Raw genomic sequence first — 115,343 nt, 5'->3', positions numbered from 1 at the left:
CCCCAATCATCTGTCCCACCTTAGGCGGCTGGCTCCATAAAGGTTACCTCACCGACTTTGGGTGTTACAAACTCTCGTGGTGTGACGGGCGGTGTGTACAAGGCCCGGGAACGTATTCACCGTGGCATGCTGATCCACGATTACTAGCGATTCCGGCTTCATGTAGGCGAGTTGCAGCCTACAATCCGAACTGAGAACAGCTTTAAGAGATTAGCTAAACCTCGCGGTCTTGCGACTCATTGTACTGTCCATTGTAGCACGTGTGTAGCCCAGGTCATAAGGGGCATGATGATTTGACGTCATCCCCACCTTCCTCCGGTTTGTCACCGGCAGTCTTGCTAGAGTGCCCAACTTAATGATGGCAACTAACAATAAGGGTTGCGCTCGTTGCGGGACTTAACCCAACATCTCACGACACGAGCTGACGACAACCATGCACCACCTGTCACTTTGTCCCCGAAGGGAAAGCTCTATCTCTAGAGTGGTCAAAGGATGTCAAGACCTGGTAAGGTTCTTCGCGTTGCTTCGAATTAAACCACATGCTCCACCGCTTGTGCGGGCCCCCGTCAATTCCTTTGAGTTTCAGCCTTGCGGCCGTACTCCCCAGGCGGAGTGCTTAATGCGTTAACTACAGCACTGAAGGGCGGAAACCCTCCAACACTTAGCACTCATCGTTTACGGCGTGGACTACCAGGGTATCTAATCCTGTTTGCTCCCCACGCTTTCGAGCCTCAGCGTCAGTTACAGACCAGAGAGTCGCCTTCGCCACTGGTGTTCCTCCATATATCTACGCATTTCACCGCTACACATGGAATTCCACTCTCCTCTTCTGCACTCAAGTCTTCCAGTTTCCAATGACCTTCCTCGGTTGAGCCGAGGGCTTTCACATCAGACTTAAAAGACCGCCTGCGCTCGCTTTACGCCCAATAAATCCGGACAACGCTTGCCACCTACGTATTACCGCGGCTGCTGGCACGTAGTTAGCCGTGGCTTTCTGGTTAGATACCGTCAAGGTGATAGCAGTTACTCTATCACTTGTTCTTCTCTAACAACAGAGTTTTACGATCCGAAAACCTTCTTCACTCACGCGGCGTTGCTCGGTCAGACTTTCGTCCATTGCCGAAGATTCCCTACTGCTGCCTCCCGTAGGAGTCTGGGCCGTGTCTCAGTCCCAGTGTGGCCGATCACCCTCTCAGGTCGGCTATGCATCATGGTCTTGGTGGGCCATTACCCCACCAACTAACTAATGCACCGCGGGCCCATCCATCAGTGACACTTAAAAGCGTCTTTCATCTTCTCTCCATGTGAAGAAAAGAATTATGCGGTATTAGCACCTGTTTCCAAGTGTTATCCCCCTCTGATGGGCAGGTTGCCCACGTGTTACTCACCCGTCCGCCACTCACTTCTCTTCCCGGTGGAGCAAGCTCCGGTGGGAAGAGAAGTTCGTTCGACTTGCATGTATTAGGCACGCCGCCAGCGTTCGTCCTGAGCCAGGATCAAACTCTCAATAAAAGTTGATTAACATCCTAAGATGTTTAGCTCATTTGTTTTAAAAATTGCTAGCGAATTTATTCACTAAATATGGTTTGTTTTTACTAATAAAAACACCCTACACATTTGGTTCGTCTTACTTTGTTCAGTTTTCAAAGATCTAATCTTGTTTGTTTCCGTAACAATTTTTACATTATATCAAATCAAAAGTTGTTTGTCAACGTTTTTTTGAAAAAGTTTTTTCGTTCTTGATTCCTCAATCGAACGACTTGATTATAATAACATGTTTGTTTCTCAGAATCAAGCGTTTTTTCATCTCGTCTTTCCCACTGAAGGAAGCGACTTAGAAATAATAACATGTTTAAAATAAAAAAACAAGTATTTTTTTCATGTTATTTTTAACATGTTTTTTTGCTTCGTTGATGAAACAACTTTGTTATATTATCATGTAAAAAGAAAAAAGACAAGTATTTCTGTAAAAAAAATAAAAAAATATCATTCGAAAGTGATAATGTCCTAAGTAGGTCGAAAGACAAAATGTCCCAAAATGATAAAATAACTTTATGAAAAGGATAAATCTAACAATGAATGAAACCAAAAAGTATCAAGTTATTAAAGCTGTCGCTGAAAATAAAAAACAAAAAAAGAGAGCTAGTGTTGAACTTAATTTATCTATACGACAAATTAACCGTTTAGTGAAATCATACAGGGAAAATGGTAAATCAGCATTTGTCCATAAAAATCGAGGGAGAAAAAATAAGCACTCTGTGCCTGAAAAAGTAAAACAACAAATAATCACTAGTTATCAATCGTTTAGTATTAAACCAAATATTAGGCATTTTACTGAAATACTGAAAAACGACCATCATATCTGTTATACAGATACTACAATTAGAAGCATCCTGTACAAAGCAAAAATACTTTCACCAAAGGCTCAAAAAAAGACAAAAAGAAGACTCAAACAATTAATAAAGCAAGAAGGTCAACAAACCAAACAATCAGAGAACCTATTGGTTCCAAGAGCTGAAGACTACCTAGAACTCCCTGAAAAGACCCATCCTAGTCGACCTAGAAAAAAATACAAAGGAGAATTAATTCAATTAGATGCTAGTTCATAATTTGTCCATAAAAATCGAGGGAGAAAAAATAAGCACTCTGTGCCTGAAAAAGTAAAACAACAAATAATCACTAGTTATCAATCGTTTAGTATTAAACCAAATATTAGGCATTTTACTGAAATACTGAAAAACGACCATCATATCTGTTATACAGATACTACAATTAGAAGCATCCTGTACAAAGCAAAAATACTTTCACCAAAGGCTCAAAAAAAGACAAAAAGAAGACTCAAACAATTAATAAAGCAAGAAGGTCAACAAACCAAACAATCAGAGAACCTATTGGTTCCAAGAGCTGAAGACTACCTAGAACTCCCTGAAAAGACCCATCCTAGTCGACCTAGAAAAAAATACAAAGGAGAATTAATTCAATTAGATGCTAGTTCATATAATTGGTTTGGAAATCAAATAACTCATCTTCATTTAGCTATTGACGACGCATCAGGTAATATTGTTGGCGCTTATTTTGACCAACAGGAAACGCTCAATGGTTATTACCATGTTCTTCATCAAATTCTGACAAAACAAGGGATTCCTGCCACTTTTCTAACAGATAAACGAACCGTCTTTGAGTACAACAGAAAATCAACAAAAGCTGTAGAAGAAGATACGTTCACGCAGTTTGGGTTTGCTTGTCATCAATTAGGTATTGACATAAAAACATCCTCTATTCCTCAAGCGAAAGGTCGTGTAGAACGTTTAAATGGGACAGTGCAATCAAGATTGCCTGTTGATCTTGAGATAGCAAATATACATTCTATAGAGGAGGCTAATCAATTTCTATCTGTATGGATTCGAAAGTTTAATCGACAATTTGGTCACAAAACTGCAGAAAGTGTTTATGAAACTTCTCCTACAACAGCTGAAATTAATTTATTACTAGCTACTGTCTCTCATCGTATAGTCGATAATGGCCATCATATTAAGTATCAAAATAAATTTTATCTTCCAATGGAAGGTAGTAGCGACAAATATTTTACAAGAAAAACAAAAGCATTAATTATAAAAGCTTTTAACGGGGAGATTTATGTTAATATAGCAGAAAAAATTTATCCTACTAGACGATTAAAAACCCACGAGACCTATTCAAAAGAGTTTGATGGGGTTTCTTCAGATATAAAAAAAGAAAGACGCAAGTACATTCCACCACAGTCACATCCGTGGAAACTTGAGTCTTTCAAAAGGTATCTTCAAAGTATTGACCGTACTATCGAAGAATATGAGGCTGAAAAAACAGCCTGAAACAAAAAGTACCTTATTTTACCAATAATGGTCACATTAGTGCAAGTTTTACGCAGTAAAGATTGCGCTAATGTGAGCCCTCATTTTGGGACATTTTTATGTTCGATTGACAGTATTTCTGTAAAAAAAATAAAAAAATGATGGGAATACATTTTTTACAATGTACCACCATCATTTTTTTTTTAAACAAGTTGGACAAATACCATACATTTCCAAGCGATGATTTCGTATCTGAAAACCAGTTAATTTTTCTGTTGCAGATTCTACATCATCTAATCCAGGATAATAAATATCAACAATGTCCCCGCAATTATCACATATGGCGTGATAATGTTTATGGGTTGTAAAATCAAAGCGACTTGAAGCATCCCCGTAAGACATTTCAACAACAAATCCAATCTCTGTGAACAATCTCAAATTATTATACACTGTTGCGACACTCATATTAGGAAATGTCGCTTCCAAATCTTGATAAATATCATCTGCTGTTGGATGATTTTTACTTTCTATCAAGTATTCTAAAATAGCGTAACGTTGTGGCGTGATTCTAACATTGGCATCTTTTAATTTTCTAATAGCATCTTCTACTATCTGATTTTCGGCCATATGACATCTTCCTCATCTATTTGTTCTATTCTTTATTCTACTATAATATACCATTATATTTCAATCAATTATTCAAATTAAACTAAATCATTTTTCTCTGTATCATCAAAAAACAATATATAGATAAAGACACAAACAACACCTGAAAACAGAAAGATATCTGCCATATTAAAAATCGGAAAATTAACAAACTCAGTTTGGAACATATCAACAACATAGCCTTGTATGAACCTGTCAATAAAATTACCTATTGTTCCTCCAATGATTAGACTTAATCCAACTGTCAACCATTTATTTTTAAATCGATTTTTATATAAGACATATGAAAAAGCAACCAAGGCTATGATGCTTATTAAAATAAAGAACCACATTTCCCCTTCAAATATACTCCATGCTCCGCCCTCATTATGAATGTGAGTAATGGATAAAACTGGATTAGCAAACACTGTTTCATGTAATCCCACTTGCTGGACTACGATAAACTTTACTAACTGATCAATAACGACACACCCTAAAATTATAGCTATGTATAGTAGCATTCTATCTTTCCTTTCAATTTAAAACCTATTCTTTCTTTGAATTAATCTACTTTTTCAAGTAAGATACTTTAATTTTTTCATTATCCTACATTTTGTTTTAAAAAGCTAGTCTTCTCCTCTTATTTTAAACTATTGATAAATAAGTATAAATAGCCTGTCAAATTTGACGAAAAATACTTATAAACGTATAATGAAGGGTGTGTTAAGCATAATAGGATAACCCATTGGAGGAATGTAAAATGAAAGAAGGACTTGTTAAATGGTTTGATACCAAAAAAGGTTACGGCTTTATTATCTATGACGGTGATGAAGAGATTTTCGTTCATTTTACTGCAATTATACACGATGGTTTTAAAACCTTGTTTGAAAACCAAAAAGTTCAATTTGATATAAAAGAAAGCACCAGAGGTTTACAAGCCTCAAATGTTATCGTAATAGAAGAAAAAGATGTTGATTAATTATCAACACCTTTTTTTTCTTCGTTTATTTTCCCTGTGAATTGATGCTCTAATTCTAAACAACTTTTTAATTTATTTTTTGATTTTTTTAACATCAAATATGAATACTTTCCATTTGGTGTAATTAACGTTAACCCAAATTTACCGACTAAGATGTTTTTTATATCACTTAAGTTAATCGTATAACGATTTCGTTTCAAAATAGCATTCACTTTGATTTGATCTCTTGTTAAAATTATTTTTCGGCGTGTTCCTAATATAGTAAAGAATAGAAATAATAGGAAAGTAGTCAAGCTGAACATATTGATAAAACCTTGCTCTTCCATCAACCCAATCATACTAAGAAAGAATAAGACAAAGGTCAGTGACCAGTAAATAACTGTCTCAGCTAGCTCTGGTTGATATCTAAATTCATAAATTCTATGTGTATCCATCAATAACCTCCGTAATATGCTACTATTCACGGTTCATTCTAACATATTACTCAGGAATAAAACAACAACTGGTGATTTAATGAAAAAAATTTATATCGATGCTTCTACCCATCCTAAAAAACAAATTAGTGTAGGTGCTCTTATATTACACTCTAACGGTGAGAAGATATCTAAAACCTATAGACTCCGTGGCACAAATAATCATGAAGCCGAATTTGAAATGTTAATTCATGCCTTAACTTTGCTAAGAGAAACAAATGAGGAAAATGATACAATTTTTATCTACTCTGATAGTCGTATTGTGGTTGATACTTTTCATAAGAAATATGTTAAAAAAAATGAATTTAAACCTTACTTGGAAAAAATATTATCTCTTAGTGAAGATATGCCTCATCTTTATTTGGAATGGATTCCTGAATCAGAAAATAAAATGGCTGATCATCATGCAAAACAAGCACTACATCACTATTTAAAAACGATGAAAATCTAAATGTATTTCATCACAGAAAGGATTGTTTTATTTGAGTGTACTTATTGCAGTACTTTATTTTATCAACTTACTCTTCGCTTTATTTCTAGTTTTTTATAAAGAAAGAGATACTGGTGTTACTTGGGCCTGGTTACTGGTCTTTATTTTTATTCCATTTTTAGGATTTTTACTTTGCCTATTCTTTGGTATGGGGTTAAGCGAAAAAGAAAAATTCTCTATTGAAAAGCAAACAATCACTGAGTTAAGTTCTTTAAAAGATATGTATGACCCAACTCATCAACTTTATGCTAATGACCCAATTGATAAAAAATATGATCAAATAGCTCACTTTATGTCTAATTTAAACCAAGCACCACTAACTCATCACAATGATGTTACTATTTTTACTGATGGTAAAGCTAAATTTGAGGCTTTAAAAAAAGACATAAAAAATGCAAAACGTAATATTCATATTGAATATTACGCCTTTGTAACAGATGATACTGGGATGGAACTTGTTGATTTACTCACTGAAAAAGCTAATGAAGGTGTCGAGATTTGTTTACTATATGATGAATTAGGTTCTAAAGGAATTAAAAAAGAGAAATTACAAGCTCTACTTAATGCTGGTGGAAAAACACAAACGTTTATCACGTCACAAAAAGCTATCTTAAAATTTAGAGCAAACTATCATGACCATAGGAAAATCGTCGTTATTGATGGTAAAATTGGTTATGTTGGAGGTTTTAATATCGCTGATCAATATGTAGAGACAACTGAAAAATTTGGTTACTGGCGTGATACTCATATTCGCATAGTAGGACCGGCTACTTCTCTACTTGAATTACGTTTATTAACTGACTGGAATGTCTCCTCACCTCAATCTAGTAAGTTAGCTGGTAATATTGATTACTTTTACCGCGATGCTCCTAATTTAGAAGCTAAAACCGATATCCAAATTATTGCTAGTGGTCCTCATAATGAAAAACAACAAATAAAGCTTGCTTTTGCAAAACTAATTACAAGTGCTAAAAAACGTATTTGGATACAAACCCCTTACTTTATCCCAGATGACACCATCTTAGATGCTCTAAAGATTGCTAAAAAATCTGGTGTAGAAGTTAAAATTATGATTCCAAATAAACCAGATCATCCTTTCATTTACCGTGCTACTGAGTATTTTGCTCAAGTAGTTATGAAGGAAGATGTCGATATTTATATTTATGATGCTGGTTTCCTTCATTCTAAAGTCCTTATTATGGATGATGATATTAGTATTGTTGGTTCTGCTAATCAAGATATTAGAAGTTATAAACTAAACTTTGAAGCTAGTGCTGTTTTATATAGTCATGAGATTAATAAAGAGTTAACTAAAGCGTATGAAAATGATTTGGCTGTTTCTAAAAAAATGACTCATGAAATGATTAAAGAGATGTCTATATGGGTTAAATTTAAACAAAAAACAGCTCGTTTATTCTCACCTATTATGTAATGTTTGGCTCCTTAACTTGACGTTAGGGGGCTTATTTATTAGTATTTATTCTAGTGTTATAATTCTATGGAAGGAGTGAGATTGTGATTAACTTTGATTTTTCCTACCAAAAATTCAAAAGATTTAGTAACAGATATATTAATAGGCATTTTTCCAGTGTTCAAATCATCTTTATTTATTATGTGTTAATGACTATTGTCGCTTTTTTCCTACTAAATTTGCCTTTTTTTCATAAACAAGATGTTTCCTATTCAACTTTTGATATGATCTTTATGGCAATCAGTACAATTAGTGTTACTGGTTTATCCACTTTTAATATTAATGAGGTTTTTAATGAACGAGGTATCATCTTACTAGAGGTTCTATTTCAAGTTGGAAGTTTTGGAATTATGATGATTTCAACTTTTTTCTTTATTATATCTAAACGACGTATTTCACTAAAAAGACGACAACTTATCATGACCGATATGAACTCTCCAAAACTAAGTGGTAGTATTCGACTAATAAAAAATACAGTTTTTACCTTATTTATTATTCAAATTATTTTCGGTTTTGTCTTTTCGGCCCATTTTTATTTTTCTGGAAGACATTTAGATCTACCTAGTTCTTTGTTTCATGGTTTTTACCAGTCTATCTCAGCTGTAACTAATTCAGGCTTTGATGTCACGGGTGAATCAGCAACACCATACCGCGATGATTTCTTCTTTTTACCTCTTCTAATGCTTTTAATTATGGTTGGTGGTATCGGATTTCCAGTTTTAATGGAAATTAGAGAACGTCTCTCTTATAGAAGAAAAGACCATGATTTACCCTTTAGATTTTCTTTATTTAGTAAGTTAGCCATTAGTATTTATTTATTTTTATTTGTAGGTGGCGCTATTTTAATTTACTTACTGGAAAGACATCATTTATTTATGGATATGAGTGAGCCTGAACGGTGGCTAAATGCTATGTTCTACTCAACAACTACTAGAAATGCTGGATTACAGTTAGACAATCTGGCTTTTTTCCAAACGCCTACGCTTTTGTTGTTTTCTTTGCTTATGTTTATTGGCTGTAGTCCAAGCTCAGTAGGTGGTGGTGTCAGGACAACAACTGTAGCTATTCTGGGTTTATATATGCTCTCGTTTATTAAGGGACAAGAAAACATTACAGTCTTTAACCGACGTATTGCCCAAGAAGATATAAAAAAAGCTATTGTCGTCTTTAATCTGTCACTACTAATGTGCTTCTTCTCAGTGTTAATTTTAACCATTACTGAAGATCATTCTATGATTTCACTCATCGTTGAAGTTGCATCAGCCTTTGGGACAACAGGCCTTTCTTTAGGTATTACTTCTAGCTTATCACCAATTGGAAAAATTGTGATTGCAGCTCTCATGTTTATTGGTCGTATTGGTATGCTTTATACCTTAATGATTTTCATTCCAAAAGAAAAACATGATAGAGGTTACGTTTATCCAACTGAAAAGATTATTATTGGATAATCTACTTATAAAAAAATTCCTAAAGTTAACTCACCTAGTTTAACTTTAGGATTTTCTTTTTGTCAGAATACGAGAATGAGACTTCTGACTGATCAATTTTATCCCTTTTTTAAGTTTTCCTGATTGTTTTTGTGGTATTATGAATAAGTTAATGGATACAAGGAGGAATGTACATGGGTTTACGTAGTGGAGTTGCTACTACAGCGGGAAAATTTTCCCAATGGTTTTTAAAAACTTTTACAAAAGGTGGCAGTAGCTTACCTGGTAAGATTGCTTTAAAAATTGATCCTAATGTTTTAGATAGTTTAGCAAAAGATTATGAAATTGTTGTAGTGACAGGAACAAATGGGAAAACCTTAACTACAGCTTTAACAGTAAATATATTAAAAGAAGAATTTGACCATGTTTTAACTAATACTACTGGTGCTAATATGGTTCAAGGGATTGTCTCAACTTTCTTACAAGATAAAAAAAAGAAAAATGGGAAAAATGTGGCTGTTTTAGAGATAGATGAGGCAAGTTTAAGTAAAGTAACTACCTTTTTAACACCTGAACTATTTTTATTTACTAATATCTTCAGAGATCAAATGGATCGTTACGGAGAAATATATACGACTTATAAACTAATTGTTGATGGAGCTAGTAAGGCTCCTAAGGCAACTATTTTAATGAATGGAGATTTACCAATCTTTAATTCTGTTAATACAATTAATAAACGTGAATACTACGGCTTTGACTACGAACAAGGACACAACCTCACAGCACATTACAACACAGATGGCGTTCTATGTCCTCATTGCCATCATATTTTACGATACAATATGATTACTTACAGTAATTTAGGTGATTATTATTGTCCAAATTGTGAGTTTAAACGTCCTAAACTAGATGTGAGCTTAACTAATATTAAGGCAATGACCAATATCTCGTCTGCTTTTACAATTGATCAAGAAGATTATAAAATTGAAGTTGGCGGAATGTATAACATTTATAATGCCTTAGCTGCAACAGCTGTTGCCAAACATTACAATATTTCTTCAGATAAAATTAGACGTGGATTAGCGTATGATGAAAAAGTTTTCGGTAGGCAAGAAGTGATTAATATAGATGGTAAAAAATGTACTCTTGTATTAGTTAAAAATCCAGTTGGTTTAAACCAAGTGATTGAGACTATGAAATTATCCACTGACCCTTTTTCTCTAGTTGCTCTACTAAATGCAAACTATGCAGATGGCATTGATGTGAGTTGGATTTGGGATAGTCAATTGGAAGAATTAGCTTCTCTTGATATTCCAACAACAATTTCTGGTGGCGAAAGACATGCTGATATGTCTTTAAGATTAAAGGTAGCAGGTATTAAACCAGAAACTCTTTCTGAGACAACTTCACTACAACACGTCATTGAAGAGATTAAACAAGTTCCTACTGAACATATTTATATTTTGGCTACTTATACTGCTGTTTTGGGACTTAGAAAAGAATTAATTCAACAAGGATTTATTAAGGAGGGTATGTAGTATGGAACAATATAATATCACTATCTGCCATCTGTATGGTAACTTGTTAAATACTTACGGAGACAATGGTAACCTATTACTAATCGAATATTATGCCAAACAATTAGGTATTAATGTTCAGACTGAAATTGTTAGTGTATTTGAGCCTTTTGCTTCTGATAAGTTTGACTTTGTTTTCTTTGGTGGTGGTCAAGACTATGAACAAACAATCTGTTCTAAAGATATTCAGCATAAAAAGGAAGACCTTATAACCTATATTAATCAAGACGGACCTATGTTAGCTATTTGTGGCGGTTTCCAGTTACTTGGTGAGTATTATATTGGTGCAAATGGTGAAAAAATTGAAGGTATCAAAGCATTACCTCATTACACTCTGAGTCAAGATAATAACCGTTTTATTGGGGATACTGAAATTTATAATGAAGAATTTGATGAAACATATTACGGGTTTGAAAATCACAATGGGATGACATTCCTTGGCGAAGGTGAAAAACCTTTAGGTATAGTAGTCAAAGGGTTTGGTAATAATGGTAAAGATAAGACAGAAGGTGTTATCTTTAAAAATGTCATCGGCTCATATTTCCATGGACCATTACTTGCCAAGAATAAACAACTAGCTCTGCGAATTATTAATATCATTATGAATAAAAAATACAATAAAACCTTCACTATGAGTGATTTAAAAAACGTGTAAATGAATATTTACATGTTTTTTTTATTTTAAAGTCCTTATTATTTGAATTTAATGAGAAAAAAGGTATATACTGAACTTGTGAAATAAAACTTAAGTCAATCTAACGGAGTGATTATATTGAAAATCGGAATACCAAAAGAAATAAAAAACAATGAGAAAAGAGTCGCCTTAACACCACCTTTTGTAAAAACATTAGTTGAACAAGGACATGAATTAATTGTTGAAAGCCATGCTGGAGAAGGTTCAGGGTTCATAGATAGAGACTATAAAAACATGGGTGCTCTCGTAACTGATAATACTAAAGATGTTTGGGATGTAGACATGGTACTAAAAGTAAAAGAACCACTGGAGTCAGAATTTAACTTTTTCAAACCAGGTTTAATTTTGTTTACTTACTTACATTTAGCACCAAATACTCAATTAACTGATGCTCTTCTTAAACATCAAGTTACTGCCATCGCTTATGAAAGTGTTCAACTACCAAATGGCTCACTACCACTATTAACACCAATGTCAGAAATCGCTGGACGTATGGCACCTCAAACTGGTGCTTTCTTCTTACAATCGACTAACGGAGGCTCTGGGGTCTTATTATCATCTGTCCCAGGTGTTGCTAAAGGTCAGGTTGTCATTATTGGAGGAGGTAATGCGGGAGCAAATGCTGCTAAAGTAGCAGTAGGTCTTGGAGCAAAAGTTCGTGTTTTAGATGTCAATCCTGCAAGACTAGCTCAACTAGAAGATATCTTTGGTAACTCTATTGAAACGATTATGTCTAATCCTTATAATATTGAACAATCTGTTAAAATGGCAGACCTTGTCATTGGTGCTGTACTCATTCCTGGTAGAAAAGCACCAACTTTAGTAACTGAGGAGATGATCAAACAAATGAAACCTAGATCAGTGATTATTGATATCGCAATTGATCAAGGGGGTATCTTTGAAACAACAGACAAAACGACTACTCATGATGAGCCGGTTTATATTAAGCATGGTGTGGTTCATTACGCAGTACCAAATATGCCAGGTGCTGTACCAAGAACAGCTACCCTTGCCTTAACAAATAATACTCTTCCTTATATCATGACTTTGGCAAATAATCCTATTAAAGAAGTCATTACTAAAAATATTAGTATTCAAAAAGCAGTTAATACCTTTAATGGGCAGTTGACTTCAAAAGATATTGCAGAAGATCAACATAAAGAATATGTACCAATACTAGATAGCTTGTAATAATAAATGATAAAAAATGACCTAATTTTAGGTCATTTTTTATTTATCTATTTTTCGTTCCAGGTTCTGATGCAATTATTCTTAAATCACCTTCAAATGTCCATGTATCAATACCTGTTGGCATAATAAAGTGTTGGCCTTTTTTAATGTCAACTTTTTGATGACCATTATTCCAAGACACATAGCCAAAGCCATCTAGAACACTAATTAACGTGTATGGTGCTTCTTTCACTAAGCTTAGTTCTCCATCAACATCCCATTCATAAACATTAAAGTAATCTGATTTAATATATGTCGTTGTACTTGATTTACTTTGCTTATTTTGTGTTTCTTCAATACTTAATACTGGATCAATATGAGGAATAGTTGTCACATCAAGAGATTCACAAATGTGTAAATCTCTTGGATTTCCTTCATCATCTAGTCTATCATAATCATAAACACGATATGTTGTATCACTACTTTGCTGGGTTTCTAAAATCATGATGCCTTTACCAATTGCATGAATCGTTCCACTTGGTACAAAGAAAAAGTCACCTCTTTTAACTTTTACCCTACGCAATAGATCATCCCACTGGCCTGAGTTGATCATCTCTTCTAATTCTTGTTTTGATTTAGCATGATGACCATAAATAATTTCAGCTCCCGGCTCAGCATCAATAATATACCAACATTCTGTCTTACCTAACTCACTTTCATGTTTTAGACCGTACTCATCATCTGGATGAACCTGAACAGATAAATCATCACTTGCATCTAAAATTTTAGTTAGTAGAGGAAATACAACTTCTTTTGGGTTTCCAAATAACTCAGGATGCTCTTTCCATAGTGTATCAAGCTTTTCTCCTTTAAAAGGACCGTTTTCAATAGTACATACTCCGTGAGGATGCGCACTAATTGCCCAACACTCTCCAACATGATCACTTGTTAATTCATAATCAAATTCTGTAGCTAATTTTTTACCTCCCCAAATTTTTTCTTGAAAAACTGGTTTTAAAAATAATGGTTCTGTCATTGTTATACCACCTTATGAATTTTATAAATTTAGTATATCATTTCTTTAGTCCTTCGTCTGTTCTTTTAAATAAATTTTTACTAACTCATCTCTTTCTTTTAAGTACTGAATATTGTCATCATAAGGATGAACACGATTAGATAAGAAGATAAATACTTCTTGATTGATAATATCTAGTATCATAAAAGTCCCTGTGTATCCTGTATGATATAAAAGTGGATGACCATCATCTAAATGATATAACAAATCCCACCCTAGAGATCTAGATAACTTAGCTTCTTGTGTCCAATCCTTTAATAAGGAGTTAATGGTCGTAGCTTTTAGAAACTCCTTACCTTGAACTGTCACTCCTTTATTTAACATCATCTGAGCAAATAGCCAAGTATCATCTATATTAGTAAACAAACCAGCACTTCCACAATGTTCTTTTAAGACAAAAGCTTTAGGGTCATGGACTATACCTTTAATAATTCCTCTTTCCTTTGTATACTCTGTCGGTGCTACATCTATTATTTCAGTTAAATCAAAACCACTACAGCTCATGCTTAAAGGCTGTAGCACTTGTTGTTTGAAAATAGTTTGAACATCTTGTTGATAATACTCTTCTAACAATAAGCCTAAAAGAATCGTGCCAGTATCGGTATAGGACTTTGACCTGCCTTGTTTATCTTCTTCAACTGGCAATTGAAGTATTTCTTGTATTAGAGCTTCTTGATTCAACTCTTGCCTATTTTTAATAAACGGATTAATTCCTGATGTATGAGTTAATAATTGCCGAATAGTTACACTTGTCTCATGCCAGCTTGGTAGATACGTTGCTAACTTGCTGTCGACATCAAGAATATTTTCCTCCATTAATTTTAAAATAACTGAGTTTGTTAGTATCACTTTTGTTAATGAGGCCACATCATACACTGTTTTATCTGTTAGAGGGATCACTACTGGTGTTAGCTCTCTAACACCAATTTGTCCCTTAAGAATCGTCTTATTCTTAAATAAAAGATAACTAATGCCAGGTGTGACTTGTTGATCAACCATTTGCTTCATAAAATGAATTGTTTCATGGTACATATCTATTCCCCCAGTTACACAAAAAGCTAGTCTTAATATGAGATTTATTCATATCAGACTAACTTTTATTTTTTATTTATTTTGCAACTAAAAACCAAAGTTCAATGCCGCTTGGGTCATTAACACCTATGATTTGCTTACCTTTATTAAAGTAGAATTCATACTCTAATTCGTCTAAATTTTCTTTTAATGCCATTAAATCATCCATACTTGGTAATGTAAAAGTGATATGGTCTACACCTAACTCATCTTCTTTTAGCATACAATGATCTGTAGATGGTATCCATTCATTAAAAGCAATTTGATGATGGTAATCACTAACGGATAAAAATTCAACAGAACTAAAATCATGATCTCTAACCATAAAGCCTAAATGATTCCTATAAAAATCATGACTATCTTCACGGTCTGATACAGAAAGATGTACATGGCCTAATTTTGTCCCTTTTGGAATACCAGTGTAATCACCAGTAACTTGACTTAAAAATGATTGAATATTTAATTCTTTTGTCACACCTTTTACAAAACCATTTGTTAATGGCCACTCTGATCGTGGTCTATCCCAGCTAAACTCTAGGCGATTACTCTCTGGATCATTAATATAAATTGATTCACAATATCCATGATCACTCTCACCTTCTATAGGATAATTTAACGTAATTAAGTGCTTCATAAAACGCGCTAAATCATTACGTGTTGGAAAAACAAAAGATGTATGATTTAAACCGGAATGGTTGTTAGCTTCTCCTTTACCATCTGGTGTTGAAATAATTCCAAGTAATTTTTGTTTATCTTCCTTATTGCCTAAAATTGCCATATCATTTTCTTCTCTAAGAATATCAAATCCAACGACTTGTTCATAAAAACTTAACATTCTATCAAAGTCTTTCACTTTGATTGCAACAGAAGACAGTGTTGTTTCTGAGCTTAACGAAAAGCTAGCCATAATATTAATTTCCCCCTATGTATATAAAAATCATAATACTACCCATTAAATATCACTATACATTGTAACATCATTTAATAGTAAAATACCAATATTAATCTAATAAATAGTATGGAAGTTAATCTTTTTTAATAATTAAATTAAATACTTAAACCAGTAGAAAATTGACTGTTATATAAATCAGCATAGAATCCAGCTTGTTCTAGCAAGATTTCATGATCTCCTGTTTCGATAATATTACCTTGATCCATAACAATAATATTATCAGCATCACGAATGGTTGATAGTCTATGAGCAACTACGAAGCTTGTACGACCTTCTAGTAATTGGTCCATAGCTTTTTGAATGAGTATTTCAGTACGTGTATCCACACTTGAAGTTGCTTCATCTAAAATCAATACTTCTGGATTAGCTAAGAAAGCTCTAGCTATCGTTACTAATTGCCTTTGTCCTTGAGAGATATTTGTTGCCTCTTCATTTAAGACAGTATCATATCCATCTGGTAAACGTTTAGCAAATTCATCAACATGAGCTGCTTTTGCTGCACGATAAATGTCTTCTTTCGTGGCATTTTCATTACCATAACGAATATTATCATAAATACTACCTGTAAATAACCAAGTTTCTTGCAATACCATAGAAAACTTAGAACGTAAATCATAGCGACTGATGTTTCGAATATCTTCATTTTTATAAACAATTCGTCCACCAGATACATCATAAAAACGTTCTAATAAATTAATAATCGTCGTCTTACCAGCTCCTGTTGGTCCTACAATAGCTACTTTTTGACCTTTAAAAACGTCTAGATTGAAGTTTGTCATCAGCAAATGATCCTCTTCATACCCAAATGCCATATTTTGAAAAGAAACTAAGGCATCTGTCTGTCTTAAATCAGCATCACTTACCTTAGTATTTATCATCTCAGCCTCATCTAACACAGCAAAGATTCGCTCTGCTGAAGCGATTGTTGACTGAATCGTATTAAGTAAATTAGCCATTTGACTTAAGGGCTGAGAAAATTGATTGGTGTACTGCATAAACGCTTGAATATCCCCTAAAGGAATCTGACCATTAGCAACTTGAATACCACCAATAATGGCTACGAAAACGTAACTAATATTTTTAATAAAATTCATCATTGGCATAATAATCGCTGAAATAAACTGAGCTTTCCAACCAGATTCATATAGTTTTTCATTTTGCTCTTCAAAGACTTTAATGTCTTCTTCTTCATGATTAAAACTTTTTACGACAAGATGGGCTCCGTATGTCTCTTCAATTTGATCATTTAGTCTGCCTAAAGTGGCTTGTTGTTTCCCAAAGAATCGTTGTGATTTTGGTGCAATAATCATGGTAACAACTAAACTTAGTGGAATTGTTACTGCGGCTACTAATGTTAATTGCCAACTAATAGTTAACATCATCCACAAAACACCAAAGAACATTAAAATACTTGTCACAAATTGAGTCAAGGTTTGCTGAAGTGTTGTTGCAATATTATCCATATCATTAATTGCACGAGACATAATATCTCCGTTACTATGTGTATCATAATAAGAAATTGGAACTTTACCCATTTTCTCTTTAAATTCTTTTCTTAATTGATACACAGTACGCTGTGAAATACGAGTCATAATAAACTGTTGGAAGAAACTAAACACAGCTGATGCCACATATAAAATCAATACTAAGATTAAAATTTGAGCAATTTTATCAAAATTAATAGGCATCTTAGCAAGTGGTGTTCCTTCAACTGCACTTTGTTTTGCTTTCATTAAACCATTAAATATCTCAGTTGTTGCTTGCCCTAAAATCTTCGGTGTTTGAATTTGAAAAATAGTTGAAGCCGTTGCTAAAATAAATACTAATAAAATTAAATACCACCGGTTCATCATATAACTTGCTAAACGTTTTAGCGTTTTCCAAAAATTCTTTGGCTTAGCTGTTTTACCTCTTAATTTACCTGGTCCTGGTCTCATGCAATCTCCTCCTGACTTAACTGAGATTCAATGATTTCTCGGTATGTCTTATTACTATCTTTTAATGTTTGGTGAGTACCTCGTCCTACCATTTTTCCATCATCTAAAACTAAAATGGTATCAGCATCAACTACTGTACTAATACGTTGTGCTACAATCACCACCACTGCATCTGTAATCGCCTCTTTCAAAGCTTTTCTAAGGGCAGCATCTGTTTTAAAATCAAGTGCTGAAAAAGAGTCATCAAAAACATAAATAGAAGCAGGCTTAACTAGAGCACGAGCAATACACAAGCGTTGTCGTTGCCCACCAGAAAAATTAGAACCACCTTGTTCTACTTTACTTTCTAAACCATCTGATAATTCACTAACAAAATCCTTAGCTTGGGCAATTTCTAAAGCACGCCAAATATCTTCATCTGTTGCATCTTTATATCCATACTTCATATTACTACGAATGTCCCCTGTAAATAAGACAGCCTTTTGAGGAACAAAACTAACTTTCTCCCTCAAATCATATTGTCTAACATCTTTCACATTAACCTCATCAACCTCAACAGCTCCCCCACTCACATCAAAAAATCTGGGAATCATACTAACTAAGGTTGATTTTCCAGAACCAGTTCCTCCAATAATAGCTACTGTCTCTCCTTTTTCACTATTAAAAGTCACATCACACAAGGCAGGGTTTTCAGCACCTACATATTGATAAGTTACATTATCAAAACGTAAATGACTATTATCTGAAAATGGTTTTGATTTTTCTGGATCTTCAATAGCATCTGTCATGTCTAATACTTCATTTATCCTCACAGCTGATGCTTGAGCTCTTGGAACAAAAATAAAAATCATAGCCATCATGACAAAGCTCATTAAAATTTGCATAGCATAAGTCATAAATGCCATCATGTTACCAACTTCAAGTGTTCCATTTGCTACGTTATGTCCACCAAACCAAATGATTAACACATTGGTAATACTGATAATTAGCGTAATAGTAGGTAATAGGAAAGACATAATTGTATTTACTTTAATACTTGTTTGTGCATAATCCTTATTTGCCACATCAAAACGTTTCTCTTCAAAAGTTGTTTTATTAAAGGCTCTAATCACTCTAACTCCTGTTAGGCCTTCACGAAAAACTAAATTTAATCTATCTGTTTTTTCTTGTAAACTCTTAAATAAAGGTGTAGCAAAATACATAATACTTCCTACTGCAATAATAATTAGTGGTACAATAAATAAAAATATTTTCGTTAATTGGCCGTCTCTATAATAAGCTAAAACACTAGCACCAACTAAAGTCAAAGGGGCATTAATCATAATTCTTAAAAACATTTGACTGACCATTTGAATTTGATTCACATCATTTGTTGTTCTAGTAATCAATGAAGCTGTCCCTATTTTATCAAACTCATTTTGTGAGGCGTATTCAACTTTTTTATAGATTTCAGAACGCAATTTTTTTCCTAATTTTTGTGATTGTCTTGTTGCAATAAGGGTATTAAAAACAGATGCAACAATCCCTATTAAAGACACTCCAATCATGATAAATCCAATTTTCCAAATATACTGAATATCTCCTTGGGTAACCCCTTTATCAATAATATTTGAAGTTAAGGTTGGTAAAAATAAATCACTGATAATTTGTATTATCATGAAAAATATAGCCAAAAGCACTGCTGGCATTGACATCTTTTTAATCATTCGTATCATAAGACACATCTTCCTCCTTTATTTGGCTACTCCGTATAAGAGCCAATCTAATTTCAAATTAAACTCAGACTTTATAACATCCACATCTATTTTAATTCCTTTTTTCTCAGAACGATAAACATCATTAACTGAGGCAAACAGCGTTAAAAATAACAAACGAATCAACACTAATGACTCACTTTTATTTATCATTTTTAACTTTGAATAATCTAGATGTTCAATTATGTACGCCTGTTGTCTTCTTCTTGCTCTTTGATGAGAATCTTTGTGTTGTTTAAGTGATTTTGTTTCTTCATTGTCATTAAATAACTCATTCCTTCGTTTATAATCCATATGAATAAAAATATTTTTCATTAATTTAGCATACTTGCCAGATAAGGTAAGATGAATGAAATAATCGAAAAATTCACGGAACGTTTTAAAAATATCTCCTTGATTATCATGAAACAATGACATAAATAACTCCTCAGGTTCTTTCCTTAAATTATCACAAATATAATAAAACACGTCGTCTTTATCTTCAAAATACTGATAGAAACTACCACGTGGAATCCCAGCTAATTTGACAATATTAGCAATAGATGATTGATCTATTGGCACCGAGGAAAACTCTGTAATAGCTGCATCAATTATTTTTTGTTGTTTTTCTTCTTCAAGTCTAAAAAATGTCGCCTTGGGCATCCTTTTTCCCCTCACTTTCTTCATTTTATGACACGATGTCATTATATATGACACCTTGTCATTTTTCAACTAAAAGCTTATAATCAAAAAGATATCAATATTTTTTTTTTTGATTTATACTACTCTTGAATGACTAAGTGAAGGAGTAACATCATGACAACAGACATATACGATATTACCATTATTGGCGGGGGTCCAACTGGTTTATTTGCTGGGTTTTATGCAGGTATGAGGCAAGCTAAAACGAAAATAATTGAATCCCTTCCCCATATTGGCGGACAACTAAGCTTACTTTATCCAGAAAAATATATTTACGACGTAGCTGGCTTCCCAAAAATAAAAGCTCAAGAATTAATTGATCAACTCGAAGAACAAATTAAGCCATTTCATCACACCATTTGTTTAGGCGAAGAAGTGTTGATGTTTGATAAAAAAAGTGATCTGATCCATATTAAAACAAGCAAAGGAACTCATTTAACTAAAACGTTGATTATTGCTTGTGGTAAAGGTTCTTTTCAACCTAAAAGATTGACCTTACCTCATATTGATCATCATGAAGGTAAGCAACTACATTATTTTATTCAAGATATGAATCAATTTAGAGATAAAGATATTATGATTTGTGGTGGTGGTGATTCGGCAGTTGATTGGGCACTAATGTTAGAAGACATCGCCAGACAAGTATATCTCGTGCATAGACGCCATGAATTCCGTGCTCATGAACATAGTATCAATTCATTAAAACAATCAAAAATTTCCGTCAAAACACCCTTTATTGTTGAAAGTTTACTTGAAAACAATGGTATATTGGACAGTGTAGAGATAAATAACCCTAGGGAAGATATTAGAGAAACCATTCATATTGATGATTTGCTTGTAAACTACGGCTTCTCTTCATCTCTTGGGCCCATAAAAGAGTGGCCGATTGAAAAAAAGAGACAAACAATTTTAACCAATTCCTCAACAGAAACCTCTAATAGTGGTGTGTATGCCATTGGAGATATTTCTAGTTATGAAGGTAAGGTGCACTTAATCGCTACAGGATTTGGGGAGGCACCGATTGCTGTTAACCATGCGATGAACTATATTAATCCAAAAGAAAGAATTCAACCTATGCATAGTACCAGCTTATTTGAACAAGACAGCTAACTTGCTAGGAAGATGATTAGCTAAAAGGAAGGAAAAAGACATATGACTGTTAAACAAGAAACATTAAGAGCTACTGCAAGAAGATTATTAATCGAGCGAGGCGTTTCAATTAAAGATATTGGGGAATTAGTATTTTTCTTACAAGAAAAATATGTTCCTGACTTAACTTTAGATATTTGTATGGAAAATGTTGAAGCTGTTCTGGATAAACGTGAAGTCCAAAATGCAATTCTAACAGGAATCCAATTAGATATCTCAGCTGAAAAAGGTGAATTGTTACAACCTTTACAAGAAATTGTCGACACAGACGAAAGCCTGTATGGAATTGATGAAATTATGGCCTTATCCATTGTTAATGTTTACGGCTCAATTGGTTTTACAAATTATGGCTACATTGATAAAGTTAAGCCAGGAATTTTAGAAAAGTTAAATGCCCATGATGATAATCAAGTTAATACATTTCTAGATGATATTGTCGGAGCTATTGCAGCATCTGCCGCCAGCAGGTTAGCTCATTCAAAACCTAATGAAGCCTTTGAATAAACATTATAAAAAAGAGTTCCCATTCAGCAATTTAAAATGTACCCTATGTCAAGGACATAATAAAAAAGAGTTCGTCTGTCATCAAGATGATTTCCTAAAGAGGAAGTCATCTTTTTTATGTGCATAACGATTCATAGTAGCTCTGCGGCGTCATTCTGTTTAGTGTCCACTGACCACGGTAATGATTGTAGTAATCCATGTAGTCGTCTACTTCTGTGACAACATCATCATAAGTCACACAGGCGTCAAGATTTAGTTCATTGAATTGGCAACACTTTTCTGTACAAAAATTATAAGGTCTTTATTTTATTTAGATAGTTATTCTATGTTCTGCTAAATAACCTGTTTCAACTCCCAATCTAAACGGTAATTAATCGGGGATTGATAGCCAAGCTTGCCATGTTTTCTAAACTTGTTCCACCAATTGACATAATCCATTAACTCATATTGTAGTTCAAACAATGAGTCAAAAGATTGTTGGTAAATAAACTCAATTTTAAAAGCTCGATAGGTTGCTTCTGCCACAGCGTTGTCATAGGGGCAGCCAGGACGTGATAAAGACCGTTTTATCTGAAACACATCCAATAATTCATCAATACTTTGGTTATCAAATTCTTTTCCTCGGTCTGTATGAAAAATTTCAACATCATCTAATGGCTGTTCAATCGTTCCGATTGCCTGTAGCACAAGGTCCACAGATTTGTTAGGACCACTAGAATGCCCAACTATTTCTCGATTGAACAAATCGAGAATAAAGCAGACATAATGCCACTTTTTGCCTACTTTAACATAGGTTAAATCTGTCACTAAAGCTTCCATAGGTTGCATTTTATCAAATTGACGTGATAAAACATTATCGATTTTCTGTTCATTTTTAGTCGTTGCTTGAGGTTTAAATTTCAGTGTTGTGTAGCTTGAAATGAAATTAAACTTATTCATGATTCGTCGTATCCTTCTTCTTGAAACAATTAATCCTTGATCGTTTAAATCATCTTTAATTCTTCTTGCTCCGTAGGAGTTACGGCTATCTGTAAATGACTCAATGACTGCTTTTTCAACAATAGCTTCTGATTTTTTTCTTTTGACTTCATAATAATAAGCCCCACGAGAAATTTCTAATTTTCGACACATCGCTGATACACTATACTTCTTTTTGTTTTCCCTAACAACTTCTACTTTCGTCCGAATATCAGCGCCGCTTGCTTTAAAATATCATTCTCCATCATCAGTTCTTTATTTAGTTTTCGTAATTCACGCAACTCTTTTTCTTCTGGTGTCAAATTATCTTTCTCTTTGAATGATCCTGACTGATTATATTGTTTTACCCATTTATCAAAGGTTGATGGTGTCAGGTCATATTCTCTTAAAATATCTTTTCTAGGTTTTCCTGATTTATGCAGTTCCACCATTTGTTTCTTAAATGATTCTTTGAAGGTCCGTCTTGGTTTTCTGTTAGTTGTCATGAAATAAGCTCCTACTTTGTTTTTTATTAAGTATAGACACCTTATCTTTATTGTTCAACTAAGTGTAACCTATTCACATCTTTCATATGACCATAAAAGGATTCTTGCGGTGCATTGTCCCAGCAGTTGCCCCTACGGGACATTGATTGAATTAAACCTAGTTCTTTCACTCGCGATTGAAATCCATTGGATGTATAGTGACATCCTTGATCAGAATGAATGAGAGCAGTTGACTCTTCTCTGTTCGTTAGATACGGAGTCAAATCTTCTAATGTTTCTAAAACAAAATCAAGTTTTAAGTTTGGTGAAACACGATAAGCTACAATTTCTTTTGTACAACTATCTTTAATTGTTGAAAGATAAGCATGCTTATTTTGATAATGTAGATAGGTGATATCTGTCAAAAATATCTTTCTAGGTTTTGGTGGATTGAATTGGCGATTAAGATGGTTTGGATGATGGTTACTAGTGCCGAGTGTTTTTGCCATTCGTCGATAAGGATTTGCTTTTCTGATAGGACAAACAAGATTAAATTTTTTCATTAAACGTCTAATCTTTTTTAGGTTCATGACTGTATTAAAGTATTTTTCTAATGTCATCTTGATTAAACGAGCACCTTTATTTCGGTTCTTGAATCGGTATGCTTCTAGAATCAAGGTATAGTCTGAGTAATCTTGGTGATTTTTAATAGAGGCCTCTAAGCATGTTTGGAGGTAATGATAGTAGCCCGAACGAGACACTCCTGCTAGCTGGCACAGGTGCTTCACCTGTGTTACTTTCTGATGTTTCTCTCTGAGTCTTCTTATGACTTCGAATTTTTCGTGGACCGTGAGTTTGCTTTCCAAATCGCCTCTCTCTCTGCTTGTTCTAGCTTTTTTAAAAAATCATTTTCAGCTTTTAGATAAGCCACTTCTGCTTTTAAGCGTTTTAATTCTTCTTTTTCAGTTAACTCTTTGTGTCTTGGGCGACCACTATTGCCAAGTCGTAAATCTTCTAGATTTTCTCCTTGTTTTGCTTTTTCGCGCCACCTGTGGCTGGCAGTATTAATTCTACGCTGTTTCAACACAGTAATATCAAATCCAGCATCACTAAAAATTTGATGAGGTAACTGCCCTTCAGAGTGTTTGAGCACAAATAATTCTTTAAATTCTTTTGTGTAAGTTATCGAAGAACTGCTCACTCGTTTGACATATGGATTTTGTTTTAACTCTTCAATTTCTTCAGTGGTAAATTTATTAATACCCATTTTAGTCACGTCCTTTTTATTTATCATATAAAATACCCCATAGAAGGCACGCTTTTTTTCGTGTCCAATCTATAGGGTACATTTTAATTTAATGAATGGGAACTCTTTTTATATTATCCATTATATTTTTTAGATAGCCTTTTAAATTCCACCTTACCAATAAACACAAATAATAGGATAAATATAATAAATAAACTAAAAAATAAAATAAAACAATGAAAAAAATACTCTTGTGGTAGGGCTAAAATAACAGGGTCCTTTAAAGGATTGAATATCCAATCATCATTTCCAAAAAATAATACTTTGTGAAACAAAATAAACACTTCATTAAAACCTACTGCTACAAAAAACAGAGCGATACCTAGTAATATAAGTAAATAGTTAAGCGGCGTAACTAAAGTCCATAATTGACTCGTTTTTTTCAAATACCATATATAAAAAAAACTATAAATGGCACTCATGATGAACACAACATAATTAACTTGAAATAATATTTTTACCTGAAACATATGAAATGCTCCAGAATTGGATGTTGGAAAATCACTCATCTTCAAATACTTAATCCAAGGATAATTAAAATAATCTAGTAATTGATCATAATTCTTTAGTATAGTAGCAGGACTTAAATCAACATAATCTAGTACATCAGAATGATTTAAATCATAAACATATAACCATCTGGCGTGAATCGTTAGTGTGATAGCTAGTGTCAATAAGCATAATACCAACATCATAAAACCTACCACTTGCTTTAACCTCTCCAAACTAAAATACCCACTCATCTAGACTATTAAGGACTATAGTTGGTGCCTCCTCTAGACTAGCTACTTTTTCTTTTGGTGTAAAGCCAGTTAAAACAAGTAACGTATCAATGCCATTATCAATACCTGCTTTAATATCTGTCTCATAATTATCTCCTACCATAATCACATCTTGCTTTTCTAGCCCAATTCGGCGTAGAGCATTTGTCATCATAATACTTGATGGTTTTCCAATAATAGCTGGCCTAGTTTGGGTCGCTACTTCAATTAAAGCAATCAAACTACCTGCTCCTGGTAAAAGACCTTGATCTGTTGGTATATTTTTATCAGGATTTGTCCCAATAAAATGAGCACCATTTTGAATGGCAATCGTTGCTATCTTAAGTTTATCATAGCTAATATGAGTATCTAGACCAACAATAACATAAGCTGGATTTACCTGGTTCTCTATATATCCTGATGAATAGATAGCATCCCTTAAGCCTTCCTCACCAATCACATAAGCTGTCTTACCTAAGTTCATTTCATCCATATAATCAACGGTTGCTAAGCTTGCTGTGTAGATAGTCTTCGTATCAACTTCAATCCCAAATAAATCTGACAAGCGCTTCTTAACATTTTTAGGTGTTTTAGTCGTGTTGTTAGTGACAAATAAAAAAGGAATAGCATCTTCTTGTAATGCTTCAATAAATTTTTTCCCAGCTGGTATTAGGGTATCACCTAAATAAATAGTGCCATCTAAATCAATTAAATAACCTTTATACGTCAAAACTATCACCTCTTAATCTTCTTTTGTTTTAATTGTAAAATGTCGTTTATCTAATTTTTCTGGTTTAGCTTTTTTAGTAGATTTAGCTGGAGCTGGATTAGTTTTCGTCTTTTTAGTCACAGCTCCTGATTTAGCTTGATTCTTTTGAGATTGTTTCCCTTTATAGTTTGATTTTTTATTACCTTTTTTAGTATCATATTTTTTTTCATGGGTGTGAGCTGTTTGTTTGTTTTTCCCTTGGTTTTTTCCACCTTGAGAAGAACGCCCTCGTCTTTTAAAATCACCAATTTGTTCAATAACAAAATAGGCACATCCAAAATTACAATATTCATATAGGTAATCTGCTAAAGTACCGACTTTAGAATCGATTGGCGCTCCTTTAAAATCATCTTTAAAAAAACCTTTCAAACGTAGCTGGTCATATCCCCAATCCCCTACTATATAATCATATTTAGCTAAAATATCGTTGTAGCGTTTGATAAGTGCCTCATAATCAAACCCTTCTCGGTAATCTTTGACTAAGCGATATGTCCCATCTGAAAGAGCAAAGGAATCTGGATGGTACTTACTTAACATCTCTAAGAGAACCTCATCAACTTCCTCTTCAACAACAAGCTCTTCTACTTTTTCTTCTTTTTGTTCTGGTTTCTTTTTCACTACATTAACACCTCTGATTCTTTTTCTTTAAATACTCCCCTAAGATATTACGTAAAAACTTAGGTCCTAACAAACTAATATCCCCTGCAATCTCTATCGTTGGAAAAAACGGGAGAAAAGCTAGGTGATCAACTGTAACAAATGTGTAGCTTTTATCTTTTTTAACTAATTCACCACACCAATAAGCACTTTTGGTTTTAGCGTCATACTCAAAACCATCATACCATATCTCACCAAAATACTTACCTCGAAATTTCATCCCAACTACTGGAAATCGCCTTAGAAAATCTTTGTTTTTCTCAATTTCTTTAGCTAAACGAATTAAATTTTGACCATCTAAAGTTACTTTAATAAGATTCATCGGATGTGGTAGGCTGTCATGCAAATCTTTAGCTGTGACAATACCTTGTCCAAAACTTTTTAAAAATAACCCAGAATTAACTATAGCCACATCACAATGACTAACTTCTTTCATAGCAGTTAAAGTTGTGGTTATTAATGATTCTTCTTTATCTAACCACTCATCAAGATAACAAATTTTTTGTTGGCTCAACAAGCTATATCCTTTATTATAGTACTCTTTTATCTCTTTTTGATCATCCACATCATCTAGTGTCATTGTGTTATATGTATCTACTGATATGTTCGCAATCTTATGGTCAAACAAGTCTATAGTAATATCACTCACATACTCACCAAATCGACCGGATGAAGCAAGTATCGTTTGATTTATTTTTAGACCATTAGCCAAAAGTTGATGGGTATGAGCTCCCATTATAACGTTTATTTCTGGATATTTTTCAGCAATTCGTTTGTCTTCTGGTAGCCCTAAGTGTGATAAGAGAATGAGTACATCAGCTGTATGACTAACTTGTGGAACAAGACGAGATAACACCTCATCTACCTCCAACACTTGCCAACCAAAAGGCTCATAAGTTAATGTCATAGGTGCTGTTAAACCAATTACACCAATTTTGGTTCCTTGCTTGGTATTTAAATATAAAGTTGGTGTCAGCCAACTTGGATATTTTTGTGTTTGTTTATCTAATAAATTACTTAAAACAACTGGAAAGTTGGCATCTTGATAAAGATGATTCAAGACTTCTTTACTATTTGTAATTCCTTCGTTATTACCAATTGTCACACCACTATACATTGCTTGATTCATTAATTCGATATTAGAAGACCCATTAGTTACATCTGTCAATGGATGTTCTCTGTCTAGAAAATCACCAATATCAAATAAAAAAACAGATTCTCCCTGTGCCTCATAGCTTTTTTTTCTTTCTAACCAGCGTCTGATTTTAGGCCAATTCTCAAAATGTGAGTGGATATCATTCGTTTGAAAGAGATGTATTTTTTCTTGCATCAGACCACTTCCTTTACACAATTATACTACCATAATTCCTTCATATTCGATATGATAGACTAGAGGTGATGATAAAATGTTTTATCAAATAAATGATTATGTCTTAACTATTCAAGCTTCAGATAAAGGTATTACACGAATTGATATTGATCTATCAAACAAGTCCGTACTAAATAATTCAATGACGGTAACAAATCTACATATCAAGCAGTGTTTAAATGAACTAGATGAGTATTTCTTAGGTCAAAGACAGGTTTTTACTGTAGCTCTGGATATTAACTCAGGAACTGAATTTCAGCAAGACGTCTGGCAAGAATTAACTAACGTCCCCTACGGATCAACTATGTTCTACCAAGAAATTGCAGAACAAATTAACCGTCCAAAAGCTTGTCAGGCTATAGGTCAAGCTAATAAAAAAAATCCCATTCCTATTTTAATACCTTGCCATCGTATCATTGGAAAAAATGGTAAACTAACAGGTTATCAGGGTAAGAGTTCTGCTGGATTAAATTTCAAACAATTTTTACTCACTTTAGAACAAAAAAATAGAGGTTGACATTTAAGTCTTCCCCTATTTACTAACTTTAAGCTGTTGTGTATAAGTTAATCATTTGCTCTTTAAAATCTTTTGGTAAACCTAAACCTTTTGTCAAATAATTATCAACTGAACCATATTCTGATTCAATTGTTTTAAACGCTGCCTCGATATAGCTCTTATCAACATCTAATGTCACAGCTAGAATTTTTAATTCTGCAGGAGTTGCTCCAGCTTTTTCATACTCTGCTAATTGAACTTTATTGGCTGCTTTTCGCTCCTCATTAGTTTTCAAGTAGTCTGCTAAAATTAACTCTTGAGAGACATTCAAACTATAAAGAATTAGAGCTGCCCCAATACCTGTTCTATCTTTTCCATCTTGACAATGGAAAATTGTCGTCTCATTTGGATGTTCTAAAAATCCCATTAAGAAATCATGATAGCCTTTACGCCCTGTTTCTGAAGTCACGTAGCGATTATATGTGTCAATCATGATTTTATTTGGATCGATTTTAGAAGCGACCTTAGCTAACTTAGCAAAATCTTGAGCTGAAAATGATTCATCTTGTCCTGCAATATCAATTTGTTTATAACTCACAGTATCAATTGCTTCATCTGGGTCACTTTCAATTTCTCCAGTTGATCTAAAATCAATATCATGTTTTAATTGATAGTCATTTAATAATGAATCAATATCCAATGGAGATAAATTATTAACTACAGCACTCCTTAAAAATTTTTTTTCTACTACTGTACGTGCGTCTTGTGTTTTAATACCACCAATATCTCTGAAATTAATTAAATTTTGCATTTGTTCTTCATCCTCCTTCAAGTTTTATTTCAAGCTAATATTGTATATAATTTCATCATTTGTTCTTTAAAATCTGCGGGTAATCCTAAACCTTTAGTGAAATAATTATCCAAATTACCATATTCAGACTTAATTTTATTGAAGGCTGCCTCAAGATAAGTTGGATCTGCTTTTGACATCTCCTCAAGTTGATCAATTTTCTCAGCACTTAATCCTGCTTTTTTATATTGTTCCATACTAACTTTATCACTATTTTTTAAACCTTCATTTGTTTTCAGATAATCTTCTAAAATTAACTCTTGAGAAACATTTAAACTTGAGAGAATAAGCGCTACTCCAATACCTGTCCTATTCTTTTCCGCCAGTACAGTGAAATAATGTTGTTTCATTGGGGTGAGTCAAAAAACCTGTTAAAAATTCACTGTAAGCTTTACGACCAAACTCTGAGGATACCATTTCTTCGTAACCTTCAATCATAATTTTTTTTCCATCAAGCTTCACATCAGGATTAGTCATATTAGCCTGAACAGCTGCTGCTTGATCATTTTTAGCTCCAATAACATCAAGATGTTCATATGTTACTCCCTCTATAACCTCATCAGGTACTTGTTTAACTTCTAATGCTGATCTAAAGTCAATATCCCACTTTAAATCAAACACATTCAATAATTCACTAATATCACTTTTTGATAAATTAGCAAATTCAGCACTTCTCAAAAATTGTTTTTCTATAACAGTACGACCATCAATCGTCTTGATACCACCAATATCTCTAAAATTCTCTAGGCTTTCCACAATAATCCCCCTTTTAATATCATATTTACTTTAAGCATACATTAAACAAATTTTTGTTATCAAACAAATAAGACTCTAAATTGCAACATTAAGTTAGCCACTCTGGTAAAAATATCTAAATATCAGTGTTATTTTATTGAACCCCTTACTTACCAACATGTTTTGATCTTTAGATTTTGAATTTCTTCTAAAAATAATGTTGCTGGTTGTCTATAGTCTAAAATTTTACGCGGCAAAAGATTAACTTTTTCAGTAGCCAGTTGTATGAACTGCTTTGAGTAGTGACAGATAGGCGTTCCTTTCGGAACAAATTGCCGTAATAAACCATTATGTCTTTCGTTTGTTCCTCGTTCCCAAGATGAATAAGGGTGAGCAAAGTAGATATCAGTCATTTGTTGCAGAGTATCATCAAGTGAGCTAAATTCACTGCCATTATCAGCAGTAATCGATTGAAATATGCTACTAAATCGGGCTCTTCCAAACTCATATTTTAACTGTTTAATAGCGTAACTAACAGACTCTTCAGTATGATCATCTAGAACAACAGTAATCATGTAGCGAGTTTTTCTTTCAACAAGTGTAAGTAGAGCATTATCATCTTTAGATTTTGAACCAATGACACTGTCTATTTCCCAATGACCAAACTCTTGTCTAGAATCAATTTTGCTAGGTCGTTCATCAATTGATTTTCCAAGAGCTTTTTTATGCTGACGACTTCTTTTCTTTTTAGGTGATAGTCTAACTTTCATCTTGAGATGATGATTTCTGACTGGTAAAAAACCTTTATCAATATAGTTATAAAGTGTCTTAGTAGAAACAATAGGTTTATCCCAAGTCCCTAAAGACTTGATAAAGCCAACAATTGCATCTGGTGACCAATTAAAGTCTATCATTTGTTTACAAGCATAATTAATAAAATCAACAGCACTAACTAGCTTAGATTTCGAACCACAGCGTTTCCTGTTTTCTATGTATTTAGCTTGCCCCGTATCAGCAAAATAGAGTTGTTTAGGTTTCTTATTTTCTTTGATTTGCGTGGTCGTTCCTCGTTTAAGCTCATTACTTATTGTTTGATGGTGTCGGCCTAATCGTCTACCAATTTCTCTATTAGAGTCTCCCATATTATGCCAAACTTCAATAAGCTGCCTTTCCTTTAAGGAAAGATGTTTATAACTAGATGTCTTTGTGTTATTCTTAATTTTCACCATGATAAAAATTCCTTTCGTTGTTGGGTAGTTACTTCAATGATACACGAATTTTTACCATGGTGTTTTTTTATTATTTTAGAGTGGCTAACTTGATTTTACAACTAAGCCAAACAAATAAGACATTGAACAACGAAAAAAAATATATAAAAAAACTAGCTTATTGTCAGCTAGTTTTCATTTTTGTTATTAATATGTATACAACTTTTGCATTTGTTCTTCAAAACCATGATTTAGTTTCAAAGCTTTAACAAAATAGTTTGATACTGATCCATAGTGTTTTTCAATGGTTGAAAAAGCATGCTCCAAGTATTTACGGTCGACATCTAACATAATGCTTGCTTGTTTAATTTGAGCTTCTGGTAAACCTTTTTCTTTTAATTCTTTTAAAAGTTTCTCATTAGCACCTTTTCTAAGCTCATTGGTTTTTAAATAGTCTTCCATAATATTTTTTCTAGAGACATTTAAACTCGATAAAATAAGGGCTGCAGCAACACCTGTACGGTCTTTACCTGCATAGCAGTGGAATAGAGTTGTCTCATTTGGATGATCAATAAATGCTTTTAAAAATTCTGAATAACCTTTTTGAGCTGACTCACTCATAACAAGCTCTTCATAAATTTTCATCATTGATTCTACAGCACCAGCTTCTGGGTTTAATAAAGCATCCATACTAGCACCTTTACCTGTTACATCTGCTAATATGTCAATATACTCATACTTAACACCTGGAATGTCATCATCTTTAGCTTGTTCTACTTCACTTTGACTTCTAAAGTCAACAATAACTTTTAACTTATATGTATCTACTAATGCTTTTTTATCTGCTTCTGATACGTCAACAACTTCATCACTTCTCAAAAATTGATGATGAACGACCTTTGTACCATCATTTGTTGTAATACCACCTAAATCTCTAAAATTTACTATTGTTTTTATTGTTTCCATAGGACCTCCGAGGTTGCTTTTATTATGTACCTTTAATTTAATTCTAGCCTATAGCAGTTTTTTTAGCAAAGAAAAGCCCTTTTATAAACATAAAAGGACTACACAATTGATAATATTCGTCTGATTTCTAATTTTTTTGCCTTGTGTAATGTTATCAGATAACATATTAAACTAAGTATAAGACTAATAATAGTTGGAACAACAATAGCAGGAACAACCTGTTGAGAGATACCTCTAATCATACTAATAAAGGTCAAGATAACTCTTACTGCTGTCTCAGGTAAATAGTGGCTACCAATACCAATAAGTAAAACAAGTATTAAAACAACTAATAAAACGACTGTAATTTGTTTTTGTGACAATGGATACATAAAAACTGTCACAAGATTTGCTAATTGAAATAACATAAAAAAGATTAAAGTTAAAAATAAAACATCAATAACTAATTTTAAAATGGGTTCTTGGACCAATTCACTAGAATAAATGGTATTAACCAAATCATCTCTAATAAATACATTTAGAAAGAATATTTGTTTATATAAAATATGAACTAATTCAAAAAATATACTGACAATCAAACTTATAATTAACTGAACGACAATCGTCTGATTTATGATACTTTTTCTCGTGTAAGAATGATAACTAAAATATGTCAAACGATGCTTCAAATTAATGAATGAATAAACTAAGAAATAAGTAGCAAAAAAATACGGGATACCACTGACAGCAATAGCTCCACCATTGTATGCTTGTAAAGATATATTTAAGATAATATATAATAAATAGACAATAAGTAACACAAGCGAGGCTTTCATATAGGATATTAACTGTGCTTGTAAAACGCCTTTTTTATTGATCACTGACTGATACTTCCTCTCTATATGCATTTCTTGTTAGTTGGATAAATAAGTCTTGTAGATCAAGTTGCTCAACTTTTAAATTATCATATCCAACAAAATCACTAGCACTAGCTTGAACATAAGCTCTAATGATACCATTATCATATTCTTGACCTAATAAAATATCTTTACCATGTAAAAATTCTCTGATATCACGTTCATTTCCTTCGATAGCAAAAGCTTGTTCTACAACATCTTTTACATCATTGGCAACAAGAACTTGACCTGATTCTAAAATAATCACATCATCAATGATATCTTGTACCTCATCAATAGTATGAGTTGATAAGATAATCGTTTTTGGATAGCGCTCCATACTGGCTTCCATATCTTTATAAAAATGATGACGGTAAGTTGGATCTAGTGAAAAACCTGGCTCATCTAATAATAAATAATCTACATCTAAACTCATAGATAAACAATTTCTAAACAAAACTTTTTCTCTTAAACTTAATTGATAAAAATGTAATTTTTCTGAAATATCATATTTAGCCATTAATTGATGACAAACTTTAGGGTGAAACGTTGAATAAAATGTCGTCATATCTTTAATAATTTTCTTTAATGGAACTTCTCTTGCAAATATTTTATCATGGGATTGAAAATATATTTTTTCAACCATAGCTGGAAACTTAGCTAAGTCCTTACCATCAACCTCAATGTACCCTTCAGAAGGGTAACATAAGTTAGCAATCATTCTTAGTAACGTTGTTTTACCAGAATCATTTGGTCCAAACAAACCATATATTTTATTTGGCTCAAATACTAACTCAACATCATTTAAAACTAACATATCATTAAATGTTTTAGATACTCCTCTAATCTCTAATGTCATACAGATTTCCTTTCTCGTCCTACCTGACTTTCCTTTTTAACCCTTTTCCTTCATGATAGGACATGAACGTTACAAGTAGATGTCAATTTCGTGACAAATTCGAGTAAGATGACAACAATTTAACAAAAAAGAGCCATAGATTTCTCTACCACTCTTCCCCACCGATTGCTTGATCAATGTATTCAATTTTAATGTCTTTTGCTAACCCTTTAAGCTCTAATATTTCTTCATCAGTTAGTTCTTTTTTGCCAAACATAGCCACCGAAAAAATAATGTCTCCGGTTTTCGCTTTGTACATCATCGCTTTATTATCTTTACTAGACTGAATAGCCTCTTCTTGAACACCTAAGTATTGAACTTGTTCTGCTTGGTCCCAGTTAACCCCTTCAAGCTCATAACCATTTATCTCACCATAAATAGGTTGTTCTTTATCAGCAGCATTAATTTGGATATAAGTATCCCGATTATCTTTTTTTTGAAATGCTCCCCATAACGTTTCTTGAGTAAAATTACCATTTGATAATTGATCATATGATTTATTGTTAAAACTAATTTTAGTATTGCCAACTAAAACATTATTAATCACATCACTACGTTCTTCTTCTTGATCTTTAACAACCATCCCAGTAGGCTCAGTTTCTTTTAAATCATTTGTTTCACTGTTTTGTGTATTATTTTTACCACAACCAGCTATGCCTAGTGTTATCATAAATATTAGGACATACCATTTTATTTTCATTGCCTCACCTATTATTTTTATATTTTATTCATCATACCAAATAACATAAAAAAGATAAAGTTACCACTTATTTGGACTCCAAAGTGTTCCATCTAATTGACCTTCTAGCTGCTCTTTTCGCTTATATTGTTCAATTAAGATTAGCTCTAATTCTTTTAAAAGGGCATCAATCTCATAAACTTGCTCTTTTTCTTGTAGTATTTTGATTTGTTCAAGTCCCCATTGTTGATTCATATACTCACTCCTCACTCATCTGTGCTATTGTGTCAGATAAATCATCTATGTCATCTCGATTTTCTTCTAATATTTGTAATATACCCATTAATTGATGATCAGGGTCTTTCAACATATCTTTTTTAGACAATGCTTTTAGACGATTAATAACCCATTGTTCTTCAGCTTTAAAACTACCTTGACGATTCAAAGTCAGATATTGTTGATAATTTATTAATAGCTGTTTTTTTTCTAAGTCTGATAGGTAGTCAAATAAAGAGATACTAAAAGGTGATAGGTACACCATTTGACACTTTAAGGCAATTCCTTGAAAAGGCTTAAGGAATTCTGAAAATGTAAAGTGTTCCCCTCCTCCAGCTGTGTATTGTTTTTCTGACACCCCTGTACTAACGACTATACCGAATTCTTTTCCTTTTAATTTTGAGTTATATATACCTGGGGTTAATACTTGTTCAAACCAAGAATATAAAGAAGACGGCGCACTATACCAGTACATGGGAAACTGAAAAATAATCCGATCTGCTTCTTTCATTAATTGTTGAGCTAATGGGACATTTAACTGCTCCATATGACTCTGTAAATCATACCAGTAAACTGTTTCCATATTTAATACAGCTTCTTTTAAAAAAGTTTGCGTGTTTGATTGATGCCAATCTGGATGAGCCATTACAACTAAGGTTTTCATCTATCCATCCTCCAAATTTTTTCTTTCTTGTCATAGTATATCAAAAAAAGCCACCCTTTGGTTTAGGTGGCTTTCGAATTAATCAACTTTATAGTCTGAAGCGTCATAAATAGCATGGATTGTTTGTTTTAAATGATAATCATATTCGAATTCTGTTTCTTCATATGACAATCCTTCAGTTAAAGCTCTTGAAAAGCTAGCAATCATATCATGATTTTCACTTAGTTTTCTATCAGCTTCAGTTTGTCTTAATCCACTTGAAGAAGCTAGTATACGAACAACATTAGGATACTCTATTAAATCATGATAAAAATCAGCCTCTTCAGGTAGTGTCAACTTGATAGTGATCAACATATCCTTTGGAAGTGCTCGTATAGCTTGGTGCAGTTCTTCTTTTAAATAAACTTCAGCCTGTTTTTTGTCTGGAATATGTAATTCTATATTGGGTTCAATAACTGGTAAGAAGCCATCTTTATACACTTTTTTAGCGATGTCAAATTGTTGCTTCACGATATCTTTTATACCTTTTTCATTAGCAGCACCAATAAGAGAACGAGTTTTCAAACCAATAATTGGATATTTTTTAGCCTGTTCAATCAATTCATCATACTCAGTCAAATCCTTCATCAACTGAACGCCATTTTGCTTTGGTGCCAGACCTTGATCGATTTTTAAAAATGGCAAGATTTCTTTTTCTTCCCATAAATAATTTGGAAAATCTTTTCCATAAATTTGCCTGTTCAAAGAATCTTTATATAAGATTACACCTAATACATACTTGGCATTAAACTCTGGGCTAATGACCATTCTTGTTCTCATATCATGAACAATCATATGCATCTCTTCTTCTGTTTGATAAGTTTCATCAGGTATACCGTATTTTCTCAACGTGCTAGGTGTTGTTAAGTCACCTTGGTCCATTGCGGCTATAAATCCAGGATGCTCTTTTATAATTTTTAAATTCTCTTCATTTAACATTTTAGAATTCCCCCTTCAATATGAATAAACTTGTTTTCACAAGATTATTTAAAACAAAAAAATATCATTTAAATAACGGCTCTTCGTCAAATGATGTGGATGAGTAAAATTAAGTGAATTTAGGCAGCAGAAACCGAATGGTTTTTGCTGCTTTTTTGTTTGTCTTTAAAACTAAGTAAAATTCTGTATTTATAGTTCTGAAAATTTCTATAGCCGTAAGCTATTCGTTTGATTAATTTAATTTTGTTTATGGAACCTTCTAAACAACCATTTGAATAAGCGTATTTAAAGGTGTTTTCAATTCTTGGTAAATGCTTCTTTAGTGTTCGAATCGAGGTTTTCATTGGAATAGAGATATCTTCGTTAGCTAATAATAATAGATCAGAAAAAGTGTCAAAATCATTGTTTTTACTACAGTATAATAGTTCTTGATAAAGTTTATAAGTTTCTGATAACTCTTTGTTTAAGCTAAGTAAATAATCCATGACATCTGTTTCAGGTAAAATACTCTTAAATAAACGCTGATAACGATAATCTGTATAATTCAATTCATTAGAATCTTTTAAAAAGAGTTTCCAATATTTTTTTAGTTTTCGATAATTTTTCATGTCAGTTACATTCGATGTGCGATAACGATTCATCGTCTTAATTCTAGTTATGTTTAAAGAGCGACTGATAAGTTGAACTAAGTGAAAGCGATCAATAATCACCTCAGCATTAGGAAATAACCTTTTGGCTAATTTAAAATAGGCTGCATTCATATCAACGACAATTGTTTTTACTTGGCGACGAACCTTTAGAGAGTACTTAAGAAAGTGTTTCTCTAGTGTTAGCTTTTTATTATCAATGAGAATATCGATAATTTGGTGTGTAGAGGAATCAGAGAAAATAAAACTGTACTTGCCACTATTGTTTTTAACCGAAGTAAATTCATCAAAACAAAGGTTTTGAGGTAAATATAAAAATTGATTAGATAAGTCTTTACCACCAGATACTAAAATTCTATTAATCGTTGTTGATGAAACAAAATGTCTTTTAGCTAAATCTTTAAACGAGATAGCATCACTTAACTCAATAAGAATTGATTGCTTCACTCTTTTAGCGATAAAACAATGTTTCTCAATTTCTGAAGATTCAGCTAGAAAAGAGGAGTCACAATGACGACAAAGAAATCTCTGTTTCTTTAATAAAAGATAGGTTGGGTAGTGAGCCACACTTAACCACTTTATTCGAGAAGAAATAAACCCATTTTTCACAATAGAAAATTGTTCATTTTTAATGCCACAACAAGGACAAGCCGAAGGAGTGTAAGTAAGAATACCTTTATAAATCTTGGATCTTATCCCTTTAATAAGCTGTTCCTCACAAAAAATAGAATCGAAATAAATATTTTTATCTTTTAAATCTAGCGATAGTCGAATACAATGGTTATGAGACATACGAATCTTCCTTTCTAAAATTTGGTTTGGTCACTTTAATTTTAACGGGAAAGTTCGTATGTTTCTATTATTTTGTAAAAAAATAGATGCGAATGAATTTCTTCATCCACATCAAAAATTATACAACCTAAATAACAAATCAAAAAAAGTATGAATCTCCTTTGATAGATTACCCTACTAAGACACTTTCTTTTGGATAGCTATAATTATTATGATCACTTGGATCTCTACTTAATATAGCATACATTACAGTATATAATCCAACCCTACCAATAAACATTAATGTCATAATTAAAAACTTTCCAAAAACAGTTAAATCAGGTGTTAAGCCCATAGTTAAGCCCACAGTAGCAAAAGCTGATACTACCTCAAAAAATACATACTCAATACCTGAATTTTCAGGTATAAATTCTGTCATTGATAAAATTAAGGCACTAAGTAAACAAATCACTGCTGCAAAAAAGAAAAATACAAATGATTTCATTACGATCATCTTAGGGATAGTTCTTCCTTGAAATTCTGCTTCATTACGTCCTTTTAATGTGCTTTTCAATTGAACTAGTAACACACCGATTGTTGTGGTTTTTACACCACCTGCTGTTGAACCACTTGTTCCACCAATGAACATTAATACTAGAGTTAAGATAATACCAGCATAACTCATTTTTCCATAATCGATGGAAGCAAAACCAGCTGTTCTAGGTGTCACACTTAAGAAGAAACTATTAACAATCTGATCTACTAAAGGCATATGTGAAAATCGGTCCGTTATCATAAACAAAATAGTTCCACCTACTAATAAGCTAAGTGTGACAGTCAAAGCAATTTTAGTATGCAAAGTCATACGTTTATCTTTTTTGTAATAAAGTAAATCATGCCACACAATAAATCCAAAATCACCGGCAATTATCAAACCAGAAATAACTAGCAAAACAAATGGATCTTGTTGAAAGCTTAGCAAACTATCTCCAAATAAATCGAAACCTGCATTACAAAAAGCCGAAATAGAGTGGAATAGTCCAAAGTATAAACCAGTCATAACACCGTATGTTGGTATAAATTTAATACTTAATAAAACAGCTCCAATTAGTTGAACACTAACAGAGAAGCTAATGACAAATTTAAACAAGCTAACGACTCCACCTGTATTATCAAAATTTATCATCTCTTTCATAAGTAATCTTGACTGAAGTGAGACTTTTTTTCGAAACATAATAGCAATCATTAAAGCGACAGTCATAAATCCTAATCCACCAATTTCAAATAAAACTAACATAATACTGTGCCCTGTTGTATTAAGCACTTCTGAAATATTAATTGGAGTAAGACCTGTGACACATACAGCAGACGTTGCAACAAATAATGCATCAATAAAACTTAAATCTTCTCCCGGATTTTGACTCATTGGTAGCCACAATAAAAAGGCTCCAATTAAAATAAGTAATAAAAATATTAGAGTAATAAATTGGACGTTATTTAACTTTTTTCTACTCATTTTTTTTATATTATTCTTCATACTAACCAACTAGATATTCCTCCTATATCTATATTCATTGGCTCATTGTACTCCCAAACTGAGCAATTCTCAATATAAAATAAATGTTTTCTGTAAACTTTCTTTTATTTAGTTTCATAAGCATTTTTTGCTAGAAGTAAACACCCGATAATTCCTGCATTGTCTTCTAGTTGACATGGTACAATATATTCAGATAGTTTTGGCGTTTCAACATAACCATTCATCAATGATTCAAATTCTTTGTAGATTAGAGGATATAATTGATCTTGTTTCATCACACCACCCCCGAAGATAATCATCTCTGGTGATACTGTTAATGTGTAATTAACTAAAGCTTGTGCTAAGTAATATGCTTCTATTTCCCAAGAGATATGATGTTTAGGTAAGTCTTTTGCGTCAGTATCAAACCTTTTACCAATGGCAGGCCCAGCTGCAATTCCTTCTAAACAATCTCCGTGGAAAGGGCAAAATCCTGCAAACATATCTTCAGGATGTCTCCTAACTAAAATATGTCCAGCCTCAGGATGAGAAAAACCATGAATAACTTCCCCATCAATAACAATACCTGCACCAATCCCAGTACCTACTGTAATATACATACAACTACCCTTACCCTTAGCTGCTCCCATTTTCATCTCACCATAAGCAGCAGCATTAACATCTGTTGTAAAGCTAAAAGGTACATCATAGCGATCTTTCATAACATCTAGAAACGGATAATGTTGCCAAGCAACTTTAGGAGTAGATGTAATATTACCATAAGTATCAGATGAAGGATTAACATCAATTGGTCCAAAAGAGCCAATCCCAAAAGCATCTACATCATATTTGTCAAAAAATTCAAAAACATTTAACATCGTCTCTTCAGGTGCTGTCGTTGGAATACTGATACGTTCTTTGATTTCCATATTTTCATCACTTATTGCACAAATAAATTTAGTACCGCCTGCTTCAATTCCACCTAATATCATTATTATTCCCCTCTACTTTTACAATTTCATTTTCAAGTTATTTTAACATATGATATAACAAAAAACTATATAAAATTAATTTGTTATATCATATACGTTAAAATACAACTCACGCATGTAATCAATTAAATATTGAGGGTTTAATGTTTCCCCAGTTGCTGCCATAATTAGTTCATTTGGTTTTTTAGAACTTCCGTACTGATGAATATGTTTAGTTAACCACTCTCTAATTGGTGAATAATCATCACTTGCCAATACTTCTTCTACATCAAATTCTTTATTCATAGCATGATAAAGTTGTGCAGCATACATATATCCAAGAGCATATGAAGGGAAGTAACCAAAGCTTCCACCAGCCCAGTGAACATCTTGTAAAATGCCATCTGTATCATTATCAGGTCTAATTCCTAAATATTCTTCGTATTTATCATTCCAAATCTTTGGTAAGTCCTCTACCTTAGCATCACCGTTAAAAATCATTTTTTCAATCTCATAACGAATAATGATATGAATTGGGTAAGTCAGTGAGTCTGATTCAATTCTAATTAAACTTGGTTTTGTTTCTTTTAATCCCTTATAAAATTCCTCTTTAGTGATATCAGTAAATGTGTCTCCAGTTAAACTAACTAATAAAGGATATTGTTTATACCAAAATGCTTGACTTCCACCAATCATAATCTCATTAAATAAAGACTGAGACTCATGAATACCCATAGATACTCCTCCAGCAAGAGGTGTGTAGTCATATTTAGCATCAACTTGTTGCTCATACATACCATGCCCAGCTTCATGGATCACACCTAGAGTAGCCATAGTAAAATCAGACTCATCCCAACGTGTTGTAATACGGGCATCATTACGATTTAAATTAAGCATAAATGGATGAATCGTATCATCTAGACGACCACGAGAAAAATCATAGCCTAATTGCTCAACAACGTCTTTAACAAATGCTTCTTGATTTTCTTTTGAAACAAAACGGTTTACAAAATCTGTGTTAGGTACTGTTCCTCTTTCACTGATTTCTTTTCTAATTGAAATAATCCCATCTCTCACCTGGGAAAAGACGTCATCTAAGATTTCAACTGTCATACCAGGCTCATACATGTTTAATAACACGTCATAATTTGTTACCTCATCTTTTTTCCATAAAGGAATAAACTCTTTTGTATAATCAATAATTTCTTTTAATGTAGGCTCAAAGATACTATAATCTTTTGCTTCACGTGCCTTAGCCCATACACTATGAGCATTTGATAACACTTTAGAATAAGCTTGGTATTTTTTAGGTGGAAGATTATTATTTAAATCATAATCTTCCCGTGCCTTACCATAAACTAAACGAGTAAAATCACTTAATTCATCTGTATTAGCTTCAAAATAATCCATGAATTCCTTCATTGTCTCATTCGTTGCTTTTTCAAAAGCCATACCTGCTAAATAACTAGACATTTCAGCACGGTAGCTAGCACCCATTTCTGGCATACCAGTTTGACTATCCCACTCAGCTAGTCCAACAGCTTCCCGAATTAAGGCAATCTCTTTTAAATAATCTAAAAAGGCTTGTTCTTTTGTTGTCATACTAAGCTTCCTCTCTTTTTACTCTTGGTGGTCTTTTACCCCAATATTGGAATAAATCTGTTCTGATAGCTCCGTTATAAAGTTTACGTTTTTTCGTTGCCTTAGAATTATAGTATGTTTCAAAGTGTAAATCACTTGTTAAAACATAGACACTCCACGTATCTAACTTTTTATAAACTTTTCCCATTTGGCGATAAATTTTTCTAGCTTCTTCTTCTTCGCCTAAACGCTCTCCGTACGGTGGGTTAGCTACAATAACACCGTATTCTTTTGTTGTTGTAAAATCTTTTAATTGCATCTGTTTAAATGAAATATCATCTGCAACACCAGCTGCTTTTGCATTTTCCTTAGCAATTTCAATCATCTTATGATCAATATCTGTTCCTAAAATATCTAATTCAACCTCATGATTAATCGCTGCTTTTGCTTCTTTTCTAAGTTCTAACATAATAGAATCATCTACCCATGGCCAGTCTTCAAATAAAAAGTCTCGTTGTAAACCTGGTGCAATATTTCTACCCATTAAAGCTGCTTCAATACAAAATGTTCCAGAACCACATACCGGATCATAGAATGGGCGGTTATTTCTCCAAGTTGTCAGTGAAATAATGGCAGCTGCCATATTTTCTTTTAAAGGAGCCCCTCCTTTTTCTAAACGATAACCACGCTTGAATAAACTTGATCCTGTTGTATCTAGAGTAATAGTTACTTTATCTTTTAATAGTGCTATTTCAATTGGAAACTTTGCACCTGTTTCTGGTAGGCGCCCGTATCTTGAATAGTAGTCACTTAAACGATTAACAATCGCTTTTTTTGTCAAAGCCTGGCAGTCTGATACACTAAAAAGAGTTGATTTGATTGATTTTCCTGAAACCGGAAATTCTGCATCCATTGGTAAAAAATCTTCCCACGGCAGTTCTTTAACTTGATCAAATAGTGATTCAAATGTTATGGCTTCAAACTCACCTATAACAATTTTTATTCTATCAGCTGTTCTTAGCCAAAGGTTAGCTTTTCCAATTGTTTCTAAATCTCCATGAAAAATCGCACGACCATTTTCAACTTCACAAGGAATACCTAAATCCTTTAATTCTCTTCCAACTAGAGCCTCAATGCCACTAGCAGCCGTTGCAATTAATTTATATTCTTTCATTTTTTTTACTCCATTTATCATTATTTTTTATTTTTTTATTACAAAAAAAGCCCTCCATCAAATCGGAAGGCTACCTGATGTTGTAATTTTCTATAAGCCATGTTCTGTATCACTCACTACCAGGTCAATACTGAGTGATGATAACCATCTGTCTACAGAAAAATCTGTTTTTCCTCTAAGTTCAATTCCCTGAGAAAAATGCCCCTACCATATGTTTGGGTTGCTCGCTCGAGGGGTTTACCCGTTCCACTAACTTTATTTCTAAAGTTACTTCGTCACTGTGGCACTTTCAAGGATACTCGTGCATAGTCTCAAGACCTTAGCAACTTTTTCCTGCCGTTACCTCTTAAAAGAGGCACCTTAATTTATTTTTTCATTAAGCACGAACACTACAAGCATCTCAGCTTGTGCGAGCATGGACTTTCCTCAACCTAAAAATTTAAGCTGCGGTTATCCGAAAATTACAATACATATTCTGTTGTTAGAAGCGACGAGTCATATCTAAATCATCATTTCCTTTTAATACCTTATCTACGGCATTAGCTAAAGAAGCTCTTGCTTGGCGATTAACTAATTCCTCATCTAGTGTGGTACCACCTTGAGCTCTAACTTGCTCGTTTACTGTAATATCAATCTTCTTCTCTTCTAACTTTCCACCAAAAACATGTTTTTCTAAGTTAGATAAACGTTTTAAAATATCAAAGTTAGTTACAGATGTATTTTTAGTCGCTGCTGGTGTTTCTTGTTTCATTCTTGATAAGCTTGCTTGATTTTGTGTTAACTGATCTACCTTATTAACCAAACGATGATTTTCTTCTTTTAAGGCTAATAATTCTTGATTATATGTTTCATAATCTTTAATAACATTGTCTAAAAATTCGTCTACCTCAATTGGGTCATAACCTCTTACTTTTGATTTAAATTCTTTTTGTAAAATATCTTTTGCTGAATAGTTTAGTTTAGTCAATTGTTGTCACACCTCATTATTTAATTAATTGATTCACGCTACTAATGCGTAAAACCAAATAGAATACATTACTCTTCACTTCTACTATAATCAGTTTCATAGTAGAAAACAACTATTTTATACAAAATTATGCTTTTTTTTCAAAATTTTGTTTTCTGCCTGACAATACACCTATAATATTCCCTCTTAATTTAGATTTATTTTATGACTATAAGCTTAGAACAGATAGAAAAAGAATTAAGAAACTTAAAATTTACTTGTTTTCTTTTCATTGATATCATAATTTTGTTATAATACGCAAAGGAGTGTGATCATTTGACTATTAATTATCCTAATGGCATGAAAAATAAAAGGCCTAGTAATCCCAAATCTTCAAAGCCAAAAACTTTCTCCAACCGTGGTATGAACTTTGAGAGCTACATTAACCAAAGTAATGATTACTACTTAGAAAAAGGAATTGCTGTCATTCATAAAAAACCTACACCTGTCCAAATTGTTCAAGTTAATTACCCTAAAAGAAGTGCTGCTGTCATTACAGAAGCCTATTTTAAGGAAGCTTCAACAACGGATTATAATGGTATTTATAAAGGTTATTATTTAGATTTTGAAGCCAAAGAGACAAAGAATAAAACGTCATTTCCAATAAATAATATGCATGATCACCAAATTAAACACATGAAACAATGTCTAAGACAAGGAGGAATTGTTTTTATTTTAATTTGGTTTTCAACTTTGAAACGCTGCTTTTATTTACCTAGTGATGTTATGATTGACTTTGTTGAAAACACACACATACATGGTAAAAAATCAATGCCACTTGACATGATTGAAAGCACTGGATATGAAATATCTATTAGTGCTTATCCTGTTATTGCTTACTTATCGATTATTGATCAATATATTTTAAAAGGAGATTCTCATGATGAAACAAGAGCCTGAAGGCAAACATAGTGCAACTAGAAAGAAGAAAAAGAAGGGTGAGGGAATTCTTATCTTTTTCATTGTTTTACTATCTCTTATTGCAATCCCCTTAATCGGGGGGACTGGTTTATTTTTTTATTATGTCAAAGATGCACCAGAGTTAGATTACAAAAAATTAGAAGACACTAAATCTGGAAAACTATATGATATGAATGATAAAGTTTTCTTAGAATTAGGAGATAAAAAAAGAGAAACCATCGAGCCTAACCAAATTCCTCCTATGTTAAAAGATGCTGTTACATCAATTGAAGACAAGCGTTTTGAAAAACATATGGGAATTGATCCTATTCGAATCACAGGTGCTGCTGTGGCAAACGTTAAGGGAGAGCACAAACAAGGTGGTAGTACCTTAACACAACAGCTAATCAAATTATCTTTCTACTCGACACAAAAAAAAGACCAGACCTTAAGACGTAAAGCACAAGAAGCTTGGTTATCACTAAAATTAGAACAACAAAAATCAAAAGATGAAATTTTAACCTATTACATTAACCGTGTTTATATGGCAAATGGTGTTTATGGTATGAAGACAGCTTCTGAAACTTATTTTGGTAAAAACATTGATGACTTGACTGTTGCCCAATATGCGTTACTAGCTGGGATACCTCAAGCTCCTAATGATTATGACCCTTATAATAACGAAGAACTTGCAACTAAAAGGCGAAACACTGTTTTACAAGAGATGTTAAAAGATAAACACATCACTCAAGCTCAATATGATGAGGCTAAAAAAACAAAAGTCAGTGACGGATTGCAACCTCTTAAAGACGATTCTATGATGCAAATTGTAACAGATAGTTATATTATGGAAGTTATCAAGCAAGTCGAAGAAGAGACTGGCAAAAATGTTTATACTGATGGATTGGATATTTATACAAATATAGATATCGATGCACAAACATATTTATATAATCTAGTTAATAATGAAGAGTCATCAATCAATTTCCCAGATCAGGATTTACAAGCTGCTGTGACTTTAGTTGATGTTAAAAACGGTGCTGTCATAACACAAATTGGTAATAGACAATCTGATGAGTATATACTTCGTGGGACAAACTATGCGGTTGAAGCTAAACGAAATATTGGCTCAACAGCCAAACCCCTTGTTGCTTATGCTCCTGCTATTGAAGAGCTAGAAATTGGATCTGGCGAAGTTTTTGTTGATGAACCTTACTCTTATGCAGACGGAACAAATGTTTACAACTATGATCGGTCATACCGAGGATCTTTAACTATGAGGGAATCATTAGTTGACTCAAGAAATGTACCTGCCTTAAAAGCTTTAAATGAGGTTGGAACTGATAAATCACAAGAAATGATTAAAAAACTTGGATTTAATAATACTATCTATGAAGGAACGGCCATTGGAATGGAAGCCTCAACAGAACAACTAGCTTCATCTTACGCAGCATTTGCAAATGGTGGTGTTTATTATAAACCAATGTACATTAATAAGGTTGTTTATGATGATGGCACTGAAGAAACCTTTGATGCTAAGGGTGAGCGTGCTATGAAAGAATCTACTGCCTATATCGTCACTGATATGTTAAAAGATGTTATCGATAGAGGAACAGGTGTCCCTGCACAAATTGACGATTTAGAACAAGCAGGAAAAACTGGAACAAGTAATTATGAAGATGATGCACTTGATAAAGTCAAGGGTGAAGGTAGTCCAGATATTACTTTTGTTGGTTATACACCTAAATATTCACTAGCTGTTTGGACTGGCTACAAAGATTATTTCCAAGCCATACCAGTATCTGATCAGCAACTTGCAATGGATATCTATCGGAATTTTATGACCTACCTATATCAAAATATTGAACCAACAGATTGGAAACAACCTAAAGAGGTCATCAGAATTGGTAATGAAGTTTACTTAAGAAGTAAAAAATCATCAAGTAATACTAATAATTACAATAATTACAATAATTATTCAGAGCAGCAAGATAACAACTACTATAATAATAACAACTATAACAATAATAATAATTGGAATGCACCTTCTGAAAGTAAGGAAGAACCAGCCAATACACCAAGTAGTTCAGAAGAAAAACCAAGTAATTCACCACCTCCGTCTAGTGAAAAACCAGTGGAACCTGAAAAACCCGTAGAACCGGAAAAACCTGTGGAGCCGGAAAAACCGGTAGAACCTGAAGTCCCTGTTGATCCAGGTGGTGGTGAACCTCCAAAAACTGAATAATCTCTTTTTAAAAACTTATAAAAATAGAGAATGACGTGACGTCATTCTCTATTTTTTCGCTTTTAATTTTTCTTTATCTCTTAATATTTTTTGACCACCAGCACAAAGTTCAAGCAATAAACAATCCTCACATTTAGGCTTACGAGCTGTACAGTGATATCTGCCAAACAATATCATAGTGTGATGTGTATCAATCCATCTATCAGCCGGTATTTTTTTCATCAAGGCTTCTTCTACTTCATCAACAGTTGCTGATTGCTTACAAATTCTAAGACGCTTACTGACACGTTCCACATGAGTATCAACTGCAATAGATGGAACATTAAATAAATCACCAGCTACAACGTTTGCTGTTTTTTGCCCAACTCCAGGTAGGCTAACCAATTCTTTTTTTGTTCTAGGTACTTCACCATTAAATTTTTCGATTAAAATATTAGATGTATTAATAATATTTTTAGCTTTTACTTTATAAAGGCCTATTGTCTTAATTCTACTCATAACATCTTCAATAGGTGCTTTAGCCATTTTTTCAACAGTTGGGTAAGCTTCAAATAAAAAAGGTGTCGCTTTATTCACTGAGACGTCAGTAGCTTGAGCACTAAGCATAACAGCAATCAAATATTGAAAGTCACTTCCATGATTTAACTCTCCTTCAGCATTTGGATAATACTCTTTCATTAAATCAATAGCTTCAACTGTTTTTTTCTTAGATAACATTTTCTCACCTAGCTTTCATTTGAATTTAACCAGTCAAACATCGGAATTTTAGGTAAAACTTCCTCTGTTGATGTTTGTTCTGATTTCTCATCTATTTGATTTAAACGTTTTTTCTGATCAAGTTGAATATCTCTAGACGTTTTTAAATTTTTCTTTTCCCACGATAAAAGTATCCGGTCAATATATTTCAAGCTATATGCTTGATTTAAAATGGCTTCTCTTAAAGCTAGAGTAATTAACTCAACTGAATAATCATCTTCATCTAGCCAAGCCTGAATGGTTTCTAGCTCAATAGGTGATAAGGGACGGCCAAATTCTTCTTCAAAACGATAAAATAAACTAGTTTTATCATCTTTTTTAGCAACCTCTAATTCAATTTCCTTCTCCTGCTCCATAACATGACTAATTTTGTCATAAACTGGTGTTAGATCATATTTATCTTCTGTTTTGTTCATATCATTATTTAATGTGACAATGTTTATAATTTGTTTCTCAAGTAGTGACTGGATTAACTGAAAACACCTCTCCTCAGAAATCGACATCACTTTAGCGATCTGAACTATTTCTGGGAAATAATTACCTTGTTGATCAAATCTAGCTAACTGAATATACATCATAACTTCTAGTTCATCTAAACCTATTTTCTTATAATAGGTTAATAATAAGTTAGAAATCGTTGTTGACTTAGCCTCTATATACTCTCTTAGTTCTAACATCATTCCCCCACCTTTTCTTTAGTATATCAAAAGTCTTTAGCAACACCAAACTTTGAGTACAAAAAGCAAAGAGACTGATCTATTAAAGGTCAGTCTCTTCTTTTGACTTGTTATCACTAATTATTTAGTTCCAAATAAACGATCACCAGCATCACCAAGTCCTGGTACAATATATCCTTGTTCATTTAATTTTTCATCTAAACCAGCTGTGTAAATGTCTACATCTGGATGAGCTTCTTGTAGAGCAGTAATCCCTTCAGGTGCTGCAACCAAACAGACAAACTTAATGTTAGTTGCTCCACGTTTTTTAAGTAAGTCAATTGCCATAATAGCTGATCCACCTGTTGCTAACATTGGATCAACAACAAATAATTGTCTTTCTGCAATATCAGCTGGTAACTTAACAAAATATTCAACCGGCTCAAATGTCTCTTCATCACGATATAAGCCAACATGACCTACTTTAGCTGCTGGAATAAGTTCTAACATCCCATCTACCATACCAATACCTGCACGAAGAATAGGTACAATAGCTACTTTTTTACCTGTTAATGTTTTTTGAGTTGTTTTTCCCATTGGAGTTTCAATTTCAATATCTTCAAGAGGCATATCTCTTGAAACCTCATAAGCCATTAACATAGCAATTTCATCAACAACCTCACGAAAAACTTTTGTTCCACAATCTTTCTCTCTAATGATTGTCAGTTTATGTTGAATTAGTGGATGATCAATTACTTGAAATTTTCCCATATCGCAATTCCCCTTTTAAATTTTTTATCTTATCTATTGTATCTAAAAAAAAGGTGATTGACTAGTCAATCACCTAAAATTTTAGCTATATAACGTGTGTTTCTTTAATATTGTTGCCACATCTTGGTTAATACGCTCTAAAACTTTTTCATCACTAGCATTAGATAGAGCTTCAACGATTAATTCAGCTACTTGTGCAGCATCATCTTCTTTAAAACCACGTGTCGTAATGGCAGGTGTTCCAATTCTAATACCACTTGTTTCAAACGGTGAGCGACTTTCAAAAGGAATCGTATTTTTATTTACTGTAATATTAACAGACTCTAAAATGGCTTCTGCTTCTTTACCTGTCATACCAAGACCTGTCACATCAATTAATAATAAATGATTATCAGTATCACCACTAATTAAACGAACCCCTTCTGATTGATTAATGACACGTGCCATCGCTTTAGCATTGAGTACAATTTGCTTACTATATTCTTTAAATTCTGGTAACAATGCTTCTCTAAATGCCACAGCTTTTGCTGCAATCACATGTTCTAGTGGTCCCCCTTGAATTCCTGGAAAAATAGCACTATTGATTTTTTTAGCTAATTCAGGTGAGTTAGTTAAAATAAGACCACCACGAGGACCTCTTAGTGTTTTATGAGTAGTTGACGTCACAACATCAGCATAAGGCATTGGGTTTGGATGTTCACCTGTTGCAACAAGTCCAGCGATATGAGCCATATCTACCATTACTTTTGCACCAACACTATCAGCAATTTCTTTAAAACGTTTAAAATCAATTTCACGAGAATAAGCACTAGCTCCCACTACAATTAATTTTGGTTCATGTTTACGAGCTAGAATTTCTACCACATCATAATCAATCACTTCAGTCACAGGATCCACACCATAAGATACAAAATCATATGTTTTTCCACTAAAGTTTACTGGAGAACCGTGAGTTAAATGACCTCCTGCTGTTAAATCCATACCTAAAATAGTGTCACCTGGTTCTAAAAGTGATAAATAAGCAGCTGTGTTGGCTTGAGATCCAGAGTGTGCTTGAACATTAGCAAAATCTGCTTGAAATAAATCTTTCGCACGATCAATAGCTAAATTCTCTACCACATCAACAAACTCACACCCACCATAATATCTTTTGCCAGGGTAACCTTCAGCATATTTATTTGTTAATACACTACCTTGTGCTGCCATGACAGCTTCTGATACAAAGTTTTCTGAAGCAATTAATTCAATGGTATCTTGTTGTCTTTTCTTTTCATTGGCAATAGCTTCCCATAATACAACATCATCTTTTTTAAAATCCATATCCCTCACACTCCCAATCTTCTTATTGATTTGTATTATACTGATTTTTCCTTTTTTACACAATAAACTTATTCTGATTAGCAGCTTTTTTTAATCTGTTCATATATCCTAGGTTTTCAGAGACATCTTCATACGCTTCTACTAAAATAATTCCTGACTCTTCTGGCAGAACCTTATCTAATGCTCTTAAACCACTAAACAAGTGTTGCATCGCTTCTTTAATACTTTTTTCTTGTGATAATTCTACTTGAATTATATCTGGATATGAGCTTAGTTGATTTAAAATCAACTGACTGGCTAATATACCAACTTGTTTATGTTTCTTTTGATAATAGTCTAGCGCTTGATACCAAACTTCTATCTCACCTTCTATCATGACAACTTCTGTATTTGGTGAATAGTGTTTATATTTCATCCCAGGAGATTTTGGTACTTCAGTCTCATTTGATACATGAGCATCTATCTCAACTGGACCAATCACTACTTGAATTTGTTCTCTTGTAATAGCACCTGGTCTTAAAATGGTAGGAATCAAATCATCGCTTAAATCAATCACTGTTGATTCAATACCTACTTGACACTCACCCCCATCTATCACGCCTTCAATTTTTCCATTTAAATCATCTAATACATGATTAGCTGACGTTGGACTTGGTTTACCAGATGTATTTGCACTAGGACCTACTAAAGCCAAGCCACTCTTTTTGATTAAGTTTCTTGTGACAAGGTTATCAGGTAGACGAAAAGCTGTCGTTGAAAGACCTGCTGTTACATATTTAGATAACGCGTTGTTTTCTTTTGTTTTTAAAATAATAGTTAATGGACCAGGCCAAAATTGATCCATTAATTGTTTGGCCTTAAGAGGAATATCTTCGACAAAAAGCTCCAGCATATTCTCATCACTAATATGGACAATTAGAGGATTATCACTAGGTCTGCCTTTAGCCTGATAGACATTTCTAACAGCCAAATCATTAGTCGCATCAGCACCTAATCCATAAACTGTTTCTGTTGGAAAAGCTATAATACCACCTTGTTGTAACACTTTTGCTGCTAGATTCAAATCACTTTTTTGATACACCCTTGTTTCAACCATCTCTATTCCCTCCTTTAAGAGACAATGATTATTCTATCTTGACCTGCAATATCTTTTACTAGTCTAACCTTTTTATTTGGAAAGTAATGTTGGTACATTTGCTGGATAGCATCCCCTTGCTTATATCCTATTTCTAAATATATTTTGCCAGTTTTACTAAGCTTAAAAACAGCTTCTTTGGCTATTTTTTCATAAATCGCTAATCCATCATTATCAGCAAACAAAGCTAGTTTAGGTTCAAAATTTCTAACTGACTCATCCATTACGTCCCACTCCTTATCACTGATGTAAGGAGGATTTGATATAATAATATCAATTTGTTCTTCATCTATTGGTTCTAGTGTACTGCCGTAAAAGAAATGGATTTCTTCTTCTAATTTTACCGCATTTTTCTTAGCTATTTCTAGAGCATCTAATGATAAATCAACTGCTCTTACTTGCCAATTTTGACGGTGTTTTTTTAATGATAAAGCAATCACCCCACTACCTGTTCCAATATCTACCACTATTTGTGGTTTGTTAGTATTTTCCCTCAAACATAAATCTACCAACTCTTCTGTTTCAGGTCTAGGAATTAAGGTTGCTTCACTCACTAAAAAACGCTCCCCGTAAAACTCACAAGAGCCAATTAAATATTGAGGTGGATAATTTGTGACTACTTTTTCTAAATCTTTTTTTAGCCTATGTTTCTCACTTACAGGCATTTCTGCTTTCAAATTTAACAGTAAATCTGTTTTACACCATTCATGGTATTCTAAAATTAAATACTCGGCTATATATGATTCTTTTCCATTATTTTCTAAAAAAGAAGAAGCCCATTTCAGGACTTCAAAATATGTGACTAATTTATCCATTTAACTTATCCAATTGAGCAGTTTGGTCGTAGATAACTAGAGCATCAATAATCTCATCAACTTTACCAGCTAAAATCTGATCTAATTTTTGAATGGTCAAACCAATACGATGATCTGTCACTCTGTTTTGTGGGAAGTTATATGTTCTAATACGCTCAGAACGATCCCCACTACCAACAGCAGATTTACGAGTAGCATCATATTCACTTTGACTTGCTTGTTGCAACTGGTCATATACTCTAGCACGCAAAATTTTCATCGCTTTTTCTCTGTTTTTCAACTGAGAACGCTCATCTTGCATAGCCACTACAACACCTGTTGGCTCATGAGTTAAACGAACAGCTGAGGCAGTCTTATTAACATGCTGACCACCAGCACCACTAGCATGATAAATATCAACTCGAATATCTTTATCTGCTAAATCAAGCTCTACCTCTTCGGCTTCTGGTAACACAACTACTGTGGCAGTTGATGTATGAACACGGCCTTGTGATTCAGTTGAAGGAATACGTTGGACACGGTGAGCACCACTTTCATATTTAAGTTTTGAGTACACACTATCACCTGTGATCATAATTGTTACTTCTTTATACCCGCCAATATCTGTGATGTTAGCATCCATGACTTCAAACTTCCAACCTTGAGCCTGTGCATATGACTGATACATTTCAAATAAATCACCTGCAAAAAGAGCTGCCTCATCCCCACCTGCAGCACCGCGTATTTCCATGATAATATTTTTATCATCATTAGGGTCTTTTGGTAATAATAAAATCTTCATGCGATCTTCTAATTCATCACGTTCTGTTTTTAACTCTGATAATTCTTCTTTAGCTAATTCTTGCATATCATCATCTAGTTTTTCATTAAGTAATTCCTCAGCATCAGTAATTCCTGATTTTACTTCTTTGTAACGACGGTAAACCTCCACTGTTTCACGAGTATTGGCTTCTTCTTTTGACAACTCCATGAAGCGTTTTGTATCATTGACAACCTCTGGATCACTTAACAGCTCAGCAAGCTCTTCATAACGATCTTCTACTGCTTGTAATTGTTCGAACATTTACTTCTCTCCTTTATATTTCCATAATCAACGGGCTAACATAATGCTTACGACAAACTGGGTAATAAGCTTCATTGCCACCTATTTGTATCTGCTCACCAGTGTAAACTGGTTTATTATTATCCATTCTTAAATTCATAATTGCTTTTTTATGACAGAACCAACAAATTGTTTTTAATTCCTCAATTTTATCTGCGTAAAGTAGTAGATATTTTGATCCCTCAAATAATTCATTTTTAAAATCATTCTTTAAACCAAAGGCCATAACAGGAATATCTAACTCATCGACAATCTTCGCAAATTGAATCACATGTTGTTTCTCTAAAAATTGTGACTCATCAATCAAGACACAATAAGGTTTGAATGACAGAGATTTAACTGTTTCATAAACATCTGTTTCTGAAAAGATAGGTGTCGCTTCTCGCCTTAAGCCAATCCGACTAGAAATAAAACCAACCTCATCTCGTGTATCAATACCACTAGTCATTAACACAACTGGTTTGTTTTGTTCTTCATAATTATGAGCAACTTTTAAAATCTCGATAGTTTTCCCACTGTTCATTGCACCATATTTAAAAAATAATTGAGCCATATACTACTCTCCTCTATGTTTATCCCATGATAGTATACTGTAAATACTTAGAAAAATCATCCACTTATGTCTTTTTTTTAATTCCTATTTACTATTTTTATAATTCTCTTTGCTTTTTCAATATAAATCCGTTATATTAATACTAATTGCTTATTATTTATAAGTTATGAATAATCTAAATGAGGTATGTTTATTATGTCAAATTTATTAGTTGTGAAGTCTCATCCTTTAAGTAAAGAAGAATCTCGTACATTAGCTGTGTTAGATACGTTTTTAACTACTTATGAAACCACTAACCCAGCCGATACAATAACAGTTTTAGATTTATATGAAGATAACGTTCCAGAAATAGATAAAGATATGTTATATGGATGGGCAGCTGCTCAAAAGGGTGAGGAAATGACACCTGAACAACAAGCTAAAATAACTCGCTTTACAGAGCTTACTGAACAGTTTTTAAACTCTGATAAAATTATTGTCGCAAACCCTCTGTGGAATTTAAACATCCCGACAAAACTAAAGGCATGGATTGATACTATCACTGTGTCAGGTAAGACTTTCAAATACACAGCAGCAGGTCCTGTTGGTTTAACAAAGAATAAAAAAGTTGTGCATATTCAATCAAGTGGTGGTGTCTATGATGGGCATGATACGTCTTCACAGTTTATCAATAATATTTTTAACTTTGTTGGTGTAAATGACATTGATTCTATTTATATTCAAGGTATCGACCATCACCCAGAACAATCTGAGCAAATTTTAGCGGACATTCATGAGATAGCTAGACAAAAAGCTCAAACCTTTTAATTCATAATAAATAATTATAAAAGATAAAAGATCAGACAACGGACTTAGTAAATCCATTGCCTGATCTTTTTACGTTGATGTTTCTTCTGGTTCATCATACAAACCAGAAACATCTTTATACCACTCGAAAACATGTAATACTACAACTTTAATAGCTGCATATCCTGGTACACCTAGTATCACACCAAGTACGCCAAATAACTTTCCAGCTGTTAATAATACAAAAATAATAGTTAGTGGATGAATATCTAATTGACTTCCTAATACAAGGGGAGATACGACCCGTCCCTCAATCGTTTGTTCAATAATAAACACGATAATGACTGCTATTAACATCTTAGGACCACTTACCATTGCAAGAATGACAGCTGGAATCATAGCTAAAGCAGAACCAATATATGGAATTAAATTCAAAACACCAGCTAAAATACCTAGCGTAACAGCATATTCTAATCTAATAATACTAAACCCGATAGTAAACATAATCCCAACAGCAATAGCTACAGTCACTTTTCCCCTGACATATGATGATAATTGTTTATTAATATCTGATAAGACATTTAAGGTCGGTTGGCGCATTTTAGTTGGAACTGCCTTCATAGTATAGGGTACCAGTTTTTTGCCATCTTTTAGTAGATAAAATAAAACAAAAGGTACAATTATCACCGTCATCACAGCATTAGCCACAACACCTACAAAACTACCCAAACCTTTAAAGGTCGTTTTAGATAACGATTTTGTAAGTGTACTAATAGAAGAAAATAAATCATTTAAGTATTTCTCTATTGGCTCACTAAATTTATGTAGCAAGGGAGTTGATAGAAATTCATTGATCTTACTCTCAATAGTTTTCCAGTAGCTAGGCCACTCTGTAACAAAGCTTTTTATTTGTGAGTCTATTTTAGGAACTACAATCACAATACCCCAAGTAAATAATCCAATAACAACTACAAATAAAATGGAAATACCAAGTACCCGTTTAATCCCTTTTTTCTCCATAAAATTAACTATTGGATTTAACAAATAATAAAGTAGTCCTGCAATTAATATAGGAACTCCTACTATACCTAAAAATTCTCCAATAGGCTTGAAAATATGAGAAACTTTAGTAAATACTAAAACAATTAATAAAATAAGCAACACAATTAATAAGCTTGTCACTATTTTATTATTCAAAAACCACCGATAAAAGAAATTCCTCTTGTTTTTCTCCTGAATATCCTTCACAAAATCCTCTCCTACTTGTAAGTAATCACAGTACCTTCTTTGATGTCTGGTAAAGTGTATGGTTCTAAGAAGAGTGCATTAACTAATTCATCTGTTTCTTTAGGATTTTTAAACACTAAAGTCACATGCCCCAATTCTTCTAAGTGCTTATTGGCTAAAGTACCCACTTTTACAATATTATATATCTGCTCATCAAATGAGATTTGACTGCCTTCTGATAAGTTAAATGATTTTGAATCAACTTGTTGAATCACTGAGAAATTTTTTAATGACTCTGTTGCCTCTTCATTAAAAAGAATAATAATATCATCTGTTCCTAATGCATTTTTTCCAATTTCTGTTACAACTGATTTAACCATAATATGTTCCCCGCATTCTTTAATTTATTACTCATACAGTATAACACAATCTATATTTTGTCTTGCTTTTTGTTCCAAATGTCATCATCAATCATTATTTTTTTTTCTACGAATCGAACTATGATATACTTAAAACTGATAATAATGGAAAGGGTGACTTATATGCAACCAATTATTTTAGGCTCATATACAAGAAAAGATAGTAAAGGTGTTTACCAAATTCAATTAGATGAAGAAAATGGTATGTTAATTGATTTAAAAAATATCATTCAAGAAGATAATCCGACTTATTTAGATACGGCTCAAAATAATGACTTTTTATACACTGTAGCTAAAGATGGTGAAAACGGAGGTATTGCAGCCTATCAATTAGATGGCGAGGGAAACTACTCGTTAATCAACCGTGTTATGCTTAAGGGAGCTCCTCCGTGTTACGTCGCTGTTGATGGTGTTCGTCAATTAGTTTATGGAGCTAATTACCATCAAGGTATTGTCACATCATATAAAATTGAAGAAGACGGATCTCTTACATTAGCTGATAAAGTTCAACACACTGGTGATGGCCCTCACGCCAACCAAGATGGTCCACATGCTCACTATGCTGATTTAACACCAGATGACCGTTTAGTTACTTGTGATCTAGGAAGTGATACAGTTTATACATATAATATTAGCCGTGACGGAAAATTAACTGAAGCAGCTAAATTCCATGCCAAACCAGGGACTGGACCAAGACATTTAGTATTCCACCCGAAAAAGTCAATTGCTTATTTATTTGGTGAGTTATCTAGTGATATTGTTGTTTTAAGTTATAACGGAGAAACAGGGGAATTTACTGAAATAGAAACTGTTTCGACTCTACCAGAAGGTTTTAATGAATTTAACGGTGGGGCAGCTATTCGTATTACTAAAGATGGCAAATATTTGTATGCATCCAACAGAGGACATAACTCGGTAGTTGTTTACCGCATTTCTGATGATGGTAAACATTTAGAGACTGTTGAGTGGGTTAGTGTAGAAGGTGATTTCCCTAGAGACTTTAACTTGTCAGAGGATGAAGAGTTTGTTGTCGTTGCTAATCAAAATAGTGATAACTTAACACTTTTTAAACGACAAGCAGATACTGGTAAATTAATTTTAAAACAAAAAGACATTTATGCTCCTGAAGTTGTTTGTGTGAAATTCATTTAAGTTAAGACAACTTTAATAGAAACAAAAAGAACAAGTAGCTAATCTTTATGAAGATTGGCTACTTGTTCTTTTTAATATCCTAAATCTAAATTCACCGCATTTATCATATCCTCTCCGTTTAGATAAGATTCTATATTTTGTTTAAAAACCTCAAATAAGCGGTTGTTATACTGATCAGTTGGTCCTGAAATATGAGGGGTAATAAGAACTTGTTCCAAATCCCAAAGTGGACTGTCACTTGGTAATGGTTCTTCTTCAAAAACATCTAGTCCAGCAAAAGATAATTTTTCATCTTGGCACTGCTTAATGATGGTCTCTGTTTTAACAGCGCTACCCCGGCCAGCATTAATAAACATGACACCTGTTTTCATTGAATCAAATAACTCATTATCGAAATAATTAATCGTCTCTGGTGTTTCTGGAAGTAAGTTCACCACGATATCAGCCTTAGGCAAAATATGATTGATCTCTTTATAAGTGTAGATGCCTTTAAAATAATCAACTTCTAAACCACTTCGATTAACCCCGTAAACATCAGCTCCCAGTGCATCTAATACTTTAGCTAGCTGAGTGCCTATATTTCCTGTTCCAAAAATCAAAACAGATTTTCCTAACAAATCTGTTCCTAAACCCGCAACACCCCATTTGTGCTTTTCTTGGTTTAAAATAGATTCTTTTATTTTTCTAGTGTGGCTAAATAACATACCCAGAATACTCTCAGTCATTTGATGACCATGAATACCACTAGCACTTGTTAGGATAACTCCCATATCTTTTAATGTTTCCAAATCAAAATAGTTCACACCTGCTGAAAATGATTGGATCCACTTTAAAGATGTCATCTCTTCTAATTTAGGTAACTCTTTACTCCACCCGTAAATAATTTCCACATCTTGAATATTTTCTTTCTTAACTGGTAAGTAAGTGATTTCATAATCACTCGCTAAATGAGACAATTCTTCTGATAATTCCTCAGATAATGGTTCTCATACAACTATTTTCTTCATCATAGCCCCTCCAACTTATATTAATCTTTAGTCTATAATAGTTTTAAATTTTTAGCGAATGTTTCACTTTCTTGTAAGTGAGGTTTCTTGACTACATTTAATAATCTCAACAATCGTTTTAGTCGCAACTTCCATAGATTCTAATGTTATAAATTCATATTGACCGTGAAAATTTTCTCCACCAGTAAATAAATTTGGGGTTGGTATACCCATAAAGGAAATTTTAGATCCATCAGTCCCCCCTCTAAACGGAGTGACGATAGGTTTAATATTAAGGTTTTCCATAGCTTGTAAAGCGACATCTACCGAACGCATATCTTGCTCAATCACATCTCTCATATTGTAATACTGATCTTTCATCTCTATTTGAATTCTTTTACGGTCTAGAGTTTGATTCAATCTGTTTACAATCATTTCAAGATTAGCTTTTCTTTCTTCAAACGTTTTCTTATCATGGTCTCTAATAATATACGTCATCTTTACTTGATTAATAGTCCCAACTAAATCATGTAGTAAATAAAATCCCTCATAACCTTTTGTCATCTCTGGGACTTCCTGAGTTGGTAGTGCGTTATTAATTTGATTAGCTAAACTTAAAGCATTCACCATCATGCCATAAGCTGTCCCTGGGTGAATACTTGTACCTTCAATCATAATATTAGCTTGAGCAGCATTAAACGTCTCATATTCAAAATGACCAATACGACCACTATCAATCGTATAAGCATAATCCACTGGGAAATAACTGACATCAAAATAATCAGCACCTACACCAATCTCCTCATCAGGTCCAAAGGCAATCCAAATATCACCGTGGGCCACATCAGGGTGTTCTATAAAATAATCAACAGCTTCTAGTATCTCAACAATTCCTGCCTTATCATCGGCACCTAATAATGTCGTCCCATCTGTTGTGATGAGTGTTTGACCAATATAATCTTTTAGATTAGGAAACTCACTCGTTTTCATCACAATATTTTCTTCACTATTTAACAACACATCACGCCCGTCATAGTCATAAATGATTTTAGGTGTGATATTTTCAGCATTAAAATCAGCTGTATCTAGATGAGCAATAAATCCAACTGTTGCATAAACCTCACTTGTATTTCTTGGTAGACGTGCCGTTAGAAAACCATTTTTTTCATTATAGTGTATATCTGTTAAACGCATATCAAGGAGCTCTTCTCTAAGTATATGAGCAAATTCAATTTGCCCTTTTGTTGTAGGAATAGACTGACTAGAGGCATCTGATCTGGTGTTGAGTTTTACATATTGAATAAAGCGCTCTAATAATTTAGACATAATTAGTTCCTTCTTTGCATATTACTTTTATTATTTATAATCATTTTTTAATTAAATTATCATAAATATAAGATGACGTCAACTAAACTCCCTGCTTATCTCCTTAACATCTATACTAATCTTAAAAAAAGATTAAATATTCCTCATTTTTAAAATAAAAATAATTAAAATCATATTTATTTTACATATTTTTTGCATAAAATAATGAATATTCGCTTTTTTTATTCAATTATACAAATAGTATTGAATATTCACTGCATAACTTATATACTGTCTTTACGATTAACAGAGAGGACTTACTTTTATGACAAAATTACCTATAAAAACATTCTTTTTAAGTTTATTACTATTCGTGTTACCTTTCACCGCTCATGCAGCCGAGGCTGATCCAGTTATGAAGAGAATTGAGGATAAAGGCGTCTTAACAGTTGGCCTATCAGCTGATTATGCACCTTATGAATTCCATGCTACTGTAGACGGTAAAGATACTATTGTTGGAACTGATATTGAATTAGCACAAAAAATTGCTGATGATATGGGAGTTAAATTAAAAATTGAAGAGTACGGCTTTGATGCTTTAATTGGTGCTCTACAAACTGGTAAGATTGATATTATCATCTCTGGTATGTCTCCCACTCCTGAAAGGCTTAAAGAGGTTGCTTTTTCAAAGCCATATATGGATGTGGAACAAAAAATTATTATTAGAAAATCTGATAAAGATATTTATAATAATTCAGAAGCTTTTAAAGGCGTCAAAGTTGGCGCTCAAGTTCAATCCACACAAGAAGAATTAGCTAATGACCAATTAAAAGCTAAAACCGTTTCCCTACAACGTTTACCTGATATTATGCTCCAACTACAACAAAATAAAATTGACGGAGCTGTTATTGAGAGTCCTGTTGGTGAGGCTTATTTAAGTCAAGATGATACATTAATGTTTGCAGAAGGACTAGAACTTGAAGATACTCAAAAACAAAATGCTGTTGCTATTCAAAAAGGAGCACCTGTCTTCTTAGATAAAATTAATCATTCAATTGATGAAGTTGTTGCAGATAACTTGATGGAAGAGTATAAAGAAAAAGCTTATATCCATATGTTTCAAGATGAGTCCTTCTTTAGTAAGTATGCTTCCTACTATTTAACTGGAACAGGCTATACTATTTTTCTAGCCTTTGTTGGTGTTTTATTTGGTAGCTTATTAGGTACCTTGCTAGCTTTAATGAAATTATCGACTAATAAACTATTAAAATGGATTGCTATTATTTATATTGAATACATTAAAGGAACACCACTACTTGTCCAAATCTTTATGGTATTCTTTGGATTTAATGTTCTTGGAATTGATATGAGTGCTCTTGCTGCTGGATGTTTGGCTTTAATCTTAAATAGTGGTGCTTATGTAGCTGAGATTATTCGTGCTGGTCTAAATGCTGTTAACAAAGGACAAACAGAAGCTGCTAGATCTTTAGGGATGAATAAACTACAAGCTATGCGCTATATTATTATGCCACAAGCGATTAAGAATATTTTACCAGCTTTAGGTAATGAGTTTGTTACAGTCATTAAAGAATCATCTGTTGTATCAGTCATCGGAGTATCAGAACTAATGTTTCAAGCTGGTGTTGTAAGAGGGGCAAGTTTTAAACCTTTCCTACCAATTGTGATTGTATCGTTTATTTATTTTATTTTAACCTTTACATTATCTAGGTTATTAGGGGTTGCTGAGAGGAGAATGGGAACAAGTGATTAAGATTACTGATTTAAAAAAATCCTACGGGGAAACAAGCGTTTTAAAAGGCATTGATTTAACTATTAATCAAGGGGAGGTTGTCGTTATCATCGGACCTTCTGGTAGTGGTAAAAGTACCTTTTTACGTTGTATGAATTTATTAGAACAACCTAGTAGTGGGTCAATCAAATTCGAGGGGCAAAATCTATTAGATCCTAAAGCAGATATTAATGCTCTAAGACAAAAAATGGGAATGGTTTTTCAAAGCTTCAATCTCTTCCCTCATAAAACTATTTTAGATAATTTAACAATTAGCCCCGTAAAGGTTAAAAAAGAACAAAAAGAAGTCGCTGAAGTTGAAGCGCTCCAATTACTTGATAGAGTAGGATTAAAAGATAAAGCTTATCAATACCCTTCTAGCCTATCAGGAGGACAACAACAACGTGTTGCAATAGCCAGATCTCTTGCTATGCATCCTGATGTCATTTTATTTGATGAACCCACTAGTGCTCTTGATCCAGAGATGGTTGGTGAAGTTCTTAGTGTGATGAATAATTTGGCTAAAGAAGGTATGACCATGGTAGTTGTGACACACGAAATGGGATTTGCTCGTGAAGTAGCTGATCGTGTCATTTTTATGGACAAAGGCGTTATACAAGAAGAAGGAACTCCAGATGAGATATTCTCAAATCCTAAAAATGAGAGGACACAAGATTTTTTAAGAAAAGTACTATAAAAACACAGTGTCGGACATATCACTTATCCTGCACTGCTTTTTTTATCTAGATATACTGCCGAAGAATTAGTCGTCTTTCACCCCGTTAAAATTTTAATATCCTAAATTGTTTTTTAATATTTTATTCTATGGTAAACTATACAAAAGGAGGGGAAAACATGAAAAAAACACAATCAATTGGTGATTTTAAAAATCAAATCCTGACTTCTGAGCATTATATTTCAGATGGAAAAATCATTGTTATTTATAATAATACAGAACGTATTGTTCATCAACATATTGATTTCTTTGAGCTTGTTTATCAAGGTTCAGATTTATATCTAAATTTTTCAACAACAGGAACTGGCCCAAATTTCGACCAGAGTATCAACTTATCAACTGTTCACAATATTAATGGGGTTATTATTAATCCTGCTACCTAAGTCCCATTTTTGGGGCTTTTTATTTATTTTTTTTGCAACCCTTAACTTTTTTTTACATCTTTTCTAAACATAACTCACTCTGTTATACTACTAGTCATACTATTAAGGAGTGAGTCTTTTGACAAAACGTATCGAAGAAATCAAACAAGCTGAAAAAGGAGCAATTATTAGTATTATTGCCTATATCTTTTTATCAGCTTTTAAACTAATTGCAGGTTACTATACCCACTCACAAGCCATTTCTGCTGATGGATTAAATAACTTTACCGATACCATCGCCTCGGTTACTGTATTAATCGGATTAAAGGTATCCAGAAAACCTGCTGATAAAGACCACAGATACGGACACTGGAAAGCAGAAAATGTCGCCTCTCTTTTAACTTCCCTTATTATGTTCGCTGTTGGGGTTCAAGTAGTTATTGACGGAGTTAAATCTTTTTTACACGGTAATATGGAAGAGCCAAATCATATGGCTGCAGCTGTTGGTTTAATCTCTGCAATCATCATATACATTGTTTATCTCATTAATAAAAAAATTGCTATTCAATCTAACTCCCAAGCATTATTTGCTGTGGCTAAAGACAATTACAGTGATATGCTAACAAGTATCGGCACAACAATTGCTGTCTTTGCCGCCTCATTTAGCTTAAACTGGCTAGATACCCTAACTGCCATTGTTATTGGTGGTATTATTATTAAAACTGCCTTTGAAATTTTTAAAGATAGTACATTCACCTTATCTGATGGTTTTGATGAAAAATTACTAGCTACATATAAAACAGATATTTTAAGCTTTAATGGTATTTATGAAGTCATTAATATTCGAGCTAGAAATTTAGGAACTAATGTTTTTTTAGATATTACAGTAGGGATGGATCCCAACTTAACAGTTCAAGAAAGTCATGATATAGTGGATGAGTTGGAAGAGTATTTGAAACAGACCCATGATATTTTTGATATTGATATTCATGTTGAGCCTTATCACGGGACGATTACAAAGGAGTAAACTTATGACAACATCTATTGGTATTATTGGAGGCGGTATTGTTGGTTCAACAGCTGCTTTTTATTTGTCACAACAAGATGATATTAAAATCACCTTATTTGATGAAGGAGTTGGTCAAGCAACTTCTGCTGCTGCTGGTATTATCTCTCCTTGGTTATCACAAAGAAGAAATAAAGAGTGGTACTTTTTAGCAAAAGAAGGAGCTAGTTTTTATCATACTTTCATAAATGATTTATCTAAATATATTGATACTAAAGAGATTTATCAGCAACAAGGAACTTTGCTTTATAAAAAAACGGATAAACTTTTACAAAAATTAGAGAAACTTGCTCAAACTAGAAAAGAAGAAGCTCCTGAAATTGGGGATATTTCCTTACTAAATCAACAAGAAATTAATCAGTTAATTCCTAATATTAGTGATACAAACCATGCTCTATTTGTATCTGGTGGGGCTAGGGTTGATGGGGCAAAACTAGTTGAGAGTATTCGTAGTATTATCAAAGAAAATCAGCAATATAAACATGAATTTATTCAATCTATTGCTTATGATAATATGAGTAAGAATTGGATCGTTGCTTATGATTCTCATCAAGAAGTCTTTGATTATCTTATTTTAGCAACTGGGGCGTGGTTACCAAACTTACTAACACCACTAGGATTTAAAGTCGATGTTAGACCTCAAAAGGGACAGTTAATTGAACTTCAAACAAATCTTAATACAAGTAACTGGCCTGTTATAATGCCTGTTGGTGAATCTGACATTATTCCTTTTGAACATGGTAAAATCGTGATTGGTGCTACCCATGAAGATGACTTAGGTTATGATCTAACACCAGACTTGTCAGAATTATTACATCTAAAACAAGTCGCTTCAGAAACAATTAGTACTTTTAGTCAGGAAATAATAAACCGGGAACGGATTGGAACAAGAGCCTATACTTCCGACTACTCTCCTTTTTTTGGAGAAATTACTAATTTACCTAATCTATATGTAGCTAGTGGATTAGGTTCATCAGGGCTGACAACAGGGCCAATTATTGGAAAAACAATTAGTGATTGGATTTTAAAGACAGAGACAAAATTTGAAGATTACCGGCATAAACCAGATCATTATGTCACAGTAAATTCGTGATAAATTCATCACAACATGTTATGATGAGCTAAAGAGAGAGGTGTTTTTCATGGGACAAACTTACCGACGAACTGATAGTTTTGAAAAATTATTTGATACCTTTGCCATCGACCCTGACAAAGAAAAAGATAAAAAAACAAAAGAGGATACTCAAGAATTAATAATTGATATTCCTGAAGTAAATAAAGATTCAAAGGTAAAAGAAAAAGCTGACCAATAATGGCAGCTTTTTTATTTTATAAAAATGATTCAATCGCGTCCCACGCTTTATCTTTTCCTTCTTTTGTCACAGAAGAAAACACTATAAAATCATCACTAGGGTCAAAATTCAATGCTTTTTTAATCATGGATTCATGTTTGTTCCACTTACCTCGAGGAATTTTATCACATTTTGTCGCTACTACAATCACTGGAATATCATAGTACTTTAAGAATTCATACATTTGAACGTCTTCTTTTGATGGTTCATGACGCATATCAATCAAAGAAACAACAGCTTTTAATTCCTCACGTTGTGTGATATAGGTTTCAATCATCTTACCCCATTTTTCACGCTCAGTCTTTGACACTTTGGCATAACCATAACCAGGTACATCTACAAAATGTAAATCTTCTTCAATCAAATAAAAATTTAGTGTTTGAGTTTTCCCCGGTTTTCCAGAGGTTCTAGCTAAGCCTTTTCTATCGATTAAAGTGTTAATAAATGATGATTTACCAACATTTGATCTACCTGCTAATGCTATCTCTGGTAAGCCACCTTCTGGGTATTGCTCAGGTCTTACTGCACTAATCACTATTTCTGCATTATGTACTTTCATCTTCTCACGTCCTATTTCTCTATAAGTTTTTTTATTATTTTTAACACCTGTGTGTCTTCATGCAATTCTACATCAGGTTTACTCTCTTCATTTAATAATACTCTATTATATTTATTTAACCAAATAACTTGCCAACCAGCTGATAAAGCACCTAAAACATCATGATGATAAGAGTCCCCAACATAGATAAAATTATTTTCTCCATCAAATTGCTCTTGAACTTTTCTAAAAGCTGTCACTTCTGGTTTACTAACACCAATGCTCTCAGAAATTAACATTTTAGTAGACACTACCCATTGATGTAAGCCTAATTGCTCAAGTTTTCTTTTTTGATGAGTAGTCGGACCATTTGTTAATATCCCTATTGGAATATCTTTTTTTCTTAAATAATCCAGCACTTCTCTCATACTAGAACTAAGCTCAATACACCCCTGATAGTGATAATATCTCTCTTGGAATAATTGGCAAGCTAAATCAGTTACCTTTCTTCCGTGCTTAAAAAAAGTCTCTTTAATTCGGTAAACCCTCATATCTGCTAAAGTCATCTGCCCATTAACAGTTTTCATAAAAACCTCATCACTAAACTGTCTGAAAGATAAATATAGTTCACTTATTTCGACATTCATCTGCTTATATTCTGTCAAAAAAACATCTTCTATAGCCAGTCTGAATGGCTCAATTTGTTGATAAAGAGTATCATCAACATCAAATATGACAACTGTCAACTATTTTAAACACCTCTTCTCTTGTAAGATCTAACCTACTCCTACTAAAAAGTAAATTAATTTATCAGCATAGGTTACTTGTTCTTTTTTTCTAACCGAATTTAATAATTTTACCCTATCTGTGATGATAGCATCAACCCCGTAAAACATCATCCTAGTCATTGTCTCCTCATCATTTGGAGTCCATACGTAAAGTTGTTTATTTTGTTGATGAATTGACTTCACTAGATTGGTTGTTAAGGTTGTATATTCTATGGAGTAAAAATCCATCTCCCCATCCGGTGGACCTGCAATACTAAAGGGCATAATGTAACCTACGACAAGACTATCATCAATTTCTTTAAGACCTGTCACAACATCAAAAGATAAGGACTGAATCTCATGCCCATTTTCATGAATCATCTTACCATATAACTGGACAAAACGCTCAAGCATATCATCACTATCATCTTTTGTAGCTTTAATCTCGATTAAAAGTTTTTGATTCAAATCATTGGCTTGTTTAAAATAGTCATCAAAAGAAGCTATTTTAGCTGATTGTTGATTGTCATGAACATCTAATTTAATTAACTCTTCTAACGTTAAGTCTTTTGGTCTTTTTTTAATCCCAGTTAGTTGCTTTAAATTAAAATCGTGCATCACAACAAATTGATTATCCTTTGTTTCTTGAATATCCATTTCAATAAAATCAGGATGTGCTTCTTGACTAGTTAAAGTTAATGACTCCAATGAATTTTGTACATGATTACCATTATCTACCCCTCTATGAGAAATAGCAATAGGATGGCTAAGGTATTGATCTTGTAAGAATTGTGTATTATAACGAAGAACGCCGAATAATAGAATCACTCCTAACCCTATACTAATCAATAGTTTAGTAACTCTGCTTGTTGTTGATTGGTATTTACTCTTTGTCTTATCAAGGAATTCTTTAGAAAGTTCAGGTAACCAACCACGAGAATCCATAAATGATATCGTCACAAAAAAGATTCCAATAGTTGATAAGACCATATTAATGACCCACATAATTTGTAGAATAGTTAATAAAAGAATCGCCACCTTTAAGGCTTGACTTGGATAAAAAGCATCCACTAAATACTGAACATATATCACACCAGTATCAAATAAAAGAACAACTAAAGTGATCGTTCCTGCTACAAAGATAAGTTGACCTAAAATCGCTAAAAATGATTTTTTAGTTTTTTCCCAACTAGAACGACTGGCTACTCTAAAGGTATCATCATTTAAAATCATCAAAGGGAGAGTAAAAATCAACCGAATCCCTAAATACAAAAGAGCCACATATAAAGCTATAAACACAGCTATAATTGAGATTCTATTTTCAAAAATAAAATCAACAATAAAAATTGGGACTTTTACTTTTGAAAGCAATTCAGAATTAAACTGGGTCCAACCTATGGGACTTAGTAGTAAAAAGTAAAATAAAAAAGCAAAAAAATTACTTACTTTAAATTTTCTTAAATGTCTCATCGTCTCTTTTAAAAGAGATCCTAAAGATATTTTTTGTCTCTTTTGAATAAAATACATCGTTAATAGTAAAAACGTAAACTCAAAATACAAAATCAATAAAATGAGGACTAGCATAATAAGCAAACTAAGTAAGACAAAAGGATGATGAAAAAAAATATCCCCAATAGTGTCATAAGACAGGTAAGGAATATCTCCTCTTTGTAAAATAAAACGAGTTATTGTCACTAGTAAGGGAGCAACAACAAAAAGAATAAAACCATTCATCAAAACAACATTCTTAAAATACTGGCTTGTTTGTTTCAAAAATCTAAAGGATTGTCGAATATTATTTGTTAAATACCTCATTCAGAACCCTCCTTTGGCATTATCATTACTTTCATTATATCATTTTTTCAGATAATTTTCTTTTATCCATTCTTTTCTAAGTTAAAAAATAACAAACCCTATTACTTGTCTTTCCTAGTTCATTTAAGATACAATCACTTTAATTTATTATAGAGGGGTTATTTTTATGAGGGCTTTAAATAAAAAAATGACAACATGGTCATATAAAAATCAAGAAAACTGGTGTTGTGAAACAGCACTTTTGCAATCACCAATTAATATAAAAACAAGTGATGTGATATCTATGCAAGATGCTGGCTTAATTCAATTATCATACTCACATACCATTGATGCTATCGTAGATACAGGAAATGTTATTCAAGGGTTTGCTCATGGAACAGCTAATATCAATCAACGTTTTTTTACACTTCAACAATTTCATTTTCACTCACATAGTGAACATCTTATTGATGGCATACATACACCATTAGAAATTCATTTTGTTCATGAATCTCAATCTGGTAGATTAGCAGTTTTAAGTGTCTTAGCTGAAATTGGAGAAGAAAATGAAACCTTTCAAAAAATTCTAGATAATATTAATTTATCTAAACAAATCCATCATATAAACTTATATGATTTACTGCCAACTAAGTCTGATTATTATCATTATCTAGGTTCCCTAACTACCCCTCCGTTAACAGAAAATGTCGAATGGTATTTATTTAAACAGCCTATTCAGGTGTCACTAAAACAATTAATGATACTAAGGAGTCACCACAAACGGAATTGGCGAAAAACACAACCTTTAAATGGAAGGAAAGTATTATTAAAAGAATTTCACGATTAACCTAAAACCCCTACTACCCTTATAAAGGGCGGTAGGGATTTTGATAACTATCTATAAACTTTTTTTCTAATTGTCCGACTAAGTTTTTCTCCTATAACACCGATACAAATAATTTTGATTATTGTTGTTGGTATAAAGGGAAGCACAGTGGCATTAAAAGCAACAAGACTACTACTTCCTGTGACTATTTTAAACCCCCACCAGCCAATTAAAAAGTTAAGTGTCATACCAAGTATGAGGCCACTATATAATTTCGTTCTAGAGTGACCCCCGCAACCCCAGCCAGCACAAAAAGCCAAAATAGGAAAACTTATCAAAAAGCCCCCAGTAGGTCCTAAAAGACTAGCTCCTCCAGAAAAACCAGAAAAAACAGGTAAGCCAATCATACCGAGTAATAGGTAAATCACAGCAGATAAAGCCCCTAACTGACTGCCTAATATAATACCAACTAAAGGGATAATAAAGGTTTGTAACGTCATTGGAACACCATATGGCATAGGGATACTAATTTGAGAAAATACTACAATCAAAGCTGTAGCTAAAGCGACTTTTGTCAGATTGGGTGTATTTAAAGTTGTCATTATCATTCTCCTTTTTCTTTTAAATTATACGTTAGGAAAAAATAATGTCAACTAAAAAAAAATAAAAGGTGACAATTAAATATTGATTGAAATTTCTCCAAAACGAAGTTGCTTTTCTTCACCCTGTGTTGTTTTAATAACAAGTGAGCCATCATCTAATATTGTTTGAGCTACCCCCTCATAAACTATGTCTCCTAATTGAAACTTGACCACCTCTCCTATCACAATTGACTTATGACGGTAAGATTCCATGACCTCACTTAGATTCTTCTCATTGGTATCAGATAACAATTGATTGGCCAAATCTGCAATGAGTTCATTTCGATTAATTAAAGTGGAAACTTCTTGATTAAAAAGTGACGTCGCTACATGTTGAATATCTTTTGAAAATCTTTCAGTAGTTGTTGAAACATTGATACCAATCCCTACGACTATCCAATCAATATCCCCTGTTTCAAGATTAGTTGATGCTTCTGTTAAAATTCCAGCGACTTTTTTCCCCTTAATAAACAAATCATTAACCCATTTTATTCCTACTTCTTGTTGACTAAACTTTGATAATACATCTGATACAACAACAGCGACATATGCTGTTAACAACTCTTTAGGAATACTTCCCAATTGTTTTGGATCTAAAATAATACTCATATAAATACCCGTATCTTTTGGGGATTCGAACCTTCTACCATATCTACCACGACCTTTTGTCTGCTCGTTTGCCACAATTAATGTACCGTGAGTAGCACCTGCCATAGCTAATTCTTTAGCCTCATCGTTAGTTGATGTCACTTCTGTAAAGGCTTGAATATCTAAATGCTTAAAAGTATCATTTAAATAAAGTCTTATCCCCTGAGAAGAAATCACATTATTTTCTTGGTCTAGTCGGTATCCTTTATTACGTACTGCCTCAATTTTATACCCTTCTACTTCAAGTTGCTTAATAGCTTTCCAAATGGCATTACGGCTAACACCAATCTCCTCAGCTAACTTTTCTCCTGAAAAAAACATATCACGATTTTTCTCAAGCATCATCAGTGTTTTTTCCTTCACCGTCATATCAATCTCTCCTTTTTATTCTGATTAAAAAATCTACAGTAAAAAAGACATCAAATACAAAAATGTAAACACAATTTTCGTACTTGATGCACTTTTATCATTTTAAATTACCTATAAGCTAATGCTCTTTTAACTGTTTCTTGTGCCAATACAAATTGGGGGTCGATTACGTGATGATTACTTTGATTCTCAGCTTCTTCCATAACAGATAACTCAGTACATCCTAGTAAAATCACATCACAATCCATCTCTTGAAACATATCATCTAATATTTCATGATATAAATCATGATCTAGTACATTTTGATTCTTAATCTTATCAAAAATAAGATGACTGACCTTTTTTTGAATATTTGCTGTAGGATGAATTACTTTAAATCCAGCTTCTTCAATAAAAGGATCATAGATTTTATTTTTAATCGTACCTTCTGTCCCAATAATACCTACACGAGTCCCCTTGATATAATCAGCACTAACCTTTTCAACAGCTAACTTTGGCATATGTAAAATTGGAATTCTTGTTGCTTCTTGTAACTGATCATAAAAATAATGAGCCGTATTACATGTTAACACAAAGAATTCTGGTGAGAGTGTTGCTTGTGTTTCAATCGTATCTAATAAGTGAGGTAGTGGGTTTTCTTTATGTTCTGGATCCATGATATATGAACTTCTGTCTGGAACGGTGGCATAATTAACTAAAATATAATTTAAATATTCTTGATCTTTTATTGCTAGTGTACTTCTATTTAACATTTTTATATAGACCTCTGTCGCAATGGTTCCCATACCACCAATCACGGTAAAGAAATGCTCCATCATACAACCTCCTCACTTATTTATATTTTTTAAAGACTTTTCTATAATATCTAAACATTCTTTGAAGCAAAATATATCGCCTTAAGCTTTTATCGCCCTCATAGTAGAAAGTATAGCCAAAACGTTTATCTTGAATCATGTTTCTAGCAACATCTTTTTCTTTTGTTTCTGGTACATACTTTTCAAACACATCTGTGGAAACATTTAACCACAACATACCCTTATCTTCTGGGATATTGGCATAAATCGGCTCACTATCTTTCAAATCATCATAGATATAATCGCGAACGACCCATTCTGCTAGGTTTAAGCCATTTAAGGTGACAAAGAAGCTACTACGACCTTGTCTTAAATTAATCTCAAAGAATTTAAACGTGTTGTCTTTGATATCGTATTTTAAATCAAAGTTAGCAAATCCTGTGTATTTAATATCTTCTAAGAAGAATTTAACTTTATCATATATCACTTGATCATAAGCTGGCATAATCGCTAAATAATTACCAATACCAAGAGGCGTTGGGTCTTCAAGTAATGGGTGACCTAAACACATCATTTTCACTTGATGATTTTTGTCCACATAAACATTTAATACACGCATAGGGCTCTCTCCGCCCTCAACAAACTCTTGTAAAATCATATTATCTTCATAACCTTCGCTATAAATCCCTTTTACAACACGAGTGTAGTCAGCTTCATTATCAATAATATAGACTTTCTCTTTGATAGGTGAAGTGAAGTCGTTCCACGACACACTATTGGCTGGTTTTAGAGCAATTGGGTAAGAAAAAGGATTCGCTTCTTCACCTTTTTCAACTAATTCTTTTGTCATGATTTTTGTTTTTGGATAAGGTAGGTCATACGTTTCACAAATCTCATAAAAATCTTGTTTATTAACTAATTTTTTTTCTAATGTTTTATCGATATACGGGCAAACAAAGGTTTCTGATAATTCTTCCAAATGTTTAGAAATTAAATCCGTATACCAATCTCCCATCCCCATTAAAATAACAGGTACCTTTGCGTCCTTATAACCTTTAGCAACCTCACGCATCGTTTCAATGAATGTTGGATCAGTGTCAAAGTTAGGCACTACCTCAATTGTTAAAATATCTGTGTATTTTGTAGGTGCTATTGACGCACTGGCAATCGTTCTAACTGGTTTATTAGTTATCTCATGAAATGATCTAGCCATTCCATATAAATTTAAATCTCCACCTAGTAATACGGGGATAAAATCTTGTTTTTTTGTCAATTTAATCTGTTCCCTTCTATGTGGCTAGCTAAATTAATTTTCAATAAAGTAGACACGGTACCATGTAATAAATGTATAAATCGTAAAGATTTTTTGCATATTAGCAATACCTTGTTTTTGCTCTTCTAACAAACGATTTAAATAATCTACATTAAAGTATTTTTCAGCAACATCAGAATTAAATGCTTCTTTCAATAACTCTTGGTATTTATCTTCTTTTAACCATGATGCTAAAGGAGATGGAAATCCTAATTTTTCACGATTCACAATACGATCTGGTAATTTACTTTCACTAGCTTCACGCCAAGCAATTTTTGTAATGCCATCTTTCATATCAACACGTGTGTTTGTCGGCATTTTTTTAGCTACAGCAGCCACTTCTTTATCAACAAGAGGTGTTCTAACCTCTAGTGAATTTGCCATACTCATACGATCAGCCTTATGTAAAATATCATAAGCAAGCCAAGCATGAATATCAAAGTGTTGCATTTTTGTCACATCATCTTTACTTCTAGCCTCATCAAATAATGGCTTCACATAAGAAGCAGATGATCTATTATAACGTGGATTTTTTAATAATTCGTTACGTTCTGATTCGTTAAAAGCGTAATTTACGCGGTAATAACGCTCGCTAATATCTTGTGCCCCACGGATTAAGAAACGACGTCCATGAAAATGTGGTAAACGTTTTGCTGTTTGAGCAAATAATTTACGCATACTCTTTGTTGTGGCACGCTCATATTTTTGGAAAGAACCAGCTTCTAAGTAAGTATTATAACCACCAAAGAATTCATCAGCGCCTTCACCAGATAATGCTACTTTAACGTGTTTACTTGTTTCTTTTGATAAAAAGTACAATTGAATCGCAGATGGATTTGATAAAGGCTCATCCATATAATACATAGCAGTTGGAATAATCCCAAAAAAGTCTTCGTCATTAATCATGATCGCTGTATTTTTTTGATCAATTTCTTTAGCAAATTCTTGCGCCCACTCTAATTCACTAATGTTTTTATCTTCAAAACCTAATGAGAATGACTGGATGTCTCTATCTTGGGATGCTTCATTTAAAATATAACTTGAGTCAATCCCACTAGATAAAAAGCTACCAACTTCAACGTCTGCAATCATATGTTTTTTAACAGACTCATCAACTATCTCAATAATTTCTTTTTTAGCTTCATCCATAGTCATCTTGCTATTTTCATCAAATTCAAAATGGTAATATTCATGAGTTTCTAATACCCCATCTTTGTAAGTAAAATAATGACCTGGGTTTAATTTAAAGACATTTTTAAACATTGTCTCATTACTTGGAATGTATTCAAAACTTAAATGCATAGGTAATAATTCTTCATTTAATTCTTTGATAAATGATGGGTGATCTAAAAATCCTTTAATCTCAGAACCCCATAAAAATGTTTCCTCATCCTTGTAGTAATAAAGTGGTTTAATACCAAAATGATCTCTAGCCCCAAATACTTCTTTTGTCACTTTATCATAAATAATAAAAGCATACATACCACGAATACGGTCTAATAAACCTTCTTGCCAAGCATCATACCCATGAATTAACACTTCAGAATCGACATCCGTTTTAAATTCATAACCCATTTGTTTTAACTCATCACGAAGTGCCACATAGTTATAAATCTCCCCATTAAAAGTTAAAACTTTTGTATCATCTTGATTTGACATCGGTTGTTGCCCGTGATCAATATCAATAATAGACAGACGTCTAAATCCCATTGAGATAAAGTCATCTTGATAGAACCCTTCATCATCTGGCCCTCTATGTACAATGCGATCACTCATTTGTTTTATTGTTGTTTCACTAATATTAGGTTGGTTAATATATCCAACGAATCCACACATAATTATATTCTCCTATTCATAAAAAAATATTTATCATTGTCATCAATTTATTCACGTGACTTCAACTACCCAGTATACTGTAATTTAGTTATAAATTAAAGAAAATATTAGAGTCTTTTCATTTATTATTAAAATTTTAAATTGTCTGTTTTTTAAATAATCAAAAAAGAAGTCTAGCATTTAACTGACTTCTCCTTGGTATTTAGATAAACAAATAGATATGATAAGTATATGATCTCTAAGAAACTCTATCTGAATATTCCCTTTATGTCGTTCAATAATCTGTTTAGCAATCGTTAAACCTAGGCGATGTCCATCAATATGTTGATTATCAGACCCACGCTTAAAGGCTTCAAAAGACTCCTCTAACTCTGATTGACTCATCACTTTTGTGGTTTCATTTTCTACCGATAAACAATAATTATCATGATCATCAGAAATAGTCAGCCTAATACTTGATTTTTTAGGACTATATTTCACACTATTATCCATTAAGATTTTTAAGAGCTGAACCAATCTCAACATCTCTTGTGTCATCTGTATGACGTATTCATTTCGTTCATACTCAGAAGAAAAATGATCATCACTTAATAACTTTAAGGAATTCCGAATAATCATCACAGGTGTTCTCAGTTCATGAGATACTTGTGACAAAAATAGGCGCTGACTTTTATCTTTATTCAAAGGGGTAAAGAATAAGTCATCATCAAACGATAAACTAATTTTTTTCTCATGAATCAACCTCTTCATCTACGCTCACCTGCCCTGTATCTCTATCAATAATGAGTCAGTCAAGTTGCTCTTTTTTAATATCTTTTATATCAACACGGCGCATAATCGCCCGAATTCTAGCTAGCATCTCTTCATGAGAAAAGGGCTTTATAATATAATCATCTGCTCCCACTTCTAATCCTAATATCTTATCATGATCTTCACTTTTAGCTGTCATCATAAAGCCTCCTTGGTTCTTCTTCACTTTATGATACTCATAATACATGATAAAGTAAAAAAATCAGTATCAACTGACTAATTCAATAAGTTAAGTGCAGACTCTAAATCCTCTAATAGATCTGCAACATCTTCTATACCACAAGATAAGCGTAACAACCCTTTGGTGACCCCTTGTTTAATACGCTCTTCTTCTGAAATACAAGCATGAGACATAGTACAAGGATAAGATACAATAGATTCCACTCCACCTAAGCTAACTGCAATAATAGGAATAGATAAATGTTTGGTTACTGTAGCGACTTCATCTTCTCCAGCTAGTTCAAAAGACAATACAGCACCACCATTACTTGCTTGATTCATATGAATTTCATGCATATCGTGAGTTGATAGTCCTGGGTAGTATACTTGTTTAACTCTTGGGTGATGTGATAGAAATTCAGCTATTTCAGTCGCATTACTCACACTTTTCTCCATTCTAATCCCCATTGTTTTCATACCTCGTAAAATCAACCAAGCATCTTCTACTCCTAAAATATTACCAAAAGACTTTTGGTATAACTGTAGTGTTTCAGCTAATTCCTTATCATTAACGCTTACAAAACCAGCCACGACATCACTATGTCCATTTAAAAATTTAGTTCCACTTTCAATCACAATGTCAACTCCCATTTCTAATGGTTTTTGATATAGTGGAGTCATAAATGTATTATCGATTGCTGTCAACAAATCATATGCTTTTGCAATTTCCATAACTGCTTTAATATCTGTTACTTTTAATAAAGGGTTCGATGGTGTTTCCATATAAATCATTTTAGTTGTCGGACGAATTGCTTTTTTTAAAGCTACCATATCTTGAAAATCAACAAATGTTGCCTTAATACCATAATTAGGTAAAATATCTTTAATAAACTGGCAAGTTCCTCCGTAAACTTCAAGTGGGACAATCATATGATCTCCAGCCTTTAATAATAATAATACCGTGGAGATAGCTGCCATACCTGATGAGAAGGCAAAAGCATACTCTCCTCCCTCCAGTACAGCTATCCCCTCCTCAAGTGCCGTCACTGTTGGGTTGCCAAATCTTGTATAACTATAATCTTGCTGCTCAAAGACATTTTCTTGATTAAATGTTGATGCTTGATACTTTGGTATTGATGCTGCTCCTGTATAACTATCAATCACTGGATACCCATGTAATAATTTTGTATGTTCTCTCATCCAATACTCCTCCTAATAAATAATACCTATAACCATCATACATCTTATAAAAAGCGTTTTCCATTATTTTTTCGTACAAAAAGATATTTTTTTCTATAACACAATTTTGACACAATTACCTTGTATACTTCTAAGTAATCAGACAAATAGGAGGATTTATCATGACAAAGAAAAAAAAATTAATAATTGGTGTGCTAGCTGGGTTATCGATTTTTACAACAACAACGATGGTCCTTGCTTCAAATGGGAACGAAGGAGACTTTAATACATCTCAAAGTCAAACTTATAAACAAGATGAGCAGACAGGACGTTATGGTAGTATGATGGAAGACAATCAGAATTACGGACAATCTCACCAAGAAGGAAGCAATCAAAGATGTCACGGAAATGGAAACAAACGAAACCATCACAAACAGAATCAGCACCATAATCAAACCTTCCGTAGACAAGGACATATGTCACAAAACTAACTCAAAGATGTTAAGACTAGCTCTCAAGTCAGAAAAATGCTAGTCTAAAACATCTTTTTCTATTCGCCGATTGTAAAATTAAGCTAGACAAATAAAAAAATCATTTGTGATACACTCAAATTGTCCAAATTGTATTTCCGACGAAAGAAAACAAGGAGAGTGATCACAAATGACCTATATACATGTTACTACAGACGAGCTTGTTTTAATAGAATCTTATTATCACCAAGCTAAAAAAGTTAAACATGTTGCTGATACTTTAAAAAGATCAAGACAAACTATTTATAATGTTTACAACGCTTTAAATGAGGGATTATCTATTCTAGATTACTATCAAAGATACAAAAAAAATAAAAAGAAATGTGGAAGGCGTCCTATTTCTTTACCTGATAATGAAACAAAATATATTCAAAACAAAGTGGCTCAAGGATGGACTCCTGACGTGATTATCGGTCATGATGAGATTTCTATTTCTTGTTCTGTTCGGACACTTTATAGATTGTTCTCGCGTGAATCTTTTGATTCCACAACTTTACCAATGAAAGGTAAAAGAAAACCTAATGGGCATAAAGAAAAACGAGGTAAACAAGCATTTAAACAAACCATTCATCAGAGAGACGCTGAGCATAACGAGTTTCAAAGTGAATTTGGTCACCTAGAAGGTGACACTATTGTTGGGAAAAATCATAAAAGTGCTGTTATTACATTAGTTGAAAGGTTATCAAAAGTTATTATTACCTTAAAGCCAACAGGGAGACACGCTATAGATATTGAGAATAGCTTAAATGAATAGTTAAAAAAATGCTCTAATCACTTGTTTAAATCTATCACATTTGATTGTGGCAAAGAATTTTCTAACTGGAAATCTATCAGTAACTTAAATGATATTGATATCTACTTTGCTGACCCTGGTACACCTTCACAACGAGGTTTAAATGAAAATTCTAATGGGCTATTGCGTAAGGATGGATTGCCTAAGAAAATGGATTTCAACGAAGTTGATGAATCTTTCATTCAATCTGTTGCATCCAAAAGAAATAATATTCCTAGAAAATCATTAAACTATAAAACACCATTAGAAGTATTTTTGAGCTATGTAGACAATGACATTTTGTCTAGCTTAATTTGACAAATGAAACTATCATAAAAAAGGAGTTGGGTTTCAAGGGACAAAAAGTGTTGGCCTATACGGTATTATAACATTATTAGCCTATTTCTTAATTGGGTATTATCAACACTCCCCCCTTGTTATGATTGTCTTTTTTGCTCTAACTGCCTTTTTGTCCAAATACCTATCAAAACTAAATACCGTGTCAAAGACAGGTCCTTTTTTTATTATGATGATTATTAGTTTATCTGGTACATCTAAAGTCGACAATTTACAAGACTTACTAACTCAAACGAATCACCTAGCAATTGGTATCATCATAGCTATTATTGTTAGTACTATTCTTGATTTCACAGAAAAAGATGTCCCAAGTAAAGCCAATAAATTATTTGTTAAGCCACTTAACATAAGGCTTATACATGTTAGTATTAAGTATACTGTCTTTATGAGCTTGGATTTTGCTATTAATTTATTTTTCCCAGCCCATGACTATAACTGGCTAACTATCTCGTGTGCTGCTAATATGTTTAGCCCTTCTGTGAAAGATCAAATTATTCATACAAAAAATTATGTTATCGGTTCAACAGTTGGCTTAATTTTAATGGTAATCTTAGCTCTGTTACCACTTACTAACTCATTGGAATTTGCCCTAATTTGCTTGATTTACATCGGAATTGTATTTGCTTTTCAAACAAATTACGCTTACGTTCTAATGATCACCACTCCTATGGCACTACTTATTATTCACTTTCTAACAAATATTTCAGATTTTAAATTAATTCCTTTAAGAATCATATCCATTATTATAGGAATTTCAATTGGTTTTATCGGTCAACGCTATATTGATAAATCAGGGTTGTATAATTTTTGATGTGGATGAAGAAATTCATTCGCATCTATTTTTTTACAAAATAATAGAAACATACGAACTTTCCCGTTAAAATTAAAGTGACCAAACCAAATTTTAGAAAGGAAGATTCGTATGTCTCATAACCATTGTATTCGACTATCGCTAGATTTAAAAGATAAAAATATTTATTTCGATTCTATTTTTTGTGAGGAACAGCTTATTAAAGGGATAAGATCCAAGATTTATAAAGGTATTCTTACTTACACTCCTTCAGCTTGTCCTTGTTGTGGCATTAAAAATGAACAATTTTCTATTGTGAAAAATGGGTTTATTTCTTCTCGAATAAAGTGGTTAAGTGTGGCTCACTACCCAACCTATCTTTTATTAAAGAAACAGAGATTCCTTTGTCGTCATTGTGACTCCTCTTTTCTAGCTGAATCTTCAGAAATTGAGAAACATTGTTTTATCGCTAAAAGAGTGAAGCAATCAATTCTTATTGAGTTAAGTGATGCTATCTCGTTTAAAGATTTAGCTAAAAGACATTTTGTTTCATCAACAACGATTAATAGAATTTTAGTATCTGGTGGTAAAGACTTATCTAATCAATTTTTATATTTACCTCAAAACCTTTGTTTTGATGAATTTACTTCGGTTAAAAACAATAGTGGCAAGTACAGTTTTATTTACTCTGATTCCTCTACACACCAAATTATCGATATTCTCATTGATAATAAAAAGCTAACACTAGAGAAACACTTTCTTAAGTACTCTCTAAAGGTTCGTCGCCAAGTAAAAACAATTGTCGTTGATATGAATGCAGCCTATTTTAAATTAGCCAAAAGGCTATTTCCTAATGCTGAGGTGATTATTGATCGCTTTCACTTAGTTCAACTTATCAGTCGTTCTTTAAACATAACTAGAATTAAGACGATGAATCGTTATCGCACATCGAATGTAACTGACATGAAAAATTATCGAAAACTAAAAAAATATTGGAAACTCTTTTTAAAAGATTCTAATGAATTGAATTATACAGATTATCGTTATCAGCGTTTATTTAAGAGTATTTTACCTGAAACAGATGTCATGGATTATTTACTTAGCTTAAACAAAGAGTTATCAGAAACTTATAAACTTTATCAAGAACTATTATACTGTAGTAAAAACAATGATTTTGACACTTTTTCTGATCTATTATTATTAGCTAACGTAGATATCTCTATTCCAATGAAAACCTCGATTCGAACACTAAAGAAGCATTTACCAAGAATTGAAAACACCTTTAAATACGCTTATTCAAATGGTTGTTTAGAAGGTTCCATAAACAAAATTAAATTAATCAAACGAATAGCTTACGGCTATAGAAATTTTCAGAACTATAAATACAGAATTTTACTTAGTTTCAAAGACAAACAAAAAAGCAGCAAAAACCATTCGGTTTCTGCTGCCTAAATTCACTTAATTTTACTCATCCACATCATTTGACAAAGAGCCTAAATCAGAAGAGGCCCACACTCCCGTAGTGTAAGCCTCTTTTTTTAACTATATTTATCTCGGTACTCTTTAGGGGTTATAGCATTTAATTTACGAAACATTTTAGTAAAATAAGTTGTATTGTTATAGCCAATCTCATATGCTATCTCATTGACTGTTAAATGACTATTCATTAATAAATCTTGTGATTTTTTAATACGCATTTGATTTAACATTTGAGCAAAACTTCTACCTGTTTCTTTTTTAAATAACTGTCCTAAATAAACAGAATTAACATGTAACTCCTCAGATAAATGTTTTAAGGTTAAGTTATCTTGATAGTCTTTATCTATTGTATCCAAAGCCTGTTGAACAATCTCTGAATAACGTTTTGGTGTATCAGGTTGTTCATGACTTGTCACTAAGACATGATTCAACCACGTTTCAAGCTCTTGAATATTTTTAGAATTTTGAATTCTCTTTAAGGTTTCATCATAGATATCAACATTTAAGGACGGGTATTCTCGGTAAATATCTGTAAACAGTAAAAAGACAATATGACGGACACTATCAGGTGAAAAATGAAGTTCTGCCATTTGCTTAAATATTTCATGTAAGTTCGATAAAATATCATCTAAATCACCAACCATCAAGGCTTTGTTAAATGAAATAAATTCAAAACTAGAATCAGCTGCTGTTTGAAGAAAATCAAGAGATTCCTCAATTGAGATTGCATCACCATAAAAAACTGAGAAGTTAAGAGTTGACATTGCTTGCTCATAACTTTCATACACATTATCCCAATCAGATACAGCCTCACCTACAGCTAATTGATAATCTTGATTTCCCATCAATTCTTTTAACCCTGTAATAAAGGGATTGAGTTCTGTCTTTAGTCCATGATAAATGATAGTTGTATAAAATAAGTTGTTCTCTTCTTGAATTAAAGTTAATTCTTGCTGACAATTTATACTATAAGTAAGAGCTTCTTCAGTGTATATATTGTGAGCTAGTACAATGACAGAAAAAATAGTGTCACCTTCCAAATCAAAATGCTCAATAAAATCTAAATATTCTGCCTCATTTAACTCATCATTTAACCATCTAACTAAGATCATTTCATTATACAATTGTTCTTTGCTTTGCTCTTTTTTTTCATCATCTAATGTTTGCCGAATCTCTAAGACTTTCTTTTTCAACTCATCTTTATCAACTGGTTTTAATAAATAACCTTTAATTCCTAGTTCAATACCTTCTTTTACATACTCAAACTCTTGATAACCAGATAATATCATTGTCTTGATATCTATTTTTTTACTCTTTAACTCACGTAACATGGCAACACCAGTCATACCTGGCATACTGACATCTGTAATCAGTAAATCAACAGGATGCTCATCTAAAAATGATAAAGCATCAGCCCCTCGCCTGGCTGTATGAACAACTTCAAACCCTAAATCTTCCCAAGGAATAATTCGTTTTAATCCCTCTAATATCATATATTCATCGTCAACTAAAAGAACCGAATAACTCACTCATTCTCCTCCTCTTGGAATATAGTGATTGTAATAATCGTACCACTGCTACCATCTGATTCAATAACAAACATAGCTTGCTCTCCAAAGTAGCTTTTAATCCGCTCATAAACATTGTTTACACCAACAGATTCTCCTAAACCAACTTTGGAATCTTCCAAACTCTTCTTAATATCTTGCAAACGACCTTCATCTATTCCCTTACCATTATCTTTTATCATAATTTGAATCTGATTTTTAACTCTCTTTGCTTTAACGCTAATAGCATTATCCCCTCGCCCGTGATCCATACCATGAATAAAATAATTTTCTATTAATGGCTGAATCATAAACTTAGGTGCCGTAAAGTTTTCTAAATTCTCATCTACCTCAAAATGATAAGCGATACTATCAGGATACCTCATTTGATATAGATACACATATTTCTCACAAAATTTCAGTTCATCTTCTAAACTAATTGTTTTTGCCTGATTAATATTATTTCTAAGTAAAGATGAAAAAGCAAATACCACATCAGCTAACTCGTCTTGCCCTTGGCTAATAGCATACATTCTAATATACTCTAATGTGTTATACATAAAATGTGGGTTAATTTGTGACTGCAAAGCTCTCATATGGGCATCACGTTGTTTTACTTCTAGCGTGTATACATCTTCAATGTATTGATTTAAACTCTGAATCATTTGATTGATTGCCATAGATAAATCATATAATTCCATACGCATGTCACTTGTATCAATTTGAGCCACTAAGTTTCCTTGACTAACTTCTTCTGTAACATCCACTATAACTGCTACTTGTTTTGAATAACTTCTAAATATTTTCTCTAAACCAATCAATAAGATAATGGTTACTAAAATTCCTACAAAAAAAACAGGTAGAAGTTGCCTAATGATATCTCTGTGAACCTCTGATTTATCTATTAAAACAAGGATGGTGATACCTTTAATAACGTGATGTCTCACAATAAATTTCTTTTCAATCGCCTTTAACGGTAGAATCCCACTATTTCGGTAAGTATTTGTAATCTCAGTTAGCTCTTTTTGATTCATATAACCATCTTTACTATAAAGTAAACGCCTATTAGAATCAAACATCAAAGCACTTGCCGGAAAACCATGATTCAAATCATTTAACATCACCGAATTATCAAACGTAATATTAATTTGCCCAACTGTTTCCATCGTATTTGGAATTTGAATCGAACGTATCAAGATCAGCTCATCTGTGACTACTGGCTTACCATACTCAAATATGCCGTTGGTTTTTTCACGGTCCACATGTAAATATCTATTGACCTCATCTAAATAAATATCAATTGTAGAAATTGTAGGAAAACTATAAAAAATACTACTTAAAATATCAGGAAATAGTTCATTATTATCACCTTGCTGCCAATTTTTAAGTGAATACTCAAAATATTCTTGAGGAGGTAATAACATATAATTTCGCATGTTTTCAAAATGATTTTGAGTCGTTGCTAAATTCCAGACAACATTAGATAATACACTGTCATTGGTTTGAACTGATGAGGCGATTTGCTGAGACATATTATCCACTGTGCTATACGCATCATCTTGAGTTTTTTTTATCACAAGCATACTATATCCTAGTACCATTATAGAAATGACAACAATTAAAAGTAAACTATAAATTTGCATTAACTGAGAAATTAAAATATTTTTAGAAAAAAAAGTTTTTACTTTATTCTTCATCTACCGTCAACCTTTTGTCAACAAAATCACGGTTTTGTTTCGTTGCAATGTTGTCCCAAGCTATCATCAAACTCACTGTAGCAAATAAAAATAAACCTTTCATCAACCAACTAATGATCATTATCACTACAAAACCAAAGATTAATTTTAAAAATGAACCAAAACTTAAAAAGATACTGATAAATGATAACTTAATCAGTTGAGATACTGGAATATCATAGTTTGTTGTATAAACTAATACGTACTGATACGCTATAAAAATGAACAATGTTGCTGCAATTAAAATAAAATTAATAATAATCCAGACAATCCCCGTTAGTTGCACAGATAAATATAAATTATAACCTAATAACAAAGCTACACCGTTATATAGCCAAAATAAACCATTACTTCTTAAGAAATTAGTTTTAAATGATAACCAGGCTTTTTGAAAAGTTACTTTTCTATAATCAAGCTCTGATTCTTGAAATAAGTCGCTGGTCATCTGAAGGGCTGCCCCTATACCAAATACTACTAAACCGCACAATGTAAAAAGTACAAATAATAAATTCAATTTAACTATTAACCATACACCTTTAAATCCTTTATCAATCATGTTGACTCTCCTATTCTTTCATTAAACTCATTCATCATCATACTACTTTTTCCATGAAAAAATAAGCACTAATTGAAAAGACTGAGACATTTTTATTATGTCTCAGTCTTTTCTTTATCATATCCATTTTTTAGTTGACTTTATTTTTTAATTATTTCGTTTTGACAAACTCATCCAATTGTTTTTGCATCTCTTCTTGAACTTTATCCCAACCAGCTTTTTTAAGATCGTCGTTTAATTTTGGTAGAGTGTTTTTAGGATCAACAGTACCTGTATTTAAACTTGCTTGGTAACGGTTCATCACGTTTGCAATATTTGTTAACTCAGTTTTAACAGAGCTTGTATTGAAGTTAAATCCAAGAATTGGTGATGTTTCAGCAGTTTTAATGCTTTCATCACGTTCTTTAATTTTTTCTTCAGGTAATGTATCTTGTGTGTATAAAATCATATTATTACCAGTGTTCCAAGCAGCCATATGAGTATTTGGTTTGTAGCCATCTAATAATTTAATACGGTTATCGCTAACTTTTTCCCAAGCTTCGCCTTCAACACCCCATACTAAACCATTTAATAATTCAGCATTACTATTTAATAAACCTAAGAACTCAACAGATTTTTCTTTGTTTTTAGAAACATTAGATACAGCAAAGTTAGCCATTTGAGCTTGTGCTGTAGTTTTTAGTGGAATAGTGATTGCTGCTGAAACTAATGGTTGACCTGCAGCATTTGTTAAAATAGTATCACCATAATCCATAGGTCCTTGTGTTTCTTCACGCATTAACCAAGTATTACCATCTAATGGGAAGCCAGTTGTATTTGTGGCAGCATCTGTTGGAATTAATCCATCTTGATACCATTTATGCATTAACTCTAAATTTGCAATAAAATCTTCATCATCATATTGATTAATAATTTTTGGTGCATTATTATCACCATCTGTTTTTACTGCAAATGGGCTATTTTTTCCTAATGGGTAATCGTAGTTACCAGAAACGATAAATGATTGTCCTACTGCAAAAGCTGCAATATTTGGTTCTTTTTCATGGAATTTTTTCAATACATCTTCTGCATCTGCATATGATTTAATATCATCGACTTTTAAATCATATTTATCTAAGTATTGTTTGTTAAATGTTAACACTTGTTGACCATATACGTTACCATTTACTGGGAAGGCATAAAGTTTACCATCAACCAGATTACCTGTGATATAAGCCTCATCTAATTGATCATAAGCATTTTTAGCATATTTAGGTGCCATTTCAGTTAGATCAGTGTAAGCTCCTTTTTGAGCATCTGTTACATAAGTTCCACCTGTAAAGGCGATATCATAGTTTTCACCAGAAGCGATAATCGTACTCATTTTCTTTTCCCAATCGCCCCAGCCGATGTATTGTAAATCAATTTCTGCATTAATTTCTTCTTTAATTTGTTTATTTGCAATATCCATTAATGTATCGTAATTTTCAGGCTTATCACCAATTTGATACATTAATAATTTTGTTACATCTCCTGATTTATCTCCAGCTTTATCACCATCAGCTTTTTTGTCGCCACCACCACAGGCAGTTAAACCAACTAATGCTAATGCTGCTCCCGCTACTAATAATGTTTTTTTAAATTTGTTCACAAGATATTCCCCCTAAATCAATTTTATTCTTTCACGCCACCAATTGTTAGACCGCCAACGAAGTACTTTTGAAAAAATGGATATGTTATAGCAATTGGTAAAGTTGAAATCACGACGATTGCCATACGAGCTGATTCATTTGGTAAGGCAGCAAGACCACCAGCCATTTGAGCACTCATACCAGCATTTTGTGCTAAGTAATCCAAGTTATTTTGGATTTTCATTAATAGGTATTGTAATGGCACTAAATTATCATTTTGAATGTAAAGTAGGGCATTAAACCAATCATTCCAATATCCTAAAGCCGCAAATAAACTAATTGTTGCAATACCAGGTACGGCAAGTGGTAATACAATTCTGATGAAGATTTTCATTTCACTAGCACCATCAATACGTGCTGACTCGATAATACTATCTGGAACATTTTTTCTAAAGAATGTTCTCATTACTAAAATATTAAAAGGTCCTAAGGCAAGTGGTAAAATAAGTGCCCAAATTGTATCTTTTAACTGTAGTAAGTTTGTCATCACTAAGTAGTTTGCTACCATACCTGGTACAAATAACATCGTAATCAAAGCGAATATTGTGAAGAATCTTCTAAATGGAAAATTACTTCTTGAAATCGCATAAGCATACAAACTTGTGATTGTTGAATTTAATAATGTACCCAGTACAGTGACTAAGATTGTCACACCAAAGGCACGAATAATTTTTTGTGACATTTGTCCTGAGAAGATATATCTATATGCTTCAAATGACCAAGCTTCTGGCCAGAAACTATATCCATTATTTGCCAGTGATCCTTCGCTTGTTAAAGAGATAATAATAACAAAGATAAAAGGAATGATACATGAAATGGCAAACAGGGCCACAACGATACTAAAGAATAAATCCACACCTGGACTAAAGGCACGTATTTCAACTTTTTTTACTTTTTTCTTTTCACTCAACTGTGACACCTCCTATTAAAATAATGCTGAATCTGGATCTAATTTTCTAACAATAGCATTGGCACCAAGTAATAAAATACTACCTACAGCTGATTGATACAAACTAGCCGCAGCACTCATACCAATATCACCTGTTGCTGTCATACCATTATAGATATATGTATCTAATACTGACGTTACTTGATAAAGTGCTCCTGAGTTCATTGGAACTGAGTAGAACATACCAAAGTCAGCTCTAAAGATACCACCAATATTCAAGATTAATAAGACACTCATCATTGGAATAATTTGTGGAATTGTCACGTTCTTAATTTGTTGCCACTTACTAGCACCATCCACCATAGCTGCCTCATAATATGTAGGATCTATTCCCATAACTGATGCATAGTAGATAATACTGTTATAACCAAGACTCTTCCAAACATTTAAGATAACAAAAATCAAAGGCCACCATTTAGGATCAGCATACCAATTAATTGACTGTCCCCCGTTTGATACAAGCAAATGATTTAAAATCCCTTTATCAGGACTTAAAAAGGCATAAACAAAGTACGAAATAACTACCCATGATAAGAAGTATGGTAGTAAAGACATCGTGTGATAGACCTTCACTGCTTTTTTGTTACGTAACTCACTCATAATAATAGCAAATGCAATAGCAAAAAATAAATTAAATGCTAAGAATACAATGTTATAAACTAGTGTGTTTCGTGTAATAAGCCAAGCATCATTTGAAGCAAATAAGAACTTGAAGTTTTCAAATCCTACCCATTCACTTTGTCTCAAGCTTGCAAAAAAACCATCTGGTGATATTCTAAAATCTTTAAATGCAACCACATTAGCTAATACTGGAATGTAGAAGAAAAAGATAAACCATATCATACCAGGTAGGGCCATAAATATTAGTGCTTTAAATTTAACAACATCTGACCAAAATTTTTTAAACTTTTTACTCACATGTCATCCCCCTCTCAATCGTTTACATTCCTATTATATCTTTGTTTAAAATTTTTTTTAAGAAACAAACTAAAGTTATTAGGCAACAAATTATATATTCGTAACGAAAAAAAACGATAGGGTAAAATATTTTGTGTAAATAGAAATTTAGGGTAGAAAAAGAGAAAGTCCATTCTGTAAAATTAAAGTTACGACACAGAAATTTTATAGGAGGACTTTCTCATGACTCATTTTACTACAGAAATAATGGAAACACTAATTAATAAAGGTGATTTAGATGATTTATTTCGTCGTCATTTAGAACTCGCTATCAACTCATTATTACAGGCTGAATTAACAGCGTTTCTTGACTACGAAAAGTATGATAGAGCTGGATTTAATTCAGGAAATTCCCGCAATGGGAATTACTCACGTTCATTTAAAACAGAATATGGAGAATTAAATTTGGTGATTCCTAGAGATAGAAATGGAGAATTTTCCCAACAAACATTACCAGCCTATAAAAGAACCAATGATTCCTTAGAAACTACTATTATTCAGCTATTTAAAAAAGGGATCACTATGTCTGAAATCTCTGATCTAATTGAAAAAATGTATGGTCATTATTACACACCACAAACTATTTCAAACATGAGTAAAATCGTATCTGAAGATGTTTTGGCTTTTAAAGAAAGAACTTTAGAAGCTAAATACTCAGTCATTTTTATGGATGCTACTCATATTCCTTTAAAGAGACAAACCGTATCAAAAGAAGCCGTTTATATTGTGATAGGCATTCGATTGGATGGAACCAAAGAGGTTCTAGGATTTACTATTGCTCCAACCGAATCTGCTTATGTTTGGAAAGAGATACTTCAAGATTTAAAAGATCGTGGTTTAGAAGAGGTTTTATTAGTTGTAACTGATGGTTTAAGTGGTATTCACGATAGTATCCATAGTGTCTATCCAAATGCTCAATTTCAACAATGTTGTGTCCATATCTCTAGAAATATTGCTCATAAGGTTCGTGTTAGTGATCGACAAGAAGTCTGTAATGATTTCAAATTGGTTTATCAAGCAGCTTCAAAAGAAGAAGCTATGAATCAAATAAGTTTTATGATAGATAAATGGAAAAAGCAGTATCCACGAGTAGTTAAATTACTCTTGAATCCTGCTATATTAACTTTCTATAACTTCCCACCATCAATCAGAAGAACTATCTACTCAACTAACTTGATTGAGGGATTTAATAAACAGTTAAAAAAATATACAAAGAGAAAAGAACAATTTCCTAATGAAGAATCTCTGGAGAGATTCCTTGTTTCTCAGTTCAATGAATATAACCAAAAATTTTTAGGCAGAGTACATAAAGGATTTAAGGAAATACAAGATACATTAGAATCAATGTTTTAACTTAAAAAAATGGAATGGATTTTCCATTTACACATAATTCTTGACGCAACCAGTTATTCTCCTTTTTAGCATGTCAACATGTTAAACAAAAAAAAGATAACAACCTAAATAGTTGTTATCTCAAAATCTATATCAGAAACTGACTTAAGTGTTAGTTTCTATTTTATTAATCCTGTTATTTTTTATGGTCTAATTGTTTTAAAAGCTTTGCTCCATAACATTAATTCATCTAACATGTCCTCAACACCTTTTTCCATATGAGCACCTGGTTTAAAGACTGACATGTTTTCAAAATCAGTAAATAAGTTAAATGCAGGGTGTGTTCTTACTGTTGCAACAGATTGTTCTGCCATAATCGTACGTACTTGCTCAGCAGCACGAATACCACCACCTGAACCATAACTAACAATACCAGCTGCTTTATTAAACCACTCTTGTCTAGCACTATCAATCGCATTTTTAAGAGCTGCAGACAAACCATGATTGTATTCTTGAACAATAAACACATAACCATCTAATTCATTAATTTTATCGTTCCATGCTTGATTTGCTGGTCCTGTACCTAAAAATGGTAAGTTATAATCAGCAATATCTACAATTTCAAAAGAGGCATCTTCACGTTTATCTCCAATTTGTTTGATGTACTCTCCAACTTGTGGGCTAACTCTACCTTCTCTTGTACTACCTAAAATAATTCCAATTTTCATCATGTGTTATTTCCTCCTATTTGTTAATGACAAGATTACCTTAACACTTACTTTTTGTAAGGTTAAAAATTTTGACTCAGAGAATCAAACAAAAAAAGATTAGTATCACACTAATCTTTCATATTGCTTATTAAACATGTAATCCTTTATCTTGTTTTGGTTTATTTCCTTTTAAGAAGAAGGCCATGATTAAACCAATCACACAAAAGACACTAGCAACTATAAAAGCTGTGTTATATCCATCAAGAGTTGCTTGAAGAGCTTTTGTTTTATACTCAGTTGGAGAAGTTGTCATTTCAGATTTAGCTGGCATATGACGTAGTGTTGTTTGTGTTAAAAAGCTAACTAAGATAGCTGTTCCAATCGAGCTAAATAGCTGACGAACAGTATTATTAACTGCTGTACCATGACTTAATAAACTATCTGGTAAAGAATTCATTCCTGCAGTGGTAACAGGCATCATCACCATTGATACGCCTAACATCCTAATAGCATACACGACAATAATAAAATTAATTGCTGTTGTCTCTGTCAATGTACATAAAGCAAGCGTTCCTACTGTTAAAAGAGACATTCCAATAATAGCTAAATATTTAGCTCCAAATTTATCGAATAAACTACCAGTAATTGGCATCATAATACCTAACAATAAAGCACCAGGCAATAGCACTAAGCCAGAATGAAATGGTGATAAGTGTCTGACGTCCTGGATGTATAAAGGTAAAACCATTTCCGCTCCAACCATGGCCATATTTACCACACCACTTAAAATAGCTGTTCTTAAAAAGATTCTTGATTCAAATACTTTAATTTGTAAAAACGGATTTTTTAATGCTAATTGGCGTTTACCAAAAACGTAAACTAAAATAACACCTAAAACTAAAGAAGTGATAACAACTGGATTTCCCCAACCCCTATTTCCTACAATAGAAAAGCCATATAATAAGCCACCAAATCCTAAAGTTGATAAGATCGGTGATGGCCAGTCCATTTTAGATGAATTTAAAGGGAGAACATCTTTCATAAATACCATTGACATAATTAAAACAATAATAACAATTGGAATTAAAATAGCAAATAAATAGCGCCAACTATATTGGTCGATAATCCAACCAGAAAGTGTTGGGCCAACGGCAGGTGCCAATCCAACTACAATACCTGTAATCCCTAAAGCTTTCCCACGCTCGTCTTCTGGATAAATCGTTAACATGATAGTTTGTAATAGTGGTAGTGAAATACCAACACCCATCGCTTGAACGACTCTACCTGTTAGTAATAAATTAAATGTCGGTGCCATGAAACAGATAATCGTTCCTAATAAAAAGGTAAACATCGCTGCCATATATAATTTCTTAGTAGATATATTATTCATAAAATAAGCACTAATTGGAATCATAATACCATTAACTAATAAAAATCCAGTAGTTAACCACTGGACAGTAGCAGTTGATACGGAAAAGTCTTTCATTAAGTCTGGATAAGCTGTTGTTAGTAATGTCTGGTTTAAAACCGTACAAAAACTTCCTATCACAAGTGTTGCGACTAATAAATGACGATTAAAATGAACATTTGATTTTTTCTGCATATAATCTCTCCCTATATTTATCTTTTATTATTTTATGTTAAAAATATAACTTAAAATGTATAGTTCTTTCTGATTAGGCGCAAATATTAAGGAGTTTTATGTGAATATGATATAAATATAACCACATCTCTACTAAAATTTAACAAAAAAAAGTATTGACCTTAATCAATACTTTTTCTTCTGCCATGCTTCACTATAAAACAATTCTGGATTTATATGATATTCTGGCTTTTTATTTGATGTTAAAAATTCTTGTAATTTAGTATCCATCTCAAGCCAACCTCGCCAACCAATATGAATAGTATCTTCCATAAAATATGGCTCAGAACGTTTTTCAGTAAAATCAACAATATTAGTAAATCCTTGAGATTCTAGTTGATAGGTTACTTTTCTTGAAAACTCATCCAACATTTTAGTTGAAAGACCTGTGTAGTCTGACCACAACTCATTTACTGGTGGAATCATAAACATAGCGTCAATGTTATATTTAGCTAATAGCTCTAAAAATGATTGAAAATCACTAAATTCAGGTGAAACGGTGTAGTCAAATTTCTTTTGTGAGCCTTTTAACCTCTCTTTAGAAGGTGCTAGGCGCTTTGTGTAAAAGTTATTAGAAATTCTAAACTCATTATTATTGGTTTTTTCTTCACCAGTTGTAATAGCTAGGGCATCTAACTCTGAAAAATTATAAGTAGACGGTAACTTTTTAGTTTGTTTTGTGATTTTCTCACTTTTTGACTGAAACCCTGTTTTTCCAAATAACAAATCCACTCTCTCAAGCGATCGTAATTTTAATTTTGCTCGCTCTTTTTCAAAAGAAGTCAAGTTATCTCCTTGGCTCACTTTTTTTAATAAACGTCTCATTTGTCCATCAGATTGAACATTATCAAATTCTAATAAACGATTAGCAACGTACCGGCTAGTCTCATCATTACCATTTAAATGGACTAACCAATCATATGTCGCTGTTGGGGAATAAAAGTGAGAAAACATCGCTTCAGAGACACCTTTTTTAACAAACCACTGTGGTGAAATAATAAAAACAATTTTCCTTCCTTCCATAGATGAGCCTAAAGAATTCAGCATAAAAAAATGGGTTAAAGATTGGGTTCCAGGCGCTCCTAAAAGATAAGGTTCATACTCTCTATCATACTTTTCGGCTAAAACAGATGGGTGAAAAGGATTGACACGACTTAGTTCTGAGGAACCAAAAAAAGGTAAATACTCACCCGATTCTGCTGCTTGTCGTTTCATATCAACCCCACGTAACATATTAGCCGACATTGATGAAGCTGCTTGATGTATTTCTTTTTCAGATGGTTGTTGAATTATATTAATAGGCGAAAAAAACAACAAAACAATGATTAACAAAGCTGTTAGAAATGGTCCAATCGCTAAAAATACTTTTTTCTTAAATGTCATGATTGTAATGCTTCAACCTGTGTGATAATCATGGCAGGTGTCGCCCATTCACTTCTTTCATATTCAGATACAGGTACTGTAATACCTAATTGACCATCGATTTCTACTAACATTTGGACAGTTGCCATAGAATCAAGAGTTCCATCCTCATAAAGATCTGTATCTAATTGGTCTGTATAATCAGTCCCTGTTAAGTCTTCAATAATTTCTAATACCGTTTCTTTTATATTCATACTAGTCATCTCCTATTTATTATAAATAATGTTTAATCAAGACATCAAAAAATCCTGAAAAAATTAAAAAACTAAAACAAACAGCATTGAAGGTTATAAATATAGCCAATGCTTTTGTCCATTTGTTACTTGGGAGGTGTTCCTTATTTTTCTTCTTATAACGTAACCAAGCATCATTCGTACAAATTAGTAAAGCGTGATACAAGCCATACACGATATAATACCATGTTAACCCATGCCAAATTCCCATTAAGAAAAACAGTGCAAAATAACCGACATTACTTGCTACAACACGACTTTTAAATACTTTTTTCTTTAATAGAGTAAACATCAATCTCATATAAACGTAATCTCTAAACCAAAAAGAAAGAGTCATGTTCCAACGGTTCCAAAATTCTTTGATATTCGGGCTTGAAAAAGGCTTATTAAAGTTGATTGGTGTTTCGTAACCTAGTAGGTAGCTAACTCCTACTGCAAATAAACTATAGCCTGCAAAATCAAAAAATAAGTACATGCTATAAACATACATGTAGCCTATAACACCCCATATAGGATGACTACCACCTAGGGCAACTCCTTCTACGTAAGTCAATAAGTGTGTACTTAGTACATAGCCTATAATAAATTTATATAAAAACCCAAGAAATATAGACTGAATTCCCTTACCAAGTAACCCAACATATTTATCTTGATCAGGAGGATTTAAGTAATCATTTAAAAACCTTCTATATCTATCAATTGGTCCTGATGAAATCGTTGGAAAAAAGATTAAAAACTGAATGTAGTAAGTCGGTTTAAACTCTTTAATAATCCCGTCCCTAATTTCCATCACCACTTGAACTGCTTTAAATGTTAAATAAGAATAACCTAAAAAAGCTAAAGCAGATTGATGGCCTAAAAATGGACTAACTTTAATAATAATCATCGGTAAAATATTCAAAAAGACAGCCAAATAAAACCAGCCACTTTTATTATTTTTTTGCCTATATTTAAAATATATAATGGTTAATAATAGTTGCCAAACAATATAGATAATTAAAGCCATTCCTTGCCCCATATTAGGTCCAGCAAAACTAATCCATAAAAACAAAATAGTTAAAAAGTTTTGGTACCACATACTTCGTTTGCCACGAAGAGATAAAATAATTGATGGTATAAAAAACAAGCCAATTAAAATAAAATAAAAAGGTGTTTCGTAAGGTGTTAGATAAGGAATGTAATCCATTAACTTCTCAATCATCCATTCACCTCATTGATTAAAAACTTCCTATCTACTTTTCCATTTGGTGTCAATGGTAACTCTTCAACGTAAACAAAACGTTGGGGAATCATGTAATCCATGACTAACTCTTTTAGGTCAGCTTTTAATTCTTTTGTCTTTCCAACTGCGTCAAGTACTTTTTCTTCTAACACAATATAGGCAACTAGTTGATTGACTTTACCTAGTTTATTCATCTTAGGAACTGTACAAGCTAGTCTAACCCCAGGTAACTCCGTTAAGTGATTATCAATATCACCCAACTCCATTCTAAAGCCATTTAATTTGATTTGAAAATCCATACGCCCCTTATAAAATAGGTAACCATCTTCCAGTAAGCCAGAATCGCCTGTACGATATGCAGGCTGATTATTAAACATAAAGAAAGCTTCTTCAGTTTTTTCTGGATTTTCAAAATAACCAGGAGAAACACTTGGTCCAGCGATAATAATCTCCCCTATTTCTCCGTGATTTAATATGTTATTTGAGTCATCCAATATAAAAATATTAGTATCACTCTTAACTTTCCCAAGTGGTACTCTATCATAATTGGCTAATATTTCTGACGTTAGTTTCACTTCAGTAATGGCCACCGTTGTTTCAGTAGGACCATATGTATTAAAAATAGTTGCCTTGGAAAAACGTTCCACTAATTTCTCTGCCACTTTTTTAGGAAGCTCTTCCCCGCAAAATAGAAAAGTTTTCAAATCAGGTAACACTTCTTCATTAAAATCTGGACTAAGTAAGCACATCTCTACTAAGGATGGTGTCGAGACCCAGACATTTAATAACATGTTAGGGATAGACTGAAATAATAACGGAAAGTTTTCCGTCATTTGTTTTGGCATAGATACTAAAGTACCCTGTAAAAGCAAAGCCGGATAAACATCCATCACAGATAAATCAAATGAAAAAGGTGCTTGACATAAAAAGCGTTGTTTAGGCTTTAAGCCAAAATCTAAAAGCATCCAATCTATAAAGCTAATTAGATTATTATAAGTAATCTGTACCCCTTTTGGTTTTCCAGTTGTTCCTGATGTAAAAATAATATAATAGATATCATCACCAGATACACAATGTTTAAAAGAAGGCTGTTTACCACTTTCACTTTTTAATAAAATTTCTGACCTATTATGTACCACACCATGAGCTAGAGGCCAGTCTGATAAGGCTAATACACAGGTACTATCTGCTTCTGAGTAAATCATGCTGACTCTCTCTTTTGGCGTATGATCATCTATTGGAACATAAGCATGCCCTGATTTGGTACAGGCTAAAAAAGCAACTAACATAAAAGCTTCTTGTCCTCCATAAACAATGATAGGTTGTTTATTTGGAAAATTCTCTTCTAAATATTGAGCCAATGCATTTGATTTGTTTTCTAGCTCTAAATAACTCATCGATTTATTTAAATCATCAAAGCATAAAGTATCACCTTGATGTAATGCAGTCTCTTGAATAGTTTTAATAATACGATTGTCTTTCATAATAAGCTCCAATTCTAAAATTGATTATAAATAAATGAGCCGCCACCAACTTGACTATATTGATAGAGATAAATTAAAACTAACAAAACAGCCGTATAAAAGGCAGTTTTTAGAATAAACATACCCCAAATATTTTCTTTTTTAGATTTCTCATTCTTTTTTTCTTTCATCAATATACCCTCCCCCACTTATTTATAGACCAATAAACTGAAAGTATTATAACACAATAAAAATACAAGTGAGATATCTTTAACATTTTTCATAAAAAAATAATTATTTTTTCACCAAATATCTTCTGTCTCACTCTAAATTTGGATTGTATTCAGTTTACAATATATATTTTTCTTATTATTTTCATTTTTTTTTACAATAAACTGATGGGCTATACCTATTGGTCAATAGGTACCTATAATAACTCAATATTTGATAATCATAATAATTAATTTTACTTTTTACAATAAAATGAACTGATAGTCTTGACAATAATCACCCAATTGCTTCCTCACCTGCTTGGGTAGTTCAGTGTCCAAGTCATATTCTAATAATACGGAATGCTTTGCTTTAAAAACATGCTTAGCATTTATTTTCACTAGACTACTTTCTAATATCTGATCAATGTCACCTTCAACAAGAGTGGCATCTTTTGGGTAGATAACCAAAATTATTGGTAAACTACCTTGTGGCTTAATATCAAATCCAGCTATTTGAATCTCTTTTACTTCAATTAAGCCACCACCAATAGAAATACCTGTCACATGTATTCTTTCATGCTCATTACTTAATGTAATGCAGGCTGTATTAGGGTGTCCAACTGGACTTGCATGAGGTATTTCAATAAATTCAATCACTATATTCTCTTCTTTTAAAATATCAAGAGCAGCTGGTACCCGCACGTCATCTGTTGAAAAACCTAAAATACCACTCGCAATAGCATAATCTGTACCATGCCCTTTATGAGTTTCTGCAAATGATTCATAATACTTCACAGTAGCATTTGTTGGTTTGCCTTGAAATAATTTATGTGCCAAAAAACCAATCCCTATGGCGCCTGCTGTGTGTGAACTTGATGGTCCTATCATAATTGGCCCAATAATATCAAAACAACTTTTAAAGTTCATATTTTTTGTCTCAATCTGATTTGTTGTCATATCACTTACAACCTTTCATAAACAAATAAGAATTTATAACTCCATCATAAAGGAATTATAAAAGTTTTTACAATTTAAAAACTGACTTTTATTTGCATATCATAACCTAATCTAACCACAAAAAAGCTAGAAAACTGTTAATCAACAATTTTCGGTTGTATAATTTTTGATGTGGATGAAGAAATTCATTCGCATCTATTTTTTTTCAAAATAATAGAAACATACGAACTTTCCCGTTAAAATTAAAGTGACCAAACCAAATTTTAGAAAGGAAGATTCGTATGTCCCATAACCATTGTATTCGACTATCGCTAGATTTAAAAGATAAAAATATTTATTTCGATTCTATTTTTTGTGAGGAACAGCTTATTAAAGGGATAAGATCCAAGATTTATAAAGGTATTCTTACTTACACTCCTTCGGCTTGTCCTTGTTGTGGCATTAAAAATGAACAATTTTCTATTGTGAAAAATGGGTTTATTTCTTCTCGAATAAAGTGGTTAAGTGTGGCTCACTACCCAACCTATCTTTTATTAAAGAAACAGAGATTCCTTTGTCGTCATTGTGACTCCTCTTTTCTAGCTGAATCTTCAGAAATTGAGAAACATTGTTTTATCGCTAAAAGAGTGAAGCAATCAATTCTTATTGAGTTAAGTGATGCGATCTCGTTTAAAGATTTAGCTAAAAGACATTTTGTTTCATCAACAACGATTAATAGAATTTTAGTATCTGGTGGTAAAGACTTATCTAATCAATTTTTATATTTACCTCAAAACCTTTGTTTTGATGAATTTACTTCGGTTAAAAACAATAGTGGCAAGTACAGTTTTATTTACTCTGATTCCTCTACACACCAAATTATCGATATTCTCATTGATAATAAAAAGCTAACACTAGAGAAACACTTTCTTAAGTACTCTCTAAAGGTTCGTCGCCAAGTAAAAACAATTGTCGTTGATATGAATGCAGCCTATTTTAAATTAGCCAAAAGGCTATTTCCTAATGCTGAGGTGATTATTGATCGCTTTCACTTAGTTCAACTTATCAGTCGTTCTTTAAACATAACTAGAATTAAGACGATGAATCGTTATCGCACATCGAATGTAACTGACATGAAAAATTATCGAAAACTAAAAAAATATTGGAAACTCTTTTTAAAAGATTCTAATGAATTGAATTATACAGATTATCGTTATCAGCGTTTATTTAAGAGTATTTTACCTGAAACAGATGTCATGGATTATTTACTTAGCTTAAACAAAGAGTTATCAGAAACTTATAAACTTTATCAAGAACTATTATACTGTAGTAAAAACAATGATTTTGACACTTTTTCTGATCTATTATTATTAGCTAACGAAGATATCTCTATTCCAATGAAAACCTCGATTCGAACACTAAAGAAGCATTTACCAAGAATTGAAAACACCTTTAAATACGCTTATTCAAATGGTTGTTTAGAAGGTTCCATAAACAAAATTAAATTAATCAAACGAATAGCTTACGGCTATAGAAATTTTCAGAACTATAAATACAGAATTTTACTTAATTTTAAAGACAAACAAAAAAGCAGCAAAAACCATTCGGTTTCTGCTGCCTAAATTCACTTAATTTTACTCATCCACATCATTTGACGAAGAGCCCAATTTTCTAGCTTTTATATTCACCATTTTTAATTAAATTAAATGATTTTCTTCTAATAGTTGTTCTGCAAATGTTCCTTCGTATTTTTTCAACTCATATTTTTCAATCATGCGAGTTGTCCAAGGTACTTTAATATCTTTCAAACCTTTTTTATCATTCATCCAGTATGCTGCTTTTAGTAGCTCACGAATATCATAAGCTGAAGCGAATACTTCTGGTACACCACGGTCTACATCTAATAATGTATAAACAGCTTCCATAGCAGTTCTTACTGAATATTCAGTAGTGAATACTGTATCACGCTCAGTTTCAGCAAAGTTACCTATAAAGGCAAAGTTTTTAGCACCTTCTGGAACAACTAATGGACGGTCACCATTTGCACGTGGCATAAAGTAAGAGGTAATAAACGGCATATAAACAGGTACCACACTTACAGAGTTTTTAGCTAAATCATCAATTTGATCAACTGGTACACCAATATGATATAACCATTCTTTAGCAATCTCTTCACCTGTACACTCAACGATTGGTTTGTTAACATAGTTACCATCTTTGTTAGAAGATAGAGCATAGAACCAAATAACTAACTCATCTTTAGGTTGTAGTTTAAAGTGAGGTTGACGGTTAATTGTATAACTTTGTCTCCAGTTAGAGTCTTGAGCATATACGATACCACCAGTTACAACTTTACCAGCGTATGGATCACGTTTACTAATTTTTTCAATGTATGGTGCAATTTTATCATCTAATGTTGTGATTGTTGCTGATACAAACCAGCTTTCATCTGGAAGATTTTCACAGAATTTCTCAGGACGACCAAATGCTGGGTCTTGTTCTGATAAGTTTTTCCATAAGTTCCAGCTACCACCTAACTCTTTAGACACAGGTGCTGATTGGTTTTGGTGACCATAAGTAGAACTTTCAGTAATAGAACCATTTGTGATGAAAACTAAGTCATCTTCTTGTAATTCAACAACTGAATCTTGTCCCTCAACTACTAATTGAAGTTCTTTCGCTACTTTTTCACCATCTTCAGATTCAATAATCACATTTTTAACTTTTGTATCATATTGAATTTGAACACCTTTATCATGTAAATATTTAACTAGTGGTAATACTAATGATTCGTATTGATTATATTTAGTAAATTTCAATGCAGAGAAATCTGCTAGTCCATCAATAGCGTGAACAAAACGCATTAGATAGCGACGCATCTCCATAGCTGAATGCCAGTTTTCAAAGGCAAACATAGTACACCAGTACGTCCAGAAATTAGATGCAAAGAAATCGTCTGTAAAGACTTCATCAATACGTTTGTCTTGTAACTCATCTTCTTGCATCATACATAAATTCATAATTTCTTTAATTGCTTGCTCCGATAATAAAAACTCACCATCTGTTGGTAATTGTTTACCTTGTTCATGAATAATACGGCAATGAGAAGAATTTGGATCTTCTTTATTTAACCAGTAAAACTCATCTAATACAGATGCATCTTCAATTTCTAGTGAAGGAATTGAACGGTATAGGTCCCATAGACATTCGAAATGGCTCTCCATCTCACGTCCCCCGCGAATAACAAAACCATACTCAGGTTTATCAAGACCATCTAAAGATCCACCAGCAATTGCTAGTTCTTCTAAAATAGTAATTCTGTTACCAGGAACTTGTCCATCTCGAATTAAAAAGGCTGCAGTGGCTAATGATGCTAGTCCTGAACCAACTAAATAAACGTTTGAAATTTTATCTGTTCTTTCTGGTTTCACCGGTCTTGCAAATGCTTCATAGTTTCCATTACTTCTATACATAATGTTGCCCCCATTTGAAATATTTTTATTATATATCCACCTATTACTCTACACCCTTTTTTCTCTTTAATTAATTCTTTTTAGTCGTTAAATCCGAAATTATAAAAAGGTTTGTTTTTATAAATTTTGGTTAATTTAACAGTATTTTTTTAGAGAATATCTTAATTGATAATAATAAAGCTACTATAGCAATCACAATCAGAAAAATAAATAGATTAACTAAAGATAAATGAATAGATAAGTTTAATTGACTAAAAAGAAAAGGTAAACCAAACCCAACAATAAAAATACCAATTAGAAAATACGTTCTAGCTACTTCAGGTGAATATTTGTAAAATAAAGGAATAGCAATCGCTAAAACGATTAGACTAAGTAAAACAGCTAAACTAATCCCTTCTATCACAAATGATGGCACAACTCTTTGACCAAATATATATTTTAATAAAAAGATCAGCAAAGTAGGTATGATACCAATAATAATGAGTATCCCACCTGTCATATAGCGGCTCAAAACATAACTACGTTTTGAAATAGGAACGCTTGTTACTAAGTCATCTTGTAGAAGTAATTTGTAAGCTTTTTTTACTGTAATAACACTGACACCAATGGACTTAGCTAAACCTCTAATCGAGGGAAGTTCACTTTCTGAGAGAATGTCCCCTTTAATAATTTGCTACTTAATTTGTATATATATCTGCTCATAAATAGGAACTAAACTCTTTTCTATGATAATCTCCATGGTTGCGTCAAGAATTATGTGTAAATGGAAAATCCATTCCATTTTTTTAAGTTAAAACATTGATTCTAATGTATCTTGTATTTCCTTAAATCCTTTATGTACTCTGCCTAAAAATTTTTGGTTATATTCATTGAACTGAGAAACAAGGAATCTCTCCAGAGATTCTTCATTAGGAAATTGTTCTTTTCTCTTTGTATATTTTTTTAACTGTTTATTAAATCCCTCAATCAAGTTAGTTGAGTAGATAGTTCTTCTGATTGATGGTGGGAAGTTATAGAAAGTTAATATAGCAGGATTCAAGAGTAATTTAACTACTCGTGGATACTGCTTTTTCCATTTATCTATCATAAAACTTATTTGATTCATAGCTTCTTCTTTTGAAGCTGCTTGATAAACCAATTTGAAATCATTACAGACTTCTTGTCGATCACTAACACGAACCTTATGAGCAATATTTCTAGAGATATGGACACAACATTGTTGAAATTGAGCATTTGGATAGACACTATGGATACTATCGTGAATACCACTTAAACCATCAGTTACAACTAATAAAACCTCTTCTAAACCACGATCTTTTAAATCTTGAAGTATCTCTTTCCAAACATAAGCAGATTCGGTTGGAGCAATAGTAAATCCTAGAACCTCTTTGGTTCCATCCAATCGAATGCCTATCACAATATAAACGGCTTCTTTTGATACGGTTTGTCTCTTTAAAGGAATATGAGTAGCATCCATAAAAATGACTGAGTATTTAGCTTCTAAAGTTCTTTCTTTAAAAGCCAAAACATCTTCAGATACGATTTTACTCATGTTTGAAATAGTTTGTGGTGTGTAATAATGACCATACATTTTTTCAATTAGATCAGAGATTTCAGACATAGTGATCCCTTTTTTAAATAGCTGAATAATAGTAGTTTCTAAGGAATCATTGGTTCTTTTATAGGCTGGTAATGTTTGTTGGGAAAATTCTCCATTTCTATCTCTAGGAATCACCAAATTTAATTCTCCATATTCTGTTTTAAATGAACGTGAGTAATTCCCATTGCGGGAATTACCTGAATTAAATCCAGCTCTATCATACTTTTCGTAGTCAAGAAACGCTGTTAATTCAGCCTGTAATAATGAGTTGATAGCGAGTTCTAAATGACGACGAAATAAATCATCTAAATCACCTTTATTAATTAGTGTTTCCATTATTTCTGTAGTAAAATGAGTCATGAGAAAGTCCTCCTATAAAATTTCTGTGTCGTAACTTTAATTTTACAGAATGGACTTTCTCTTTTTCTACCCTAAATTTCTATTTACACAAAATATTTTACCCTATCATCTCCATAATGCCTCCTAACTACTTAACTTTCTGTATATATATACTATATACAGTTAACTTAAAAAAAAACAACTAAAATTAATTAGCTGTTCTTTCTTTTTTTCTATAAATAAATATAAAAATATAAGGTATTAATGAGACAGCTACTATCAGCTGATAATGAGCAAGTAAAGATAGCCACATTAATTTCCTACTTACAAATGCCCCAATTAAGAATACTAAAGCAATACTAACATAAGGCATCACCTTTGCTGCCTTGTTTTTAAAAATAAACCGGTCAACAAAATTTATGTAGAGCATTCTAAAGTTACCTGTCATTATGGTACTATTTAACGAAACACTACCTATATCTCTAAAGAAAGACAATCCCACACCAGATAACAAACTAAGTAGGAAAAGAACCATGTTCTCATCATGTAAAAAGAACTGAGTTAGTAGTAAAATACCAACAAACATCGTCCACCTATATAATAAATCTCTATAAACTAAATAAGTTTTTCCAATGCAATAAAACGCAACCATCGTTCCAATGCAAAACCCTGCAATTAAAATTAAATTTTCAAGGATGCCTACGACATCCCATGCTGCTAACTTAACACCTAAAACAACAAAATTTCCTGTTTGAGCACTAATTATATTATTATCATAACGTATAAATGTATAACAATCTAAATATCCTATTACTAAACCTGTCGTTAATGTCATAACAGCCTTTAATATCGTAATATGTTGTTGATTTTTAATCATATTTCCTCCAATACATCCTTTTTAACTATTGATTGACTTTTATAAAAAGTCAATCAATGAACTTCTTTCATTTTTATATCCAATAAACAAACGTGACATTGCTCTAGAAAAAGCTGTGTATAAAATTTTCTTGTCACGAGCAGTATGGTACATCTCTTCTGTCACATTTAAAACAAGTACATTATCAAACTCTAAGCCTTTAGCTAAATTGATACTTAGAACTTGAATAGCTTCTATTCCTTTAAATAACTGTTGCAAATAAAACACATCTTTTTCAGTTTTAACTAGAACGCTCAGCTCTTCTCCGTTTAAACTAGCCAAAATACTTTGAGTTGTTTTTAGTAACTCTTCCTCATCTTTGTACGACACAACTTTAGGAGTATCTCCAGTTGGACGAACTGGTACAATATCAGCACTACCATTCATAGCTAATTGATTAAATACCTCTGTAATAGCACCTGTTGAACGATAGCTTGTTAGTAAATTATAATTTTTAATTTGCTTTTGTCTTTGAGCAAAAATTTGATTAATTGTTTCAAAGGACACATTTGTATTGAAAATTGCTTGATTCTCATCTCCTACCATAGTAAATTCACTATTTGGATATAAAAGAAGCAATAATTCTAACTGTGCCTCAGTGTAATCTTGAACTTCATCAACTAAAACAAACTTCATTTTCGGCATAGTTAATTTTTCAATAAATAAATGATTAATCAGCACTTGAATCACGGCTTCATCTAAGTTAGGTGGTCTTAAATCACCTTGATAACTTTTACCTGTATACATCTCAAATAAACTATTAAACAATACGTCTTGATTCAACCATCTATACTGATTAATTTGTCTAGTTACTTTTTTATATTTTTTACGTAATAGCTGTTCAGCATATTTCGTCAAACTTTTTTCTGAATCATTTTGAATTAAATGACCAAAATATTTTTCTTGTTGGTCTTCAGTTAAATTCGTCACTTCATCGTGGAGACGTTTTGATTTTGACTGATGTAATAACTTGCGTTCCCAATAACTTTGTAATTTTTGTTTCGTTCCTTGGATACGATCAGCATGAGGTAATTCTTTTGGTGTATCATTAAATAAATCAATCAGCATTTTTTGAGAGATAATAGGTTGTTCACGGTACATAATCGCTTTAAATAATGAGGTCTCATCAAAAACATGATGAGCTTTCTCCTTAATAAATCCTACATACTCCTTTGTTCTTAAAATATCGTTCTCACTAGATACATGACTAGAGGCAATCCGGTTAAAATAGTTTGTCTCTGATTCAATCGCTCTTCCTAGATAAGCTTGGATAAACTGTAACATAGTCATATTCCTTGGGTTTTTCTCTCCTAGAGCTGGTAATACATCTGATACATATTGAATAAAGGCTTTATTTGGGGATAGGATTAGTACATTTTCAGAAGTAATACTTTCTTGAAAAGTATAAAGTAAATAAGCAATTCGCTGCATAATTGCCGAAGTCTTACCACTTCCTGCTACACCATTAACTAAAATATAATCATGATGTATATCTCTGATTACCACATTTTGTTCTTTTTGAATAGTTGCTGTGATATCTTTCATACGATTGGTATCGTCACTAGCCAAGGCATCTAGTAGCACATCATCTTGAATTGAAATCATCGTATCAAAGTAAGTAATTAATTTACTTTGCTCAATAACAAATTGTCTTCTTTCTTCAATTGATGTTTTAATCTCTTCACCACGGACGTTGTATGATGATTTCCCTAATTCGTTGTTATAGAACAGCTCTGCAATGGGTGAGCGCCAATCATAAATCAAGTTTATATTTTCTTGGTTAGCAAAACCATGCATACCAATATAAAATGGCTCAACCGGCTCGTCATCTAAAAAATCAACCACAACTTTACCAAAATACGGGGATTCTAGTAATCGGTTAACTTTATCAAGTGTGACTTCACCGTTTTTAATTTTGATATTCAATTGATCTATCTCTCTATTTTTCATCTCGACTTGACTAAATGAATCTAATTTGTCTGCGATACCATCCACATTCATCTTAATATCTTCAGTAATATGCTTCATGATAGATTGTCCATCAGATTTCATTTCTCTTAACCAATTATCCAAGTATGTTTTCGTTTCACTGAGTTGTTTATATGTACTGTTTAAATAATTTTCCTCTAATTGTTTCGTGTCATTTGACATCTTTATCGACCCTTTCTAAAAACGTGTTCGATTATTCACTTTTACTAGACCTTTACCATATCATCATTTTTTTATCAACACAAGTCAGACAACATATAGTAGGAAGACAACATAAGACTGGGTTAAAAAGATTTACGATTTTCAAAAAATCGGATAATATAAAAACAAATAATAAAAAACTAAAGGATTAATGTGATAATTATGGGAAACTCTAAAAAAGACATCTTACCTAAGTACCAGCAAGTTGCCATTAGTATTGCCGAAAGAATTGTATCTAATCAATACCCTGTAGGACAAAAAGTCCATGCCAGATCAACCTTAGCTAATACATTTAGTGTCTCACCTGAGACTGCTAGAAAAGCTGTTAACGTATTAGTAGACTTAGGAATTATGGAAGCCAAGCATGGTAGTGGTGTTACTACCTCCTCTAAAGAAAAGGCTAAAGCATTTCTAACACAATACGAAAACGTTCGAAATATACAAGAAATAAAAACAGATGTTTTAAAAAGTATTATAAAACAACAAGAAGAATTAGAAAATTTAGCGAGTCTAACACAGCTACTAGTTGCCCAAACAAAGCAATTAAATCAAATAAATCCTTTGCTTCCATCTGAACTTCTTTTAACTAAACAATCTCTACACTTGGGTGAAACAATCCAAAGCCTCAATATATGGCAAGAAACATCAGCCACTATTATCGCTATTTTAAGGGGAGAAGATTTGTTAATTTCTCCTGGACCATATGCTGTAATTAATGAGATGGATACTCTTTTCTTTATTGGAGATGAGTTTGCCAAACAAAGACTCACAAACTTTTTTTATCCTACCATAGCATAGCACTTAGCAAGGTTGACGACGTTTTCACTAGGAACTTAGTCAATCTTTTATTTTGACATAAGTGACCACCATAGTGTACGGTAGAATGGTCACTTTTTCTTAATTGAAAAAAATCAAGTTATGAGGAGTTATTTTATGACGAAAGTCAAAGTTAAAAATTTAACCAAAATTTTTGGAAAAAAACCACAACAACAACAAGCTTTAAAGATGGTCAAAGAAAAGAAATCTAAGTTAGAAATTGTAGAGGCAACTGGAGCAACAGTTGGGGTTTATGATGTTAATTTCGAGGTCAATGAAGGAGAAATTTTCGTAATCATGGGATTATCAGGTAGTGGAAAATCAACTTTAATCCGCTTAATTAACCGTATTATTGAACCAACTTCTGGTGACATCTACATCGATGGACAAGATATCGCAAAACTAGATAAGGAAGAATTACGAGAAGTTAGACGTAAAAAGATGAGTATGGTCTTCCAAAATTTCGGATTGTTTCCACATCGTACAATTTTAGAAAATACAGAATACGGACTAGAAATACGTGGTGTGGATAAAGAAGAACGAACTAAGCGTGCTGAAAAAGCTCTAAAGAATTCTGGTTTAATAACATTTAAAAACCAATATCCTGACCAACTATCAGGTGGTATGCAACAACGTGTTGGACTGGCTAGAGCTCTTGCCAATGATCCAGAAATTTTACTAATGGACGAAGCATTTTCGGCCCTTGATCCTTTAATTAGACGTGAAATGCAAGATGAGTTGATTGAGTTACAAGATCAAGTTCAAAAAACAATTATCTTCATTACACATGATTTAAATGAGGCACTACGTATTGGTGATCGCATTGCTCTAATGAAAGATGGTAAAATCATGCAAATCGGAACTGGAGAGGAAATATTAACTAATCCAGCCAATGATTATGTTAGAGAATTCGTTGAAGATGTGGACCGATCGAAAGTATTAACTGCTCAAAATATTATGGTGCCAGCTCTAACTACCAATGTTGATATTGATGGTCCTAATGTTGCTCTACAACACATGCGAACTGAAGAAGTAAGTATGCTTATGGCAATTAATAAAAAACGTGAATTAAAGGGATTTATAACAGCTGATAATGCTGTTATCGCTAGGAAAAACAAGCAACCACTAACTGATGTTCTTGATACAGATATTATTACTGTAGAAAGTAATACTTTAGTCAGCGATATTCTACCGCTAATTTATGATTCACCAACTCCAATTGCTGTTGTTAATCCAGAAAAGAATAACCGTTTATTAGGAGTTATTATTAGAGGTAGTGTCATTGAAGCTTTAGCTGATACAACGACTGATATGGAGGTGGTTGAACATGCTTAACCTACTACTTTCTGCAAAAATACCTATGGCACAATGGGTAGAAGTCATTACAGATTGGATTACAAGAACATTTTCTGGCCTATTTTCATTCTTACAAACTATTGGCCAGGTGGTTATGAATAGTTTAACCTCATTATTTTTAGTTATTCCACCTATAATTTTGATTATAGTTATTACCGTTGTAGCTTATTATATTAGTAATCATAAAAAAGGACTACCTATTTTTACCTTTTTAGGATTACTCTTTATCTACAATCAAGGTCTATGGGAGAACTTAATGAGTACCTTTACCCTTGTACTGATTGCTAGTTTACTATCTATTATCATTGGGGTGCCTCTTGGTATTTTAATGGCTAAAAATGATAAAGCTCAGGCTATTATCACGCCTATTCTTGATTTCATGCAGACAATGCCTGGATTTGTTTATCTAATCCCTGCCGTTGCTTTCTTTGGAATTGGAATGGTCCCAGGTGTGTTTGCATCTATTATCTTTGCCTTACCACCGACAGTGAGATTTACAAATTTAGGAATTAGACAAGTACCTGAAGAACTCGTTGAAGCTGCTGATTCTTTTGGTAGTACAGGTTCACAAAAGTTATTTAAACTAGAACTTCCTTTAGCGAAGAGTACTATTTTAGCAGGAATCAACCAAACAACAATGTTAGCTCTATCAATGGTTGTTATTGCTTCTATGATCGGAGCTCCTGGCCTTGGTCGTGACGTATTGTCTGCACTTCAAAGAGCACAAGTAGGAAATGGATTTGTCAGTGGATTAGCGCTAGTTATTTTAGCGATTATTATTGACCGATTTACACAATATTTAAACAAACCTAATAGTTCTGATAAAGATGATAAAAAGAAGATGAAAAAATCTACTATCATCACAATCATTGTTGCTATTTTAGTTGCTTTTGGTATTTACACTGCTGTTAGTAATCATACAGAAGGAGATAAGTCAATCAACCTTGCTTATGTCGAGTGGGACTCAGAAGTTGCCTCTACCCATGTAGTGGCTGAAGTCTTAAAAGAGCAAGGTTATGACGTTGAAATCACTCCACTAGATAATGCTATTATGTGGCAATCTCTTGCAACTGGTAAAGCAGATGCTAGTGTCTCTGCATGGCTTCCTAATACCCACCAATCTCAATTAGAAGAGTATCAAGATGATATCAATTTAATTGGAGATAACTTAACAGGAGCTAGAGTAGGACTTGTGGTACCAACATATATGGGAATTAAATCAATTGATGATCTAAATACTCAAGCAGGACAAAAAATTATCGGAATTGAACCTGGTGCTGGTGTTGTCAATGCTGCTGAGGAGACAATTCAAACCTATCCAAACTTAAAAGATTGGACACTTGATGCTTCAAGTAGTGGGGCAATGGTTGTAGCTCTTGATCAAGCGATTAAAAAGGAAGAACCCATCGTCATTACAGGTTGGACACCCCATTGGATGTTTTCAAAATATGATTTAACATACCTTGAAGATCCAAAAGGTACTATGGGTGAGGAAGAAACGATTAATACAATGACACGTAAAGATTTACAACAAGATTCACCTGAAGCATTTGCCATTTTAGAAAAATTCCACTGGACTCCAGAGGATTTAGAAGTCGTCATGCTTGATATTAACTCTGGTGCATCTCCAGAACAAGCAGCTAAAAAATGGGTACAAGATAACCCAGATAAAGTAGCTAAATGGACAAACTAAAAAAAACGGGTCTATAATAAATCGTGTTGATGGATAGTTTCCATTAATACGATTTTTTGTTTTTAAATACAAAAAGGAACATCCAAACATGATAAAATAAAGTCGACAAAAACCAAATTATCAGGAGGATGTTCCCATGGATAATCATACTAGAAAATTACTTAATTTAACAGACAAATCTATTATTTTTGAAAAAGATTGGTTAACTGAGGCTACTATTAGAGGTAGACGCTCAAATATAATAAGGGGAAGACTAACGTCTCCAGACAGAATATGCCCCTCTTGTCATCAGAATACGTGTGTTAAAAATGGTACTTATACTACTAAAACACAACTACCAGAGTTTAATAGGGTCACAACTTATTTAGAACTTAAAAGAGAACGATATCTATGTAAAGAATGTCATACAACATTCAGTGCTGATACTGCGTTAGTCGATGACTATTGTCATATATCGAAAACATTAAAGTATCAAATCGCCTTAGATTTGAAAGAAGATCGTTCAAGAAAAGAGATTGCTAGATTCCATCATGTTTCTGATAACACGGTACAATGTGTTTTATACGACTTTACCAACCACTGTCTAACCAACTTTCAACATCTACCAAAAGTACTATGTGTCGATGAATTTAAATCAACTAAGTCATGTCAATCTGGTATGAGCTTTATTTGTGCTGATGCTGAAAGTAAAAAGATTATTGATATTTTACCAGATAGACGCCTCTTCTCTCTTATTAAGTACTTCCTGAAATACTCCAGAAAAGAGCGGTTAAAAGTGAAGTTTCTCGTCATGGATATGAATGCCAACTACGGTGGCCTTCTTAAAACTGTATTTCCACATGCAGAGATTGTGACAGATAGATTCCATATCATTCAGCATATCAATCGTTCTTTTAATCAACTAAGAATAAAAGAAATGAATCAATTAAAACGTTATGATAATGAAGAAGCAAAACAATACCGGAGAATAAAAAAATATTGGAAACTATTTTTAAAAGACTCTAGTCAATTAAGTGCCACTACATATAGTAATTATCCTCTTTTCAACAAAAGTATGACACAAGTTGGTGTCATTGAAGAACTTCTTTCCTATAACTCAACTATAAAAATCGCATATGATTATATACAAGAGTTAAAATATGCTTATGAAACAAAGGATTCAGACTTATTTTTAGAATTAACCCATTCTATCCCTAATGAGCTTCCTAAGGAATTTAAAGCCAAATTCAAAACATTCCAAACCTTCAGGCAGGGTGTTACCAATGCTTTAAATTATTCTTATTCAAATGGTTTTTTAGAAGGAATTAACAACCGAATCAAAGCTATCAAACGAACAGCCTATGGTTACCGAAATTTCTTAACTTTTAAGCGACGGATTTTCCTTATTCAAGGTCAATCATTTCAATTTAATTAAAAAGAAGAAGGAGGAAAAATCCCCCTTCTTCTAATGCCCTTATTTTATCAATTTTTAAATATCAACACGATTTGACGAAGAGCCAAAAAAACTCCCTAATCAGGGAGTTTTTTTAATTCTCTAAATCAATTGAATAATCAATGTCACGCTCATCAAACACTTTTTTACATACCATAATACCGTTTATCGCTCTAGCAAACCCTGCATAAGGTAACATCTGTATCAAAGTATCTAATATTTTTTTAGAACTCACACCTACATTAATTGCATTATTAACATGTGTAGCAACTTCTGTATCGCATCCATCCATAGCAACTAGTGTTGTTATTGTCAATAGTTTCTTCTACCATATCATCTCAATTCCCTTTTACCTTTTATAAAAAAAGTGATAGGTTGTGCTTTACACACCCCTATCACTTTTGTCATCTTATTATCTGAAATCAAAATATGCAGATGGGTTTAAATAACTCTTCCACATCTCTGTACTTACACCAAAGTGCAAGTGACTTCCAGTTGAATTACCTGTACTACCTACTAAACCAACAATATTACCAGCAGCTACCTTATCTCCAGTAGATACTCCAATTTTGTTTAGATGGAAGTAATTAGTATATAAATCATTACTATGTTTTACAATAACATAATTTCCTGCAGATGGATCAAATCCAGTTCCAGTAACAACGCCATCACTTGATGCATATACTGGTGTATTAGCTGCAATAGCTAAATCAATACCATCATGATGCTCTGCACCACGAGCGCCAAATGGACTAGAAACCACATAACCTTTATCTAGAGGTAAGATGAAGTCAGCAGTTTTTTTGTTGATTGGGTTCATTAACTGATAACTATCAACTGTTCGATTGTTATTAATCTTACGTTTACCTTTTTTAACTGGTTTATCAAAAAATGTTAAGTCATAAGTATCAATGAGTTCGTTTAATTTTTCATGATAACGTGTATCTGTTGCGTAACGACCAGTTAAATGACGAGTAGCTTGTTTATAATCCTTTGCACCCTTTTTAGTTGCTCCGTAATAAAATCCAGTATTAGAATCAATACCTTTTGTCATTAAATCAGAATAATCTTCAAGAGACTCTTTATATGAAGGGTATTTTCTAAAACTTGCTTGGATACCATACATTTGTCCCGATCCATTATCTTCCATTGTAGCAAATGAAACTGATTCGCCTTTATATGCTCCTTTGATACCAAATAAATTATAATTTGGTTGACTTGCCAAAGCACTTTGACCACTTGCAGATTCTAAAATAGCTTGTGCAATCATAACAGATGCATATAAGTCATTTTTTTGCCCAATTTTTCTAGCATCTTCACCGATTTCATTAATAAATTCTTGTGTACTTTTCGTTACAGAAAAATGAATAGGTGTGTTGATCATTTCAGCTGATGTTTTAGGGAAAACAGCTGGACCAGCTGGATTAACTTTTTCCTCTTTCTGAGGTTTTGTTGCTGGCTTTTTATCAGGTTTTGGTTTTGATTCTGGTTTTTTACCAGGTTTTGGTTTGCTTTCTGGTTTTTTACCAGGTTTTGGCTTTTCTTCTGGCTTAGGCTTTTCTTCTGGTTTTTCTTCTGGCTTTTCTTCTGGTTTTTCTTCTGGCTTTTCTCCTGATTCTTCCGTATTACCAGTTTCTTCATCAGGCTTTTCCCCTGATTCTTCTGTATTACCAGCTTCCTCACCAGGCTTTTCTTCTGATGACTCTGTTGTTGTGTCTTCTGTTTCCTCAGTTGATGGTGTATCTTCTGTTTCACCAGCTGATTCTTCAGTCTTTTCTGTTTCCTCACCATTAACTAAACTAATTGGTTCTTCTGATGAACTATTTTCAGCATAAACAACAGTTCCTGTTGTTGCTAATGTTTGACAAATTAATGTTGAAAGTAAAAGATATGTGCTTACTTTTTTCAATGCTATGTCTCCCTCCTAGAATATGTTACTATATATTAGCTAAACTAACTCTATTCTATTTATATGTTACTATATTAACACTATATATACAAAGTTATCCGCTTTTTTTTTTTACATATTGCTCGCATAATTTTAGAGTATATCTAAATTATCCCCTAATTTAATGTTAATCATACAAATAAAGATACCTTTACAAAAAATACCCTAGAGCGTATGATAATGGAAGATTCAAAACAAAGAAAGGGGTTAGCTTATGGGATGTTCTTGTAAAAAAACGTTACCTGCTAAAATTCTCATTGGTATTTCTTTAATCATTATAGTGTTATTCAATCATACTACTTATGCTTCTCTTGCTTTTAGTATTGGAGGTGTTTTACAAGCTATTGGTTTAATTTGGTTTTTCTCACTACTTATCTTACAACACATTTCAAATAAACAGCATTGTGTAAATAAAAATAAAAGTAAGTCGTAAATAAAAAAGGAGGTCAACTTTTAAAGTCGATCTCCTTTTCACTTTTTGACCTAGATTGGTAACATTAACCATAATAGTGCTGCTACGACACCACCAACAAATGGTCCAACAATTGGTACCCAAGAATAAGCCCAATCTGAATCACCTTTATGTTTGATTGGTAAAATTTGATGAGCAATACGAGGTCCTAAATCCCTTGCTGGGTTAATAGCATACCCTGTTGATCCACCAAGTGATAGACCAATAGATAAGATTAAGATACCTACGACAACTGGATTAAATCCATCAGCAAATGTGTTTTGAGTAAATGCTAATAGTGAGAATACTAAGACAAATGTACCAATTGCCTCCGTCAACACATTAGCTCCGTAACTACGAATAGCTGGTCCTGTTGCAAATGATCCTAAAATAGCTGCTTCATCTTTTGTTGCTGCATATTGTGGTAAGTATGCTAGCCAAACAATAATTGCTCCAACAAATGCCCCAACTAACTGAGCTAAAATAAATGGAATCACTAAGCCCCAACTAAATAATCCTGCTGAAGCTAAACCTAGTGTCACTGCTGGATTCAAATGAGCTGGTCCCATAAAACCAGACACATATACTGCAATCGTTACCGCAGCCCCCCATCCCAAAGTAATTACAACCCAGCCGGCATTTTCTGCCTTACTCTTTGCTAAAACAACACCTGCAACAACTCCGTCTCCAAGCAATACTAAGATTAACGTACCTAAAAATTCACTAAAAATCTGTAATCCTGCTGCATCCATGATTATCTCACCCTTCTGTTTTTAGTTTGTCTAAGCTAGACTCAGACATTTTTTCTGTTAATTCAGTTGTATATAATTGTGCTTGATTATCATCCCACTGATAATATTCTTTCATAGCTTCAACAAGAGCTACCTTTACTGCATCCAGTTGATCTCTCATAAATAATAAATAATTAGTTCTTCTTAGAGCGTAATCAACAGGTGTCAGTGTCATTTCATTTTCTAAAGAATACATCAACGCCATTGATTGAGCTTTGGTTAACCCATTGAACTCAACATCTT

General features: G+C 32.8%; 110 protein-coding genes, 1 rRNA gene, 1 other RNA gene and 4 pseudogenes (2 of these 116 cut by a window edge). 34 read left to right on the top strand and 82 right to left on the bottom strand.

The window, feature by feature from the left end:
- Positions 1–1,512 (bottom strand): 16S ribosomal RNA (locus VSF34_RS03265); it reaches 53 nt to the left of the window's first position.
- 563 nt (positions 1,513–2,075) lie between these two features.
- Between VSF34_RS03265 and VSF34_RS03260 the strand changes: the two are divergent.
- A pseudogene (locus VSF34_RS03260) lies at positions 2,076–2,606 on the top strand (helix-turn-helix domain-containing protein); the annotation flags it as partial.
- A gap of 3 nt (positions 2,607–2,609) precedes the next feature.
- A pseudogene (locus VSF34_RS03255) lies at positions 2,610–3,851 on the top strand (ISNCY family transposase); the annotation flags it as partial.
- Between the two features lie 171 nt (positions 3,852–4,022).
- Here VSF34_RS03255 and VSF34_RS03250 read toward each other — a convergent pair.
- Together VSF34_RS03250 and lspA are read right to left on the bottom strand one after the other, a co-directional pair.
- Complete coding sequence (locus VSF34_RS03250; RefSeq protein WP_326717655.1) at positions 4,023–4,457, bottom strand: Fur family transcriptional regulator; 435 nt, start codon at positions 4,455–4,457, stop codon at positions 4,023–4,025.
- A gap of 77 nt (positions 4,458–4,534) precedes the next feature.
- Positions 4,535–4,996 (bottom strand): signal peptidase II, encoded by a 462-nt coding sequence (gene lspA, locus VSF34_RS03245; RefSeq protein WP_326717654.1) that lies wholly within the window; start codon positions 4,994–4,996, stop codon positions 4,535–4,537.
- Positions 4,997–5,235: 239 nt separating this feature from the next.
- Between lspA and VSF34_RS03240 the strand changes: the two genes are divergently transcribed.
- The gene (locus tag VSF34_RS03240) at positions 5,236–5,454 is read left to right on the top strand and encodes a cold shock domain-containing protein (protein WP_326717653.1); all 219 of its coding nucleotides are present in this window, start codon (positions 5,236–5,238) and stop codon (positions 5,452–5,454) included.
- Here the strand turns inward: VSF34_RS03240 and VSF34_RS03235 are convergent.
- Positions 5,451–5,888, bottom strand: coding sequence for an EbsA family protein (locus VSF34_RS03235; protein ID WP_326717652.1), 438 nt, complete (start codon positions 5,886–5,888; stop codon positions 5,451–5,453). The two genes, VSF34_RS03240 and VSF34_RS03235, sit on opposite strands and share 4 nt — an antisense overlap.
- Positions 5,889–5,967: 79 nt before the next feature.
- Between VSF34_RS03235 and VSF34_RS03230 the strand changes: the two genes are divergently transcribed.
- The 6 genes from VSF34_RS03230 to ald all read left to right on the top strand — a co-directional run bounded on the left by VSF34_RS03230 (position 5,968) and on the right by ald (position 12,777).
- Positions 5,968–6,378: a ribonuclease HI family protein gene (locus VSF34_RS03230; protein ID WP_326717651.1), complete on the top strand. Its 411-nt coding sequence runs from the start codon at positions 5,968–5,970 to the stop codon at positions 6,376–6,378.
- A 22-nt stretch (positions 6,379–6,400) separates the two neighbouring features.
- The gene (gene cls / locus VSF34_RS03225) at positions 6,401–7,849 is read left to right on the top strand and encodes a cardiolipin synthase (RefSeq protein WP_441351074.1); all 1,449 of its coding nucleotides are present in this window, start codon (positions 6,401–6,403) and stop codon (positions 7,847–7,849) included.
- 86 nt (positions 7,850–7,935) lie between these two features.
- The gene (locus VSF34_RS03220; protein WP_326718011.1) at positions 7,936–9,336 is read left to right on the top strand and encodes a TrkH family potassium uptake protein; all 1,401 of its coding nucleotides are present in this window, start codon (positions 7,936–7,938) and stop codon (positions 9,334–9,336) included.
- Positions 9,337–9,509: 173 nt separating this feature from the next.
- On the top strand, positions 9,510–10,853 hold the full coding sequence (locus VSF34_RS03215) for a MurT ligase domain-containing protein (protein WP_326717649.1): 1,344 nt from the start codon (positions 9,510–9,512) through the stop codon (positions 10,851–10,853).
- Between the two features lies 1 nt (position 10,854).
- Positions 10,855–11,547, top strand: a complete 693-nt coding sequence (locus VSF34_RS03210) for a type 1 glutamine amidotransferase (RefSeq protein WP_326717648.1) — start codon at positions 10,855–10,857, stop codon at positions 11,545–11,547.
- Between the two features lie 117 nt (positions 11,548–11,664).
- Positions 11,665–12,777 carry an alanine dehydrogenase gene (gene ald, locus VSF34_RS03205; protein WP_326717647.1) on the top strand — a complete coding sequence of 371 codons (1,113 nt, stop codon included), beginning with the start codon at positions 11,665–11,667 and terminating at the stop codon, positions 12,775–12,777.
- 43 nt (positions 12,778–12,820) lie between these two features.
- Here ald and manA read toward each other — a convergent pair whose 3' ends face one another.
- The 6 genes from manA to VSF34_RS03175 all read right to left on the bottom strand — a co-directional run bounded on the left by manA (position 12,821) and on the right by VSF34_RS03175 (position 20,187).
- Positions 12,821–13,792, bottom strand: a complete 972-nt coding sequence (gene manA, locus VSF34_RS03200) for a mannose-6-phosphate isomerase, class I (protein WP_326717646.1) — start codon at positions 13,790–13,792, stop codon at positions 12,821–12,823.
- Between the two features lie 45 nt (positions 13,793–13,837).
- Positions 13,838–14,863 (bottom strand): serine hydrolase domain-containing protein, encoded by a 1,026-nt coding sequence (locus VSF34_RS03195; RefSeq protein ID WP_326717645.1) that lies wholly within the window; start codon positions 14,861–14,863, stop codon positions 13,838–13,840.
- A gap of 76 nt (positions 14,864–14,939) precedes the next feature.
- A complete protein-coding gene (locus VSF34_RS03190) occupies positions 14,940–15,809 on the bottom strand; it encodes a VOC family protein (RefSeq protein WP_326717644.1) in 870 nt (289 codons plus the stop codon).
- A gap of 140 nt (positions 15,810–15,949) precedes the next feature.
- Positions 15,950–17,791 (bottom strand): ABC transporter ATP-binding protein, encoded by a 1,842-nt coding sequence (locus VSF34_RS03185; protein WP_326717643.1) that lies wholly within the window; start codon positions 17,789–17,791, stop codon positions 15,950–15,952.
- Positions 17,788–19,506: an ABC transporter ATP-binding protein gene (locus tag VSF34_RS03180; protein ID WP_326717642.1), complete on the bottom strand. Its 1,719-nt coding sequence runs from the start codon at positions 19,504–19,506 to the stop codon at positions 17,788–17,790. Before VSF34_RS03180 ends, VSF34_RS03185 begins: the two co-directional genes overlap by 4 nt.
- Positions 19,507–19,524: 18 nt before the next feature.
- On the bottom strand, positions 19,525–20,187 hold the full coding sequence (locus VSF34_RS03175) for a TetR/AcrR family transcriptional regulator (RefSeq protein ID WP_326717641.1): 663 nt from the start codon (positions 20,185–20,187) through the stop codon (positions 19,525–19,527).
- Between the two features lie 153 nt (positions 20,188–20,340).
- Between VSF34_RS03175 and VSF34_RS03170 the strand changes: the two genes are divergently transcribed.
- Entirely contained in the window at positions 20,341–21,336 is a 996-nt protein-coding gene (locus tag VSF34_RS03170) for an NAD(P)/FAD-dependent oxidoreductase (RefSeq protein WP_326717640.1), read from the top strand.
- A gap of 42 nt (positions 21,337–21,378) precedes the next feature.
- Entirely contained in the window at positions 21,379–21,879 is a 501-nt protein-coding gene (locus VSF34_RS03165; protein ID WP_326717639.1) for a phosphatidylglycerophosphatase A family protein, read from the top strand.
- Between the two features lie 115 nt (positions 21,880–21,994).
- Here VSF34_RS03165 and VSF34_RS03160 read toward each other — a convergent pair whose 3' ends face one another.
- The 8 genes from VSF34_RS03160 to VSF34_RS03125 all read right to left on the bottom strand — a co-directional run bounded on the left by VSF34_RS03160 (position 21,995) and on the right by VSF34_RS03125 (position 28,144).
- Positions 21,995–22,117 (bottom strand): IS3 family transposase, encoded by a 123-nt coding sequence (locus VSF34_RS03160; RefSeq protein WP_326717638.1) that lies wholly within the window; start codon positions 22,115–22,117, stop codon positions 21,995–21,997.
- A gap of 95 nt (positions 22,118–22,212) precedes the next feature.
- A protein-coding gene (locus VSF34_RS03155; RefSeq protein WP_326717637.1) for an IS3 family transposase occupies positions 22,213–23,342 on the bottom strand; the annotation gives its coding sequence in 2 pieces (ribosomal slippage) (positions 22,213–23,054 and positions 23,054–23,342; 1,131 coding nt in all).
- A 47-nt stretch (positions 23,343–23,389) separates the two neighbouring features.
- A complete protein-coding gene (locus VSF34_RS03150; protein ID WP_326717636.1) occupies positions 23,390–24,187 on the bottom strand; it encodes an IS3 family transposase in 798 nt (265 codons plus the stop codon).
- Complete coding sequence (locus VSF34_RS03145) at positions 24,145–24,615, bottom strand: HTH domain-containing protein (RefSeq protein WP_326717635.1); 471 nt, start codon at positions 24,613–24,615, stop codon at positions 24,145–24,147. Before VSF34_RS03145 ends, VSF34_RS03150 begins: the two co-directional genes overlap by 43 nt.
- An 86-nt stretch (positions 24,616–24,701) precedes the next feature.
- Positions 24,702–25,319 (bottom strand): TIGR01906 family membrane protein, encoded by a 618-nt coding sequence (locus VSF34_RS03140; protein ID WP_326717634.1) that lies wholly within the window; start codon positions 25,317–25,319, stop codon positions 24,702–24,704.
- A gap of 34 nt (positions 25,320–25,353) precedes the next feature.
- A complete protein-coding gene (locus VSF34_RS03135; protein ID WP_326717633.1) occupies positions 25,354–26,118 on the bottom strand; it encodes a TIGR01457 family HAD-type hydrolase in 765 nt (254 codons plus the stop codon).
- A gap of 12 nt (positions 26,119–26,130) precedes the next feature.
- Positions 26,131–26,775, bottom strand: a complete 645-nt coding sequence (locus tag VSF34_RS03130; protein ID WP_326717632.1) for a YutD family protein — start codon at positions 26,773–26,775, stop codon at positions 26,131–26,133.
- A 4-nt stretch (positions 26,776–26,779) separates the two neighbouring features.
- Entirely contained in the window at positions 26,780–28,144 is a 1,365-nt protein-coding gene (locus tag VSF34_RS03125; protein ID WP_326717631.1) for a bifunctional metallophosphatase/5'-nucleotidase, read from the bottom strand.
- Positions 28,145–28,220: 76 nt separating this feature from the next.
- On the opposite strand from VSF34_RS03125, the gene VSF34_RS03120 reads away from it, so the two are divergent.
- Positions 28,221–28,700: a methylated-DNA--[protein]-cysteine S-methyltransferase gene (locus tag VSF34_RS03120; protein ID WP_326717630.1), complete on the top strand. Its 480-nt coding sequence runs from the start codon at positions 28,221–28,223 to the stop codon at positions 28,698–28,700.
- A 28-nt stretch (positions 28,701–28,728) separates the two neighbouring features.
- On the opposite strand, the gene VSF34_RS03115 is transcribed toward VSF34_RS03120, so the two are convergent.
- The 18 genes from VSF34_RS03115 to gpsB form a co-directional block, all read right to left on the bottom strand.
- Complete coding sequence (locus VSF34_RS03115) at positions 28,729–29,490, bottom strand: tyrosine-protein phosphatase (RefSeq protein WP_326717629.1); 762 nt, start codon at positions 29,488–29,490, stop codon at positions 28,729–28,731.
- Between the two features lie 29 nt (positions 29,491–29,519).
- The gene (locus VSF34_RS03110; protein WP_326717628.1) at positions 29,520–29,879 is read right to left on the bottom strand and encodes a tyrosine-protein phosphatase; all 360 of its coding nucleotides are present in this window, start codon (positions 29,877–29,879) and stop codon (positions 29,520–29,522) included.
- Complete coding sequence (locus tag VSF34_RS03105; protein ID WP_326717627.1) at positions 29,839–30,285, bottom strand: tyrosine-protein phosphatase; 447 nt, start codon at positions 30,283–30,285, stop codon at positions 29,839–29,841. Before VSF34_RS03105 ends, VSF34_RS03110 begins: the two co-directional genes overlap by 41 nt.
- A 149-nt stretch (positions 30,286–30,434) precedes the next feature.
- Positions 30,435–31,493 carry an IS30 family transposase gene (locus VSF34_RS03100; protein ID WP_326716671.1) on the bottom strand — a complete coding sequence of 353 codons (1,059 nt, stop codon included), beginning with the start codon at positions 31,491–31,493 and terminating at the stop codon, positions 30,435–30,437.
- 186 nt (positions 31,494–31,679) lie between these two features.
- Positions 31,680–32,438 carry a tyrosine-protein phosphatase gene (locus VSF34_RS03095; protein WP_326717626.1) on the bottom strand — a complete coding sequence of 253 codons (759 nt, stop codon included), beginning with the start codon at positions 32,436–32,438 and terminating at the stop codon, positions 31,680–31,682.
- Between the two features lie 98 nt (positions 32,439–32,536).
- The gene (locus VSF34_RS03090) at positions 32,537–33,298 is read right to left on the bottom strand and encodes a hypothetical protein (RefSeq protein WP_326717625.1); all 762 of its coding nucleotides are present in this window, start codon (positions 33,296–33,298) and stop codon (positions 32,537–32,539) included.
- Positions 33,288–34,172: an ATP-binding cassette domain-containing protein gene (locus VSF34_RS03085; RefSeq protein ID WP_326717624.1), complete on the bottom strand. Its 885-nt coding sequence runs from the start codon at positions 34,170–34,172 to the stop codon at positions 33,288–33,290. Before VSF34_RS03085 ends, VSF34_RS03090 begins: the two co-directional genes overlap by 11 nt.
- Positions 34,173–34,317: 145 nt before the next feature.
- Positions 34,318–34,881 (bottom strand): hypothetical protein, encoded by a 564-nt coding sequence (locus VSF34_RS03080; protein ID WP_326717623.1) that lies wholly within the window; start codon positions 34,879–34,881, stop codon positions 34,318–34,320.
- 90 nt (positions 34,882–34,971) lie between these two features.
- Complete coding sequence (locus VSF34_RS03075) at positions 34,972–35,145, bottom strand: hypothetical protein (RefSeq protein WP_326717622.1); 174 nt, start codon at positions 35,143–35,145, stop codon at positions 34,972–34,974.
- Between the two features lie 4 nt (positions 35,146–35,149).
- Entirely contained in the window at positions 35,150–35,830 is a 681-nt protein-coding gene (locus tag VSF34_RS03070; protein ID WP_326717621.1) for an NAD(P)H-dependent oxidoreductase, read from the bottom strand.
- Positions 35,831–35,908: 78 nt separating this feature from the next.
- Positions 35,909–36,808, bottom strand: coding sequence for a beta/alpha barrel domain-containing protein (locus tag VSF34_RS03065; protein ID WP_326717620.1), 900 nt, complete (start codon positions 36,806–36,808; stop codon positions 35,909–35,911).
- 119 nt (positions 36,809–36,927) lie between these two features.
- Complete coding sequence (locus VSF34_RS03060) at positions 36,928–38,247, bottom strand: ISL3 family transposase (protein ID WP_326717619.1); 1,320 nt, start codon at positions 38,245–38,247, stop codon at positions 36,928–36,930.
- 169 nt (positions 38,248–38,416) lie between these two features.
- Positions 38,417–39,763 (bottom strand): TrkH family potassium uptake protein, encoded by a 1,347-nt coding sequence (locus tag VSF34_RS03055; protein WP_326718010.1) that lies wholly within the window; start codon positions 39,761–39,763, stop codon positions 38,417–38,419.
- A 104-nt stretch (positions 39,764–39,867) separates the two neighbouring features.
- Positions 39,868–40,734, bottom strand: a complete 867-nt coding sequence (locus tag VSF34_RS03050) for an ROK family protein (RefSeq protein WP_370659269.1) — start codon at positions 40,732–40,734, stop codon at positions 39,868–39,870.
- Between the two features lie 75 nt (positions 40,735–40,809).
- A complete protein-coding gene (locus VSF34_RS03045) occupies positions 40,810–42,315 on the bottom strand; it encodes a carboxypeptidase M32 (RefSeq protein WP_326717618.1) in 1,506 nt (501 codons plus the stop codon).
- Position 42,316: 1 nt separating this feature from the next.
- Positions 42,317–43,468: a THUMP domain-containing class I SAM-dependent RNA methyltransferase gene (locus VSF34_RS03040; RefSeq protein ID WP_326717617.1), complete on the bottom strand. Its 1,152-nt coding sequence runs from the start codon at positions 43,466–43,468 to the stop codon at positions 42,317–42,319.
- An 88-nt stretch (positions 43,469–43,556) separates the two neighbouring features.
- Positions 43,557–43,930, bottom strand: an RNA gene (gene rnpB, locus VSF34_RS03035) — RNase P RNA component class B.
- A 19-nt stretch (positions 43,931–43,949) separates the two neighbouring features.
- A complete protein-coding gene (gene gpsB / locus VSF34_RS03030; protein WP_326717616.1) occupies positions 43,950–44,435 on the bottom strand; it encodes a cell division regulator GpsB in 486 nt (161 codons plus the stop codon).
- Between the two features lie 315 nt (positions 44,436–44,750).
- Here gpsB and recU point away from each other — a divergent pair, with 315 nt between their 5' ends.
- Positions 44,751–45,374: a Holliday junction resolvase RecU gene (recU, locus tag VSF34_RS03025; RefSeq protein ID WP_370659268.1), complete on the top strand. Its 624-nt coding sequence runs from the start codon at positions 44,751–44,753 to the stop codon at positions 45,372–45,374.
- On the top strand, positions 45,355–47,619 hold the full coding sequence (locus VSF34_RS03020; RefSeq protein WP_326717615.1) for a PBP1A family penicillin-binding protein: 2,265 nt from the start codon (positions 45,355–45,357) through the stop codon (positions 47,617–47,619). Before recU ends, VSF34_RS03020 begins: the two co-directional genes overlap by 20 nt.
- A gap of 48 nt (positions 47,620–47,667) precedes the next feature.
- Here VSF34_RS03020 and nth read toward each other — a convergent pair whose 3' ends face one another.
- From nth to VSF34_RS02980, 8 genes are all read right to left on the bottom strand, one after another.
- Complete coding sequence (gene nth / locus VSF34_RS03015; protein WP_326717614.1) at positions 47,668–48,336, bottom strand: endonuclease III; 669 nt, start codon at positions 48,334–48,336, stop codon at positions 47,668–47,670.
- 8 nt (positions 48,337–48,344) lie between these two features.
- Complete coding sequence (locus VSF34_RS03010) at positions 48,345–49,052, bottom strand: DnaD domain-containing protein (RefSeq protein WP_326717613.1); 708 nt, start codon at positions 49,050–49,052, stop codon at positions 48,345–48,347.
- Between the two features lie 120 nt (positions 49,053–49,172).
- The gene (gene upp, locus VSF34_RS03005; RefSeq protein WP_326717612.1) at positions 49,173–49,802 is read right to left on the bottom strand and encodes a uracil phosphoribosyltransferase; all 630 of its coding nucleotides are present in this window, start codon (positions 49,800–49,802) and stop codon (positions 49,173–49,175) included.
- 81 nt (positions 49,803–49,883) lie between these two features.
- Positions 49,884–51,122: a serine hydroxymethyltransferase gene (glyA, locus tag VSF34_RS03000; protein WP_326717611.1), complete on the bottom strand. Its 1,239-nt coding sequence runs from the start codon at positions 51,120–51,122 to the stop codon at positions 49,884–49,886.
- 55 nt (positions 51,123–51,177) lie between these two features.
- The gene (locus tag VSF34_RS02995; RefSeq protein WP_326717610.1) at positions 51,178–52,218 is read right to left on the bottom strand and encodes an L-threonylcarbamoyladenylate synthase; all 1,041 of its coding nucleotides are present in this window, start codon (positions 52,216–52,218) and stop codon (positions 51,178–51,180) included.
- Positions 52,219–52,232: 14 nt separating this feature from the next.
- Positions 52,233–53,072, bottom strand: a complete 840-nt coding sequence (prmC, locus tag VSF34_RS02990; protein ID WP_326717609.1) for a peptide chain release factor N(5)-glutamine methyltransferase — start codon at positions 53,070–53,072, stop codon at positions 52,233–52,235.
- Positions 53,065–54,135: a peptide chain release factor 1 gene (prfA, locus tag VSF34_RS02985; protein WP_326717608.1), complete on the bottom strand. Its 1,071-nt coding sequence runs from the start codon at positions 54,133–54,135 to the stop codon at positions 53,065–53,067. The genes prmC and prfA overlap by 8 nt, the downstream gene beginning before the upstream one ends.
- 13 nt (positions 54,136–54,148) lie before the next feature.
- Positions 54,149–54,727, bottom strand: a complete 579-nt coding sequence (locus VSF34_RS02980) for a thymidine kinase (RefSeq protein ID WP_326717607.1) — start codon at positions 54,725–54,727, stop codon at positions 54,149–54,151.
- 195 nt (positions 54,728–54,922) lie between these two features.
- Between VSF34_RS02980 and VSF34_RS02975 the strand changes: the two genes are divergently transcribed.
- A complete protein-coding gene (locus VSF34_RS02975; RefSeq protein WP_326717606.1) occupies positions 54,923–55,534 on the top strand; it encodes an FMN-dependent NADH-azoreductase in 612 nt (203 codons plus the stop codon).
- A gap of 69 nt (positions 55,535–55,603) precedes the next feature.
- On the opposite strand, the gene VSF34_RS02970 is transcribed toward VSF34_RS02975, so the two are convergent.
- The gene (locus VSF34_RS02970) at positions 55,604–56,761 is read right to left on the bottom strand and encodes an AI-2E family transporter (RefSeq protein WP_326717605.1); all 1,158 of its coding nucleotides are present in this window, start codon (positions 56,759–56,761) and stop codon (positions 55,604–55,606) included.
- Positions 56,762–56,772: 11 nt separating this feature from the next.
- Positions 56,773–57,120, bottom strand: a complete 348-nt coding sequence (locus VSF34_RS02965; protein ID WP_326717604.1) for a PTS glucitol/sorbitol transporter subunit IIA — start codon at positions 57,118–57,120, stop codon at positions 56,773–56,775.
- Between the two features lie 162 nt (positions 57,121–57,282).
- On the opposite strand from VSF34_RS02965, the gene VSF34_RS02960 reads away from it, so the two are divergent.
- Positions 57,283–58,311 carry a lactonase family protein gene (locus VSF34_RS02960; RefSeq protein WP_441351073.1) on the top strand — a complete coding sequence of 343 codons (1,029 nt, stop codon included), beginning with the start codon at positions 57,283–57,285 and terminating at the stop codon, positions 58,309–58,311.
- A 71-nt stretch (positions 58,312–58,382) separates the two neighbouring features.
- Here the strand turns inward: VSF34_RS02960 and VSF34_RS02955 are convergent, their stop codons facing one another.
- Both VSF34_RS02955 and pepT read right to left on the bottom strand, forming a co-directional pair.
- Positions 58,383–59,267: a D-2-hydroxyacid dehydrogenase gene (locus tag VSF34_RS02955; protein WP_326717602.1), complete on the bottom strand. Its 885-nt coding sequence runs from the start codon at positions 59,265–59,267 to the stop codon at positions 58,383–58,385.
- A gap of 114 nt (positions 59,268–59,381) precedes the next feature.
- Complete coding sequence (gene pepT / locus VSF34_RS02950) at positions 59,382–60,623, bottom strand: peptidase T (RefSeq protein WP_326717601.1); 1,242 nt, start codon at positions 60,621–60,623, stop codon at positions 59,382–59,384.
- A gap of 304 nt (positions 60,624–60,927) precedes the next feature.
- Between pepT and VSF34_RS02945 the strand changes: the two genes are divergently transcribed.
- From VSF34_RS02945 to VSF34_RS02920, 6 genes are all read left to right on the top strand, one after another.
- The gene (locus VSF34_RS02945) at positions 60,928–62,373 is read left to right on the top strand and encodes an ABC transporter substrate-binding protein/permease (RefSeq protein WP_326717600.1); all 1,446 of its coding nucleotides are present in this window, start codon (positions 60,928–60,930) and stop codon (positions 62,371–62,373) included.
- Complete coding sequence (locus VSF34_RS02940) at positions 62,366–63,088, top strand: amino acid ABC transporter ATP-binding protein (protein WP_326717599.1); 723 nt, start codon at positions 62,366–62,368, stop codon at positions 63,086–63,088. The genes VSF34_RS02945 and VSF34_RS02940 overlap by 8 nt, the downstream gene beginning before the upstream one ends.
- Before the next feature lie 158 nt (positions 63,089–63,246).
- Positions 63,247–63,510 (top strand): hypothetical protein, encoded by a 264-nt coding sequence (locus VSF34_RS02935; RefSeq protein ID WP_326717598.1) that lies wholly within the window; start codon positions 63,247–63,249, stop codon positions 63,508–63,510.
- Positions 63,511–63,628: 118 nt separating this feature from the next.
- Complete coding sequence (locus VSF34_RS02930) at positions 63,629–64,516, top strand: cation diffusion facilitator family transporter (RefSeq protein ID WP_326717597.1); 888 nt, start codon at positions 63,629–63,631, stop codon at positions 64,514–64,516.
- A gap of 4 nt (positions 64,517–64,520) precedes the next feature.
- Positions 64,521–65,648 carry an NAD(P)/FAD-dependent oxidoreductase gene (locus tag VSF34_RS02925; protein WP_326717596.1) on the top strand — a complete coding sequence of 376 codons (1,128 nt, stop codon included), beginning with the start codon at positions 64,521–64,523 and terminating at the stop codon, positions 65,646–65,648.
- 49 nt (positions 65,649–65,697) lie between these two features.
- The gene (locus tag VSF34_RS02920; protein WP_326717595.1) at positions 65,698–65,868 is read left to right on the top strand and encodes an SPJ_0845 family protein; all 171 of its coding nucleotides are present in this window, start codon (positions 65,698–65,700) and stop codon (positions 65,866–65,868) included.
- A 16-nt stretch (positions 65,869–65,884) separates the two neighbouring features.
- Here the strand turns inward: VSF34_RS02920 and yihA are convergent, their stop codons facing one another.
- From yihA to VSF34_RS02905, 3 genes are read right to left on the bottom strand one after another with little or no spacing between them, the layout of a single operon-like run.
- The gene (gene yihA / locus VSF34_RS02915; protein WP_326717594.1) at positions 65,885–66,466 is read right to left on the bottom strand and encodes a ribosome biogenesis GTP-binding protein YihA/YsxC; all 582 of its coding nucleotides are present in this window, start codon (positions 66,464–66,466) and stop codon (positions 65,885–65,887) included.
- A gap of 11 nt (positions 66,467–66,477) precedes the next feature.
- Positions 66,478–67,191 carry an HAD family hydrolase gene (locus VSF34_RS02910; protein ID WP_326717593.1) on the bottom strand — a complete coding sequence of 238 codons (714 nt, stop codon included), beginning with the start codon at positions 67,189–67,191 and terminating at the stop codon, positions 66,478–66,480.
- A gap of 30 nt (positions 67,192–67,221) precedes the next feature.
- On the bottom strand, positions 67,222–69,027 hold the full coding sequence (locus VSF34_RS02905; protein WP_326717592.1) for a glycerophosphoryl diester phosphodiesterase membrane domain-containing protein: 1,806 nt from the start codon (positions 69,025–69,027) through the stop codon (positions 67,222–67,224).
- A 166-nt stretch (positions 69,028–69,193) separates the two neighbouring features.
- Here VSF34_RS02905 and VSF34_RS02900 point away from each other — a divergent pair, with 166 nt between their 5' ends.
- On the top strand, positions 69,194–69,853 hold the full coding sequence (locus tag VSF34_RS02900) for a carbonic anhydrase family protein (protein WP_326717591.1): 660 nt from the start codon (positions 69,194–69,196) through the stop codon (positions 69,851–69,853).
- 47 nt (positions 69,854–69,900) lie between these two features.
- Here VSF34_RS02900 and VSF34_RS02895 read toward each other — a convergent pair whose 3' ends face one another.
- The 8 genes and pseudogenes from VSF34_RS02895 to VSF34_RS02860 all read right to left on the bottom strand — a co-directional run bounded on the left by VSF34_RS02895 (position 69,901) and on the right by VSF34_RS02860 (position 77,601).
- Entirely contained in the window at positions 69,901–70,434 is a 534-nt protein-coding gene (locus tag VSF34_RS02895; protein WP_326717590.1) for a biotin transporter BioY, read from the bottom strand.
- Between the two features lie 75 nt (positions 70,435–70,509).
- The gene (locus VSF34_RS02890; RefSeq protein ID WP_326717589.1) at positions 70,510–71,490 is read right to left on the bottom strand and encodes a biotin--[acetyl-CoA-carboxylase] ligase; all 981 of its coding nucleotides are present in this window, start codon (positions 71,488–71,490) and stop codon (positions 70,510–70,512) included.
- 107 nt (positions 71,491–71,597) lie between these two features.
- Complete coding sequence (locus VSF34_RS02885) at positions 71,598–72,305, bottom strand: aspartate/glutamate racemase family protein (RefSeq protein WP_326717588.1); 708 nt, start codon at positions 72,303–72,305, stop codon at positions 71,598–71,600.
- Positions 72,306–72,321: 16 nt separating this feature from the next.
- The gene (locus tag VSF34_RS02880) at positions 72,322–73,497 is read right to left on the bottom strand and encodes a carboxylate--amine ligase (RefSeq protein WP_326718007.1); all 1,176 of its coding nucleotides are present in this window, start codon (positions 73,495–73,497) and stop codon (positions 72,322–72,324) included.
- Between the two features lie 93 nt (positions 73,498–73,590).
- Positions 73,591–75,432: an asparagine synthase (glutamine-hydrolyzing) gene (gene asnB / locus VSF34_RS02875; protein ID WP_326717587.1), complete on the bottom strand. Its 1,842-nt coding sequence runs from the start codon at positions 75,430–75,432 to the stop codon at positions 73,591–73,593.
- A gap of 180 nt (positions 75,433–75,612) precedes the next feature.
- Entirely contained in the window at positions 75,613–76,182 is a 570-nt protein-coding gene (locus tag VSF34_RS02870) for a sensor histidine kinase (protein ID WP_326717586.1), read from the bottom strand.
- Between the two features lie 114 nt (positions 76,183–76,296).
- Positions 76,297–76,384 (bottom strand): annotated as a pseudogene (locus tag VSF34_RS02865) (DNA-binding response regulator); the annotation flags it as partial.
- 74 nt (positions 76,385–76,458) lie between these two features.
- The gene (locus tag VSF34_RS02860; RefSeq protein ID WP_326717585.1) at positions 76,459–77,601 is read right to left on the bottom strand and encodes a trans-sulfuration enzyme family protein; all 1,143 of its coding nucleotides are present in this window, start codon (positions 77,599–77,601) and stop codon (positions 76,459–76,461) included.
- A 161-nt stretch (positions 77,602–77,762) separates the two neighbouring features.
- Here VSF34_RS02860 and VSF34_RS02855 point away from each other — a divergent pair, with 161 nt between their 5' ends.
- The 4 genes and pseudogenes from VSF34_RS02855 to VSF34_RS02840 all read left to right on the top strand — a co-directional run bounded on the left by VSF34_RS02855 (position 77,763) and on the right by VSF34_RS02840 (position 81,481).
- Positions 77,763–78,071, top strand: coding sequence for a hypothetical protein (locus VSF34_RS02855; protein WP_326717584.1), 309 nt, complete (start codon positions 77,763–77,765; stop codon positions 78,069–78,071).
- Between the two features lie 169 nt (positions 78,072–78,240).
- A pseudogene (locus VSF34_RS02850) lies at positions 78,241–79,200 on the top strand (IS30 family transposase).
- Between the two features lie 181 nt (positions 79,201–79,381).
- Positions 79,382–80,050 carry an FUSC family protein gene (locus VSF34_RS02845; protein ID WP_326717583.1) on the top strand — a complete coding sequence of 223 codons (669 nt, stop codon included), beginning with the start codon at positions 79,382–79,384 and terminating at the stop codon, positions 80,048–80,050.
- A 111-nt stretch (positions 80,051–80,161) separates the two neighbouring features.
- Positions 80,162–81,481 (top strand): ISL3 family transposase, encoded by a 1,320-nt coding sequence (locus VSF34_RS02840; RefSeq protein WP_326717582.1) that lies wholly within the window; start codon positions 80,162–80,164, stop codon positions 81,479–81,481.
- 86 nt (positions 81,482–81,567) lie between these two features.
- On the opposite strand, the gene VSF34_RS02835 is transcribed toward VSF34_RS02840, so the two are convergent.
- From VSF34_RS02835 to VSF34_RS02810, 6 genes are all read right to left on the bottom strand, one after another.
- The gene (locus VSF34_RS02835) at positions 81,568–83,037 is read right to left on the bottom strand and encodes a response regulator transcription factor (RefSeq protein ID WP_326717581.1); all 1,470 of its coding nucleotides are present in this window, start codon (positions 83,035–83,037) and stop codon (positions 81,568–81,570) included.
- Entirely contained in the window at positions 83,034–84,752 is a 1,719-nt protein-coding gene (locus tag VSF34_RS02830; RefSeq protein ID WP_326717580.1) for a sensor histidine kinase, read from the bottom strand. The genes VSF34_RS02835 and VSF34_RS02830 overlap by 4 nt, the downstream gene beginning before the upstream one ends.
- A complete protein-coding gene (locus tag VSF34_RS02825; protein WP_326717579.1) occupies positions 84,742–85,347 on the bottom strand; it encodes a YesL family protein in 606 nt (201 codons plus the stop codon). Before VSF34_RS02825 ends, VSF34_RS02830 begins: the two co-directional genes overlap by 11 nt.
- A 151-nt stretch (positions 85,348–85,498) precedes the next feature.
- Positions 85,499–86,977, bottom strand: coding sequence for an ABC transporter substrate-binding protein (locus VSF34_RS02820; RefSeq protein ID WP_326717578.1), 1,479 nt, complete (start codon positions 86,975–86,977; stop codon positions 85,499–85,501).
- 23 nt (positions 86,978–87,000) lie between these two features.
- Positions 87,001–87,927 (bottom strand): carbohydrate ABC transporter permease, encoded by a 927-nt coding sequence (locus tag VSF34_RS02815; protein ID WP_326717577.1) that lies wholly within the window; start codon positions 87,925–87,927, stop codon positions 87,001–87,003.
- A gap of 15 nt (positions 87,928–87,942) precedes the next feature.
- Positions 87,943–88,824, bottom strand: a complete 882-nt coding sequence (locus tag VSF34_RS02810; RefSeq protein ID WP_326718006.1) for an ABC transporter permease — start codon at positions 88,822–88,824, stop codon at positions 87,943–87,945.
- Positions 88,825–89,106: 282 nt separating this feature from the next.
- Here VSF34_RS02810 and VSF34_RS02805 point away from each other — a divergent pair, with 282 nt between their 5' ends.
- Positions 89,107–90,276: an IS256 family transposase gene (locus tag VSF34_RS02805; protein ID WP_326716335.1), complete on the top strand. Its 1,170-nt coding sequence runs from the start codon at positions 89,107–89,109 to the stop codon at positions 90,274–90,276.
- A gap of 182 nt (positions 90,277–90,458) precedes the next feature.
- Here VSF34_RS02805 and VSF34_RS02800 read toward each other — a convergent pair whose 3' ends face one another.
- From VSF34_RS02800 to sdaAB, 8 genes are all read right to left on the bottom strand, one after another.
- The gene (locus tag VSF34_RS02800) at positions 90,459–90,983 is read right to left on the bottom strand and encodes an NADPH-dependent FMN reductase (protein ID WP_326718005.1); all 525 of its coding nucleotides are present in this window, start codon (positions 90,981–90,983) and stop codon (positions 90,459–90,461) included.
- Positions 90,984–91,113: 130 nt separating this feature from the next.
- Positions 91,114–92,568, bottom strand: a complete 1,455-nt coding sequence (locus VSF34_RS02795) for an MDR family MFS transporter (protein WP_326717576.1) — start codon at positions 92,566–92,568, stop codon at positions 91,114–91,116.
- 165 nt (positions 92,569–92,733) lie between these two features.
- On the bottom strand, positions 92,734–93,990 hold the full coding sequence (gene dltD / locus VSF34_RS02790) for a D-alanyl-lipoteichoic acid biosynthesis protein DltD (RefSeq protein ID WP_326717575.1): 1,257 nt from the start codon (positions 93,988–93,990) through the stop codon (positions 92,734–92,736).
- A complete protein-coding gene (dltC, locus tag VSF34_RS02785; protein ID WP_326717574.1) occupies positions 93,987–94,223 on the bottom strand; it encodes a D-alanine--poly(phosphoribitol) ligase subunit DltC in 237 nt (78 codons plus the stop codon). Before dltC ends, dltD begins: the two co-directional genes overlap by 4 nt.
- A 19-nt stretch (positions 94,224–94,242) precedes the next feature.
- Complete coding sequence (gene dltB / locus VSF34_RS02780; protein ID WP_326718004.1) at positions 94,243–95,448, bottom strand: D-alanyl-lipoteichoic acid biosynthesis protein DltB; 1,206 nt, start codon at positions 95,446–95,448, stop codon at positions 94,243–94,245.
- 11 nt (positions 95,449–95,459) lie between these two features.
- Positions 95,460–96,968 carry a D-alanine--poly(phosphoribitol) ligase subunit DltA gene (dltA, locus tag VSF34_RS02775; RefSeq protein ID WP_326717573.1) on the bottom strand — a complete coding sequence of 503 codons (1,509 nt, stop codon included), beginning with the start codon at positions 96,966–96,968 and terminating at the stop codon, positions 95,460–95,462.
- A 14-nt stretch (positions 96,969–96,982) separates the two neighbouring features.
- Positions 96,983–97,138, bottom strand: a complete 156-nt coding sequence (locus VSF34_RS02770) for a teichoic acid D-Ala incorporation-associated protein DltX (protein WP_326717572.1) — start codon at positions 97,136–97,138, stop codon at positions 96,983–96,985.
- Positions 97,139–97,420: 282 nt separating this feature from the next.
- Positions 97,421–98,116, bottom strand: a complete 696-nt coding sequence (gene sdaAB, locus VSF34_RS02765) for an L-serine ammonia-lyase, iron-sulfur-dependent subunit beta (RefSeq protein ID WP_326717571.1) — start codon at positions 98,114–98,116, stop codon at positions 97,421–97,423.
- A gap of 281 nt (positions 98,117–98,397) precedes the next feature.
- Between sdaAB and VSF34_RS02760 the strand changes: the two genes are divergently transcribed.
- Positions 98,398–99,717: an ISL3 family transposase gene (locus VSF34_RS02760; RefSeq protein WP_326717570.1), complete on the top strand. Its 1,320-nt coding sequence runs from the start codon at positions 98,398–98,400 to the stop codon at positions 99,715–99,717.
- A 75-nt stretch (positions 99,718–99,792) separates the two neighbouring features.
- Here the strand turns inward: VSF34_RS02760 and VSF34_RS02755 are convergent, their stop codons facing one another.
- From VSF34_RS02755 to VSF34_RS02735, 5 genes are all read right to left on the bottom strand, one after another.
- Positions 99,793–101,568 carry an oleate hydratase gene (locus VSF34_RS02755; RefSeq protein ID WP_326717569.1) on the bottom strand — a complete coding sequence of 592 codons (1,776 nt, stop codon included), beginning with the start codon at positions 101,566–101,568 and terminating at the stop codon, positions 99,793–99,795.
- A gap of 130 nt (positions 101,569–101,698) precedes the next feature.
- Positions 101,699–102,079, bottom strand: coding sequence for an ABC-2 transporter permease (locus tag VSF34_RS02750; RefSeq protein WP_326717568.1), 381 nt, complete (start codon positions 102,077–102,079; stop codon positions 101,699–101,701).
- A gap of 279 nt (positions 102,080–102,358) precedes the next feature.
- Entirely contained in the window at positions 102,359–103,528 is a 1,170-nt protein-coding gene (locus VSF34_RS02745; RefSeq protein WP_326716335.1) for an IS256 family transposase, read from the bottom strand.
- A gap of 187 nt (positions 103,529–103,715) precedes the next feature.
- A complete protein-coding gene (locus VSF34_RS02740) occupies positions 103,716–104,384 on the bottom strand; it encodes a YoaK family protein (RefSeq protein WP_326717567.1) in 669 nt (222 codons plus the stop codon).
- A 39-nt stretch (positions 104,385–104,423) separates the two neighbouring features.
- Complete coding sequence (locus VSF34_RS02735; RefSeq protein WP_326717566.1) at positions 104,424–106,574, bottom strand: HelD family protein; 2,151 nt, start codon at positions 106,572–106,574, stop codon at positions 104,424–104,426.
- A gap of 201 nt (positions 106,575–106,775) precedes the next feature.
- Between VSF34_RS02735 and VSF34_RS02730 the strand changes: the two genes are divergently transcribed.
- The 4 genes from VSF34_RS02730 (at position 106,776) to VSF34_RS02715 (ending at position 111,892) form a co-directional block, all read left to right on the top strand.
- A complete protein-coding gene (locus VSF34_RS02730; RefSeq protein WP_326717565.1) occupies positions 106,776–107,411 on the top strand; it encodes a GntR family transcriptional regulator in 636 nt (211 codons plus the stop codon).
- A 135-nt stretch (positions 107,412–107,546) separates the two neighbouring features.
- Positions 107,547–108,764 (top strand): quaternary amine ABC transporter ATP-binding protein, encoded by a 1,218-nt coding sequence (locus VSF34_RS02725; protein ID WP_326717564.1) that lies wholly within the window; start codon positions 107,547–107,549, stop codon positions 108,762–108,764.
- The gene (locus tag VSF34_RS02720; protein WP_326717563.1) at positions 108,757–110,478 is read left to right on the top strand and encodes an ABC transporter permease/substrate binding protein; all 1,722 of its coding nucleotides are present in this window, start codon (positions 108,757–108,759) and stop codon (positions 110,476–110,478) included. Before VSF34_RS02725 ends, VSF34_RS02720 begins: the two co-directional genes overlap by 8 nt.
- Before the next feature lie 136 nt (positions 110,479–110,614).
- Positions 110,615–111,892: an ISL3 family transposase gene (locus tag VSF34_RS02715; protein ID WP_326717562.1), complete on the top strand. Its 1,278-nt coding sequence runs from the start codon at positions 110,615–110,617 to the stop codon at positions 111,890–111,892.
- Between the two features lie 112 nt (positions 111,893–112,004).
- Here the strand turns inward: VSF34_RS02715 and VSF34_RS02710 are convergent, their stop codons facing one another.
- Together VSF34_RS02710 and VSF34_RS02705 are read right to left on the bottom strand one after the other, a co-directional pair.
- Entirely contained in the window at positions 112,005–112,226 is a 222-nt protein-coding gene (locus VSF34_RS02710) for a carboxymuconolactone decarboxylase family protein (RefSeq protein ID WP_326717561.1), read from the bottom strand.
- 96 nt (positions 112,227–112,322) lie between these two features.
- Complete coding sequence (locus VSF34_RS02705) at positions 112,323–113,819, bottom strand: glucosaminidase domain-containing protein (protein WP_326717560.1); 1,497 nt, start codon at positions 113,817–113,819, stop codon at positions 112,323–112,325.
- A 253-nt stretch (positions 113,820–114,072) separates the two neighbouring features.
- Between VSF34_RS02705 and VSF34_RS02700 the strand changes: the two genes are divergently transcribed.
- Positions 114,073–114,291, top strand: a complete 219-nt coding sequence (locus VSF34_RS02700; RefSeq protein WP_326717559.1) for a hypothetical protein — start codon at positions 114,073–114,075, stop codon at positions 114,289–114,291.
- A gap of 50 nt (positions 114,292–114,341) precedes the next feature.
- On the opposite strand, the gene VSF34_RS02695 is transcribed toward VSF34_RS02700, so the two are convergent.
- Complete coding sequence (locus VSF34_RS02695; protein WP_326717558.1) at positions 114,342–115,061, bottom strand: MIP/aquaporin family protein; 720 nt, start codon at positions 115,059–115,061, stop codon at positions 114,342–114,344.
- A gap of 7 nt (positions 115,062–115,068) precedes the next feature.
- Positions 115,069–115,343, bottom strand: the end of a protein-coding gene (glpO, locus tag VSF34_RS02690; protein ID WP_326717557.1) for a type 1 glycerol-3-phosphate oxidase. Its footprint extends 1,552 nt past the window's final position; the window shows 275 of its 1,827 coding nt (coding positions 1,553–1,827); the start codon falls outside the window, past its right edge; the stop codon is at positions 115,069–115,071.

The sequence above is a fragment of the Vagococcus jeotgali genome, assembly GCF_035918315.1.
GTDB lineage: Bacteria > Bacillota > Bacilli > Lactobacillales > Vagococcaceae > Vagococcus > Vagococcus jeotgali.
The sequence above is the reverse complement of the archived record's forward strand: the minus strand, read 5'-3'. Positions and strand labels throughout refer to the sequence as shown.

Excerpts from the sequence above, each read along its gene's own strand:
- VSF34_RS03250 (WP_326717655.1), bottom strand. The coding sequence starts at position 4,457 with ATGGCCGAAAATCAGATAGTAGAAGATGCTATTAGAAAATTAAAAGAT.
- lspA (WP_326717654.1), bottom strand. The coding sequence starts at position 4,996 with ATGCTACTATACATAGCTATAATTTTAGGGTGTGTCGTTATTGATCAG.
- VSF34_RS03240 (WP_326717653.1), top strand. The coding sequence starts at position 5,236 with ATGAAAGAAGGACTTGTTAAATGGTTTGATACCAAAAAAGGTTACGGC.
- VSF34_RS03235 (WP_326717652.1), bottom strand. The coding sequence starts at position 5,888 with ATGGATACACATAGAATTTATGAATTTAGATATCAACCAGAGCTAGCT.
- VSF34_RS03230 (WP_326717651.1), top strand. The coding sequence starts at position 5,968 with ATGAAAAAAATTTATATCGATGCTTCTACCCATCCTAAAAAACAAATT.
- VSF34_RS03215 (WP_326717649.1), top strand. The coding sequence starts at position 9,510 with ATGGGTTTACGTAGTGGAGTTGCTACTACAGCGGGAAAATTTTCCCAA.
- VSF34_RS03210 (WP_326717648.1), top strand. The coding sequence starts at position 10,855 with ATGGAACAATATAATATCACTATCTGCCATCTGTATGGTAACTTGTTA.
- manA (WP_326717646.1), bottom strand. The coding sequence starts at position 13,792 with ATGACAGAACCATTATTTTTAAAACCAGTTTTTCAAGAAAAAATTTGG.
- VSF34_RS03195 (WP_326717645.1), bottom strand. The coding sequence starts at position 14,863 with ATGTACCATGAAACAATTCATTTTATGAAGCAAATGGTTGATCAACAA.
- VSF34_RS03190 (WP_326717644.1), bottom strand. The coding sequence starts at position 15,809 with ATGGCTAGCTTTTCGTTAAGCTCAGAAACAACACTGTCTTCTGTTGCA.
- VSF34_RS03185 (WP_326717643.1), bottom strand. The coding sequence starts at position 17,791 with ATGAGACCAGGACCAGGTAAATTAAGAGGTAAAACAGCTAAGCCAAAG.
- VSF34_RS03180 (WP_326717642.1), bottom strand. The coding sequence starts at position 19,506 with ATGATACGAATGATTAAAAAGATGTCAATGCCAGCAGTGCTTTTGGCT.
- VSF34_RS03175 (WP_326717641.1), bottom strand. The coding sequence starts at position 20,187 with ATGCCCAAGGCGACATTTTTTAGACTTGAAGAAGAAAAACAACAAAAA.
- VSF34_RS03170 (WP_326717640.1), top strand. The coding sequence starts at position 20,341 with ATGACAACAGACATATACGATATTACCATTATTGGCGGGGGTCCAACT.
- VSF34_RS03165 (WP_326717639.1), top strand. The coding sequence starts at position 21,379 with ATGACTGTTAAACAAGAAACATTAAGAGCTACTGCAAGAAGATTATTA.
- VSF34_RS03145 (WP_326717635.1), bottom strand. The coding sequence starts at position 24,615 with ATGATAAATAAAAAGGACGTGACTAAAATGGGTATTAATAAATTTACC.
- VSF34_RS03140 (WP_326717634.1), bottom strand. The coding sequence starts at position 25,319 with ATGTTGGTATTATGCTTATTGACACTAGCTATCACACTAACGATTCAC.
- VSF34_RS03125 (WP_326717631.1), bottom strand. The coding sequence starts at position 28,144 with ATGCAAGAAAAAATACATCTCTTTCAAACGAATGATATCCACTCACAT.
- VSF34_RS03120 (WP_326717630.1), top strand. The coding sequence starts at position 28,221 with ATGTTTTATCAAATAAATGATTATGTCTTAACTATTCAAGCTTCAGAT.
- VSF34_RS03115 (WP_326717629.1), bottom strand. The coding sequence starts at position 29,490 with ATGCAAAATTTAATTAATTTCAGAGATATTGGTGGTATTAAAACACAA.
- VSF34_RS03110 (WP_326717628.1), bottom strand. The coding sequence starts at position 29,879 with ATGAAACAACATTATTTCACTGTACTGGCGGAAAAGAATAGGACAGGT.
- VSF34_RS03100 (WP_326716671.1), bottom strand. The coding sequence starts at position 31,493 with ATGGTGAAAATTAAGAATAACACAAAGACATCTAGTTATAAACATCTT.
- VSF34_RS03095 (WP_326717626.1), bottom strand. The coding sequence starts at position 32,438 with ATGGAAACAATAAAAACAATAGTAAATTTTAGAGATTTAGGTGGTATT.
- VSF34_RS03085 (WP_326717624.1), bottom strand. The coding sequence starts at position 34,172 with ATGACATTAGAGATTAGAGGAGTATCTAAAACATTTAATGATATGTTA.
- VSF34_RS03080 (WP_326717623.1), bottom strand. The coding sequence starts at position 34,881 with ATGATAACACTAGGCATAGCTGGTTGTGGTAAAAATAATACACAAAAC.
- VSF34_RS03075 (WP_326717622.1), bottom strand. The coding sequence starts at position 35,145 with ATGAATCAACAATGGGGACTTGAACAAATCAAAATACTACAAGAAAAA.
- VSF34_RS03070 (WP_326717621.1), bottom strand. The coding sequence starts at position 35,830 with ATGAAAACCTTAGTTGTAATGGCTCATCCAGATTGGCATCAATCAAAC.
- VSF34_RS03065 (WP_326717620.1), bottom strand. The coding sequence starts at position 36,808 with ATGTTAAATGAAGAGAATTTAAAAATTATAAAAGAGCATCCTGGATTT.
- VSF34_RS03060 (WP_326717619.1), bottom strand. The coding sequence starts at position 38,247 with ATGTCTCATAACCATTGTATTCGACTATCGCTAGATTTAAAAGATAAA.
- VSF34_RS03055 (WP_326718010.1), bottom strand. The coding sequence starts at position 39,763 with ATGAAGAATAATATAAAAAAAATGAGTAGAAAAAAGTTAAATAACGTC.
- VSF34_RS03050 (WP_370659269.1), bottom strand. The coding sequence starts at position 40,734 with ATGATATTAGGTGGAATTGAAGCAGGCGGTACTAAATTTATTTGTGCA.
- VSF34_RS03045 (WP_326717618.1), bottom strand. The coding sequence starts at position 42,315 with ATGACAACAAAAGAACAAGCCTTTTTAGATTATTTAAAAGAGATTGCC.
- VSF34_RS03040 (WP_326717617.1), bottom strand. The coding sequence starts at position 43,468 with ATGAAAGAATATAAATTAATTGCAACGGCTGCTAGTGGCATTGAGGCT.
- VSF34_RS03020 (WP_326717615.1), top strand. The coding sequence starts at position 45,355 with ATGATGAAACAAGAGCCTGAAGGCAAACATAGTGCAACTAGAAAGAAG.
- nth (WP_326717614.1), bottom strand. The coding sequence starts at position 48,336 with ATGTTATCTAAGAAAAAAACAGTTGAAGCTATTGATTTAATGAAAGAG.
- VSF34_RS03010 (WP_326717613.1), bottom strand. The coding sequence starts at position 49,052 with ATGTTAGAACTAAGAGAGTATATAGAGGCTAAGTCAACAACGATTTCT.
- upp (WP_326717612.1), bottom strand. The coding sequence starts at position 49,802 with ATGGGAAAATTTCAAGTAATTGATCATCCACTAATTCAACATAAACTG.
- glyA (WP_326717611.1), bottom strand. The coding sequence starts at position 51,122 with ATGGATTTTAAAAAAGATGATGTTGTATTATGGGAAGCTATTGCCAAT.
- VSF34_RS02995 (WP_326717610.1), bottom strand. The coding sequence starts at position 52,218 with ATGGTTGAAACAAGGGTGTATCAAAAAAGTGATTTGAATCTAGCAGCA.
- prmC (WP_326717609.1), bottom strand. The coding sequence starts at position 53,072 with ATGGATAAATTAGTCACATATTTTGAAGTCCTGAAATGGGCTTCTTCT.
- prfA (WP_326717608.1), bottom strand. The coding sequence starts at position 54,135 with ATGTTCGAACAATTACAAGCAGTAGAAGATCGTTATGAAGAGCTTGCT.
- VSF34_RS02980 (WP_326717607.1), bottom strand. The coding sequence starts at position 54,727 with ATGGCTCAATTATTTTTTAAATATGGTGCAATGAACAGTGGGAAAACT.
- VSF34_RS02975 (WP_326717606.1), top strand. The coding sequence starts at position 54,923 with ATGTCAAATTTATTAGTTGTGAAGTCTCATCCTTTAAGTAAAGAAGAA.
- VSF34_RS02965 (WP_326717604.1), bottom strand. The coding sequence starts at position 57,120 with ATGGTTAAATCAGTTGTAACAGAAATTGGAAAAAATGCATTAGGAACA.
- VSF34_RS02960 (WP_441351073.1), top strand. The coding sequence starts at position 57,283 with ATGCAACCAATTATTTTAGGCTCATATACAAGAAAAGATAGTAAAGGT.
- pepT (WP_326717601.1), bottom strand. The coding sequence starts at position 60,623 with ATGTCTAAATTATTAGAGCGCTTTATTCAATATGTAAAACTCAACACC.
- VSF34_RS02945 (WP_326717600.1), top strand. The coding sequence starts at position 60,928 with ATGACAAAATTACCTATAAAAACATTCTTTTTAAGTTTATTACTATTC.
- VSF34_RS02935 (WP_326717598.1), top strand. The coding sequence starts at position 63,247 with ATGAAAAAAACACAATCAATTGGTGATTTTAAAAATCAAATCCTGACT.
- VSF34_RS02925 (WP_326717596.1), top strand. The coding sequence starts at position 64,521 with ATGACAACATCTATTGGTATTATTGGAGGCGGTATTGTTGGTTCAACA.
- VSF34_RS02920 (WP_326717595.1), top strand. The coding sequence starts at position 65,698 with ATGGGACAAACTTACCGACGAACTGATAGTTTTGAAAAATTATTTGAT.
- yihA (WP_326717594.1), bottom strand. The coding sequence starts at position 66,466 with ATGAAAGTACATAATGCAGAAATAGTGATTAGTGCAGTAAGACCTGAG.
- VSF34_RS02905 (WP_326717592.1), bottom strand. The coding sequence starts at position 69,027 with ATGAGGTATTTAACAAATAATATTCGACAATCCTTTAGATTTTTGAAA.
- VSF34_RS02900 (WP_326717591.1), top strand. The coding sequence starts at position 69,194 with ATGAGGGCTTTAAATAAAAAAATGACAACATGGTCATATAAAAATCAA.
- VSF34_RS02895 (WP_326717590.1), bottom strand. The coding sequence starts at position 70,434 with ATGACAACTTTAAATACACCCAATCTGACAAAAGTCGCTTTAGCTACA.
- VSF34_RS02890 (WP_326717589.1), bottom strand. The coding sequence starts at position 71,490 with ATGACGGTGAAGGAAAAAACACTGATGATGCTTGAGAAAAATCGTGAT.
- VSF34_RS02885 (WP_326717588.1), bottom strand. The coding sequence starts at position 72,305 with ATGGAGCATTTCTTTACCGTGATTGGTGGTATGGGAACCATTGCGACA.
- VSF34_RS02880 (WP_326718007.1), bottom strand. The coding sequence starts at position 73,497 with ATGGCTAGATCATTTCATGAGATAACTAATAAACCAGTTAGAACGATT.
- asnB (WP_326717587.1), bottom strand. The coding sequence starts at position 75,432 with ATGTGTGGATTCGTTGGATATATTAACCAACCTAATATTAGTGAAACA.
- VSF34_RS02870 (WP_326717586.1), bottom strand. The coding sequence starts at position 76,182 with ATGAAGAGGTTGATTCATGAGAAAAAAATTAGTTTATCGTTTGATGAT.
- VSF34_RS02860 (WP_326717585.1), bottom strand. The coding sequence starts at position 77,601 with ATGAGAGAACATACAAAATTATTACATGGGTATCCAGTGATTGATAGT.
- VSF34_RS02855 (WP_326717584.1), top strand. The coding sequence starts at position 77,763 with ATGACAAAGAAAAAAAAATTAATAATTGGTGTGCTAGCTGGGTTATCG.
- VSF34_RS02840 (WP_326717582.1), top strand. The coding sequence starts at position 80,162 with ATGTCTCATAACCATTGTATTCGACTATCGCTAGATTTAAAAGATAAA.
- VSF34_RS02830 (WP_326717580.1), bottom strand. The coding sequence starts at position 84,752 with ATGAAGAATAAAGTAAAAACTTTTTTTTCTAAAAATATTTTAATTTCT.
- VSF34_RS02825 (WP_326717579.1), bottom strand. The coding sequence starts at position 85,347 with ATGATTGATAAAGGATTTAAAGGTGTATGGTTAATAGTTAAATTGAAT.
- VSF34_RS02810 (WP_326718006.1), bottom strand. The coding sequence starts at position 88,824 with ATGGCCCTACCTGGTATGATATGGTTTATCTTTTTCTTCTACATTCCA.
- VSF34_RS02805 (WP_326716335.1), top strand. The coding sequence starts at position 89,107 with ATGACTCATTTTACTACAGAAATAATGGAAACACTAATTAATAAAGGT.
- VSF34_RS02800 (WP_326718005.1), bottom strand. The coding sequence starts at position 90,983 with ATGAAAATTGGAATTATTTTAGGTAGTACAAGAGAAGGTAGAGTTAGC.
- VSF34_RS02795 (WP_326717576.1), bottom strand. The coding sequence starts at position 92,568 with ATGCAGAAAAAATCAAATGTTCATTTTAATCGTCATTTATTAGTCGCA.
- dltD (WP_326717575.1), bottom strand. The coding sequence starts at position 93,990 with ATGACATTTAAGAAAAAAGTATTTTTAGCGATTGGACCATTTCTAACA.
- dltC (WP_326717574.1), bottom strand. The coding sequence starts at position 94,223 with ATGAATATAAAAGAAACGGTATTAGAAATTATTGAAGACTTAACAGGG.
- dltB (WP_326718004.1), bottom strand. The coding sequence starts at position 95,448 with ATGGATTACATTCCTTATCTAACACCTTACGAAACACCTTTTTATTTT.
- dltA (WP_326717573.1), bottom strand. The coding sequence starts at position 96,968 with ATGAAAGACAATCGTATTATTAAAACTATTCAAGAGACTGCATTACAT.
- VSF34_RS02770 (WP_326717572.1), bottom strand. The coding sequence starts at position 97,138 with ATGAAAGAAAAAAAGAATGAGAAATCTAAAAAAGAAAATATTTGGGGT.
- sdaAB (WP_326717571.1), bottom strand. The coding sequence starts at position 98,116 with ATGACAACAAATCAGATTGAGACAAAAAATATGAACTTTAAAAGTTGT.
- VSF34_RS02760 (WP_326717570.1), top strand. The coding sequence starts at position 98,398 with ATGTCCCATAACCATTGTATTCGACTATCGCTAGATTTAAAAGATAAA.
- VSF34_RS02755 (WP_326717569.1), bottom strand. The coding sequence starts at position 101,568 with ATGTATAGAAGTAATGGAAACTATGAAGCATTTGCAAGACCGGTGAAA.
- VSF34_RS02745 (WP_326716335.1), bottom strand. The coding sequence starts at position 103,528 with ATGACTCATTTTACTACAGAAATAATGGAAACACTAATTAATAAAGGT.
- VSF34_RS02740 (WP_326717567.1), bottom strand. The coding sequence starts at position 104,384 with ATGATTAAAAATCAACAACATATTACGATATTAAAGGCTGTTATGACA.
- VSF34_RS02735 (WP_326717566.1), bottom strand. The coding sequence starts at position 106,574 with ATGTCAAATGACACGAAACAATTAGAGGAAAATTATTTAAACAGTACA.
- VSF34_RS02730 (WP_326717565.1), top strand. The coding sequence starts at position 106,776 with ATGGGAAACTCTAAAAAAGACATCTTACCTAAGTACCAGCAAGTTGCC.
- VSF34_RS02725 (WP_326717564.1), top strand. The coding sequence starts at position 107,547 with ATGACGAAAGTCAAAGTTAAAAATTTAACCAAAATTTTTGGAAAAAAA.
- VSF34_RS02720 (WP_326717563.1), top strand. The coding sequence starts at position 108,757 with ATGCTTAACCTACTACTTTCTGCAAAAATACCTATGGCACAATGGGTA.
- VSF34_RS02715 (WP_326717562.1), top strand. The coding sequence starts at position 110,615 with ATGGATAATCATACTAGAAAATTACTTAATTTAACAGACAAATCTATT.
- VSF34_RS02700 (WP_326717559.1), top strand. The coding sequence starts at position 114,073 with ATGGGATGTTCTTGTAAAAAAACGTTACCTGCTAAAATTCTCATTGGT.
- VSF34_RS02695 (WP_326717558.1), bottom strand. The coding sequence starts at position 115,061 with ATGGATGCAGCAGGATTACAGATTTTTAGTGAATTTTTAGGTACGTTA.